Source organism: Bacteroides sp. AM54-2NS (assembly GCF_003602935.1).
GTDB lineage: Bacteria > Bacteroidota > Bacteroidia > Bacteroidales > Bacteroidaceae > Bacteroides > Bacteroides xylanisolvens.
In genome coordinates this window covers 115,344-230,686 of the sequence record NZ_QTMZ01000004.1, presented here as the reverse complement: position 1 = coordinate 230,686, position 115,343 = coordinate 115,344, and the positions used below count along the sequence as shown (strand labels likewise).

Sequence of the window (115,343 nt, the reverse complement as noted above, 5' to 3'; positions counted from 1 at the left end):
AGCGGCTTTTTGAAGAAAATCGATGAGGATAGTATGAGAAACACCTGTTTTAAAAACGTTTCTCATAATGTACTTCTTTGATTATATGTGCTTTATCTGAAATCTATGAGAACATGAGAAATAGAATTGAAAAATCTTTTCTAGTAGAAAGATGAAATAAGTATTCTCTGAAAAGTTGTTTGTGTGGAATATTTACAGTATATTTGTATCGTAATAATCGCCCTACAAAACACATGCAGGACAAATAAATAAAGTAATGAGAATAACACTGGTAAGAGACGATGGCAAGGTGAACACTATGCGTACGTTGAGAATTGAACAGCTCGTGGAGCAAATGAAAGTAGAAACTAAAACACAGCCTGTCTCAAAAATGAGAGAAGTCCTGCCTTTTATGCTTCCAGGTGATAAAAATGACTATGTACAGAAAGTGCCGAAGCTGATACCTGCAGCCGCCTTTTTTCGCAAAGGCGGCATAATGACGATGAGTGAATACAATGGAATTGTGATGATTCAGGTCAACAACTTGTCCGGACGTATGGAAGCGGATGAGGTGAAAGAACGGGTAAAGGAGCTTCCGCAGACTTACTTAGCTTTCACCGGTTCTTCCGGAAAGTCTGTGAAAGTATGGGTACGCTTTACTTATCCCAATGATCGTTTGCCGACAACTAGTGAAGAAGCGGAGCTTTTTCATGCGCATGCCTATCGGTTGGCAGTGAAATTTTATCAGCCACAACTTCCTTATGATATCGAGCTGAAAGTACCTTCGTTGGAGCAATATTGTCGTTTAACTTTTGACCCGCACTTGTATTTTAATCCCGAAGCAATGCCTATTTATATGAAGCAGCCTGCCGCTATGCCGGGTGAGGTGACTTATCGCGAACGGGTGCAAACGGAAACTTCACCGTTACAACGGCTTGCGCCGGGATATGAAAAGTGTAATGCGCTTTCTGTCCTTTTCGAAGCTGCTTTTGCACGTGCGTTGGATGAAGAGACTGATTATCAACCGGAAGGAGACAAACAATCGCTGTTGATTAATCTAGCAGGACATTGTTTCCGTGCCGGTATTCCAGAGGAAGATACAGTGCGATGGTCTCGCGCTCATTATCGCTTGCCGAAGGACGATACATTGGTTCGGGGAACCGTGCGAAATGTATACCGCACTTGTGAGGGATTTGCGAGTAAAAGTAGTCTGTTGCCGGAACAATTATTTGTCATGCAGATGGATGAGTTTATGAAACGGCGTTATGATTTTCGTTTCAACCAGTTGACATCACAAGTGGAATGTCGTGAACGGAACAGCTTTAATTTTTATTTTCATCCGGTGGATAAACGGTTGATGGCAAGTATTGCAATGAATGCACATTATGAAGGGCTTAAGCTGTGGGATAAAGACGTGGTACGTTACCTGAATTCGGATCATGTGCCGGTTTATCAGCCTATCGAGGAATTTCTTTATGACCTTCCTCATTGGGATGGTAAGGATCACATCGGCGATCTTGCCAAACGAGTTCCTTGCGATCATCCTCATTGGGCGCAATTGTTTCGTCGTTGGTTTCTTAGTATGATAGCGCATTGGCGTGGAATGGGAAAGAATCATGCAAATAGCACTTCCCCTATATTGATAGGTCCACAGGCTTATCGTAAGTCTACATTCTGCCGGTTGATTTTGCCTCCATGCTTGCAGGCTTATTATACGGATAGCATTGATTTCAGCCGGAAGCGGGATGCAGAGTTATACTTGAATCGCTTTTTATTGATTAATATGGATGAGTTCGATCAGATTGGCATCAATCAGCAGTCTTTCCTCAAGCATATTCTGCAAAAGCCCGTTGTCAACACACGACGTCCGAATGCTTCGGCTGTGGAGGAATTGCGTCGGTATGCCTCTTTTATAGGAACGAGTAATCATAAAGATTTGCTGACGGATACTTCCGGTAGTCGCCGTTTTATCGGTGTTGAGGTGACTGGAGTGATTGATGTGGTCCGTCCTATTGATTATGAGCAATTGTATGCACAGGCAATGGCACTGCTGCGCAGTAATGAACGCTACTGGTTTGATGAGAAGGAAGAGGCTATTATGACGGAGGCGAACCGGGAGTTTGAGCAGTCGCCGGCAATCGAGCAGTTGTTCCAGGTGTATTACCGGGTAGCGGAAGAGGAAGAAGAGGGAGAATGGTTACTTGCTGCAGATATACTTCAGCGGATACAAAAGGCAAGTAAAATGAAGATTTCTTCCGGACAGGTTAATTATTTCGGGCGTATTTTGCAGAGGCTGGGAGTAAAGTCATTCAGGAAAACACGCGGAGTTTATTATCATGTGGTGGCTGTTGGGTAAGGGTGATGATGAAATAATGCATGAGATGTGCATTTTATTATTTTATAATAATTATCTTTGCGTAATAACGTGAGATATATGAAGGCTATGATAAGAAATCCTTTTATAACAAGTGGATATGTGTCTGCTGATTATTTTTGTGACCGTCAGCAGGAAAGCGAACAGTTGGTACGCGAAGTGATGAATGGGAATAACCTGGCTCTTGTCTCTACCCGACGAATGGGAAAGACGGGGCTGATCCGTCATTGCTTTCAGTTTCCTGAAATTAAGCAGGACTATTACACTTTCTTTATTGATATATATGACAGCCGGTCATTGCGCGACTTGGTATTTGCACTTAGTAAAGAGATTTTGGAAGTACTGAAACCTATAGGGAAGAAAGCTTTGCATGGTTTTTGGGAATGTGTGAAATCTTTGCAGGCCAGTATCTCTTTTGATGTGAATGGTATGCCTTCTTTGAATTTGGGATTAGGAGATATACAAGCTCCGGCTACTACGCTCGATGAAATCTTCCGGTATTTAGAGCAAGCGGATAAGCCTTGTTTGATTGCCATTGATGAATTTCAGCAGATTACCGGATATGCAGAGAAAAATGTAGAGGCTACTCTCCGGACTTATGTGCAGCATTGTAATAATGCGCGTTTCATTTTTGCCGGGAGCCAGCGGCATGTGATGGGGAATATGTTTTTGACGCCTTCCAGACCTTTTTATCAAAGTGTGTCAATGATGCATTTGGAAAGTATTCCTTTAGAAGAATACATGCGTTTTGCATGTATGCATTTCAAACGTGCAGGCAAAGAAATGGAAGAAAGTGCTGTTACCACAGTTTATCAACAGTTTGAAGGAGTCACATGGTATATACAAAAAGTATTGAATACACTTTATGATATGACCCCGGAGCACGGAGTCTGTAAAGTGGAAATGGTGTCAGAGGCTATTCGGCAGATTATTGATTCATTCAGATATACTTATTCGGAAATCCTTTTTCGTTTGCCGGAAAAGCAAAAGGAGTTACTGATTGCTATCACTAAAGAGGGAAAAGCGAAAGCTATTACTTCCGGTGCTTTCATAAAGAAATACAGACTGGCTTCAGCCAGTTCTGTGCAGGCAGCATTGAAAGGGTTACTGGAAAAGGATTTTGTGACCCAGGAAAAGGGAGTGTATCAAATATATGATCGTTTTTTGGGTATTTGGTTGAAAGAGAATTATTGAGTCGTTTTTTGTTTGTTGAAACGTGCTTTTCGATAAATCGCGTTAATAATTAGCTGAAACTACTGCCTGTTAATCAGTTTTATTGTATCTTTGCGGTCTTAACTTTTTTAATGGTAAATAATGAAGGAATTTCTACAACTAATGCGACGTTTCGTGTCGCCTTATAAGAAGTATATCGGCTGGGCTATTTTGCTGAATATTTTGTCTGCTGTATTCAACGTATTTTCATTTACTTTCCTGATTCCTATTTTGAGTATTCTGTTTAAAACAGAAGGAGCGGATAAAGTATACCATTTTATGGAATGGGGTAGTGGTGATTTAGCAGATGTTGCCAAGAATAACTTCTATTATTACATATCTCAAATGATAATGGATAATGGTCCTACTATAGCCCTTATCTTTTTAGGATTGTTCCTGATGATAATGACATTGTTTAAAACCGGTTGTTACTTTGCTTCTTCAGCTGTAATGATTCCATTGCGTACGGGAGTGGTACGTGATATCCGTATTATGGTATATGCAAAAGTAATGCGCTTGCCAATGTCTTTTTTCTCTGAAGAAAGAAAGGGAGATATCATAGCTCGTATGAGTGGTGACGTGGGAGAGGTTGAAAACTCCATTACTAGTTCGTTGGATATGTTGATGAAGAGTCCGATTCTGATTCTTCTTTATTTTATCACTTTGGTTATAACGAGTTGGCAGTTGACCCTTTTTACCATCGTTGTATTGCCGGGAATGGGTTGGCTGATGGGAGCGGTCGGAAGAAAACTGAAACGCCAGTCATTGGAGGCACAGTCAAAATGGAGTGATACGATGTCGCAATTGGAAGAAACATTGGGTGGATTGCGTATTATCAAAGCTTTTATTGCAGAAGATAAGATGATTAATCGTTTTACCAAATGTAGTAATGAATTGCGTGATGCTTCGAATAAAGTTGCTATACGTCAGGCATTAGCACATCCGATGAGTGAGTTTTTGGGAACCATTCTGATTGTAGCCGTACTGTGGTTTGGTGGTACATTGATTTTGGGACAGAATGCAACCATCGATGCTCCTACATTCATCTTCTATATGGTTATCCTGTATAGTGTAATCAATCCGTTGAAAGACTTTGCTAAAGCAGGATACAACATTCCGAAAGGTTTGGCTTCTATGGAACGTGTTGATAAAATCCTGAAAGCAGAGAATAAGATAAAGGAGATTCCGAATCCGAAACCGTTGAAAGGTTTGAATGACAAGATTGAATTTAAAGATATCTCTTTCAGCTACGATGGTAAGAGAGAGGTATTGAAACATGTAAATTTGACAGTTCCCAAAGGAAAAACGATTGCACTGGTTGGGCAATCGGGTTCCGGTAAATCTACCTTAGTCGATTTGTTGCCACGTTACCATGATGTACAGGAAGGTGATATTACCATTGACGGAACGAGCATCCGCGACGTGCGTATTGCTGATTTGCGTAGTCTGATTGGTAATGTAAACCAGGAAGCTATTTTGTTCAATGATACATTCTTCAATAACATTGCTTTTGGTGTGGAGAATGCGACAATGGAACAAGTGGTAGAGGCAGCAAAGATTGCCAATGCACATGATTTCATCATGGAGAAACCGGAAGGATATAACATGAATATCGGTGACCGTGGTGGAAAATTGTCCGGTGGTCAGCGCCAGCGTATCAGTATCGCCCGTGCCATCCTGAAGAACCCTCCGATTCTGATTCTCGATGAAGCTACTTCTGCATTGGATACCGAATCAGAACGTCTCGTGCAGGAAGCGTTGGAACGTTTGATGAAAACACGTACAACGATTGCTATTGCCCACCGTCTTTCTACTATTAAGAATGCAGATGAAATCTGCGTGTTGTATGAAGGAGAGATTGTAGAACGTGGTAAGCATGAGGAACTTATAGAATTAAACGGCTATTACAAACGCCTGCATGATATGCAACAACTGTAATGCGGCAATTGTAATTTTTTGATAATGCAATGATATTATTAAGTTTTGATACAGAAGAATTTGATGTACCTCGTGAACATGGCGTAGACTTTCCGTTGGATGAAGCGATGAAAGTATCAGTCTATGGTACGAACCGGATACTGGACTGCCTGAAAAAAAACGGGGTGAAAGCTACCTTCTTCTGTACAAGCAATTTTGCAGAAAATGCGCCGGAGGTGATGCGGCGCATTATGGACGAAGGACATGAAGTGGCTGCGCATGGATGTGACCATTGGCAGCCGCAGGCTTCAGATGTCAGCCGTTCAAAAGAAATTCTGGAACGTCTTACCGGCAGAACGATAGAAGGCTATCGCCAACCGCGTATGTTTCCCGTATCAGATACGGAACTTGAACGAATGGGGTATGTGTACAACTCCTCATTGAATCCCGCATTTATCCCCGGAAGATATATGCATTTATCAGAGCCGCGTACCTGCTTTATGACAGGTAAACTACTTCAGATCCCGGCTTCTGTAACTCCATGGATTCGTTTCCCACTATTTTGGTTGTCTTGTCATAATCTGCCGATGTGGCTTTATCAAAGCCTGGTAAACCGGGTGTTGAAACATGACGGATATTTTGTGACCTATTTCCACCCGTGGGAGTTCTATCCGTTGGGTGAACACCCTGAATTTAAAATGCCTTTTATCATCCGCAACCATTCCGGCAAAGGAATGGAGGAACGTTTGGATATGCTTATCCGCAACCTGAAAGAAAAAGGCTATCCTTTTATGACTTACTCGGAGTTTGCGCAGATAAAACTGGCTGAACTAAATAAACTGGACGAAAAATGATTAAATTGGCTATTGTATCCCCCTGTTATAATGAGGAGGAAGTGTTGGAAGAGTCAACCACCCGTTTGACAGCTTTGTTTGATGACTTGGTGGCGAAAAAAAAGATCAGCGCCGACAGTTTTGTGCTCTTTGTGAATGATGGCAGTAAAGATCGTACATGGAGCATTATTAAACAACTGCACCGGACGAATCCATATATAAAAGGAATGAACCTGGCTCGCAACGTGGACATCAGTATGCTATCATGGCCGGTATGATGACCGCTAAAGATTGGAGCGATGCCGTTATTACCATTGATGCCGATTTGCAGGATGATCTGAATGCGATTGAGGAGATGATCGATGCTTATACACAAGGATATGATGTCGTATACGGGGTGAAAGTATCCCGCCAGGCAGATCCGATGCTGAAACGTCTTTCCGCAACCGCTTTTTATAAATTACAGCACCGGATGGGAGTAGAGACAATCTACAATCATGCGGATTTCCGTTTTTTGAGTAGGAGAGTACTGGAACAGCTGTCTCATTATCAAGAACGTAATGTCTATTTGCGTGGTATTATCCCATTGCTGGGTTTTCCTTCTACTACGGTAGATGACGTAATCCGGGAACGGACAGCCGGAACCTCCAAATATACAGTAAGAAAGATGTTCAGCCTGGCCTTGGACGGAATACCTCTTTCTCGGTGAAGCCTATTTACGGTATTGTTTATCTGGGAATTATATTTGTTTTTATCAGTATACTGATCGGAATTTATGTATTGTACTCTTTAATTTCGGGTACGGCAGAGCATGGCTGGGCGTCTTTGATGTTGTCTGTCTGGTTTGTCGGTGGAATTGTTCTAATGTCAATAGGAGCTGTCGGGTTGTATATTGGGAAAATCTATAAAGAAGTAAAACGTCGTCCGCTCTATAATGTGGAAGAAGTACTATACGATGACCAAGATAAGTAAAGCTATATTTGACAGGCATCCGGACTGGCGGGATAAGTTCTGGCAATTCGTTCGTTTCGGAGTTGTCGGCACTGTATCCTCGGCTATTCATTACGGAGTGTATTGTCTGGTTTTACTGGTTGCAAACGCCAATATCTCTTTTACGGCAGGTTATGCCGTCGGATTTATTTGCAATTATTTCCTCACTACCTTTTTTACTTTTCGTTCCAAGCCCTCGTCTCGCAATGCGGTTGGGTTTGGCTTTAGCCATCTGATTAATTATCTGCTTGAGATTGGTTTGTTGAATCTCTTTCTTTGGATAGGGGCAGGCGAACTTCTGGCGCCGATACTGGTGATGATAATTGTAGTACCTATCAATTTCCTAATTCTTCATTTCGTTTATATCTACAAAGGGAGAAAATAATTTTATTAAATCTCTTTCATTTAATTCATAAAAAGAAAAGGCTATTATGAAACGTTTTCTAAATCTTATTGTATATATACTTTCGATACATATTTCGGCTTTGCTGATCGCAGGACTGTTTCGCCTGGTACTTTTTATCTCATCCTATCATCAATTGACTTCTGAAGCCTTGTCGGATAAGAGCCTTTCAATGCTTGCTTTTGTACATGGTGTCTGGTTTGATAATGTGATTGGTTGCTACATACTTCTGTTGCCGCTGGCAGTTGCGGTGGTGTGTGGAGTCTGCAACTATTATGGGAAAGCATTGTTCCGTTTCTTCACGATCTTTTTCAGTGTGTTTTATGGGCTGGTCTATTTAATCAGTGCGTCGGACATACCCTACTTTGCCTATTTCTTTAAGCATATCAATTCTTCTATATTCGAATGGTTCGGTTATGCAGGAACTACCGCCGGAATGATATTGGGAGAAAGTGCCTATTACTTGTCCATCGGATTATTCCTGCTCTTCTTGGCCGGGTTCATAGTATGGCTTGTCTGTCTGTCGCGTTATTTCCATCGTCGTAGCCTTACTATTTCCGCTTCGTTCCCATTTTGGAAGAGAGGAGTTGTGGTTCTGGTCGGAGCTTGTCTGATCGGCCTCTGCATCTTTGGAATTCGGGGGCGTACAGGTTATAATCCGATCAAAGTGAGTGCGGCATATTTCTGTCAGGATGCTTTTCTGAATCAATTGGGAGTAAGTCCGACTTTTAATCTGTTGACGAGTGTGATGGATGATATGCGTCCTGAAAATAAATACTTGCATCTGATGGATGAGCAGGAAGCCATAACTAAGGCGCAAGCTCTGCTCAACCGTCAGGGAGATGCGAATGTTTCCCCGTTGGCTGTCTACAGGCATGCTGCAAAAGCGGATAGCGTGCAACAACGCCGTCCTAATGTCGTCTTGATTATGATGGAATCCATGTCCAGTAAACTGATGAAGCATTTCGGGCAATCAGAAACGCTGACTCCTTTCCTGGATAGTCTGTATACCCGTTCTATTAGCTTCCGTAATTTCTATTCGGCAGGAATCCATACGAATCATGGTTTGTATGCCACCTTGTATTCTTTTCCGGCTATGATGAAACGGAACCTGATGAAAGGCTCTGTCATTCCCCGCTATTCGGGACTGCCTACCGTACTGAAAGAAAACGGCTATTACAACTTTTTCTTTATGACGCATGAAGGCAGTATGATAATATGAACGCTTTCTTCCGGACGAACGGCTATGATGAAGTGTTTTCACAAGAAGACTATCCGGCTGATAAGGTTGTGAATAGCTTTGGAGTGCAGGATGATTTCTTGTATGACTATGCAATTCCGGTATTGAATCAGCGGGCTGCCACCGGACAACCGTTTTTTGCTACTTTACTGTCCATCAGTAATCATCCGCCGTATGTGATACCTCCTTTCTTCCATCCGAAAACAAGTGAACCGGAGATGCAGATCGTTGAGTATGCGGATTGGGCTTTGCGTCAGTTCTTTGAAGAGGCGCGTAAACAACCCTGGTTTGATAATACGATATTCGTATTGGAAGGAGATCATGGCAAACTGGTGGGAGACGCCGAATGTGAACTACCGGAATCTTATAATCATATTCCACTGATGATTTACTCCAGCCGTATTCATCCGGAAGAGAAAAACACTTTTGGAGGTCAGGTAGATATACAGCCTACGATATTGGGGCTGTTGAATATTGATTATCTACAGAATAATTTTGGAGTGGATTTGCTGAAAGAAGAACGTCCCTGTATGTTTTATACTGCCGACAATATGATTGTGGGACGCAATGATACGTTATTGTATCTTTATAATTACGAGACGCAGCAGGAATTTACTTATCATATAGACAATGGCAAATTGAAAGCCGTTCCGATGGATGATCGCTTTTTGCCTTTAAAAGAATATAGTTTTTCCATGCTCCAATCGGCAGAGTTCCTTGTGAAGCATGGAAAAACGGTAAATTCTGTCCCTTTTACTCAACAATAGGAGTAGTTTCGGTTTTTTCAGGCTGTTCGTTTTTAACGAACTTGTATACTTTGGCTATTTGCCGGAGCACTCGTTTAGGAGATTCGTAAACCTGTTCGAACTGATACCCCTCTTTCTCAAATTCAGGAAGATATTTCTCTGCGTCATTGGTGCCGATCAACAAGAAACCTTTGGCAGGACGTTTTTGGTAGAAGTTGTCGAGACGGTTATGCAGGTAGAAATTAATCTCGAAGTAATGTACAGGGTCACCTGCTGCATGCAGACTTTCTTCAATGAATTCGTACATAGTCCCTTCGCTTTCCGGCGCAATCTTTTCGATCTCTGCAGCGACGAATTTGACGGATTTCGAATTTAATGCTGCCGGCTGATAAGCACCGTCCAATGCAAGGTATAATCCCATGGTAAGCACGACGAGGGCATACAGGAAGCGGTTGCTCAATGCATGTTTCCGTTGATAGAACCACCAGTAGATACCGAGGACGGTAGGAACGGCAATCAGCAACAAGGCTCCTGCACCGCTGATATTCTGTATGGCGCGCATGAAATTAATGTTGTCCTGTGCGTGACGGCCGTGGAAGATTGTTTCAGGGATGAGCCCGCATTTTAATACAATGAAGCAAGTGAACAGCAACAGGCTGATTACCGCAAGAATACTTCCATATACTTTGATGACTTTGGATTGCTTCTTGACCAGATAAAATAGATATTTGGCAAGGAAATAAGCAATGAAAGGATAGATAGGCATCAGATAGACGCTGCGTTTGCTCTGCGGAATGCAGTAGAAAACGAAGATGACGACAATACTGGTGAAAGAGAATAAATCCACCGGATCCATATTCTTTATCCAAGCAGTGAAACGTTTCCACCAAGCGGCAGGCTGGATATTGAATTTATGGTAAGTCAGGCTGAACAGGGAAAGTACGACTAACAGTGTCCAGGGAACATATCCGGCAAACAAGGTCACGAAATTATAGTGCCAGGGGTTCACGCATGAATTATAGCTCATAGTATTGGTCATGCGGCCGAGGTTTTCCTCCATCACTAATGCGATGAATTCTTCTCCACCTTGTTGGTAAGCAGCTACGTACCAGCAGATAGGCAGGATGAGAGAAAGGATAGCCCAGGCGGAAAGTAGCAGGAATGCCTTGAAGAAGTTGACACCCCGGAGTAACAAGAATATGCCTACAACTAAGCATGGAATGATAGTACCTACCGGTCCTTTAGTCAGTGTTCCGCAACTCATCAGGAGAATGGCCAGCCAGGGAATACCTTTAAGCCCCTTCTCATACCATCTGTAGAGACAATATAGAGCGCCAACGGTGAGCGCTGTCAATACCATGTCCACCCGGCAGTTGGCTCCGGCCCGGTGTAATTCGAAATTAGTCAGGGTAATAAAGGCGGCCAATAACGCCAGTTGCACTCCTTTTCTTTTGGCAAAGAACAGAAAGCCGCAGAGAGTCATGGCAATCAAGGCGATGGCGGACGGCAGGCGGGAGGTCATTTCTGTGACTTGCCCTCCGTTCACTACTGCTGATACAGCAGCGATGCTCCAATGGAAGAAAGGCGGTTTGTAAGCCATTTCTCCTCCGTTGTTTCTGGGTAAGATCCAGTTTCCGCTATCCAGCATGGAATAGGAAACAATAGCTTCGCGAGGCTCACCTTTCGTGTGGTATTCCGACAAGCCGAGGAAAGGCAGGATAGTAACTACGCAAATGACTAATAACAGCCAGAAAGCTTTGTTTGAAGTCAATGTTTTCATCTTTTCTTATGATTGAAATTTATGTTCTTTTATTTTCTGCCGAAGTCGGCCGGAATTTCTCCCCATTCTTTCGTTTCCCATTTCAGGATACGAGTGGTATACGTATTTCCCTGCAACCATTTTTCTGCCCGTTCGATCAATAAAAACAGTTCTTCCGTTTCCGGAGTGCGGGGGAGCTTGGTTTTGCACTTCTTCTGTCGTACCCAGCTGATCGCATTGGCACTATCACTGTAAATAGGCATGTCGAAACCTTTGTTCTTCAACAACGCCAACCCGTGTACGATGGCTAGAAACTCGCCGATATTATTCGTGCCTTTCATCGGGCCGAAATGAAAAATTTCCTGCCGGCTGGCAATGTGTACTCCACGATACTCCATCGGTCCCGGATTGCCGCTACAGGCTGCATCGACTGCCAGGCTGTTGTCGATCACGCAAGAGGGTAAAGTATCTGATGAAGGTTTGGAACCTCCTGATTTAGACTTTGCGTTTTTGCCGATATAAGCGTATGGAGACATTGTCAGCGCGCGTTCCGCTTCTTCGCGCGTATCGAATGATTTGTATTTGGCAGCTTCGTATCCTTTGATTTGAAGCTGGCAGTCTGTCCAGGAAGTGTAAATCCCGGGTGTGACGCCTTCCCATACGACATAAAATTTTTGTTTTGCCATTTTTCTGACGATAAATTTAGATAGTCAATGAATTGACGCTGCGAAGGTACAAATATATTCTCTAACTGAACAAGTTAGGGGGGATACTTGTTATAAAAAAAAGAGAGTTTTAAGAATATAAAATAAGAAAGGAACTATGATGGAAAGATCTTTTAGTGAAGCTTTGAAACAACGTCGGACTTACTATTCAATTACTAATCAGTCACCTATATCCGATCAGGAGATCGAATGTATCGTTAATATGACCGTGCGTCACGTACCGTCAGCATTCAATTCGCAGACTACACGTGTGGTGCTCCTGTTGGGAGAATCTCATAAGAAACTGTGGCAGATCGTGAAAGATACATTGAAGAAGATTGTACCGGCTGAAGCTTTTGCAAAGACAGAAGAGAAGATAGATCATTCCTTTGCCTGTGGCTACGGAACTGTACTGTTCTTTGAGGATCAAAAGGTAGTGAAAGGACTTCAGGAAGCTTTCCCGTCTTATCAGGAGAACTTCCCGGGATGGTCATTGCAGACTTCTGCCATGCACCAGCTGGCTATCTGGGTGATGCTTGAGGATGTAGGTTTCGGAGCATCGCTGCAACACTATAACCCGTTGATTGATGAAGAAGTGCGCCGTGCATGGAACTTGCCGGAACATTGGCATCTGATTGCGGAAATGCCGTTCGGACTTCCTATTGGCAAACCGGGTGAAAAAGAATTTCAGCCGCTTGAAGAACGGGTGAGAATCTTTAAATAAATCGGGAATGAAGAATGAATAATGAAGAATTGGATGGCATAATGGCTAAAATTCTTCATTCTTCATTCTTCATTCTTCATTAAATGATTAATTTTGTGAGCAAAATTAGTCATTTATGGTTCGTATCTTCCTTACCGGCTATATGGGTGCCGGAAAAACGACGCTGGGTAAAGCATTTGCCCGGCAAATGAATATACCGTTCGTTGATCTGGACTGGTATATCGAAGAGCGTTTTCACAAAACCGTTGGAGAATTATTCACTGAACGAGGCGAAACAGGATTCAGGGAACTGGAGCGGAATATGCTTCATGAAGTAGCCGAGTTTGAGAATGTGGTAATTTCGACGGGAGGTGGAGCGCCTTGTTTTTTTGATAATATGGACTTTATGAACCGGACCGGAAAGACGGTTTTTCTCGATGTGCATCCGGATGTGCTGTTCAGACGCTTGCGTGTGGCTAAACAGCAACGCCCTATTCTTCAGGGGAAAGAGGATGACGAACTGAAAGCGTTCATCGTTCAGGCGCTTGAGAAACGCGCACCTTTTTATCACCAGGCACAATATATCTTTAATGCAGACGAATTGGAAGACCGTTGGCAGATTGAAACATCGGTGCAACGTTTGCAACAACTTCTTGGATTATAATCTGTGCCTAAATTGTATATCAGACTTTATTTTTTTGATACTCTTTATTGTTCATTCAGTCAATATTAGTACCTTGCACTCGTTATGAGATTTTTTTTATTGACTAATAACACAAAATTAAGGTAAAGTCTATATCATGAAAATTTTAAAAGAGAAATTTGGAGAGTTATCCGCTAGAATAAAAGCGTCCGGACAGCCTGCAAGGGCATGGTTTCCACAGTATACACCGGCCTCATTATTAAATGCGGAAAATTGGTGGGAAGCATTGGCTGTATGTGAATATGCTTTGGACACAAAAGAAGACGAGAAATTAACAGAAGATTTTTTTGAACTGATATTCAGTGCTTTTGACTGTAACGTAGAGGTCGATCTCAACGCAGAAGAATATGAATTCTGGTGGGAGAAGGTAATGCAGGTATGCGACCGTGTAGCTGTGTTTAGCGGTGCGGGATGGGCACAGAAGGGTGCGCAATATTCTGAAGCCCGTTATGGAAAGCGGGATATGAGTTATTTGTTTCCGTATTACGAAAAGGCTGCCGATATGGGTTGGGCTGAAGCGGAAGCAACTGTTGCCTATTGGCGATACATGGGATTCTATTGTGAACAAAATAAAGAGGAGGGCGAACGACGTTTTGCTACTCTCACTTCTCCCGAAGCTATTTTATGGGGAAAACATTATCGTGCTTTTGTCGAAGAATTTACAGGAGATAAAGCGAAGGCGTTGCAGATACGGAATGACTTGCTTGCCGAACTGCCTGAAGGAGAACGTTTGCGTGCTCATGTATATGCAGCACTGGGAGACGCGCTCGACAGGGCGGAAGGCAGTGTGGCAGAGGAAGCTGCTTACTACGAAAAGTCTCTGGAGATAGTTCCCAATCTTTATAGTCTTAAAAATCTGGCTACCCTTTATTTCCGTTATCCGGAACTGAATAAACCGAAAGAACTGGGCTTTGAACTTTGGAAAAAAGCCTGGCATGCAGGGGTGTGGTCTGCCGCTAACTTCCTGGGATATAATTATCAGGAAGAAGAATGGCTGGATATGCCGAAAGCTATTGAATGGCTGGAAAAGGGGATGCTTTATTGTGAATCTTACAGTGCGTATGAACTGGCGCTGATCTACCTGTATAATGATGAATATAAGAACGTGGAACGTGGACTAATGTGTCTGAACCGTTGCGTGGAAGATAACTATATACAAGGTATAGAAGGACTGGCTAATATCTATTTCAACGGTGAATTGGTGGAAGAGGACATGAATCGTGCGAAAGAATTGTTGGAGAAGGCTATTGAGCTGGGGTCGGGAAATGCAGCTTATCGTCTAGGCTGGATGTATGAGCGTGGCTTCTTGTCTGAACAACCGGATTATGTGAAGGCGTTAGAGTATTATGAAAAGGCAGCTTCGCTGAACAATGCCGACGGATATTGTCGGATGGCGCTTTACCTGGCTAATGGATACAGCGGTGTAAAAGATGCCGATAAGTCGAGAGAATGTTATGAAAAAGCAGCCGAACTGGGTTCTTGTTTTGCTCTTGTAGAACTGGCGTTCTTGTATGAGAATGGCGATGGAGTGGAGAAGAACTATGAAAAAGCATTTGAACTGATTAGTAGGGCTGCCGGACAGGGTTATCCTTATGCGATGTTCCGTTCTGGTCTTTATATGGAAAAGGGTGTTCTTGGTGAAGCAAAACCGGAAGAGGCGTTCGCTTGGTATACAAAGGCGGCAGAAGCGGATGATAATGATGCGATCTTTGCTCTGGGACGCTGTTATAAAGAAGGAATCGGAACGGCAGAAGACTGGGATAAGCACTCGAATGGTTCGGCAAAGGAGCGGAGAAGGAAGAGTCCCGTTGTCTGACAGAGCTGGGCCTGGCTTATGAAAATGGCAATGGCGTGGAAGAAAATCCGCAAAAGGCTGTGGAATATATGATGAAAGCTGCTGAACAGGACTATGGTTATGCCCAGTTTAAGATGGGAGACTATTATTTTTTTGGTTGCGGTCCCTGTCTGGAAGACAATAAAAAGGCTATGGAATGGTATGAGAAGGCTGTGGCCAACGAAATTCCAATGGCAATGTTGCGTATGGGTGAGTATTACCTGTATGATTATGACAGTCTGAACGAATCGGAAAAGGCTTTTGCCTATTTCAAGAAAGCTGCCGAATACGAGTGGTATAGCGAAGGATTGGGTATCTGTTATGAAATGGGTATCGGAGTGGAAGATAATGAAACGGAAGCTTTTAAATATTATACGCTGGCTGCGGATAATGGAAATACGATGAGTATGTATCGTACCGGACTTTGCTATTACAACGGAGTAGGTGTGAAACAGAACTATGCCGAAGCTTACCGCTGGTTTACGGATGCGGCAGGGAATGAAAATATTGCTGCGACTTATTATCTTGGTAAGATGATGATGTATGGCGAAGGTTGTACTCCTGATCCGGAAGCTGCGGTGCAATGGCTGCTGAAAGCTGCTGAAAAAAATAGCGACAAAGCGCAATTTGAACTTGGAAATGCCTATCTGACGGGCAAAGGCGTGGAAGAAAACGATGAAATTGCAATGGAGTGGTTCGAAAAGGCCGCAGAGAATGGCAATGAGAAAGCTCTTAAAATTACCGGAAGGAGGAGAAAGTAAAAGAGGAACATGGAAAAAGAAGGGAATAATCTGTTTCAGGTCAATCTTAAAGGTATGATTGCCCTGTTATCAGAGCACATTTATAGTAACCCGAATACTTTTGTTCGCGAACTGTTGCAGAATTGCGTAGATGCCATCACGGCACTACGCAATATCGACGAGAATTATAAAGGACGTATCGATGTCTTTCTGAATGAAGACAAAACGGTGGTGTTCAGGGATAATGGAGTCGGACTGAAAGAAGAGGAAGTTTATCGCTTTCTGACGGTTATCGGAGAGAGTTCAAAACGGGATACTCCCGATGCGGACGATTTTATCGGAAGGTTCGGTATCGGATTGTTATCTTGTTTTGTGGTGACTAATGAAATCACCGTGGAGAGTCGTTCGGCAATGGGCGGACAACCTGTTTGCTGGTGTGGCAAAGTAGATGGGACGTATCAGCTGACTTTATCGGACGAAGAACGGCCTATCGGGTCGCAGGTGGTGTTGCATCCGAAAGGAGACTGGATGCATCTTTTTGAATATGAAACGTTTAAGAAGATACTGGTCAGTTATGGGGAAGTGTTGCCATATCCTATCTATCTGCATTATCAGGGGGAAGAGGAGTTGGTAAATACGCCTTCGCCCGTATGGCTTGACCCGAAGGCGACTCGTAAGGAGTTGCTGGATTATGGAGCAAAAGTATTCCAGTCGTCTGCCCTTGATGCTTTCCGGATTTATACTGAAAGTGGTAAGGTAGAAGGGGTGCTTTATGTTTTGCCTTTCCGAACACAATTTTCAGTACGCAATTCTCATAAGGTCTACCTTAAACGTATGCTGTTGAGTGAGGACGATTGTAATCTGCTGCCGCCGTGGGCTTTCTTTATCCGTTGTCTGGTGAATGCGGACGGATTGCTGTCTACTGCTTCCCGCGAGTCTTTGGTGAGCAATGACCAGTTGAAGGATGCACGGAAAGAGATCGGGGTAGCTATCAAGGATTATCTGCGGGGATTGGTGCAGAATGACCGCGCCATGTTCAACCGGATCTTGGATGTTCATCACTTCCATATCAAGGCGATTGCTTCGGAAGATAATGAACTGCTCCGTTTGTTTATGGATTACCTTCCTTTTGAAACAAATAAGGGGTTGCGTGGTTTTGGAAGTATTCGTTCGGCAAGCAATGTGATATGCTATACCAAGAATCTGGAAGATTTCCGTCAGGTGCGCCGTATAGCCGGAGCGCAAGGATGGTTGGTGGTGAATGCTGCTTACACCTTTGATGAAACTTTGTTGAAAAAGTATGTCCGCCTGAATCCGGAACTTACGTTGGATGAAATATCTCCTTCACGGTTGCTGGAACAGTTTGGCGAAGTGGAGGCGAATAAAGAGTTTCAGGCTTTTGAAATGAAAGCAAACGAGCTGTTGAAGCGGTTTGGCTGTGTCTGCCGTCTGAAACATTTTACTCCGGTGGATATTCCGGTAATCTTTGTGGCGGAGGAAAAGGAGAATGTAGCTAAAAGTGCCAATAATCCGTTGGCGGCTGTATTGGGGGCTGTGAATACTGCCAAGCAGATTCCACCGACACTCACTTTCAATGCGGATAACGAAATGGTGCAGACTTTATTGCAAATACAGGGAGACAATAAACTGTTTCAGCATGTGGTGCATATATTGTATGTACAGTCGCTTTTGCAAGGTAAATATCCGGTGAACAGTGAAGAAATGGAGCTTTTCAACCGTTCGCTTAGCGACTGATGACTTCGAAAATGAATGATTTTATAAATTTCCTGAATTAAAAAAAGAGTATGAGATACACACTTGAAATACAAAAACTGCTGTTGCAGACACAGAATGACAGCCTGCATCCCCGTGAAAAAGCCAATCTATTGAAAGAAGCTATCCGCATCGCTGATGAGAACGAAGATGTGGAATGGGCTACGGAGTTGAGACTGGATCTTATCTATGAACTGAATCTTCTTTCGGCAGATGCGGAAGAGATTACCGTGTTCTCTAAAATCCTGGATGATTACGAGAATCACAAGGATGTAATCAAAGAAGATGACTTGTTGTGGAAATATAAATGGATCTGGCTTGTACGTTCGATCTGCCGGAAATTCCGATGGAACAGGTGAAAGCGATCGGTGAGGATTATAAAACCCGTATTCTCCGGAATGGATATTCTTTGCGGAGTTATTATCACCGCTGGTCTGTGGAATGTGTTTGGATGCGCCAGTATGACAAGGCAAAAGAATACATTGACAAGATGCTGAATGAAAAGATAGACGGTCAGTCGTGTGAGGCTTGCGAACTGAATTTTATGCTGGATTATTATTTGGAAACAGGGCAGTTTGATGAGGCTTACAGCCGGGCGCAGCCATTGATTAATAAGCAGGTCACCTGTTATGAAGCCAATTTGCGGGCCTACTTGAAGCTCTCTTATTATGCACAGAAAGCTGGCAAACCGGAGGTTGCCGCTGATATGTGTGCACGTGCCGAAGAAGCATTGCAGGGAAGAGAAAAGGATGAATATCTTTTGCTTTACTTGGGATTGTTTATTGCTTATAATATAATGACGAAGCCGGAAAGAGGCTGGGAGTATGCCGAGCGGTGCATCGGTTGGAGTTTGCGTACGAATACGTTGAAGAAATATCGCTTCTCTTGCGATATGGTAGAGGCCTTGAAGTATGAGACCCGTCCGGAAGTCTCCTTGTCGTTGCCGGAGGAATTCCCTCTTTACCGTCCGGATGGAATTTATCAGGTTAATGAACTTCGCAATTATTTCTATCAGCAGGCGGAAGAACTGGCACTGCGCTATGACGCCCGTAACGGAAATAGTGGTTATATGGACCGTTTGAAACAATTAATGTCTAATTAATTGCCAACATGTAGATTAATCCGTATTTTTGCCGTCCAATTATTTACTAAAAACACTGAATAACAGAAAATGAGAAAGTGGCGTATTGAAGATTCTGAGGAACTCTACAACATCACAGGTTGGGGTACCTCGTACTTTGGTATTAATGACAAAGGTCATGTCGTTGTTACACCTCGTAAAGATGGAGTATCCGTTGATTTGAAAGAACTGGTCGATGAGTTACAATTGCGTGATGTGGCATCTCCCATGCTGGTGCGTTTCCCGGATATTTTGGACAACCGTATTGAAAAGATGTCATCCTGCTTTAAACAGGCAGCCGAGGAGTATGGTTATAAAGCCCAGAACTTTATTATTTATCCGATTAAGGTCAACCAGATGCGCCCTGTGGTGGAAGAAATTATCAGCCACGGAAAGAAGTTCAATCTCGGACTGGAAGCCGGCTCTAAACCGGAACTCCATGCGGTGATTGCGGTCAATACGGACTCTGACTCATTGATTGTTTGCAACGGATATAAAGACGAAAGTTATATTGAACTGGCTCTGCTTGCCCAAAAGATGGGTAAACGTATCTATCTCGTTGTGGAGAAGATGAACGAACTGAAGCTGATAGCAAAAATGGCAAAGCAGCTGAATGTGCAGCCTAATATCGGTATACGTATCAAACTCGCTTCTTCCGGTAGCGGAAAGTGGGAAGAGTCGGGAGGAGATGCCAGCAAGTTTGGCTTGACTTCCAGTGAACTTCTCGAAGCGCTCGATTTTCTGGAGAGCAAAGGCTTAAAAGATTGTCTGAAACTGATTCATTTCCATATCGGCAGTCAGGTGACGAAGATCCGTCGTATCAAAACGGCTTTGCGCGAGGCTTCACAATTTTACGTGCAGCTCCATTCAATGGGCTTTAAGGTGGAGTTTGTTGATATTGGCGGTGGACTGGGAGTGGATTATGACGGAACTCGTTCATCCAATAGCGAAGGTAGCGTAAACTATTCCATTCAGGAGTATGTAAACGACTCTATCTCTACGCTGGTAGACGTGAGCGATAAAAATGGTATCCCGCATCCGAATATCATAACGGAAAGTGGACGTGCATTGACGGCACACCATTCTGTTCTTATCTTTGAAGTTCTTGAAACCGCTACCTTGCCCGAATGGGATGACGAGGAGGAAATTGCTCCGGATGCACACGAATTGGTGCAGGAGTTATATGGAATCTGGGATTCGCTGAATCAGAACAAGATGTTGGAAGCATGGCACGATGCGCAGCAGATCAGGGAGGAAGCATTGGACTTGTTCAGTCATGGAATCGTGGATCTGAAAACCCGCGCACAAATCGAGCGTCTGTATTGGTCTATTACACGTGAGATTAATCAGATTGCCGCCGGTTTGAAGCATGCGCCCGATGAATTCCGTGGATTGTCCAAACTGCTTGCCGATAAATATTTCTGTAACTTCTCGCTGTTTCAGTCACTTCCTGACTCTTGGGCAATTGACCAGATATTCCCGATCATGCCTATTCAGCGATTGGATGAAAAACCGGAGCGTTCGGCTACTTTACAAGATATTACCTGCGACTCGGACGGTAAAATTGCCAACTTTATCTCTACCCGTAACGTGCTCATTATCTGCCTGTACATGCACTGAAGAAAACAGAACCTTATTATGTGGCTGTGTTCCTGGTGGGAGCTTATCAGGAGATTTTGGGAGATATGCATAATTTGTTCGGTGATACGAACGCCGTGCATGTTTCGGTGAACGAGAAAGGATATAATATCGAACAGATTATCGACGGAGAAACGGTAGCGGAGGTATTGGACTATGTGCAGTACAATCCGAAGAAGCTGGTACGTACGCTCGAAACTTGGGTGACGAAATCAGTGAAAGAAGGAAAAATCTCCTTGGAAGAAGGAAAAGAATTCCTTTCCAACTATCGTTCGGGGCTTTACGGATATACTTATTTGGAATAACCGGCAGGGTGCCGGAGCCGGATTCTCCATTCGGTGAACTTATTAGAAATCAAGAAATGAGAGAAAAACTAACAGTAATTAAGGTGGGTGGCAAAATCGTAGAAGAGGAAGCCACCCTTCGTCAGTTGTTAAATGACTTTGCCGCTATTGACGGACATAAAGTGTTGGTTCATGGTGGCGGTCGTTCGGCAACAAAGATTGCCGCGCAACTGGGTATTGAAAGCAAAATGGTAAATGGTCGTCGGATTACCGATGCCGAAACGTTGAAAGTCGTAACGATGGTGTACGGCGGATTGGTGAATAAAAACATTGTGGCAGGTCTGCAAGCACGCGGAGTCAATGCACTCGGATTGACCGGAGCGGATATGAATGTAATCCGTTCGGTGAAACGTCCGGTGAAAGACGTAGACTACGGGTTCGTGGGAGATGTGGAACAGGTGGATGCTACTTTATTGTCGGATTTGATACATAAAGGCGTTGTTCCCGTGATGGCTCCATTGACACACGACGGTCACGGCAATATGTTGAATACGAATGCAGATACCATTGCCGGGGAGACAGCGAAAGCGTTGTCGGCTCTGTTTGATGTGACATTGGTGTATTGTTTCGAGAAGAAAGGTGTGTTGCGTGACGAGAATGATGACGACAGTGTGATTCCTCAAATCACCCGTGCCGAATTTGAACAATATGTAGCCGATGGCGTTATTCAAGGAGGTATGATTCCTAAGCTGGAAAATTCTTTTGAAGCAATAAATGCAGGAGTTTCTGAAGTGGTAATTACCTTAGCGTCAGCGATTAACGACTCTGGAGGAACGAGAATAAAAAAATAAATCAAAAAAAGTAGTGGGCGACTGTAACTTTTCATATCCTAGCCCGTCATTATTATAGAGATGCAAGAAATCAGCTTCCGAAACGATATTTTGCCGTTGAAGGATAAACTCTTTCGATTGGCTCTCAGAATCACCCTGGATAGGGCCGAAGCCGAGGATGTCGTTCAGGATACCATGATAAGAGTGTGGAACAAGCGTGATGAGTGGTCTCAATTTGAATCGGTCGAAGCCTATTGCCTGACAGTGGCAAAGAACTTGGCGATAGACCGGAGTCAAAAGAAAGAAGCTCAAAACGTGGAACTCACCCCCGAAATGGAGGAAGAACCTGATGCAAACAGTCCGTACGACCAGATGATTCATGATGAAAGAATGAACATCATTAATAGACTGGTAAACGAACTTCCCGAAAAACAGCGGCTTATCATGCAACTGAGGGACATTGAAGGTGAAAGCTATAAAAAAATTGCAACCTTGCTGAATCTGACAGAGGAACAAGTCAAAGTGAATCTCTTCAGAGCCAGACAAAAAGTAAAACAAAGGTATTTAGAAATTGACGAATATGGATTATAAGGATATAGAACAGCTCCTCGAGCGATACTGGCAATGCGAAACTTCCGTTGAGGAGGAAGCAACATTGCGCGACTTCTTCGCAAAGGAAGAAGTTCCGGCTCATTTGCTTCGCTATAAGAATCTGTTTGTTTATCAGCAGGTTCAGCAGGAAGTAGGACTGGGCGAAGACTTTGATGCACGTATTCTGGCAGAGGTGGAGCCTACGGTAGTAAAAGCGAAACGTTTGACACTGACCGGTCGTTTTATTCCTCTGTTCAAGGCCGCTGCCGTAATTGCAATCATCCTTCTTTGGGGAATGTGGCACAACATTCTTTCTCCGGAGATGATGGAAGTGTATTGGCTACGGATACCATTGGTAAACAAGTAACTGCACCGTCGGTCGCTATCTCAAATGATGTGAAAGCGGAACAGGTCCTGGCGGATAGCCTGGCGAAGATCAACCACAAGGTGCAAGTTATAAACGAATAGACATTTTCATTTGCTTTAAACATATAATATAGTTAGTGTGCTTAATTAAAACAACAACGAAGGCGAAACTGTGAAGTTTTCAATTCTCTCAAATTTTTATAATGAAACTAACTAAATAAATGGGCTACCGCGCGATGCAGTAGCCCTTTTATGTTTTTAAGCTGTCTTTATTTGATCTGCCGTATATTCTTTCTTGGAGCATCCACTTCTTGAGGATCTCCTTTATAGGCAATATCACCGCTTCCTTTGACGCGGGCAACCAGCTTCTGATTGGCATAGCAACTGATGTTGCCGGAGCCGCTAATGCTTGCATCTGTGTTTTCTGCTTGCAAATCGGCAGCTTGAATATTTCCTGATCCGGCAATAGAATAGCTCGCTTGAATGGCTTTGCCGTTCAGATTGATATTGCCCGAACCGGAAATACTTGCCTGACATTCCTGGCTCTCTATTTGTTGTAGTCTTACATCTCCCGAACCATTAATTGAAACGGCCATTTTTTGGCAATTGAATCCTTCTCCCTGAATGTTGCCCGAACCGTTGATGTGGAATTCAATATCTTTAGAGGTTTGTATCCCATTGATTAATCTTATATTTCCTGAACCGTTGACCGACAGCTTATTCAGCTCCGGAGCAAAAACTTTTATTTCCAGTTTTCCTTTCCAGATAGTGACATTCTTCTTGAATTTTATAATGAATGTACTACCCTCCACATACGTTTCTATAAGTGGTATGATGTTGTCGGAACCATGAATTTCGACATGGCTGCATGTGTCTTGCCAATAACTGATGTTGGCACTTCCCACTAGTTTGATTTCATTGAAGTGGTCGGCTTTCACTTCTTTGGAGATGTAATTCTTGCTGCCTACGATGTGTTTTCCCTGCAAGCAAGAGCCGGCAGTAAGTACTAGAAACATTCCCGTGACTAATACGAGCAATAAACTTGTTTTCATAATTACGCTTTTCTATGATTGATATAATGGTTAGACGGAAGAATTTGATCTAAAGTTGCATCTTCCATAAAGTTTTTCGTTAGCGTCTTCTTTTTTATTACTTTTGTGGCTGTTGATAGGAGGATTATAATGGATAAGATTATAGAAGATGATGAGTTAGGGCGCTTGGTGATACGCGTCAATTCACGTGCGAGAAGTCTTGTGTTTCGTACCAAGAGTGATGCTGTTTATGTTTCAGTTCCTCCCGGTACCACCCTGAAAGAAGTGAAACTGGCCATAGAGAACCTGCGTGGAAAGCTTCTGGCCTCCCGGCAAAAAATCGCTCGTCCGTTGATTGATTTGAATTATAAGATTGATGCGGAGCATTTTAAACTATCTTTGGTGTCGGGCGAGAAAGATCAGTTTCTGGCTAATTCCCGGTTGGGTGTCATGGAGATCGTTTGTCCGCCTTATGCCGATTTTGCAGATGAAAAACTGCAAAGCTGGTTGCATAAGGTTATTGAAGAATCATTGAGACGAAATGCCAAAAGTATTCTGCCTTCACGTTTGGACTTCTTGTCCAAGCAATACGGATTGCCTTATTCGAGTGTGAAAATAAACTCCAGTCAGGGCAGATGGGGGAGTTGTTCGGCTCGAAAAGCTATTAATTTATCCTATTACCTGGTTTTGCTGCCTTCTCATTTGATAGACTACGTGTTGTTGCACGAATTATGCCATACCCGCGAGATGAATCATAGCGAACGATTCTGGGCGTTACTTAATCAATATACAGAAGGGAAAGCATTGACCTTACGGGGAGAATTGAGAAAGTACCGTACGGAAATATAAAATGCTTTACAGCCAAGATAATATTCTCGCATTGTCACGAACTTAGTTTATTCTATCTTGGTAAAGCCTTGTAAGCTCCTATTTCTGGCTGTCTTCTAAATCTTATACATTCCTGATAATGGTTCGTTATGATACGTAATAGGGGGATATGTCTTTATTATTTGGCTAATTGTTTAATCCCGTCCGATTCTTTTTCAAACTGATAAGCCCCTCCTTTTTCGCTAAGATCAAACGTAGAGACCAGTTCTGTGTTATTGTCTACGATTAATAAAGCGCTTTGTTCTGCAAAACGTCCTACTTCTACCGTGTAAGGCTCTTCTGATATGGTTTTATTGGAGATAAGACTGTCGTTGACGAACAAAGAAATCGAATCTCCGGCAAAACCTTTTACCAGACTGATTGTGTAGCTTTCGATGAAATGACGTTCTTCCTGCTTTTCCCGTTGTAGCCGCATACTCATGTATACGAAAATAACCACGACAAAAATGACGGCAAAAGCAAGAATTCCGTTACCTACCATAAACTGTTTATTTGTGTTGAGACGATGTGCCATAGTCGTTATTTTTTGAATTGTGGCGTAAAGATACGAATATAGCACTGTTAATTCATACTTTTTTTCTTTAATCTTTTGTAGTCGAATAGATTATTTATATCTTTGCAACCGGAAACGGATGAAAGGTGGAGGGGCAATTAAGCTCCTTTTTTTGTTCTTATATAGTTAATAAATGATAGAAAAGAAAACTGTTTGTCAGATTGTAGATGAGTGGCTGGAAGGAAAAGACTACTTTTTAGTAGAAGTAACTGTGAGCCCGGATGACAAAATTGTGGTCGAAATTGACCATGCAGAAGGTGTTTGGATCGAAGATTGTGTGGAGCTTAGCCGCTACATAGAGTCAAAACTGAACCGTGAAGAGGAAGATTATGAACTGGAAGTAGGGTCGGCCGGTATCGGACAGCCCTTTAAAGTACTGCAACAGTATTATATCCACATCGGACAAGAAGTGGAGGTATTGACTAAAGACGGACGCAAACTGGCCGGCATACTGAAAGATGCCGATGAAGAGAAGTTTACGGTAGCGGTACAAAAGAAAGTAAAACTAGAAGGAGCAAAACGTCCGAAACTGCAAGAAGAGGACGAAACCTTTACTTATGAGCAAATAAAATATACTAAATACTTAATTAGCTTTAAATAGTTATGGCCAAAAAAGAAGAAACAATCAGCTTGATTGATACATTTTCGGAATTTAAGGAACTGAAGAATATCGATAGAACGACGATGGTTAGCGTACTCGAAGAGTCGTTCCGTAGCGTAATCGCGAAAATGTTTGGCACCGATGAGAATTACGACGTGATCGTGAACCCGGATAAGGGTGACTTCGAGATCTGGCGTAACCGTGAAGTTGTGGCCGATGAAGATTTGACTAACCCGAATATGCAGATTTCGTTGAGCGAAGCACAGAAGATCGATGCTTCCTACGAAGAAGGTGAAGAGGTGACTGACGAAGTGATCTTTGCCAAATTCGGACGTCGTGCTATCCTGAATCTCCGCCAGACATTGGCTTCCAAGATTCTGGAACTCGAGAAAGACAGTATTTATAATAAATATATAGATAAGGTAGGTACGATCATCAATGCAGAAGTATATCAGATCTGGAAGAAAGAAATGTTGCTCTTAGATGATGAAGGAAACGAGTTGCTGTTGCCTAAGACCGAACAAATCCCGAGCGATTTCTATCGCAAAGGTGAAACGGCCCGTGCAGTAGTTGCCCGCGTGGATAACAAGAATAATAATCCTAAGATAATCTTGTCACGTACTTCTCCCGTTTTCCTGCAACGTTTGTTCGAGATGGAAGTACCCGAAATTAATGATGGTTTGATTACCATCAAGAAGATTGCCCGTATCCCTGGCGAACGTGCCAAGATCGCGGTAGAATCTTACGATGACAGAATCGACCCTGTAGGAGCCTGTGTAGGTGTAAAGGGAAGTCGTATTCATGGCATTGTTCGTGAACTTCGCAATGAGAACATCGACGTAATTAATTACACATCGAACATCTCATTGTTTATACAGCGCGCTTTAAGCCCGGCTAAGATTTCTTCTATCCGTCTGAATGAGGAAGAGAAGAAAGCGGAGGTTTTCCTCAAACCGGAAGAAGTTTCGCTGGCTATCGGTAAAGGCGGTTTGAACATCAAACTGGCCAGTATGTTAACTGAGTACACTATTGACGTGTTCCGTGAGTTGGATGAGAGTGTAGCGGATGAAGATATCTATCTCGACGAGTTCAGAGACGAAATCGATGGATGGGTGATCGACGCCATCAAGGCTATCGGCATTGATACAGCGAAGGCTGTGTTGAATGCTCCTCGTGAGATGTTGATTGAAAAGACGGACTTGGAAGAAGAGACAGTGGACGAGGTAATACGCATTTTGAAATCGGAGTTTGAAGAAGGTGAAGAAATTGAGAATTGAGAGTTGGGAGTGAAAGAAATCCATACTCATTCCACTCTCAACTCTCAATTCTCCACTCTCAACTTCTTAAAGCTCCATTTATTCATTAATTTTAAAATATGACGATAAGGTTAAACAAAGTTACAAGAGATTTGAACGTAGGAATCGCGACGGTAGTTGAGTTCCTGCAAAAGAAAGGGCATACCGTAGAGGCTAATCCTAATACCAAAATTAGCGAGGAGCAATACGCTATACTCGTAAAAGAGTTTAGTACAGATAAGAACCTTAGACTTGAATCGGAGCGTTTCATACAGGAACGTCAGAATAAGGAACGTAATAAGGCGTCTGTTTCGATTGAAGGCTTCGAAAAGCAGCCGGAGAAACAGAAGTCGGAAGATGTGATTAAGACAGTCGTACCTGAGGATGCACGTCCGAAGTTTAAACCTGTCGGAAAAATTGATTTGGATAAACTGAATGGTCGTAAACCTGAAAAGGTGGAGAAAGAGCCGGAACAGAAACAAGAAGTACCTGTTGTAGAACGGCCCGTCGTTAAACCCGAAGTGAAAAAGGAGCCCGAGAAGAGAGAACCCGAGGTGAAGAAAGAAGAGGTGGTGATACCTCCTGTTTCTGTAGTAGAGCCTACTCCAATGGTAGTTGAGCCCGTAGTAGTGCCGGAACCTGTAGTGGAGACGAAGCCGGTAGAAGTTGAAAAAGTAGTAGAAGAAGTGAAAAAAGAAGAGCCGAGGTAGTAGAAACTGCACCTGTGAAGGCGGAAGAACATAAAGAAGAAAAAAAGGTGGAAACTGCACAGGCTGAAGTAACCCCGGTAGCAGAAAAAGCTCCGGAGGATGATGGTGTTTTCAAAATCCGTCAACCGGAATTAGGCGCGAAGATCAATGTGATCGGTCAGATCGACTTGGCTGCATTGAACCAGTCTACTCGTCCGAAGAAGAAATCGAAGGAAGAGAAGCGTCGCGAACGTGAAGAGAAAGAGAAAATCCGTCAGGATCAGAAGAAACTGATGAAGGAAGCCATCATCAAAGAAATCCGTAAGGATGATTCTAAAGTGGTGAAGAACGGTCCGAAAGAAAGCGCGGATGCTGCTAAGAAAAAACGTAACCGCATCAATAAAGAAAAGGTAGACGTTAATAACGTTGCGACTTCCAACTTTGCTGCACCGAGACCTAATATACAAGGTAAAGGCGGCAATGGTAATAACAACGGTCAGGGCGGACAAGGAAATAATAACAGAAGAAATAACAACAATAATAAGGATCGCTTCAAGAAGCCGGTTATCAAACAGGAAGTGAGCGAGGAAGACGTAGCAAAACAGGTAAAAGAAACTCTTGCACGTCTGACAACCAAAGGTAAGAACAAGACGTCCAAATACCGTAAAGAAAAACGTGAAATGGCTTCCAACCGTATGCAGGAACTGGAAGATCAGGAAATGGCAGACAGCAAGGTATTGAAGTTGACCGAGTTTGTTACGGCTAACGAACTGGCAACGATGATGGATGTATCTGTCAATCAGGTTATCGCTACTTGTATGAGTATTGGTATCATGGTTTCCATCAACCAGCGTCTGGATGCGGAAACAATCAATCTGGTGGCAGAAGAATTCGGATTCAAGACAGAATATGTAAGTGCGGAAGTGGCACAAGCTATCGTTGAAGAAGAAGATGCACCGGAAGATTTGCAACCGCGCGCTCCGATTGTTACAGTGATGGGACACGTTGACCACGGTAAGACTTCTTTGCTCGACTATATCCGTAAGGCGAACGTAATTGCCGGTGAAGCCGGAGGTATTACACAGCATATCGGTGCATATAACGTGCAACTGGAAGACGGTCGCCGTATTACGTTCCTCGATACTCCGGGGCACGAAGCGTTTACCGCTATGCGTGCACGTGGTGCGAAAGTAACGGATATTGCTATCATTATTGTGGCTGCCGATGATAACGTGATGCCGCAGACAAAGGAAGCAATCAATCACGCGATGGCTGCCGGTGTACCTATTGTATTTGCAATCAATAAGGTGGATAAACCGACTGCGAATCCGGATAAGATTAAAGAAGAACTGGCTGCAATGAATTACCTTGTTGAAGAATGGGGTGGTAAGTATCAGTCACAAGATATCTCTGCCAAGAAAGGTATGGGTGTGGAAGACTTGCTGGAAAAAGTATTGCTCGAAGCAGAAATGCTCGACCTGAAAGCAAATCCGGACCGTAATGCTACGGGTTCCATCATCGAATCTTCACTGGATAAGGGACGTGGATATGTAGCTACTGTATTGGTATCTAACGGTACTCTGAAAGTGGGAGACATCGTACTGGCAGGAACCAGCTACGGACGTGTGAAGGCTATGTTCAACGAACGTAACCAACGCATCAAAGAAGCAGGACCTTCCGAACCGGCTTTGGTATTGGGATTGAACGGTGCACCTGCTGCAGGTGATACATTCCATGTTGTTGAAAGCGATCAGGAAGCTCGTGAAATCACCAACAAACGTGAACAGTTGGCTCGTGAACAGGGCTTGCGTACGCAGAAGATCCTTACGTTGGATGAGTTGGGCCGTCGTATTGCTTTGGGTAACTTCCAGGAATTGAACATCATCGTTAAGGGTGACGTGGACGGTTCTGTTGAGGCATTGAGCGACTCGTTAATCAAGTTGTCTACGGAACAAATCCAGGTAAATGTCATCCATAAGGGTGTGGGAGCAATTTCCGAGTCGGATGTTTCTCTGGCTGCCGCTTCGGATGCGATTATCGTCGGATTCCAGGTACGTCCTCGGGTGCTGCCGCTAAGATGGCTGAACAGGAAGGTGTCGACATCCGTAAGTACTCTGTCATCTACGATGCAATCGAAGAGGTGAAGGCTGCTATGGAAGGTATGTTGGCTCCGGAACTGAAGGAACAAATCACGGCAACTATCGAAATCCGCGAAGTATTCAACATTACGAAGGTGGGTTTGGTAGCCGGTGCAATGGTGAAGACCGGAAAGGTGAAACGAAGCGACAAGGCTCGTTTGATCCGCGATGGTATCGTAATCTTTACCGGAAACATCAACGCGTTGAAGCGCTTCAAGGACGATGTGAAGGAAGTAGGTACAAACTTCGAGTGTGGTATCAGTCTGGTGAACTGCAACGACATGAAGGTAGGCGATATGATCGAGACATTCGAAGAAATAGAAGTGAAACAGACTTTATGATTTATGAGTTATGATTTATGAATTATAAGGGTATAAGGCCATTCGCGAAGTAATGGTTGCAACAATAGATGGGTGGTAATGTGGTACTATTTTATATGGGACACCACCTTACCACTTTATTGTTTTATCACCTGACAGAAATATAAATCACAGATCATAATCATAGAAACATAAATCATAAATCACAAATCATAAATCACAACGTGGCAACGATTGATATCATTATCCTTATTGTAATAGGCGCCGGAGCGGTGGTAGGCTTTGTAAAAGGCTTTATCCGCCAGTTGGCTTCTATTTTGGGGTTAATAGTCGGGCTGTTGGCGGCGAAAACTTTATATGCCTCTTTGGCGGAGAAACTTTGCCCGACAGTGACGGATTCGATGACAGTTGCGCAGGTGTTGGCTTTTATCATGATTTGGATTGCCGTGCCGTTGATTTTTGTACTGATAGCTTCGTTATTGACAAAAGCAATGCAGGCAATTTCGCTGAACTGGCTGAACCGCTGGTTAGGGAGTGGGCTGGGAGCACTTAAGTTTCTGTTGTTAACGAGTGTAGTGATCGGTGCGATAGAGTTTGTGGACAGCGATAATAAGTTAATTAGTGCAACAAAAAAGGAAGAATCTTTGTTATATTATCCGATGGAAACGTTTGCGGGGATCTTTTTCCCTGCTGCGAAGAATATGACGCAACAATATATATTAGAGAATAAAGATGCAACAAGAAGAACCCAATAAAATGAAACCCAATCAGAAAGACGAACTCGAAAAGAAGACTGATAATGAGTTTGTCCGGAAATTTGCGGAGGAGAAATATAAATACGGCTTCACCACAGAGGTGCATACAGACATCATTGAGCGTGGACTTAATGAAGATGTCATTCGTCTGATTTCATCGAAAAAAGACGAACCGGAGTGGTTGCTGGAGTTTCGCCTGAAAGCGTACCGCCACTGGCTGACGCTGGAGATGCCGACTTGGGCACATCTCCGTATCCCTGAAATTGACTATCAGTCGATTTCTTATTATGCCGATCCGACGAAGAAGAAAGAAGGACCGAAGAGCATGGAGGAAGTCGATCCTGAATTGATAAAGACGTTTAATAAACTGGGTATTCCTTTGGAGGAACAGATGGCTCTTAGCGGAATGGCGGTGGATGCCGTTATGGACTCTGTTTCCGTAAAGACTACCTTCAAGGAAACGCTGATGGAGAAAGGAATTATCTTCTGCTCGTTCAGTGAAGCCGTGCGGGAACATCCTGATTTGGTGAAGAAATATATGGGCTCGGTGGTAGGTTACCGGGATAATTTCTTTGCCGCGTTGAACTCCGCTGTCTTTTCTGACGGCTCTTTTGTGTATATTCCGAAAGGAGTACGTTGTCCGATGGAACTTTCCACCTATTTCCGTATCAATGCCCGTAACACGGGGCAGTTTGAACGTACGCTGATTGTGGCGGACGACGATTCATACGTTTCTTATCTGGAAGGATGTACAGCGCCGATGCGGGATGAAAATCAGTTGCATGCCGCTATCGTTGAGATAATCGTGCACGACCGCGCAGAGGTAAAATATAGTACTGTTCAGAACTGGTATCCGGGCGATGCGGAAGGTAAGGGCGGTGTATACAACTTTGTGACTAAACGTGGTAACTGCAAGGGAGTGGATAGTAAACTATCCTGGACACAAGTGGAAACCGGTTCGGCCATCACTTGGAAATACCCTTCCTGTATTCTGACAGGCGATAACTCGACCGCTGAATTCTATTCCGTAGCTGTAACGAACAACTATCAGCAGGCTGATACCGGAACGAAAATGATTCATCTGGGCAAGAACACCCGCAGTACGATTGTAAGTAAAGGTATCTCCGCCGGACATAGTGAGAACTCCTATCGTGGGTTGGTACGTGTGGCCGAGAAAGCGAATAATGCCCGCAATTATAGCCAGTGTGACTCTCTGTTGCTGGGAGATAAATGTGGTGCGCATACTTTCCCTTATATGGATATTCACAATGAAACGGCAGTGGTGGAACATGAAGCCACAACGAGCAAGATCAGTGAAGACCAAATATTCTATTGCAACCAGCGTGGTATTCCGACAGAAGACGCTATCGGGCTTATTGTGAACGGATATGCAAAAGAAGTATTGAATAAACTTCCGATGGAATTTGCGGTAGAAGCACAGAAGTTGCTTACTATCTCATTGGAAGGAAGCGTGGGGTGATTTACTAGTTGGCAATTTACGATTTACTATTTGGCTGCGCGCTTGTAGGAGGTAAATTGTCGGTAGTATAGGTTTTTAATAGTAAATAGTAAATGGAAAAATAGTACATATAATCATGTTAGAAATAAAAGACCTGCATGCCAGCATTAATGGCAAAGAGATATTGAAGGGTATTAACCTGACGGTGAATCCCGGTGAGGTGCACGCTATTATGGGGCCGAATGGCTCCGGTAAAAGTACGCTTTCTTCCGTATTGGTGGGAAATCCGGCTTTTGAGGTAACAAAAGGTTCGGTCACGTTTTATGGAAAGAACCTGTTGGAGTTGAGTCCTGAAGATCGTAGCCATGAAGGGATCTTTCTTAGTTTCCAGTATCCGGTAGAGATTCCGGGTGTGAGCATGGTCAACTTTATGCGTGCTGCTGTGAATGAGCAACGCAAATATAAAGGTCTGCCTGCGCTGACAGCCAGTGAGTTTCTGAAACTGATGCGTGAGAAACGTGCGGTGGTAGAGCTGGATAATAAGTTGGCTAACCGTTCGGTGAATGAAGGCTTTTCGGGTGGTGAAAAGAAACGGAATGAGATTTTCCAGATGGCCATGTTGGAACCGCGGTTGAGCATTCTTGATGAGACAGACTCCGGTTTGGATATTGATGCGCTCCGTATTGTTGCGGAAGGAGTGAACAAACTGAAAACTCCTGAAACAAGCACAATCGTTATTACTCACTACCAACGTTTGCTTGATTATATCAAACCTGATATTGTACATGTCCTTTATAAAGGTCGTATCGTAAAAACTGCCGGACCGGAACTTGCGCTGGAACTGGAAGAAAAAGGATATGATTGGATCAAGAAAGAAGTAGGAGAATAACAAATAATAAGTTATGATAGTTGAACAACAATATATAGACCTCTTCTCACAGACGGAAGCAATGATCTGCAAGCATAGCGCCGAAGTGCTGAATGCGCCTCGTGCAGCTGCATTTGCCGATTTTGAGCGGCTCGGATTTCCGACCCGTAAGATGGAGAAGTACAAATATACGGATGTGAGCAAGTATTTTGAACCGGATTATGGTTTAAACTTGAATCGTCTGGCTATTCCGGTCAATCCGTATGAAGTGTTTAAGTGCGATGTGCCGAATATGAGTACCGCTCTGTATTTTGTGGTAAATGACGCATTTTATAATAGAGCACTTCCTAAAGTCAATCTGCCGGAAGGTGTGATTTTCGGCAGCTTGAAAGAAGTGGCCGGACAGCATCCGGAATTGGTGAAGAAGTATTACGGTCAGTTGGCAGATACTTCCAAAGATGGGGTGACTGCTTTCAATACAGCTTTTGCGCAAGACGGCGTTGTATTTTATGTGCCGAAGAATGTAGTGGTAGAAAAACCGATCCAGCTGGTAAATATCCTGCGTGCAGATGTCAACTTCATGGTGAACCGCCGCGTACTAATCATCCTGGAGGATGGCGCGCAAGCCCGTCTGCTGATTTGTGACCATGCAATGGATAACGTGAACTTCCTGGCAACACAAGTGATTGAAGTATTTGCAGGTGAGAACACGGTATTCGATATGTATGAACTGGAAGAAACACATACAAGCACCGTTCGTATCAGTAACCTGTATGTAAAGCAGGAGGCAAACAGCAATGTATTGTTGAATGGAATGACTTTGCATAATGGTACTACCCGCAACACCACTGAAGTATTGTTGGCAGGAGAAGGAGCTGAGATAAACCTCTGTGGCATGGCAATTGCCGATAAGAACCAGCACGTAGACAATCATACAAGCATCGACCATGCCGTACCGAACTGCACCAGTAATGAGCTGTTTAAGTACGTACTCGACGATCAGTCGGTAGGTGCGTTTGCCGGACTGGTACTGGTGCGTCCCGATGCGCAACATACGAACTCCCAGCAAACTAACCGGAATCTTTGTGCTACGCGTGATGCGAGAATGTACACACAGCCTCAATTGGAAATTTACGCGGATGATGTGAAATGTTCGCATGGAGCAACGGTAGGCCAGTTGGATGAGGGTGCATTATTCTATATGCGTTCACGAGGTATTGCAGAGAAAGAAGCCCGTTTGTTATTGATGTTCGCATTTGTCAATGAAGTGATTGATACCATCCGTTTGGAGGCACTGAAAGATCGCCTGCATCTATTGGTAGAGAAACGTTTCCGTGGCGAGCTGAATAGATGTCAGGGCTGTGCCATTTGTAAGTAACCACTAATAATTAATAAACGTGGATATTCAAAAGATACGTGAGGATTTTCCGATATTGAGCCGTACGGTTTACGGTAAACCTTTGGTTTATTTCGACAACGGTGCGACGACGCAGAAACCCCGTCTGGTAGTTGATGCGTTGGTGGATGAATATTATTCCGTTAATGCCAATGTGCATCGCGGTGTGCATTATCTTTCGCAACAAGCTACGGAATTGCATGAGGCTTCCCGTGAAACGGTGCGTCAGTTTATTAACGCCCGTAGCACGAACGAAGTTGTCTTTACTCGCGGAACAACGGAAAGCATCAACCTGCTTGTTTCCAGCTTTGGTGACGAATTTATGGAAGAGGGGGATGAAGTGATTCTTTCCGTAATGGAACATCATAGTAACATCGTTCCCTGGCAACTGCTGGCTGCCCGAAAGGGAATTGCCATCAAAGTGATTCCAATGAATGACAAAGGCGAACTCTTGCTGGATGAATACGAAAAACTATTTTCCGAACGAACGAAAATAGTCAGCGTGGTTCATGTTTCGAATGTGCTGGGTACGGTGAATCCGGTGAAAGAAATGATTGCAACGGCTCATGCGCACGGCGTACCTTGCCTGATAGACGCTGCACAGTCTATCCCTCACATGAAAGTGGACGTACAGGAGTTGGATGCTGATTTTCTGGTGTTCTCTGCCCATAAAATATACGGTCCGACAGGTGTCGGAGTGCTTTATGGAAAAGAAGAGTGGTTAGACCGCCTTCCGCCTTATCAGGGAGGAGGAGAGATGATTCAGCATGTCTCTTTTGAGAAGACCACTTTCAACGAACTTCCTTTCAAGTTTGAAGCCGGTACGCCCGACTACATCGGAACTACCGGACTGGCAAAAGCCCTTGATTACGTGAATGGACATGGACTTGAGCAGATAGCAGCCCATGAGCATGAACTGACAACTTACGCTTTGCAACGGCTGAAAGAGATTCCCCAGATGCGTATATTCGGTGAAGCAGCCGAACGGGGAGCAGTCATCTCCTTCCTGGTAGGAGATATCCATCATTTCGACCTCGGAACGTTGCTGGATCGTTTGGGTATTGCCGTGAGGACGGGGCATCATTGTGCACAACCTCTCATGCAACGTCTTGGTATAGAAGGAACTGTACGGGCTTCGTTTGCCATGTACAATACGAAATCGGAAATAGATACATTGGTGGCGGGAATTGAACGCGTCAGCAAGATGTTCTAACAATATAAGCCGCTATTCCTGTGGGATGGCGGCTTTTTTTATTCTTTAACTAAAAAAAGATGCTTTCAAGTGCAGTGATTTGAACTTTTGTGCGTCTAATAGGTAAAGAAACAAAATGTTCATTGAATATTAGGAGGGTCGTGAGACCATGCTCATATTATATAAATTCTCTCTCTTTAACATTAATCGCAGCTATATCGTAAGAAATTACGGTGTAGCTGCAACTTTTTTAGGGGGAGTTGCGTCTAACTAAATACATATAACTTACAGATAACTAATAAAGAAAAAACTATGCTGATGACAACCACTCCCATCATTGAGGGAAAACGAATAGTGAAATATTATGGAATAGTTTCCGGAGAGACAATCATAGGTGCCAATGTATTCCGTGACTTGTTTGCAAGTATTCGGGATATTGTGGGTGGTCGTTCCGGTTCTTATGAAGAAGTGCTGCGTATGGCAAAAGATACAGCGTTGAAGGAAATGGAGGCACAAGCAGCTCAAATGGGAGCTAATGCCGTGATAGGTGTTGATTTGGATTATGAGACAGTTGGAGGTAGTGGCAGTATGCTGATGGTGACTGCTAACGGCACAGCCGTAAAGATTGAAGAGGATTAATTGATTATTGTTTTTTTTACTACAGAGAACACGGAAGACGCAGCGCATATACTTTGTTTAGTATCAATGGTATAAAACGCTGTGTCCTCCGTACTTCTGTGGTGAATATTATTCGGCAGTCAGTTCAATCACACGGCTGAAAGCCTGATTGGTAGTGAAAGCATTGATTCCTACTTTCATCAGATAATCTCCTGAATAAGTCTTCTCATTGGCAGCAAGATTCGATTTAGAATTCGGCATCAGGTTGATTTCTTTCACCTTATACATTTTCTTTGCATCCAGTCCCTGAAGTTTAACCGGGAGCAGCTTCTCACCGAAACGTGGGTGGATATCGTAGGTATAAAGCACTGCTTTGTTCTTGTCCGGTGCGGCGTACATGACAGACATGTGATTACCATCGTATGGAGAAACCAGTCTGTACTGGTCACCATCCAGAATCACTTTCTTCAGACGCGTCCAGTTGGCAACTGCGTTTTGGCAAAAAGTCTGTTCGTCCGCATTCAGCTCTTTCAGTCCGAGGTCGAAGCCCAGTTTACACATACTTGCTACATCGGTACGGAATTTCACGCTTGTCTTCTTGTTCCAGCTGGTTACGTGTGCGTCCATTGCTTTGGCAGGGAAGATTTGTGAGAATCCCCATTGGATAAACAGACGCTCTATCGGGTCTGTATTGTCACTGCACCAGAATTCTGTGAAGTATTTCAATGCTTCGTAGTCGCAACGGGCGCCACCGCCGGAGCAAAGCATCATCGGTACGTTCGGATATTTGTCTTTGATACGTTCCAATACATTATATATACCACGTACATGGTCGATATAAAGTTGTCCTTGTTTATTCTTCAAATAGGGAGAATAAATATTTGTGATGGGAGAGTTGCAGTCCCATTTAAAGAAAGCCACTTCCGGGTTCGCTGTCAGGATGTTATCCACTACGCCAAACACAAAATCCTGTACTTTCGGATTGCTAAGATCGAGCACCAGTTGGTTACGGTAATAGTATGTTTCGCGATTGGGCAGTGTGATAGCCCAGTCAGGATGCTTCTCGAACAATTCACTTTTGGGGTTTATCATCTCCGGTTCGATCCAGATACCGAATTTCACTCCGGCTTCTTTGGCAGACTTCACGAGTGCGGGAATACCGCCCGGCAGTTTGGATTTCATCACTTCCCAGTCGCCCAGTCCGGCATTGTCGCTGTTGCGCGGATGCTTGTTGCCGAACCAGCCATCATCCAACAAGAACATATCTACACCCAGATGTTTGGCTTCTTTCATCAGTTCGGCAAGCAGTTTCTCATCGAATTTGAAGTACGTATTTTCCCAGTTATTCAATAAAGTCATGCGGTCGCCTTGTCCGTCTTTCAGTTGGTGGTTGCGTGCCCATGCGTGGAGGTTGCGGCTGGCTTCGCCCGTACCGTTGTTGCTGAAAGTAAAGATGAATTCGGGAGTGGTAAATACTTCGTTCGGTTTTAGTTCATAATCAGATGCATACGGGTTGATGGCGGGGATGACGCGGAGGTTGCCTACGTTGTCCACTTCAAAGGTAAACTGGAAGTTGCCTGTCCATCCGATAGTCCCTAGCATGGCACGTCCTTGTGTTTCCTGTGCCGGTTGTTCAAAACCAAGTTCGAAGAACGGGTGGGTATGCATGGCGGCACGGCTTCCCAGTTTGGTGTCGATCACCTTTTTGCCGAACAATAGAGGTTGTGTGCTCATTTGTGCTTCTTTAGCCCAGTCGCTGCTGAATTCAGTCAGATAATACTCGTTTCCCGAGAAATAAAGCATGGTCGAAGCGTAACGCCAGATGGTGACAGGTTTCTTTTCAGCATGTTTGATTTCACTCCACGTCTTGATGACGTTTTCTTTCGGATAAGCGATGTAATGCAGCGTGACTTCCACCGGGTACTGATCGTCTTTCAGTTGGATGACTGTCTCCGTGCCGCCTGCCACTGCTTTTTGTTCGGAAGATACATAACGGAGAATCGTGCTTGGGTTTCCATCATTGTGCGTGATTGCTACAGCCGGTTCAAAATAATCCTCGGCGCCGGAGCCGGATATACTTCCCATCCACGGGTGGATACGCTGCCGTCACTGCCTCCTTTCACGTATGGAGAAAAGTTGTTGATGTCTTTCTCGTTCAGCAACTTATCGCCCAGATAAGCCTGATAAAGTCGTCCGTTGGGAGCTACTTGGAGAATTAGGTCTGTGTTGTCCGTTGCGATGCGGATAACGTTCTTTTCCTGGGCGTCCATTTGTGCCAGGGTAAACAATGCCGTAAGTAATACGAAAAGTTTCTTCATGGTTTTTTAATAATTAATTAGGTATTAGTTAGTTTGTGGGCATATAATGCCACAAAGATAGTTATAATTCGTTTGGTATGAACTAGAATTTGATGCTTGCGCTAAATTCTACGGTGAATGGGCGTAAATAGTTTCCACTCATATAATTTCCGGCGTATTGGACAGCTTCTTCTTTCGTAATCAGTTCCGAACCGTTGATGGTTCCGCTGGCTCCTTTCTGATTCAGGAAGTTGATGACTGTTGCCCCCAGAGACAGGTGCTTGTTTACGTTTCAGTTGATTCCTCCGAACGTTTCCCAGCGCCCGTTGAAGTAGAGCGCTTCCTGAAGATTGGCGTACGTCTTGCCGAAATAGCGGAAACTAAGCTAGAGGCGTAAGTCTTTCGTGATGTTGTAGCTTGGGTCGAGTTCGACAAGTATCTGCGGGATCTCTTTTACGATCATTCCGTTGGCATTGACCGACCTTTCCTCACTCGATTTTATCCGTATCATCCGGCTAAAACATGCTGCGGAATTGTTGCAGGAGGGAGAACTGCGCACCAATGAAATTTGTGACAGGGTAGAATTTCAGTCACCTTCTTACTTCGCCAAAGTATTTCAGAAACAGTTTAAAGTTACTTCTACGGAGTTTGCCCAGCAGAATAAGTAGAGAATGGCATATAGTTAGTTGTTATTGACTATTGTTCGTTATCTCTTTGTTTGAATTTGAACTGAAATTAGTTCATTTCTATACGGAAATAACTCCCAATACTATTGCTGGCAATAACTCGTCAGTATGCAGCTTTTATTTCTTTCTCTTGCTTATATTATTTTTTCAATTGCCTAAGGAGTTTTCGTTTGACTATAGTTGAACGAACGCTTGACATATGTTGAACTATCGCTTGACTATAGTCAAACGAAAATTTGTTAGGCAATGAAATAACTATTAATAGGTAAACGCTTGCTTAAAAATAACTAATAAAATCATTAGTGGCAATTGATCCCAAACTAGGCAATTTCTGGTTAAATGGGAATTTAATTCAGACAGAAGAACATAAGAACAAAAAAATAAAATAGCAGTTCAATAAGCAACAGAAATAATTTTCAAAGCGCAGCTTTATGTTCTTTTGTTCTTATGTCTAAAAAGAACTACCATCTGCTCATTTGTCCAAAGAGACGTATAAAAAATAGAATGATTCAACTCTGTAAATTCTTTCTTTTTTACTTGCTTATTTCGATTGATTTCCATACTTTTAGCCTCCGTAATCCTTTAAAAATTGACCCTATGGACAACATTCTTTTCTGGCTCGTTCCAGTCGCTTCCGTGTTAGCCCTCTGCTTTGCTTATTACTTTCATAAGCAAATGATGAAAGAGGGTGAAGGTACACCCCAAATGATAAAAATAGCTGCTGCTGTGCGCAAAGGAGCTATGTCTTATCTAAAGCAACAATACAAAATAGTAGGTTGGGTATTCTTGGGGCTGGTTATTTTGTTTTCAATTATGGCATACGGCTTTCATGTACAGAATGCCTGGGTTCCCATTGCTTTCCTTACAGGTGGATTCTTCTCCGGGCTTTCCGGATTTTTGGGGATGAAGACGGCAACATACGCGTCCGCTCGTACCGCTAATGCTGCCCGTACTTCTCTGAATGCAGGATTAAGAATTGCTTTCCGAAGTGGTGCCGTGATGGGACTGGTGGTCGTTGGCCTGGGACTGCTCGATATATCTTTTTGGTATCTGTTGCTGAATGCAGTGATTCCTGCTGATGCACTGACACCTACTCATAAACTCTGTGTAATCACTACCACCATGCTGACATTTGGTATGGGAGCTTCTACCCAGGCGCTCTTTGCTCGTGTAGGCGGTGGTATCTATACAAAGGCAGCCGATGTCGGAGCCGACTTGGTAGGCAAAGTAGAAGCCGGAATCCCGGAAGATGACCCTCGTAATCCTGCCACTATTGCCGATAATGTGGGCGATAATGTAGGCGACGTGGCCGGTATGGGAGCCGATTTATACGAATCTTACTGTGGCTCGATTCTGGCAACAGCCGCACTGGGTGCTGCTGCTTTTATCCATTCGGCAGATACAGTGATGCAATTCAAGGCAGTGATCGCCCCGATGCTGATCGCGGCTGTTGGTATTATCCTTTCTATTATAGGTATATTTGCTGTCCGTACCAAGGAGAATGCGACTATGAAGGACCTGCTCGGTTCGTTGGCTTTCGGCACGAATCTTAGTTCCGTATTAATTGTTGCTGCTACATTCCTTATTCTGTGGCTTCTGCAACTTGATAACTGGATTTGGATTTCTTGTGCCGTAGTAGTCGGACTGGTGGTAGGTATTATCATCGGACGTTCTACGGAATATTATACTTCCCAATCCTATCGCCCTACCCAGAAACTAAGTGAAAGCGGTAAGACCGGACCCGCCACCGTAATTATCTCCGGTATCGGTTTAGGTATGCTTTCTACGGCTATTCCGGTAATTGCAGTCGTGATTGGTATCATTGCTTCCTATCTGTTGGCTTCCGCCGGCGATTTTGCCAATGTCGGTATGGGACTGTATGGAATCGGTATTGCGGCTGTCGGCATGCTTTCTACTTTAGGTATCACTCTGGCAACGGATGCTTACGGCCCGATTGCGGATAATGCAGGAGGTAACGCAGAAATGTCCGGCTTGGGTGCCGAAGTCCGCAAACGTACCGATGCGCTCGATTCATTGGGGAATACGACTGCTGCCACCGGAAAAGGTTTTGCAATCGGTTCCGCTGCATTGACAGGGTTGGCTTTGCTGGCTTCTTATATTGAAGAAATCCGAATCGGCCTGACACGGCTTGGTAATGTAGATTTGACCTTTGCGGATGGTAGTTCCATCAGTGTGGCGAATGCTACTTTTATCGACTTCATGGATTATTATGAAGTACATCTGATGAATCCGAAAGTTCTTTCGGGTATGTTCCTCGGTTCCATGATGGCTTTCCTGTTCTGTGGATTGACAATGAATGCCGTAGGACGTGCAGCAGGGCACATGGTAGATGAAGTACGTCGCCAATTCCGTGAAATAAAGGGTATTTTGACAGGAGAAGCGGAGCCGGATTACGAACGTTGTGTTGCAATATCAACAAAAGGTGCGCAACGTGAAATGGTTGTGCCTTCCTTAATCGCTATTATTGCCCCTATCCTTACAGGTCTTATTTTCGGTGTTCCCGGTGTGCTCGGTTTGCTGATTGGTGGCTTGAGCAGTGGCTTCGTACTGGCAATCTTCATGGCTAATGCCGGTGGTGCATGGGATAATGCAAAGAAATATGTAGAAGAAGGAAACTTTGGAGGAAAAGGCGGTGAAGTTCATAAAGCAACCGTAGTAGGAGATACCGTGGGCGATCCGTTTAAAGATACATCCGGGCCGAGCTTGAATATCTTAATAAAGCTAATGAGCATGGTAGCCATTGTAATGGCAGGGCTTACTGTTGCTTGGAGTTTATTCTAAAAAAAGCAGGAAAGAAGTAAGAAAAAGGAGGCAAAACAAGTCTCCTTTTTTAATTTGAATTACCTTTGTGTCAAAATAGAAGCGATAAATATGTTATTACCTTATTTGAACGAGAATCTGATTGAAGCCGGATGTGATGAGGCCGGTCGTGGATGTTTGGCGGGAGCAGTATACGCTGCTGCGGTTATTCTTCCGAAAGATTTTAAGAATGAACTGTTGAATGATTCCAAGCAACTGTCGGAAAAGCAACGTTATGCACTACGTGAGGTAATAGAGAAGGAAGCGATAGCCTGGGCGGTTGGCGTCGTGTCACCGGAAGAAATTGATGAAATAAATATCCTGCGGGCTTCTTTCTTAGCTATGCATCGTGCAGTGGATCAACTGACTACCCGCCCACAGCATTTACTAATCGACGGAAACCGTTTCACTAAATATCCCGGCATCCCCCATACCACGGTAGTGAAAGGCGACGGGAAATATCTTTCAATAGCTGCGGCTTCTATTTTAGCCAAGACATACAGAGATGATTATATGAACCGTCTCCACGAAGAGTTTCCTTATTATGACTGGGATCACAATAAAGGCTACCCAACTAAAAAACATCGCGCCGCCATTGCCGAACATGGAACCACTCCTTACCATCGAATGACGTTCAATCTATTAGGAGATGGACAGCTAACTTTGAACTTCTAAAGTCACTTTGTTTCATTTTGCACATATTTTCTACATTTTTTTGCAAAATAAGCACGATTTTGTTACGGATAACCCTAAGATTGTTCTGTTTAGGCTAAAAAAGTGTTGTCTAGTGCTTTTATTTGTTATTGAAATGCTATATCTTTGCAAACAATAATAAGAATTAAAAAGTTTAAAATCATGGCAACGAACAAACTATTGTGGTCTTCTAAAATTATTGGGGTATTTTTTATGATGTTGGTTTGCACTCTTTCTGCAAATGCACAGTTTTTACGTACTTCTTATTTCATGGAAGGTACTCATTATCGTCAACAACTAAATCCGGCTTTAACACCGACGAAAGGTTATTTCAACCTTCCGGTAATTGGTGCAGTTAATGCAACTGTTGGTTCTACTTCATTAGGTTATCAAGATATCATTGATATCATTGATGATGGTGACGATTTCTATACTAAACCAGATTTTATGAATCGTCTGAAAGATAATAATAAGCTGAATGTGAATTTCAGTACGGAAATTCTTTCTGCAGGATGGTATAAAGGTAAAAACTTCTGGTCATTCAATATCGGTCTGCGTACAGATATCGGTGCTAACTTGACAAAATCTATGTTTACCTTCTTGAATGAGATGGATGGAATAGAAGATAATTGGAGAAATAGTAACTATGATATTAGCAATCAACAACTGAATATAAATGCTTACGCTGAAGTTGGCTTAGGACTTTCACGTCAAATCAATAGTCGTTTGACGGTGGGTGCTAGAGTGAAAGCTTTGCTGGGTATTGGTAATATGGATTTGAAACTTAATAATGTGGCAATGAACGCTAGTTTGCCTAGTGATGCTCGTATTAGTCAATTACAGGATCCTGCATATTTATCAGGTTTGGGTGTTGACGATATAACGAAGTTAAGAAGTGAAATTGAGAGCTACCATGCTAATCTGGCAGTAGATGCTCATTTGGAAAGTTCTTTCAAGGGGTTGAATTTGAAAAAGGAAGATGGACAAGACTATATTAGTGATTTCGAATTTGAGAGTAAAGATATGGGAATCGCAGGTTACGGTTTTGGTATTGACTTGGGAGCATCTTATAAGATTATGGATAATCTGACTGTATCTGCTTCTATTTTGGACTTGGGATTTATATCATGGTCGAAAAGTAGCACTCAAATAGCTAATGCTAAAGCATCAGGTATTGATATGAAGGGAAGTGACTATACATCAGGTATTGATCCTAGTGATATTCCTGGAAGTATTACTGCTATTGAAAATAACATAAAGAATTTGCAGACGGATGCCAATGGATATATGGAACGTGTTAGTGGCGGTGACGTACTTGACTATGAAATGTTGCAACTTAGAACGGAAGAAGCAAGCAAGTCTCGCAAGTCTCGTCTGGCTTCTACATTAGTAATAGGTGCAGAATACGGATTTTTCAATAACAAACTGGCTGTTGGCGCATTGTCTACAACTCGTTTTGTGCAACCCGATGCACTTACTGAATTAACATTCTCTGCAAACTACCGTCCGAAAAGTTGGTTCAATGTAGCACTTAGTTATTCAGTTATCCAGTCAGCCGGTAAATCTTTCGGTTTGGGTCTGAAGTTAGGTCCTCTGTTTGTCGGAACTGACTATATGTTCTTAGGAAAGAACTCTAACTCTGTTAATGGATTCGTTGGGGTATCTATTCCGTTAGGTGGAAGAAAAGCAAATAAAGAAGGATAAATATTTTAATTTCTCTCTAAACATTCTCTTTTAATTAATTCTCTATAGAATAAAAAACGTATAATTACAGCTTACCGTCATAAAGAATCCTTATAAAGGGTCATAGATGGTAAGCTGTTTTTTTATGTTCCTCCTTTTAGAACCACTTAATCTTCCGGAATATTACAAACGCAAGCGTTGACAATCCGATGGAAAAGAGCACAATCAAAGAGAAAGCAAAGGGCACTTCTTCCAGGTGAATATCCACATTCATGCCATAGAAACTGGCAATCAATGTCGGAAGCATCAGGACGATGGAGAGGCTTGTCATACGTTTCATGATCGTATTCACATTATTGGAGATAATAGAGGCAAAAGCATCCATTGTCCCTGTGAGGATATCACTGTAAATATTCACCGTATTGAGCGCCTGTTTCAGCTCGATAATTACATCTTCCACTAATTCAGTGTCCAGATAATCCGTATCCTGAAAAATAGTCCTTAACTTACCGATCATCACTTCATTTCCACGGATGGAAGTATTGAAGTAGACAAGTGTTTTTTGCAGTCTCATCAAGCGAAGCAAATCCTCGTTACGGATACTCCGTTCCAATTCCTTTTCTGCGGCACTGATGTCTATGTTTATCTGCTTTAGATATTTCAGGAACCACACGGCAGAAGAATAGATTAACCGGAAAATCAGATCCAGCTTGTTGCGTACAACGATCCCTTTTCGACGGGTATGCTCTATGAAATCCGGTAACAAATCCGTGTTGTGATAACAGACGGACACAATAATCTCGTTATTAGTGATAATTCCAATCGGTACGGTGTCGAAAGGCAGACTGCCATTCTGTTTGTTCACTACCGGGATACGAAGAATCGTCAACAACCAGTTGCCTTCCGTATCCGTACGCGGACGTTCGTCCGTGTCGGCTATATCGTTCAGAAATGATTCGGGTACGTTGAGAGTTTGAGTTAGAAATTCAAAGTCATCATTGTTTGGGCATACTACATTTACCCAGCTGTTGGGAAGCCATTGTGCTTTTTCCACAAAGCCAGCCTCACAATAAAGATACGTTCTCATCTTATTGCCTCCTTTCGTTTGTTTGACACGAGCAGAGGCATCAGTCTTCAATGGCTCTGTTCGCTTTAATTAATACTAGTTGTGCACGTTCGCGGGTTTGAATCGTCCATATTTCTATGATTTTAATTTAAAAGCGAGGCAAAGGTACGGAAAAATGAAGTAAGTTCCGCCTTTTGTATCCTGTTTTTCGATAAACATGTTGAAAGTTGTTTTACAAAGTAAGAAAAAGACCCATAGCCTGATACACTTCTGCCCTGTAACTTAACATAGATTAAACGTTTACGTAACCATCTTTTTTGTACCTTTGCGCCCGAAAATCAGTGTGATAATTTAAATATTAAAATATTATGAGTAAGAAAGCCCTTTTAATGATCCTCGATGGTTGGGGATTAGGTGACCAAAAGAAAGACGACGTAATCTTCAACACTCCCACTCCTTATTGGGATTATCTGATGAGTACTTATCCTCACTCTCAACTTCAGGCAAGCGGTGAAAACGTAGGTTTGCCCGACGGACAGATGGGTAACTCGGAAGTAGGTCACTTGAATATCGGTGCCGGACGCGTGGTTTATCAGGACTTGGTGAAAATCAATCGTGCATGTGCGGACAACAGCATCATGAAAAATCCTGAAATCGTTTCTGCCTTCTCTTATGCAAAAGAAAACGGAAAGAATATTCACTTTATGGGGCTGACTTCTAACGGTGGTGTACACAGCTCACTCGTTCATCTCTTCAAACTTTGCGATATCGCAAAAGAATACAACATCAACAATACATTTATCCACTGCTTCATGGATGGTCGTGATACTGACCCGAAGAGTGGTAAAGGCTTTATCGAAGAACTTTCTGCACACTGCGAGAAATCAGCAGGAAAGATTGCTTCTATCATCGGCCGTTATTATGCAATGGACCGTGACAAGCGTTGGGAACGTGTAAAAGAAGCATACGACCTGCTCGTAAACGGTGTAGGCAAGAAAGCTACTGATATGGTTCAGGCAATGCAGGAATCTTACGACGAAGGCGTGACAGACGAATTCATCAAACCGATTGTAAACGCTAACTGCGACGGAACAATCAAAGAGGGTGATGTAGTGATCTTCTTCAACTACCGTAACGACCGTGCCAAAGAGTTGACTGTCGTACTGACTCAACAAGATATGCCGGAAGTTGGCATGCATACTATCCCGGGGCTGCAATATTACTGTATGACTCCGTATGATGCATCTTTCAAGGGCGTTCATATCCTGTTCGACAAAGAAAACGTGTCCAACACATTGGGCGAATATCTTGCTTCCAAAGGCTTGAGCCAACTTCATATCGCTGAAACGGAAAAGTATGCTCACGTAACATTCTTCTTCAACGGTGGACGTGAAACTCCGTTCGATAAAGAAGAACGTATCCTTGTTCCTTCTCCAAAAGTTGCTACTTATGACTTGAAGCCGGAAATGAGCGCTTTTGAAGTAAAAGATAAACTGGTAGCTGCCATCAACGAGAACAAATATGATTTCATTGTAGTGAATTTTGCTAATGGTGACATGGTTGGTCATACCGGTATTTACGAAGCAATCGAGAAAGCAGTTGTTGCTGTAGACGCTTGTGTGAAAGATGTAATCGAAGCCGCTAAAGCACAAGATTATGAAGCAATTATCATTGCCGATCATGGTAATGCTGACCATGCTTTGAACGAAGACGGTACTCCGAACACTGCTCACTCTTTGAACCCTGTTCCTTGTGTTTACGTGACAGAGAACAAGGCTGCGAAAGTAGAAGATGGTCGTTTGGCAGATGTTGCTCCAACAATTCTGAAGATTATGGGGCTGGCTGCTCCGGCTGAAATGGACGGAAACGTTTTGATTAAGTAATTTAGATTTCTATAATTGGGAGGGCGGAGTTCTACTCCGCCCTTTTTGTCTCACATAAGGTTTAAAATGATACAAATAGGTGATGTAGTAGTGTCTCTTGATGTATTTCAGGAGAAGTTCCTTTGCGATTTGGGCGCCTGCAAGGGGGCTTGTTGTATTGAAGGTGATGCCGGTGCTCCGGTAGAGCTGGACGAGGTGATGGAGTTGGAAGAAGTTTTGCCGATTATTTGGGATGAACTGGCTCCGGAAGCACGTGCGGTGATTGAAAAGCAAGGAGTAGTATATACGGATGAGGAAGGTGATCTAGTGACTTCTATTGTTAATAATAAAGACTGTGTGTTTACCTGCTACGATGAGAAAGGCTGTTGCTACTGTGCTATTGAGAAGGCTTATCGGGAGGGGAAAACAGACTTCTATAAACCGGTGTCCTGTCATCTTTATCCTATCCGGATCGGCGATTACGGGCCCTATAAAGCGGTGAATTATAATCGTTGGGACGTATGCAAAGCAGCAGTTTTGCTGGGGAAAAAAGAGAATCTTCCCGTATATCAGTTTTTGAAAGAACCTTTAATCCGTAAGTTCGGTGAAGAATGGTACAAAGAGCTGGTTACTGTTGCTGAAGAGCTGAAAAAGCAACAATATATTTAAATTCTCTTCCGGTTCTTGCGTATGCAATATAGCTGATAGAGCAAAATGCACAATGCGATTATGATTCCGCATGCCGGCATAACCCATGCTTCCGGATGGATAATAATCAAGAAGATACAAGTCGCGATCACGCAGGAAGTCAGTACAATAAGAAACAACCTGATCTTTGCAAATAACGGATTGGGCGCAGTAGTTTTCATTTTCATAGTTATGTTTTCTTTGCTTTTTATGCAAGATAGTGATTTTGTATGGAAAACGTTTCTGCTGTTAGGTTTTATTAAGAGATGGGCGGTTGAACGATTCGAACATGAAAGCCCCTTCAGATAAAAGAAAAACGCCGATCGAAGGATGTTCCTTCGCCATCGGCGTTTCCTCGTTGTAAGATGTGAGGTTGGTTTATAAAAACGTATTATTTAAATTATGCATCGATATTTGCATACGTTGCATTCTCTTCAATAAACTCGCGGCGTGGCCCTACATCTTCACCCATCAACATAGAGAAGATATAATCAGCTTCTGCGGCGTTGTCAATATTTACTTGTTTCAGCATACGGTTTTCAGGGTCCATAGTTGTTTCCCACAACTGCTGGGCGTTCATCTCACCCAAACCTTTGTAGCGTTGTGTATGAATTGCATTTTCTGAACCACCGCCGTAAGTATCAATAAACTTCTGGCGTTGTGCGTCTGTCCAGCAATACTCTTCTACTTTACCCTTTTTGCAGAGGTAGAGCGGGGGAGTAGCGATGTACAGATAACCGTTCTGGATAACTTGCGGCATATAACGGAAGAAGAACGTCATGATAAGTGTGTCGATGTGAGAACCATCGACGTCGGCATCGGTCATGATGATAATCTTGTGATAGCGCAGCTCTGTATGTTTGCTTCCTTGCTGTCTTCGTCAGTTCCGATAGTCACACCGAGAGCTGTGTAGATATTGCGGATTTCATCACTTTCCAAAGCCTTGTGATACATGGCTTTTTCTACGTTCAGAATCTTACCGCGCAATGGGAGGATCGCCTGGAACATACGGTTACGTCCCTGCTTGGCAGTACCACCTGCCGAGTCTCCCTCGACGAGGAACAATTCACATTTAGAAGGATCCTTATCCGAACAGTCGGCCAATTTACCCGGCAGACCGCCACCCGACATCGGCGACTTGCGTTGTACCATTTCACGGGCTTTTCTTGCAGCGTGACGTGCAGTAGCAGCAAGAATCACTTTGTCGACAATTGTTTTGGCTTCCTTCGGATGTTCTTCCAGATAATATGCTAATACTTCGCCCACTGCCTGGTCAACAGCACCCATCACTTCGTTGTTACCCAACTTTGTTTTAGTCTGTCCTTCAAACTGTGGTTCAGCTACTTTTACAGAAATAACGGCAGTCAAACCTTCGCGGAAGTCATCTCCCGAAATTTCAACTTTTACCTTTTCCAGCATCTTGCTGTCTTCGGCGTATTTTTTCAACGTACGAGTCAGCGCACGGCGGAAACCTGCCAAGTGTGTACCACCTTCAATGGTGTTGATATTGTTGACGTATGAGTGAACGTTTTCGGAGAATCCGGTATTGTACATGATAGCCACTTCAATAGGAATTCCCTGTTTTTCGGAGTTCAGATAGATCACATCGTTAATCAAGTGCTCGCGTGAAGACTCGATAAAACGCACGAACTCTCTCAAACCTTCTTCTGAATAGAATTGCTCGCTCTTGAAACTTCCGTCTTCGTTCACTACCCGACGGTCAGTCAGAGAGATGCGAAGACCGGCGTCAGATAAGCCAATTCGCGCAGACGTGAAGCCAGAATCTTGTAGTCGTATACCGTTTCAGTAAAGATGGTACCATCCGGCCAGAATTGTTGGCGGGTTCCCGTAATGTCGGCTGTACCGACTTCCTTTACAGAATAAAGCGGTTTACCGATCTCGTATTCCTGCTGATAGATTTTGCCATTACGGAATACTTGTGTAGTCATGTGGGTAGACAGCGCGTTTACGCAGGACATACCTACACCGTGCAAACCTCCGGATACTTTGTAAGAACCCTTGTCGAATTTACCTCCGGCATGCAATACGGTCATGGCTACTTCCAGTGCCGACTTCTTTTCTTTCTCGTGATAGTCAACCGGAATACCGCGTCCGTTGTCCTGTACTGTGATTGAATTGTCTTCGTTGATTGTTACTTCGATATGGTCGCAATAGCCGGCCAATGCTTCGTCGATAGAGTTGTCAACGATTTCGTATACCAAGTGGTGAAGTCCCTTGACGCTGATGTCACCAATGTACATCGCAGGGCGTTTTCTTACTGCTTCAAGACCTTCCAATACTTGGATACTATCCGCAGAATAAGACCCGTTATTGGGAGTGATTTGTTCTTCGCTCATAATTGCCTTTCTAACTTTAATAACAGAGCAAATATAGTGAAAATTGTCGACTTGACGAAGAATAATCAGTGAAAAATAAAGAATGCGGGCGGTTTCTCTGTATTGTTAATAGGTTTGATATTCAGTGGGTTATAAACAAGAAAGGCCGAACTTAAAAGTTCAGCCTAGATGCTATATAGAATTGTTAAATTCTTGTTATTAAGCGAGCTTGTTGATGTAAAGAGCCAACTTAGATTTCAGATTGTTAGCTTTGTTTTTGTGAATGATGTTCACTTTAGCCAACTTATCCAACATCTTTGTAATGCCTGGGTACATTGCAACTGCTTCTGCTTTATCAGTAGTTGCACGAAGCTTTCTAACAGCATTTCTCATGGTCTTGCCATAATATCTGTTGTGAAGTCTTCTTGTCTCTTCTTGTCTGATTCTTTTCAGTGATGATTTATGATTTGCCATCTCGACTAATCTATTTTTTTAGTTCTTTATTCTTTTAACTTGTAGCCCGTGGGGGAATCGAACCCCCCTTTCAAGAATGAAAATCTTGCGTCCTAACCGATAGACGAACGGGCCATCCTGTTGTAGCATTTCTGCTTTTTGCTTTCTCGAATCTGTGTTTGTTTCTCGATTGCGGATGCAAAGGTAGGAACTTTTTTGAAAATGGCAAATGATTCATAGAAAAATTTTCAATGAATATGTGTTTTTTTTCACAGATGTCTTTCTTTTTGGCTGATATTCAGTGAAATATATGGTTGTGATTTTTATATAAAAAAATCTCTCCTGTGAAAAACAGTAGGAAGCATTTTTTCTTACCACCTTATTATATATAGCGAAATAAAAAAGCTGCTTATTGGTAACTTCTTTTGTAACTAAATGATTCTTTAGGCAACTAACGGAACAAATACCGGAGACGATGAATGATAACAAAGAATTTATAGGCATACTGCTACAAAATAAGCGTATCATTTATAAGGTTTGTTTCATGTACGCGCAAGATAAGGAAGTGGAAGCGATATTTAACGCCGTATGTCTCCGATTATTTTGTGTTTTTTTGTAGCTTTGCTTCGGATTGGAAACGAGATAAATATCGGTTATGCTGCAAAAAACGAAAGGAATAGTTCTTCATACATTGAAATACAATGATACATCTATCATTGTGGATATGTATACAGAGTTGTCCGGCAGGGCTTCTTTTCTTGTAACAGTGCCCCGTTCGCGGAAAGCGGCTGTGAAATCCGTACTTTTCCAGCCGTTGTCTTTTATTGAGTTCGAGGCCGACTATCGCCCAAATGCAACTCTCTATCGTGTGAAGGAAGCGAAATCCTTTTATCCTTTTTCTTCCATTCCATACGATCCGTATAAGTCTTCGATGGCACTTTTCCTGTCGGAGTTTCTTTACAGGGCTATCCGGGAGGAGGCGGAGAACCGTCCGTTATTTGCTTATCTGCAACATTCCATCATTTGGCTGGATGAGTGTGGAGACGGCTTTGCCAATTTCCATCTGGTGTTCCTGATGCGTCTTTCCCGTTTCCTGGGACTTTATCCGAATCTGGAGGATTATCATACCGGCGATTACTTTGATTTATTGAATGCCTGCTTCACTTCTATTCGTCCCCAGCTGCATTCTTCCTATATCAATCCCGAAGAGGCTGCCCGTCTCCGTCAACTGATGCGCATGAACTATGAGACAATGCATCTCTTTGGCATGAGCCGTGCGGAGCGTACCCGTTGCCTGACGATTATGAATGATTATTACCGCTTGCATCTGCCCGACTTCCCGGCATTGAAATCATTGGAGGTGTTGAAAGAACTGTTTGATTAATTAGTAATTTCTTGCAGGTTTGTATGCTGTTCCTGAAAATATATGTTACTTTTGTCGGTAGAGAACAAAAGAGAATGAACAAGCGAGAAACAATATGAAAAGATTCCTGTACCTGACGGTCTGTTTTTTTATCCTAGGGAAGTTTTATGGTTGTAACGGAGACGTGTTTGTCGACGACTTCCGTTCTTCCGATTCCGAACTGACGCTGGACGGGAACGGGGATGTTGCCACTATTCAATTTGCAGCTGCCAATTGGGATTGGATGTATGTAGCCTTCGATTTTCCCATTCAATATAACATATATGATGCGGACAATCGCCTGATAACAACCGACCAAGGTCCATCGCTGAACGGGTTGGGAAAGATTGTGTGCACCGGAGAGATGATTGATTTCACCATCGAACGCGTTCATCCCAAAGAAGTGAAGATAACGGTGGGCGAGAATGCCCTTTCCGCTCCTTTTCAATTCCAGCTCAGGGCGAGCAACGAGTATGAGTGGCAGGAGATACGCGTCGAGATTTCTCCGACAGACAGATATGTGATGGATAGTATCATTTATTCTTTGGATGCATACTCTTACGATCCGGAAAACAAGATAGAGAAAAAAGAAGGCGTCTCCTTTCATAACTTAACAGATGGTTCGTCTACATACACGCTTTTTCCTTTCGAGTCTTTTTACCATTTTATGAGATTTAAAAGCGATGTGCCCGAAGCCTTTCAACTACTGGGCGAAGCTGGTCTGACAGTGGAAATACCAAGCATGAAAGATGGATATTTAGGGATGAACGGTAAACGGGCGCCATTCATTTCTGCGCAACAAATGTTGCCTTGCTCCAATACGGAGCAGAAAAAAGACATAATCCCTCCCAGGACTTCTCGATACTACATCTTATCGATGGTATATGATTGGTTGGAAACGAGATATACCCTTTATGTTTCTCACCCCAAAACCAAGAAACAACGAATCGTAACCGGCACGTTGCATAGCGAAATGCCTGTAAAATACTACATAACACACAAGGATATCCCTTTCAACAACTAACCGATCAACAACTAATATATCAATGATTAGAAATAGGAACGCCATACGGTTACTGTGCCTCCTTTGCCTTCTGGTACATCCGGCAATCAACGCAAATCTGGAAGCCCAGACAATCATTGGGCAACGGAACGATAGCGTCAGCCATCCCCTGATCTGCCATCAGCTTGGCTTCGACATCCGTCCGGGATATATCGTCTCCACCCATAGTTTTCTGCAAGGAGACAATGCGCAGCAAAAGAAAATCGACCAATCGCTTTCCTTCCATTTCAAGTACGCTTTCAGATTCAGCAAAGAATCCAACCTCGGCAGGCTCTTTCCCCATACCTATCAGGGTATTGGCATTTCCTACCATACTTTCTTTAGTCCCGCTGAATTGGGAAATCCCGTGTCGGTATACGCTTTTCAAGGGTCACGTATCGCGCAACTGTCCCCCCGTCTGTCGTTCGATTACGAATGGAACTTCGGGGCTTCTTTTGGCTGGAAGAAATATGATGAACTATCCAATCCGCAAAACGTGCTGATTGGCTCCAAGATCAATGCGTACATCAATCTCGGCTTTTTGCTGAACTGGCAAGTTCACAAGTACTGGAAACTGGCGGCAGGTGTAGATCTCACCCATTTTTCCAATGGAAACACGCATTATCCCAATGGCGGTCTTAATGTTATTGGAGGAAGAATCGGCATCGTGCGTACTTTGGGCGTGGATGAGGGACCCGGTCCCATCACTCCCGGACGGCTCTTTATAAAACCTCACGTCAGCTATGATCTGGTGATCTACGGAGCCACCCGCAAAAGAGGACTGATTGGAGACGATGTGTCGAGTATGATTCCCGGTTCGTTTGGCGTGGCGGGCGTCAATTTCGCCCCGATGTATAATTTCAACAACTATTTTCGGGCAGGGTTTTCTGCCGATGCGCAATATGATGAGAGTGCCAATCTTAAAGAGTATAGAGTGGGCGAGTATTACTCGGGCGATTTGAAGTTTCATCGTCCTCCTTTCCGCGAGCAGTTTTCCGTAGGTTTATCTCTTCGGGCAGAGCTGGTGATGCCTGTTTTCTCTATCAATGTCGGCGTCGGTCGGAACCTGATATACAGCGGTGATGATACAAAAGGGTTCTATCAAGTTCTGGCTCTCAAGACTTATGTCACCCGTCATTTGTTTCTACACGTGGGGTATCAGTTGAGCAAATTTAAAGACCCCAACAATCTGATGTTGGGGCTTGGATATAGATTTCATGATAAGCGATGAAAGAGTAATCTTCGCTTGTTAATAACTTCCTTTTTTCAATTTAATTAAAATGTAAGCCCTCCTAATTGAATTATTCCATTATCCTTCCAAATATAATTAACTTTTACTTCTGTGATACCGGCATCAGGATACCGTTGCTGATATTCTACTGTTTTATCACTCTGTAGGATATATCCGTATGACATTCCTGTGGCAAATTTAAAACCGAATTTCTCTGTTTTATTATCATACATTAGGGTTAAAGAGGTAATGTTCCATTCGTATGTACCTTCTTTGAATATTCCCGAATCAGTTTCCATTGTGAACTTCTTGGTTTCCTGATTGAATGTATAAGTGGCACCAATGAATGGTTTCTCTTTTTCTCGTAATTCAACTTCTATTTCTGGGGGGATTTTTAGATCTACAGCTTTTATTATTACTCCCGGATAATCAGGGTTACCTTTAATGGAATTCCCCAATTGATGATTTCCGGACTGTTGAAGTATTTGACATATACGTAGATTTCACATGCTATTTTTTTATTATCAGTATCGATAAGTCGTATCATGGTGCTCCCACTTTTGTATGTAGCGATGCATACGCCCATTTCGTCAAGAGTTGCAGTTGCAATTTCTTGATTTTCTGATTCTAACTTATAGTTGTGCTCTGTTAAGTCTGTTTCTATGATGACATGCCTTGTGTCTCCTTCCCATATAGAAACTGATTCCTTTTCAACTTCGTATGGTTGTTCTTCAGAGCAACCATACGAAGATGCCAGTAATAATACGAATAGTAAAAATCTATCAATTCTCATACTTTTAAATGTTTGTTGCAAATATATGCTAATATGGGTGATAATCCCTTTGTTTTACTGGCTAATAAAGTCTTTATTGCTTATTCCACGTGGACTTCTACGATCGTAAAGACATTGTTTGAACGGATATAAAGGTCAAATGTTCCATAAGGTCCGTTGACAATGTCAGGTGCTTTAGTTAGGGTTATTCTTAATTTGTTATTGGCATATGTTACATTTAATCCTTTTATACCTGCGCTATGTTCTTTCAAGAAAAACTCAATATCTTGGGGTAATGCTAATTCAACCGTTTCACCTATGCGGTAAAGGCTTCCAATATTATACCTATATGCAGGCAGTCCATTATTGTTAGGGAAAACAGATATATATTTTACAATTGCACCGATATTCATGTCACTATTTACTATTTTAGATACAACATAGGCTTGATAATAACTTGTTTCTACTTGAATAGCGTAATTGCCTGACGGAAAATCTATCAGTGTATTTTTATTAAAAATCTGATAAATATGCCCGGGTGTAACCGCCACTTCGTGTGTGAGGTTGGTTAACGAGGGCAGAATATTTGCTCCAACTCCTGCGCCATTTCCTACGTCAGAAATGAAATTTTTAGATGTGATAAAATTATTGGCTTCATTGATGTAAACATTTGATTCACCTAAATAGGTTTTTCCATTATGCTCATTAAGCATATTGAGTGTGATGGTGTCTGCCGGATCATCTGGTGTGTCATCATCACTACAATTAACGAAACACATAGTACAAAGGGATAATAAGAAAATCCCAACTATTTTCTTTGTATTCATTTTTTTAATTTCTTAATTTATCAGGAACTTAGTTTGACTTGTTGCTTAGAAATATTTTATCGATATAATAGTCAATACTCTTTGAAGTATTGCGGAATAATAGTTGAAGCTTGTATTTCCCTTTAGGATATTCTTCTTGAGAAGGTAAAAAGAACCTTATTTTGGCGCTTTCATGAGAAGGTATTAAATATCCAAGATCATTTTTTACATAATTATCCGGATAAACTAAAGGAATCCATGAATTATTACTTTCTCTATAGTGCAAGAAAGTATTGCTAATATAGATAATTGTATCGTTTGTATTATTAGTAATTTCTGTTTTCAAGAATCCGTCTTTTGAGCAGGGGGCTTTTAATAAAAAGCGCACTTTTATATTCTCATTTTCTCTTGTAATAAATTCTTCCCCCTGCATTTGTTTTTCTTCTACAATCGTTTCTCCTGGCTCGATGGAATTAATGAAATGTGATATATCCATTTTATATGAATTAAGAGAGTCGATACTATTTTCATATTCAAGGTTTACAGTGCTTTTAGAATTGCCTGTTTTATTATGACAACTGATTAGCATGAATAAAACAATTCCATTGGTTAGCAAAATCGATATTAATTTGAGCATAAGTTAAGTATGAAATGGATTGGATAAGTTACTTATCCAATCCATTGGTAATTATTAGTTGAAATGAGCATTTAGTTTTGATGCTATATTATCAACCTTAACAAATATAGATGTGAAAGCTGTGCTTCCTTTATGTATACCTATTACTTTTTTACTATCTGTAAGATATACTGGTCCCCCGCTATCTCCGAACGCACTTAAATATGTAGCTTCACCCATATCTGTATAGTATATTCCATCGGCATTTACATTTGCATTGGTACTTGTAATATAACCTTCAGATTGAGCTATAGTCTCTCCTAACTTGGTTACATTATCTCCTGCCCAAATATTATATTCTTCTCCAGTAAGATTTCCATTATTGGGAACGATGGAGAAATTAGTTATACTAATGAATGCTGCATCAACGGAACCACCTTGGATTGAAAAGTCACAACTACCGATTAGTGTGTTATTATAATATGCCGGGTCACCCGTGTTATAAGCATGTCCTGCAGTAACAAAACCGTCAGTGTTAAATCTAGTAGCTCTATATCCCATTGACGCAGTGCCTTTAGGTGTGCCTATAGAACTTCCTGGCGATAATGAGTGGTTTTGAAATTCTCTTGTGCATTGTTTAAATACAATTCCTGAAAAGTTCACTACTTCTGATTTAAACTCTTTTATTTCCATTTCATTAGATTTGTCAAGTTCTACCACGACACAGTTCTCAAAATCATTCAGATAATAGTATCTTATATTCTTGGCAATTTGAGAATCTTTATTACTGCTAATAAATGAAGTTATTTTGGTTAGAACATTATTCAGCTCCGTATAAGAATAATTGCCTTGTGTATATATGACATCATTCTCACCTATTAACCTTATAAGAGTGGCTTTGGTACTTTCTATTTCTCCTTTAAGAAAAACAACAAGTTTACCATTCCCGTTAATATAACTTCCCCCATAATAGTCCGGATAGTCACTAGTACTTAATGAACGAGTTTTTGTCATTCCAAATGATTCTAATAATCTTATACCAGCCTCACGAGCTTTTTCATTGTTTCTTTTTACAATGTTTGGCTGTTCGTTGTTTTCTCTTTGAAGTACATCGTCTGAAGAACATGATGATACGACTAATCCGAAAAACAGCAGAATGGTCAAAGGTAACAATAATTTTTTCATAAGCGGATAATTTGAATTAATAAATGATACGTATTTTACCTCTTCCTTAAAAGGATTGTCTTTTTTATTGGTGAATATCTATTAATGCTCTTCATTACAAACCGAATATTCTATATCGTTGATATAAAGTCGTCATTGAAACAGATTTTACAGGTATGCTGTTTACCCAATCTAAGATTCCGTATGCATCAAGAATATAGTCATCGTCGTAGTATGCAAAACAATATAACGATGTCGGATTGTAGATATACCAAATATTGGTGTTTGTATTTTTAAACTTGTACATTCCAGCCTCATCTACATCGTTTATTGAAAATGATAATGTGGTTTGTAGGATAGGATTTATTACTTTATTCGGATTAGCTTTGATAGCTAGTTTATAATATTTGCTCTTTTCATCTTTTATAGCATTACTTTTTTCGGTAAAGGTTGTGGCAACACTGTTCGCTTTTAATTCTGCATCGGATTGACTTGCTGCACTTGAATTTGAGAAAATGAGCTTATCTCCTTGTCTTGTATTTAGCACAGGTACAATATCATATAATTTCTCTCCCGAGCTACTTTTGCGGACGTATACTTTCATTATTTCTATATACGGTTCTTCAAGTTGTTCTTGGTGCTGAAAATCCATGTGGGTGTCGTTATATCTTTGCTTAAAGTTTTCTTCCAAAATAAAATCCGATATTGGATAGAGCCCACCATCTTGAATGTCAATCATTGTATGTGTTCTTGAATCATTTAATGATTGAAGCCAACTCGTTAAATTAATGGATGTACTTTTAACGTCATAAGGAGGTGTTGCAACATTATAACCATAAGCGCCGCCCAATGTTTTGATAGATACATGTAATTCGGAAAAAGATTTAGTCTCTGTAGAAGAATTGCCATCTTTTGTTCCAACAGAAAAATCTCCTGAAACAGAGTCCTTGTTCCATGAATAAGTTGCGTTTATTGATTTATCCATGTCGCGCTCTTTACTATTGAAATCTGTACTTTGTGTGTCAAGACCATAGTATAAAGCCGATGCCCGCCCACCTGTATAATAGCTTGTTAAGACAAATTCTCCGTAACTTTGAATTAATTCTACCATGGATGAATTATAAAGGGCATCTACAAATAATTCGTCCAAATAATCTGCCGAAATTCTTCTCAATGCACTAGGTGCTGTTTGTAAGGATATCATTCCATTAATAACTTCAACACTAAGTTCTCCGTGTACTGCTTGTTCGGAATTACTTGTGTTATGCTTGAAAATATCGGTTACAGTTTTCTTTCTTCCCAGTTTGAACGGACCAATATTTAGTGAGAATCCGGATTTGACAGTTTTAGTAAACGATGAAGTTGTTTCTAAGCGTTCGAAGCTGGCGTATGACATGGCTTCTGTTGACGTTGTCCTTAACTCTTTGGCAATTATATATGAAGGATATCTTTCAAGTAGCTTTTCCATATTAACAATTGGAAATCTCGCATTTGAAAAGTCCCCGATAATTGATGTTCCGTTTTCTATGGCATAAGAATTTCCAAGAAAATCAGTAGCATCGGTAAATGATGTCCTAGTACTGGGTCTGGGTGCTATCTTTTTAGACCAAACTTTTGGTAGATTCGGGTCACGTTCTTGCAAGATGATTTCTGATGTTGAATCATCCTGATTGTTTAGCGAAGCAGAATCACTTATTTCGTCTTCATTGTTACATGATGCTATAACAAACAATATGATACATGAAAATATAGTAAATTTTCTCATATAGGTCTATTTTTTTAATATGATTGGTGATGATTGACTTGCATTTCTGGTGTTCACTCTTCTTTTTACACTTTGTTGAGTATCCAAGTTTGTCTCTTCTAAATCAACATCGGATATTTCATCTACATGAATCCTTCCGCTCCAACGTCCAGGCAATTTGGCTATTCTAGCATCTTTATCTTTTTCTTTATATTCAATTGTGGCAACATAGTCTACTGATACATCATACTCTTTAAAATAATAGGTCACCGTGAGTTTTGTACGTGGAGAAACTTTGACAGGTTCTATATGCTTTAATGTATTTTCCATTACTCTGCGTACATTGGGCTGGTATTTTGTATCAATTGGTATACTTGCATTAGGAACAAGATCTATTTCTCCTAATGTAACTGTAGGGCGTGCAAATAGCATATCTGAAGCTGGAACCTTAAATGCTATTCCCTTTTCTTCTTTAAAATAGGAGTCCTCTTGTATAGCCTTTTCAAATACGAGGTTCTCTCGTATAAATTGGGATGAAGAGTTTGTTATGGCTCGTTTGATAGAGACATTCTCCCTTTGGGTCACAGTTGCGGAATATGGATTGATAAATTCTAGGCTTTTCAGTGTGAATACAGCATCAGGGGTGATAGTAAATTCCTGTTGGGCTCTTTGTGTATATTGGCTGAAACCAACATTATTAGCTTGTATATCTACCACATAATTGAATACATCCCACCATGAACCACTACTTCCTTGGCCAAGATATAGCTCATTTTGAAGGACATAAGTTCCTGGATTATTAGTAGCAGGTATAATGTCCCAGGAATCCATGGCTCCTGTAGTGGAATTACTGCTCATTGCAAGTAATATTTTTGATTCCGGATTACTAGTGTAATGTCCTACAGCTAGACGAGTTTTCGAGTAGTTTGAATAAATTAAATAGGGTATGCCGGTAATTGATGAGGGAATTTGGACATAGAATTTACCATAAGAGCCAGGATTATATCCCTCATAGGTCACTCTCTGTCCCCAACCAGTACATGATAAATATCCACCTCCAGTGCTAAGTGTGAAGGGTAACTCTCTAATAGCCCACATATTTTCTGAAAAATATTGGCTATAGTTACTTGAAGCTACTGATCGTGTCTTCGCTTTCTTTAGTTCATCTATCCTTTCTTTTAATGCTTTTAGCTCATCTGTCATTTCAGACAATTCATAACTTTCTAATTGAAGGCTATCCGATTCCAATCCTGATAAGTTCAGTTTTTCTGTAGATGACTGGATCTCATTTTCAATCTCACTTTCGCAAGAGTACAATAACAAGGTGATGCAAGGCAGCACCAATAAGAATCTAAAAATGTTTCCCATAATTATTAGTTTTATAGGGTTTATAAAGTTTGATATTTTTATTATTTATCGTTGATTATTCGATTTCAAACTCTCCAATGAAAGTTATGTCTTTTTCTATGTAGAGAAGTTCATAATGACCGACTCTGTAGCCTTTCAAATCAATCTTATAAGTTTTTTGCTCATTAGGAGTTAATATCACATCTTGGAAGATAATATTTCCCAGTTGATCTTTTACTTGGAAAGTAACTTGATCGTCGATGTCTTCAAGAAAACGAACTTCAATAGAGTTTTCGTCTTGGGTAGCTTCTATTGGGATAGAATTTGGTGTTTTTTGGCATTTATGCCATCTTATAATTTTAGTTCTTTGTGTTGATAGATTATTGGCTTCTATTATCATGAATGGAATGCCAATTAATAATAGTAAAATGCTTAGTTTTCTCATATCTTTGATTGTTTTTTGCAAATTTATGGAGATATGAGGGGGAATGCAAATAAAAGAAGTTTTTCAGCGTGGACAAACAGTGCTTGATAATCAGTCGCTTATGATGTTTTGCGTGGACATCCTTTTATGTTGCTGATTATTTCTTCCTGAGAAGAGGTATTAGTGCATGTTTTCAATTAAATACTCATACAATGTAGCATTATTATCTGGTAATATTATATTCAGTTTTTGTCTAAGTCTGAGTCTTTTTTTTCTTACTGAGTCGACTGTAATGTTTAGTAACTTTGCTTCTGTGTTAGTGTCAAACCCTGATATATATAAACAGCAATACCAAAAGTCTTGCTCTGGTAAATCTGGGCATCGACTATATATGTATTTACGTAAATTCGGATAAATATATGTTATTTCATCTGCAATGAGTTTCCATTGCTTGTCTGTTATTAATGGCTTGTTATTTCTGGGCTTATTTTGGTTGGCTAGGTGTATTAGTTCTTTATGTAAAGGTGAATTCTCTAGAATTTTATTTTGCAATTGTTTATAGTTGGTGGTTAGGAGACTTATTTCTTCCTGCATTTCCTCATAGCTCTCATTTTTCTCCTTAAATGTATCTAACAATCTTTTTTTCTTTTCCAGTTCTAAAGAAACATAAAGCAAATCTGTCTTTATTCGGTTCAACTCTTCTTGTTGTCTTTGGATTTTCTCTTTTGCTTTCTTTCGATATAGTAGATATCCTATTATTATTAACAATAGTATTCCAATGCATATAACTAAAACTATAATGTAGCTTTGCTGTTTAATTTTTAATCTATCTACTTCTTTGCTGATCTTTAAATGATTATATTTAGACTCTATGTTCAATATCTTAGATTGGTTATCAGCATATATGATTGAATCAGTTATTTCGACGTATTCTTTCAGATTAGTAAGAGCTTCTTTATAATTCTTTTCTTCATTATAGATTTGGTAGTATAAATATTTAATGCTGTATGTATACTTTGGATTATCTTGTAGTATTTTGGATAGTAGCTCTTGTGCTTTGTTAATAGCCCCCGATGCAATATATAAGTCTATCAGTGCCATATAATCGGGCATTGTTTCTCTTCCTACCAATGCTTTGAGAAAGTATTCTTCAGCTTTATCATATTTATTTTGCATTGCATAAATATTCCCTAAGGCATTGTCTATTGATGCAGTGACTTCGATATTTTTAGTATTACGTGCTACAGAATCAGCTATAGTTAGAATTTTTAAAGCGCGTGATAACGAGTCTATGCATGCATATTCGCGTCCTACATCTCTTAATGCGCAAGCATAGCTATCTGTATTATTTTCTTTTTTGAAGCATTCGGCAGCAGCCTTATATCTTTTGATAGCTTCTGTCCGCATGAATTTCTCTCCATATAAATCGCCTATATAGCTATATGTATATCCGGTGAGGTTATTAAGCTTATTCTTTTCTGCAATGTCCAGTGCATTGGTATAAATAGACATTGCTTTATCATAATCTCCATCAGCAAAATAGGATCGACCTAAATAAATCAAGATTTGCACTTGTTCGTCAGGGCTACCATGTGAGGAATACCAGTCATAGGCTCTTTCTAATTGGTAAGTTGGTAGGATGCTATTAAAAATTTCGTCTGTAATCTTTCCTGATAACATACACCAGCGTGCAAAGGTTTTGTTGTCTAGTTTTTCAGGAGATGATATACCTTTTAGTAGGTTGGATGCACTGTCAGGATTTATGGCAATGGCTTTTTCTACTTCATTTAGCAGTCTGTCAGATACGGATTGTTGTTTGTTGCATCCTGATAGCACTAATATAGATGTTATAATTATAGCAATACTCTTTCTCATTTGTCTGTCGTGGTTTAGTTTCGTTGTAAAAGTAATCTTTATTTTCTATATTATGCTCTTTTATAGGGAGATTATTTTAGTTCGGGGGAAATAATAATTAGTACTGTCTATATCATACATTAAATTAATTTCAAATCTGCTTTTACTTTATTAAGTTCATGTGATCTAATTTGATTATTTCCCAGCTATTAATAGACTCTTTCTTATTTATAGTGAGAAAAGTTCCTTTCTATTAATACCTAAATTACTTTACTATAATTCTAAACTTGTTTTTCATTAATCGCAATCTATAATTGCAAGTTGCAATTATATAAATGAAGCTTTTGATTTTATAAATGAAAGCTTTGTTTATAAAAACAAAAGCTTCATTTAGAGATTGCCTTTAATGTTAGTAATCTTTTCTATTAGTGAAAAGGAAGTTTGGCATCAATAGAGAATAAGTTTATATCTAATAGATTGGAATCAGTCTATTAATCAAAATTCGGCAGAAAGGTATAGTGAATCGGGTGAAACCTATGTGAAAGGCAGACCTTCACCCGAAATCCCTTTATTCATCGATGTTTCAGAGTGGTGAAGGAGGTGAATGTCATGTTTAAAGAAAAGTTGCAGATGTGTGTAAGATAAAACATCTTGCACGCATCTGCAACGGTATCTTGCACAGGTTTATACTGCTATTAATCAAATAGATAAACTCTGGTTAGTGTAAGGTGCAAGATAAAATCGAACACTAAAAGGTTCTGTGGAAGTTCCGGAAGTTATCCCAAAAGCTCTTTTACTTTTGCGGAAATGGCACGTCCTTCTGCAAGTCCTGCCAGCTTCTTGGAGGCAACTCCCATGACCTTACCCATGTCTTTACCGCTCGTAGCACCTGTCTCTGCGATAATTTCCTTCAAAGCAGCTTCCAGTTCTTCGGCAGTCATTTGTTTCGGCAGGTATTTTTCCATAACGGCTACCTGACCCAATTCTACGTCAGCCAAGTCCTGACGACCCTGTCCGATATAGATTTCAGCAGAATCTTTTCCTTGTTTTACAAGTTTCTGGATAATCTTCAGAGCTGCGTCATCTGTCAATATATCGTTAGCTCCCGGAGCTGTCTTAGCTTCGAGGAAGAACTTCTTTATATTTCTCAAGGTTTCGAGGGCTACTTTATCTTTCGCCTTCATTGCGTTTTTAATGTCTTCGCTGACTTGATCGAATAAATCCATACTATTATAATTATAAATTGAAGATTAAAAATTAGATCTGAAGCCTGATGCTGTGGGACTATAATTTTCGTTCTTAAACTCTTTGTTTAGAATGTAATTACGCCGTTATCATCCGTAGCTTCTTCTGTTGCCACTTCTTCTTCCAATGCAGCTTTTGTCCGGATTTTAGTAAGAGTCGTCTTATCACGCATGTACGTGGGAGAATCTTCTACCATGGCGATGATATCGTCGTTGTCCAAATCTTCCGTGTTGAAAAGATAGATGTGACGGCGTTTGCGGAGGCTCTTGCTTCCGATATTGCTGGCACTTTCGCCGTATGCCTTGCGGATACGTTCTTTGTTCTTCTCTTTTTCCTCTTCCAGTTGCAGTTGGCGTTCTTCCTCTTCCTGGCTGCGTGCAGCATGCAGGCTGTCCATTCCGGGGACGTCTTCTACACCGAATCCGGTTGCCAATACGGTGATCTTTACTTTTGTATCCAGTGAGTTGTCGATGGCAACACCCCAGATCACTTCCACTCCTTCGCGGAATTTGCTCATGAACTCGTGTATCTCGTTCATTTCCTCCATCATCAGTTCCGATGACGGGCAGAAAGAAACGTTCAACATAACCTTCTTGGCATTGAAAATATCGTTGTTGTTGAGCAACGGAGAATGCAGGGCATCATCGATTGCTTTCGTCACACGATTTTCTCCTTCGCCGAATCCGGTACTCATGATCGCTACTCCGCCATCTTTCAGGATGGTTTTCACATCGGCAAAGTCGAGGTTGACCGTACCACGCATGGTGATAATCTCGGCAATACTCTTGGCAGCGATGGAAAGAGTGTCATCGGCTTTGCCGAAGGCATTCATAAAGGTAAGGTCGGCGTATATTTCGCGCAGGCGTTCGTTGTTAATAACCAATAGGGCATCAACGTGCTGGGCGATACGTTCGACGCCGTCCAGTGCCTGGATGATTTTCTTTTCTCCCTCAAAGATAAAGGGGATGGTGACGATACCGACAGTCAGAATATCCATTTCCTTCGCAATGCGGGCGATGACCGGGGCAGCTCCTGTTCCGGTTCCTCCTCCCATTCCGGCGGTGATGAATACCATCTTGGTGCCGTCGTTCAGTTGTGCCTTGATATCTTCTATACTTTCTTCAGCGGCGTCGCGTGCCCGTTCGGGACGGTTGCCGGCTCCAAGCCCTTGCGTGATGCTACGGCCCAGTTGCAGTTTCACCGGGACAGGTGATTCGGCCAATGCCTGGTTGTCCGTGTTGCAAAGAACGAACGTTACATCATGGATGCCTTCCCGGTACATGTGGTTTACAGCGTTACCACCACCACCACCTACACCAATCACTTTGATGATCTTCGGTGAATCTGTCGGGAAATCGAATTGTACTATCTCGTCCATAATAATATGATTTCTGATTTATGATTTCTGGTTTCTGAACTCTGATTTTTGAATCTTGATTTATAAGTTATGATTTATGATATAGCGCGCAGCCAACTCATAAATCATAATTCATAAATCATAACTCACTTCATATCGTCGTCGGAGAAGATTTCTTTCGTCAACGAGTCGATCTTGCGCTGAATCCAGCTCGGACCGGCTTCTCTTTTCCGTCTTTCTTTCTCTTCCTTTTCCTTTTGCTTGCGAAGTTTTTCCGCTTCTTTAGCAGCTAACTTGGCTTCACGCTCTTCTTCCTCTTTCTTGAGGCGGGCGAGGCGGGCCTGTTCCTTCAGCTCCTGGTCGTCTTCAAATATGTCTGCGGTCCTATGCACTTCCGGCTCCGGTTTGGAGACTGGCGGTACAGGAGCAGCAGCTTGCGGGGCGGTTTCAGTCAGGCAACAGTTTTGGTTCCCTTCAAACAGGAGACCGAACAATGTGTTCTGTGAACCGTCTTTTTTTAGTATATTGTTGGGGGCATGGACCGTATTGCGTGGAAGTTTCGCCATCCGTATTTTTTCTATCTTGCTGCGTTTGCGCAAGGTTTCGTCCAAGTTCTTCAGGTTGGCGGCTCCTCCTGTTAGGATAAGTCCTGCCAGCAGTTTGTCTTCGTAGCCGGATAGCTGAATCTGGTTCCATACGTTGGCAACGATTTCTTCGGCACGGGCTTCGATGATATTATTAAGGTCTGCCACTTTGATGATACGGTTGTCATCCTCCAGTTTGCAGGTAGCTTCTTCCTCTTGTTCGGGGTCTTCTTCGTAGAGGGCGTCACCATAGGCTTTTTTCAGGCGTTCGGCTTCTTCCTCCTCCATTTGCAGGGTGGTGATGTCACGCGTGATGCTGTTGCCTCCCAAAGGTAATACGGTGAGGAAGCGGAGAATGTTATTCTTATATACAGAGATGGTAGTCGTATCTGCTCCGAAGTCGATCAGTGCACAACCCGAACGGCGTTCGCTTTCTGTCAGTACGGCGTTGGCTGTTACTAGCGGGGCGATCAGTTGGTCGGCAATGTCGATTTTTGCCTGCTGGAAGCAATGCTCCAGATTCTTGCGTACGGAAGCACGGGCAACGATGTTGAGGAAACGTCCTTCGATGTGGCTTCCTACCAGACCTACCGGGTTGGCTTGCAGATTATTGCCCACCTTGTATTCTTGCGGAGCTACGTCCAGTATATCCATATCAACCACCGGGATGGCAATGTTTTCATCACCGATAGCGCTTACAAGTTCTTCGGATATGATGGCTTCTTCTTCCAGGTCGCGGCTTACTACATTGCGGACTGTGCGGAGTGATTGTCCGCCGATGCCTACATATACCTTGGCAATTGAGTTTTTCAACTCACCTTCCAGTCTGTTGATGATCGAGGTCAGGCTTTGCGCTGTCTTGTCCAGATTGAAAATAACTCCTTTACGAATAAACGTAGAAGAGTCTTCCTGGGCATACGCTAATACCTGCATACTTCCGTCACTGTTCTTTCTTCCGGCCACACCGGTTATCTTCGATGAACCAAGTTCAATAGCGGCGATAAATTCTGTTGTTGCCATATATATTTATTTACGATTTTACGATTTACAATTTACGATTGAAAAAAGATTGTTCACTCCTCGTCTGTCAACTATCAATTATCAACTATCATTTATTATCTATTCTCGTTTGGTGCAGATAATCTGGTTGTTGAATTCGAGGTTGATACGTGAGTATTTGTTCCAGCCTACCCGGTTGAGCCCTTTCTTGTAGAACTCCTTCAAACGTGCCAGTTTATCTTCAAAGTTTTCCAGTTTTCCGAGATAGACAAGATGGTCTCCCACACGCGGCACCAATTCGATGTTCTGGTCGGGCAACACATGGATCTGTTCTATCTGGCGTCCCAGAATTTATTATTATGCAAAAATACACCAAACTTATATAAATTCTTCATTGCAAACGACTTTTCTACGTTTCCGGTGACAATTACCCGGTGAGCGACGCATTTTGCATCCGGTGGCATGACGGTTCCTTTGTTGTCAAGGTAGTAATTCTGACCGTTGGAGCTCATCACCCGAAGAATAGGGATACGTTGTGTCACTTCCACGCATACTTTGCCGCTGGGTGTTTTGTAACACTCGGCTTCGTCAATCAACGGATGTTTGCTTAGTTCCCGTTCCAGTGACTTGGTAGAGATGCGCTCCATCTTCTTTCCGATGGGGTAGATCCCTTTGTGCTGAAGGATACCTTTCAGCTCTTCTTTGGTGATGAAGCCGGCGTATGCGGTATCCTTGATAACCAATTCCATGTCACGGCAGGTCTGGTCGGCAGGCTTGCGGTTGAATGCGGTGATAGCTACGGCGAGGTAGGCTATAAGCACCAGCATGACGATGGATAGAAGGATTCTCTTTACCATAGTTTTTTTATTAATGAAGAATTAAGAATGAAGAATGAAGAATTGCTGCGCATCAATACGCTGGATAGAGATTCTTCATTCTTCATTATTCATTCTTAATTTTTTTGTTTCTAATAGTTCCTTTATTTCAGGGACATAGTTGTCAATGTCTCCAGCCCCCAAAGTGATTAATACTTCAATGTTTTTATCTTTCAGAATGTTCAGTATATCTTCCTTTTTGCACATACTTTTTTCAATGCCCGGACGGAGATTATCATAAATCAGCTTGCTGGTGACGCCCGGAATCGGTGCTTCACGTGCCGGATAGATGTCTACCAGAATCACTTCGTCGAGTAGCGACAGGCTATCGGCAAAATCTTGATAGAAGTCGCGGGTGCGGGTATAGAGATGCGGCTGGAAGATGGCTGTGATCTTCTTGTCCTTGTAAAGTTCGCGCATAGACAACACGCTCTGTTTGATTTCAGAGGGGTGGTGGGCGTAGTCACTCAAAAAGACGATACGATCGTTCTTGATCTTGAAGTCGAACCGGCGGTCTACTCCGCGGAAACTTGCCATGCCTCTTTTTATTTCTTCATCGGTCACCCCGTTAAGGTGTGCCAATGCCATGGCGGCTACGCCGTTTTCTATGTTGATGCTAACCGGAATTCCCAGTTGAATATCGTTGATACGGGTGTCCGGGGCAACAAAGTCGATGAATATTTCTCCGTTTCCGATGCGGATGTTTTCTGCATGGAAGTCGCCTTCGTCACGTGAGTAAGTATAGACACGAACACCTGGCTGCACTTTGGGTTGCAGGGAGATGCCTTTGCGGATAATCAGTGCGCCACCCGGTTGGATAAGCGTGGTATAATGCTCGAAACTTTCCAGGTAGGCTTGTTCTGTGCCGTAGATGTCCAAATGATCGGGGTCGGTAGATGTAATTACGGTCATATAGGGCGACAGCCAGTGGAAAGAACGGTCGAACTCATCTGCTTCAATCACCGTGTAAGGGCTTGTTTGAGAGAGTAGTAGGTTGGTGCCGTAGTTCTTCGAGATTCCTCCGAGAAAAGCGGTACATTCCACGTGCGATTGATGGAGCAAATGGGCTGTCATTGTCGATGTGGTTGTTTTTCCGTGAGTACCTGCGACGCACAGACCTTTGCTCGAATGGGTAATTGTTCCCAATACTTGGGCGCGTTTCTGTATTTCGAATCCGTTGTTGCGGAAATAAACGATTTCTTCATGTTCCTGCGGAACGGCGGGCGTGTATATGACTAACGTGCTTTCCTTGTCTTTGCAGGCTTCGGGAATCAGGTCGACGTTTTCTTCATAATGTATTTGTGCGCCTTCGGTAATCAGGGTTTCAGTCAATGGAGTAGGGGTACGATCGTAACCGGCCACTACCTTGCCTTTGAAGAGGAAGTAGCGTACAAGTGCACTCATACCGATGCCGCCGGCACCTACGAAATAGACTGATTTTATCGTTTCTATATTCATTTCTTCTGTTTTTTATTTTAGTACGGATTACGTCGTTTGATCCCGGAGTTATACCGCTACTTCAACCTGTATGCAATCCGATAATCTATTTATCTGTTTTTTCTTCTGTTTATCAGCTCTTTGCTTCCGCCAGTTTGATAACCTCCTGTGCGATGATTCTCGCAGAATCGGGCAAAGCCAGCTTGGCGATATTCTCTGTCAGTCCTTTCAGTTTCTGTTCGTCATTGACGGTGGATAATGCTACATCCATCAAGGTTGTTTCCGCTTCACTGTCTTTGACGTAGATCGCTGCCTGTTTATTCACCAATGCTAAGGCATTCTTAGTCTGATGGTCTTCCGCTACATTGGGCGAAGGCACTAAGATAACAGGTTTATGTAACAGGCAGAACTCTGAAATAGAACCTGCCCCTGCACGGGAAATCACAAGATCGGCTGCTGCGTATGCGGCTGCCATGTCTTTGATGAAATCCGTTACATATAAGTTCGGAAGTGTACCTGCAGCTTTTACGGCTTCTTTCACTTGCGGGTAATAGTATTTGCCCGTTTGCCAGATGAATTGCACGTCCGTGTTTTCTTTGATGGTTGCCAGTCCGGCTGTCAGCGTATTGTTGATGGTACGTGCACCCAGACTGCCGCCTACAATCAGAATCGTTTTTTTGCCGGGCTGTAAGTTGAAGGAGCGCAATGCTTCTTCTTTAGACGGCATATCCTTTGTCAGGTTTTGGCGGACAGGATTCCCCGTCATAATAATTTTGTCGGCAGGGAAAAACTTTTCCATTCCGTCATAAGCTACACAAATCACTTTTGCTTTCTGTGCCAGGAGCTTATTGGTCACTCCGGCATAAGAGTTTTGTTCCTGGATTAATGTCGGTACTCCCATCATTCCGGCAGTCTTTAGTGTCGGGCCGCTTGCATATCCGCCTACACCTACCGCCACTTGTGGGCGGAAGTCCTTGATAACTTTGCGTGCTTTCCACTGGCTGCGCATCAGTTTAATCAATACAGATACATTTTTCCATAAACGTTTGCGGTCGAATCCGGCAATCGGAAGCCCGATAATACGGTAGCCTGCATCGGGAACCCGTTGCATTTCCATACGTCCTTCAGCGCCTACAAAGAGAATTTCTGCGTCGGGGCGTAGCTCTATTATAGCGTTTGCGATAGAGACGGCAGGAAAGATATGTCCTCCTGTTCCTCCACCACTGATAATAATTCTAAGTTCTTTTTCCATCCTAATTCTTTTTTCTATCCGTTGTTCAACGTTTTTCGTTCACCACTCACCGTTCATCACTTACCGTTTATCAATATCATGCTCATCTTCAAACTTGGCATCGCTGTTCAGAATCTGTGCTGTCGGTTCGGCGGCAGTCTGTGCCTCGGAATTTGCAGCTGCATCTGCTTCTAATTGCAGTTGGATCTGTGCATCGTGCGCTTTTTGTTCTTCCAGATGGGCGGTATATCGGCTTACACTTAATATCATACCGATATAAGCGCAGTTGATTAACGTACTTGTACCTCCTTTGCTGACCAAAGGCAGGGGTTGGCCGGTGACGGGGAATAATCCGACGGCAACCATCATATTCAATATTGCTTGCGATACCAGTAACAACGCAATGCCCATAACGAGAAAGGCGGGAAAGGTTCGCTCGCATTTCTGGGCGATTCGTCCGGCTCGCATCAGCAGCCATAGATAGAGGAACACCACAAATATTCCTCCGATTAATCCCATTTCTTCAATCACAATCGCAAAGATAAAATCGGAGAATGCCTGACTAAGGAAGTCACGTTGTATCGAGTTTCCCGGACCTTTGCCGACTACATGGCTGGTAGCAATGGCGATGCGTGCATGCGCCACCTGTGCATCTTTGTCAATATCAAATTTGGCAGCCGGCACTTCCTCCTTCTCAAAGAAGCCGGAAACACGATTCTGCCACGTTTCGAAACGGTGAAGTCCCGGAGTATTATGCAGCGTTTTGGCGGGAATAGCCATCAGTATACCTACGGCAACACCGCCCACAAGTGCCAATATTCCCAACATTCCGAATAGCTTTTTTGCTGACACCCGGCCGATAAACATCATCATGCATACTACTCCGAAAAGCAGCATTGCTGTTGAAAGGTTTTCCGGTGCGATAAGCAGGAATACCAGTCCGGTGAGGATCATGATATATTTGAAGGCGTTCGGGTTGGCTCCATATTCGTCCTGTCTTTTGGACAGGATGAATGAGACGGCAATGATAACCGCCATCTTTGCCAATTCCGAAGGCTGGAATTGTAATCCCATAAAGGTCATCCAACGGGCTGCCCCGTTGACACGGTCCCCTGTGATGATACCCATCAGCGTGACAAATGCCAATAGAACCAGGGAAATCGGATACAGAAAGACCGGAAATACCTGGAACCATTTGTAGGGAACATTATGCAGAAACACTACTACCACAGCACCTACCATCAGGATGATGGAGTGTTGTGTAATCGGTCCCCAATGGTCGCCACTTTTGTAAGTCAGTGTCGACGCTGCCGAGAACACCTCGATAATAGAGATGAGGCAGAGACAGAGGAAGATAATCCAGATTACCTTGTCACCTTTGAATATGTTCTTTAATAAATCCAATCTTATAGCAATTAAAAATTAATAATTAGAAATTATAGGGCGCGGACACATTCCTTAAACTGGTCGCCACGGTCTTCATAGCTCTTGAAGAGGTCGAAAGAGGCGCAGCAAGGGCTCAATAATACCGTTTCACCTTTCTTTGCCAGTTTGTAGGCTGCTTCTACGGCGTCCTTCATTCCGGTTTGTACGTCTGCTACGGGCAGGCCGAAACGGTCGAAGAATTCGTGAAGTTTTTCGTTATGAAGTCCCAGGTATACCAGTGCCGAACACTTTTCGCGTACCAGGTCTTCAATTTCAGTATAGTCGTTGCCTTTATCTTTACCACCGAGGATCAATACCGTTTTGGTAGTCATGCTTTGCAGGGCATACCAGCAGGAGTTGACATTCGTTGCTTTAGAGTCGTTGATGAAATCAATTCCGCGGACACGTGCCACCTTTTCCAACCGATGCTCTACTCCCTTGAAGTCGGAGAGGGCTTTACGGATGTTTTCTTTGGCAATGCCGGCAAGGTTTGCCGAGATACCGGCGGCTAAAGAGTTATATAGGTTATGTTGCCCTGTCAGAGCCAGTTCCTCCTGCTCCATGTTGAAGGCAATCGGTTCGGTGATTTTCACTTCGTGATCTTCTACGTATGCGATCGCTCCGTCTTCTTTTACAGCGGCAAAAGGATACAGGTGAGCTTTCAGACCGTGTTTCGCCAGTTCTTGTCTGATGATCGGGTCGTCATTCCAGAAGATGAAAGCATCGTCCGGGGTTTGGTTTTGGGTAATGCGGAATTTAGCGTCGATGTAATTCTGCATACAGTGGTCGTAGCGATCAAGATGGTCCGGAGTGATGTTCATCAATACGGCGATGTTCGCACGGAAGTTATACATATTATCCAGCTGGAAAGAGCTAAGTTCGATAATATAATAGTCATGGTAATCTTCGGCTACCTGCAAAGCAAGACTTTTGCCGATGTTGCCTGCCAAACCTACGTTCAGACCTGCGCTTTTGAAAATGTGGTAGATCAGGGAAGTTGTTGTAGTCTTTCCGTTAGAACCTGTAATACAGATCATTTTGGCATCAGTATAGCGTCCGGCAAACTCAATCTCGGAGATCACCGGTGTGCCTTGAGCTTTCAGTTTCAGGATGATTGGGGCATCATTCGGGATACCGGGGCTTTTGATAACCTCGTCGGCATTCAGAATGAGCTCTTCGGTATGGTGTCCTTCTTCCCAGGCAATCTGATGGCTGTCGAGAAGTTCCTTATATTTGTCCTTGATGGCGGACATGTCCGAAACAAACGTCTCAAATCCTTTTACTTTTGCGAGTACGGCTGCACCTGCGCCGCTTTCGCCAGCTCCTAAAATTACAATTCTTTTCATCTACAATAATGTGCCCTTGTTTTCTAATCGATTGATTTATCTATTAGCTGCGCACATCTTTTAAAAGTTAATAATCGGGTTAATGCTCTCTATATTTTTAATGAAGGCACGGATGACGCGGATTTCACGGTTTTAAGGGATTATGCAGTTAACACTGCGTTAATCCGTGTAATCCGTGCCTTCATTCTATCTTATTTTTAATGTTATAATTGTTATTGCCGCCAATACAATCGTTACAATCCAGAAACGGACGGTAATCTTTGATTCGTGGAACAGCTGGTCGGGCTTGGTGAATTTCACCGTACATCCCGGCTCGATCAGACTCATTGAAGTACGGAAATGATCGTGAATCGGTGTGCGCTTGAACAAACGCTGCTTTACACCTTTCCGCTTTCCTGCCTTATAATAAGCCCGTTGCAGGATTACCGACAGATTCTCTACCAGGAATACACCGCAAAGAATCGGTATCAGCAACTCTTTGTGGATAATGATGGCGAACACTGCGATGATACCGCCAATGGTGAGGCTGCCTGTGTCTCCCATAAATACTTGTGCCGGATAAGCGTTGTACCATAAGAAACCGATAAGCGCACCGATGAAAGCACAGATATAGATTACCAGTTCTTCCGACCCCGGAATATACATAATGTTCAGATAGCCTGCGAACTCGATATGTGACGATACATACGCCAATATCCCCAGCGTTGCGCCGATAATGGCCGAGTTTCCGGCCGCCATTCCGTCCATACCGTCATTCAGGTTGGCACCGTTTGATACGGCAGTAACCACGATGATTGTAACGATGACAAACAAAATCCATCCGGCTGTTTGCGCATGCTCGCCCATGAAAGAAACCAAATCGGCATAATCAAGGTTATTGCTCTTGAAAAAAGGAATCGTTGTCTGGGTCGATTTCAAATCATTGGTTCCGTGTATCACTTCCATCTCCTGTCCCGGATTATGAACTTCGATATTCTCACGGATCACTACGTCCGGACTTAGATACAAAGTTATTCCGACAATTAAACCCAAACCGACCTGACCGATAATCTTGAATTTGCCATGCAAACCTTCTTTGTCTTTTTTAAAGATCTTGATATAGTCGTCTGCAAAGCCGAGCGATCCCAACCATACGGTGGTTATCAGCATCAATATCATATATATATTATGCAGTTTACCCAACAACAGACAAGGAATCAGGATGGCTACAATGATGATGACACCTCCCATGCTCGGCACGCCTACTTTGTTGACGCCGAACGGGTCCGTTTTAGCATCACGCTGCGTTTCTGTGATTTGTTTCCTTTTGAGTAGGTTGATGAACTTATCTCCCCAGATACTTGAAATAAGTAACGCGAGGATCACCGCCATCAAAGCACGGAATGAAGTATATCCGAACATTCCCGCTCCTGGAAAATTGAGCTTTTGCAGCCATTCAAATAGATAATATAACATAAATAATTTGCCAATTTATTGATGTGTTGCTATGTCGCTTCTGCCGGATGAATACCGGAACCAGTCGGCATATTAGCACAATCTATTCATTATTTAAAAATTTCTTTGAGTACTTCTTTATCGTCAAAATGATGTTTTACTCCTTTTATCTCCTGGTAATTCTCGTGTCCTTTTCCGGCAACGAGAATCACATCTCCTTTTTCTGCCAGCATGCAAGCCGTGCGAATCGCTTCTTTACGGTCGGCAATGCTTAGTGTTTTCTTCATATCCTCCGCATCCAGTCCGGCAAGCATATCGTTGATGATGTCTTGCGGCTCTTCGAAGCGCGGATTGTCTGAAGTGATGATGACGCGGTCACTGGCTTTAGCAGCTTCCTTTGCCATGATGGGACGTTTGCCTTATCACGGTTGCCACCGGCACCCACCACTGTAATCACTTTTCCTTTTCCTTCAAGTACTCCATGTATGGCATTCAATACATTAATAAGAGCATCCGGAGTATGCGCATAATCTACAATCGCTGTAACTCCCTGTGGAGAACGGACCGCATCGAAACGTCCGGCTACCGGATGAAGCGTGCTAAGGGCCACAAGCACCTCTTCTTCTTTCTTACCCAACAGAACGGCTGCCCCGAATACTGCCAGCAAATTGGAAGCATTGAACTTGCCGATAAACTGAACTGCCAACTCGTGGTTGTTGAAGTCGAGCAACATTCCTTCAAAATGAGACTCCAATACCCGTCCTTTAAAGTCACAAAGGCTTCTCAATGAATAAGTATAGACCTTAGAACGTGTGTTCTGTGTCATCACCAGTCCGTTTTTATCGTCCAGATTAGTCAGGCTGAATGCGCTTTTCGGCAGATCGTCAAAGAACTTCTTCTTTGCTTTCAGATAATTCTCTACTGTTTTATGATAGTCGAGATGGTCGCGGGTCAGATTGGTAAAGATCCCTCCTGCATACTTTAATCCACTGATACGTTTCTGTGCAATGGAGTGTGAACTGACTTCCATGAAAACATATTTGCATCCTTCATCCGCCATTCGTCCCAATAGACGGTTCAACGTGATGGGGTCGGGTGTGGTATGCTCTGTTGGGATCGGCTCATCGTCGATATAATTGCAAACGGTAGAAATCAACCCTACCTTATATCCGAAATAACGGAATGTATTATATAATAAGGTGGCGATTGTTGTTTTTCCGTTCGTTCCGGTAACGCCAACCAGTTCCATCTTGGAAGTGGGGTCGCCGTAGAAAGTAGTAGCAATCTTTCCTACCGCATCTTCACTGTCTTTGACTTGTATATAGGTGATCCCCGCAACAGGTTCTTCCGGCATATCCTCGCAGAGGATAGCAGTCGCTCCTTTCGCTATGGCAGCAGGTATGTAGGCGTGGCCGTCGGCTTGTGTGCCGCGCATTGCCATGAACAGTTGGCCGGCTTCCACTAGACGGGAGTCAATATTGACTCCGGTGATTTCTATGTCTGAATCTCCGGCTACCTCTACCGGTTGGATCGCTTTCAGTAACTCCTTTAATAACATCACTCTATTTAATTTTTAATCTTTAATTTTTACTTTAGCGTCAGCGTCACCGTTTGTCCCTTCTTTACGATGGTTCCATTGGCTATCGACTGGCTTTTCACTTTGCCTACCCCGACCAGATTGACTTTCAATCCTTTGCTTTCCAACAAGTATACGGCGTCTTTCGCTCCCATACCTATCACGCTCGGCACAAAGTTCTGCATATTGCTCCGGCTTTCAAGAACCACCGCTTGCGGGGCAGCGTGCGTATTTCCCCACACTTCTTTTCCCGAATCGGCAACTTTACCTTGTACATTAATCTCCAGCTCCTCCAATACCCGTTGCGCTTCGCGCATCTCTCCGGCTTTTACATTCGGAATGACTACGGAATTGGTGTCAATCGCATTGGTAAGCGGCAACCGCAGGTCTTTGGCATACACTCTTTCTGCAATCTTGCTGAATACACTACCTGCCATCAAACCTCCCGAAGCCGGCAAGCCCGGTTTCTGAATAGAGACAATCATACTATATTTAGGTGCCTCTGACGGAAAATATCCGCAGAAACTAACCAGATAATTCGTTCTTCCCGTTTTGTATCCGGCTGCCCCCTGTGAAATTTGCGCCGTTCCCGTTTTACCTGAAACGTGGAACTGCTTACTCCCTGCAGGCTTGGCAAGTCCTTCACCGACCACTTTCCGCAGTATTTCACGAATCTGTGCCAAAGTCTTATCCGAACAAATCTTAGGATTGATAACCTCTGTCGGATATTCTTTCACGACTTCCCCGTCTTTCACGGCAGCTTTGACAAATTTCGGACGTACACTGACTCCATTATTGGCTATTCCGTTGTAGAACGTCAGAATATTGATTGGAGGAACCTGTGTCTCGTATCCGATACTCATCCACGGCAAAGTGGTCTTTGCAAAATAACGTTCTTTCGGGCCACGGATATTCGGCTTCCCTTCTCCTGAAATCTGTAGGTGAAGCGGTTGGTCGATACTCATCCGTTTTAACCCGTCTACGAATTTCTGTGGATTGCTACCATAGAAATGATCTATAATATAAGAGGTACCGACGTTGGACGATACTCCCAGAATTTCTGTAACAGTCAACTTCCCATATCCTCCACGGTGCCAGTTGTGGTCTTTCATGACACGTCCGTACATCGGCATCTGTCCGTTGCCGGTGTCTACCACATAGTCCGGAGTAATCTTGCCGTCTTCGAGAGCTACCATAATGGAGGCCGTCTTGAAAGTAGAACCCGGCTCAAGCATATCACTGATGGCATTGTTACGCATTTCGTAATACTCGCCGTCCTTGCCTTGCATCATGTTGACGATGGCTTTCACTTCTCCGGTAGCTACTTCCATCAATACCACCACACCTACGCTGGCATTCAGCTCTTTCAGCTTGTCTACCAATGCTTTCTCGCAAATATCCTGCATGCCTACATCGATGGTACTAATCAAATCGCAACCGTCAACCGGCGGCACATCGACAATGTTCAGGTATTTGTTCATCACTTTTTGGCGGTGCGTCAGTCCGTCCCGTCCTTTCAGGATAGTGTCGAAAGCAAGTTCGATACCATTTCTGGCTCCTTTGGCTGTATCTGCATACACATCTCCCAGCGTACGGGCAGCCAGTGAACCGAAAGGTTTCTTGCGCTGATTATAAGCCTGTTCTTTGAATCCGCCTTTATACCGGTTCAAACAGAAGACGGGCAGTCTCTTTACCTCTTTATATTGTATATAGGAAATACGTTTCGGATAAATCAGATAATTACGGCTTTTTGCCTGGCGTCCTTTCTTGAGGTGTGCTTTGAATTGGGCTGCACTCCTGTCCGGGAATATCTTGTGAAGTCCGATACAGATGGAATCCATATTGGCATTGAGGATGGAGTCCCGGCGTGCCTGATCTTTCCGTCTGCGTTTTTCGTCCTTCTCACCGGACATAAAGTCCATATAGATTCTGTACTCGGGTAGCGAACTGGCCATCAGTTTACCGTCAGAAGAAATAATGTTTCCACGATTAGGTTTCACCGTCACATTCTCTTTTACGAAACGATCAGCCACATCCTGCCAGTATTGTCGTTCGGCAAACATGGTGATGCCTGCTTTTACAACAATAGCTATTCCTATCAACGCCATCAACAGGATGACGAAGAAGTAACGGGTCATTATGTTCTTTTTATTAACTGCCACAGTATTTGTCTTTTAAAAACTCTCAATTCTCAACTCTCCACTCTCCACTTATTTAATAAGGTAAGGAGGCTGGGTTGATGTTTGCAAATCGCTTTCCTTATTCGATATATAATCTTCAATGCGTGACTGGCGGCTCTTCTCCATCAGTTCCGAGCTGCGCGTCAGTGCGTCATATTTAATGTCTATCAATTCCTTTTTCAGCCGGTCTATCTCGATCTGTTGCTGTTGACTGGCATAACGATTGTGAATGTAGAAGATGATGAATACCATGATAAGTACCAGCAACTTCGTTTGACGGCGGAAAAAATCGGTAGCCAGAATGTCTCCACCCAGAATACTCTTCAGCGAGGTGCGGTTTTTCTTTTTGCCCTCTTCTGTTTTCTTATTTACTACTTCTTCTTCCATATCTTTTTATTTCTTTTCTGCAATTCGTAATTTGGCACTTCTCGACCGTGGGTTCCGTTCTATTTCTGCCTCGTCGGGGACGATTACCTTATTATTGACAAGGCGGAAAGGCGTTTGCAGATTTCCGAAGAAGTCGGATTCTGCTTTTCCTTCTACGTTGCCCGTCTTCATGATGTTTTTCACCATGCGGTCTTCCAATGAATGATAAGTGATTACTACCAGTCTGCCGCCCGGCTTTAATGCTTCCGTAGCTGCCTGCAACATCTCTTTCAGCGCTTCCATCTCTTGATTTACTTCGATCCGCAGTGCCTGGAACACTTTTGCCAGCTCTTTCTTTTCGCGTTCACGACCGAAAAGCGGTTTGATGATTTCCAGAAACTCACCGATAGTCCGGATATTCTGTCCGCTTCTGGCTTTAACGATGACAGAAGCCAGTTTGCGGCTATTCTTCAGCTCTCCGTACAGATAGAAGAGGTTTGCAAGACGTTCTTCCTCGTAAGTATTCACGATGTCTGCTGCCGTAATTCCGGCACGCTTGTTCATACGCATATCCAGCGCTCCGTCGAAACGGAAAGAAAAGCCGCGTTCGCTATCATCGAAATGATGGGACGATACGCCGAGGTCGGCCAGGATTGCATCCACCTGCTCGATGTCGTGATAGCGAAGGAAATTTTGCAGGTAACGGAAGTTGCTGCGCACGAAGATGAAGTGAGGATCGTTGACAATGTTCCGTTCAGCGTCCTCGTCCTGGTCGAATCCCAATAAACGTCCGCCTTCTCCGAGTCGTGAAAGTATCTCGCGCGAATGTCCCGCTCCTCCGAATGTAACGTCTACATACGTTCCGCCCGGTTGGATATTCATCCCGTCAACGCTTTCTTTCAGCAATACAGGTACATGGTATGTCAATTCATCTTTCTCCATCTTGTCTATTATCATCGTTCATAATTTCTTCTAATGCTGCACCGAACTCTTCAGGCGACATGAAAGGCTGTTCTGCCCGCTCTTTCGCCCAGATCTCTATCTTATTGTCGATGCCGATAAAACGTATATCTCCATGAATGCTGCAAATCTGCAAATATCGTTTGGGGATTAATATACGTCCGTTGCTGTCAGGTGTCACCACTTCAACGTCGCTCACAAACTGTCTGAAAATGAGTTGGTGTTTGCTGTTCCATTTGTTCAGCCTGCTGCGAAGCTCGTTCAACTCCTCGTTCCACACGCTCTCGGGGTACAGGGTCAAACAGTCCTGAAATACGTCTTTACGCATAATAAGCCTCTCCTCGGAAGCTGCTTGTAGTTGCTTCCTGAAGGTAGCGGGTATGAACACCCTTCCTTTGGCGTCCGCCCTGGCTTCAATATTTCCTAAAAAACGTATCATTACCTTATTATAATAAGCGACCGTAAAAGTATGAAATTCCCCACAATTCCCCACAACTTTCCATAAAAAACTTTCAGAGAAGTTTTCAACAGAATGTTAAATGTCTATTTGCTTGAAAATGATGCGGCTTTGGGAGTAGTCTGCTGGTGGGGGAGTTATGGCAGTAAAACGGAAAAAAATGTCTGTATAGGTGAATTTTAAATAATAGGGTAGTGAAGACTTCTTTTGATGCAATAGGAATTTGTACGACACCCGGGTCTCATCATACCTGACACCCGGGTGTCAGACACATTGAGACCCGGGTGTTGTAGGTGTTGAGACCCGGGTGTCGTGCAACTAATCTTAGTAATAAAAGAAAAGGCAGAATATACCGGAGTATTTCTGCCTTTTAATCATTATCAAAACTAAAATCTGTATTAAAGAAGTATGTGATCCGAGATCACCAATTTGTATAGTTAAGGTCTAGCGGAAGTCTTTCAATTCTTCCTGTAATTTCTGGCGCGTGAAGAAAATACGGCTCTTTACTGTGCCTAGCGGGAGGTTCAGTTTTTCCGCAATCTCACGGTATTTGAATCCTGAAACGTGCATGGCGAACGGAACTCTGTATTCTTTGGGGAGTTTGTTGACTACACGGTGCATCTCTTTCAGGTCGTATGCTCTTTCTGTACTTTCTGAACTTCCGTCCTGTGGTAAATTCAGATGATAAAGATTATCCGTCTGATCGACGAATGTCTGGTCGCGGACTACCTTGCGGTAGTTGTTTATAAATATGTTGCGCATGATGGTATACATCCATCCTTTGAAATTTGTATCAGGGGTATATTTATCTTCATTATCTAATGCTTTTAATGATGTCTCCTGCAACAAATCGTTTGCTTCTTCACGGTCAGTTGTCAGTTTATAAGCGAAGCGTAGTAATTCATCTTGTACTCCTACTAAATCTTTTCTGAAGCTTAAACTTTTCATATGTGTTGCTTTTTAAAGGTGAATATTCGTTTGTTATTTTCGATGTTGCAAGTTTACGTGAATTTCTGAAACCCGATAGGGGGAAATCCGACGTTTTTATGCCCGAAAACTATCCGCGGATAGTTTTTAGGTTGTTTTTGATAGTTTTTGGGTGGTATTTTTTTATCTTCTGAACTTAAATCCTGCATTTTCTACCAAATTATTGCGATTAATAAAAAAGAACCGTTAATTTTGTGCCATCATTTTTATTTGAAAAGAATGACTGATGACTCTTTATTTTTGATTGATGTCGATAAGATACTTCGGACAAAGGCTCCGAAGCATTATAAGTACATCCCTAAATTCGTGGTTTCTTATCTGAAGAAAATTGTTCATCAGGATGAAATTAATGTATTCCTGAATGAGTCGAAGGATAGATTGGGTGTGGACTTTCTGGAGGCATGTATGGGCTTTTTGGATGCGAAAGTGGACGTAAAAGGCATTGAGAATTTGCCTAAGGATGGATTGTATACTTTTGTGTCCAATCATCCGTTAGGCGGACAGGACGGTGTTGCGCTTGGTTATGTGTTGGGAAAGCACTATGACGGGAAAGTGAAATACCTGGTGAATGATTTGTTGATGAATCTACGCGGATTGGCTCCCCTTTGCATACCTATTAATAAAACCGGCAAACAGGCAAAAGACTTCCCGAAAATGGTGGAAGCCGGATTTCAGTCGGATGACCAGCTGATAATGTTCCCTGCCGGACTGTGTTCGCGTCGTCAGAATGGAGTCATTCGTGATCTGGAATGGAAAAAGACATTTGTAGTAAAGAGCATACAAGCAAAACGTGATGTAATACCCGTGCATTTTGGAGGCAGGAATTCTGATTTCTTCTACAACTTGGCAAATATTTGCAAGGCATTGGGTATCAAGTTTAACATCGCTATGTTGTATCTTGCGGATGAAATGTTTAAGAATCGCCACAAAACTTTTACTGTCACTTTTGGCAAACCCATACCCTGGCAGACTTTTGATAAATCGAAAACCCCTGCGCAGTGGGCTGAATACGTAAAGGATATTGTTTATAAACTGTAACTGATAGAACAACTATAACAAGGAATATGGAAGAGATTATTAAACCGGTAAGCAAAGAACTGCTGAAGGCAGAATTGACGGAAGACAAACGCTTACGAATGACGAATAAGAGTAATAATCAGATTTATATTATTACTCATCAGAATGCTCCTAATGTAATGAGAGAGATTGGTCGTTTGCGTGAAATAGCTTTCCGTGCTGCTGGTGGAGGTACAGGCCTGTCAATGGATATTGATGAATACGACACGATGGAACACCCCTACAAGCAGTTGATCGTATGGAATCCGGAAGCGGAAGAAATTCTGGGTGGTTACCGGTATCTGCTTGGTACGGACGTGCGTTTTGATGAAAAAGGCGCGCCAATTCTGGCTACTTCCCACATGTTTCATTTTTCTGATGCTTTTATTAAAGAATACCTGCCGCAGACAATTGAGCTGGGGCGTTCGTTTGTTACGCTTGAATATCAGTCTACCCGTGCCGGAAGCAAAGGATTGTTCGCTTTGGATAATCTGTGGGACGGGTTGGGAGCGTTGACCGTGGTTATGCCGAATGTGAAGTATTTCTTTGGCAAGGTGACCATGTATCCTAGCTACCATCGTCGTGGCCGTGATATGATTCTTCATTTCCTCAAGAAACATTTTTATGATAAAGAGAAACTTGTTACTCCGATTGAGCCTCTGCAACTTGAGACTTCCGAAGAAGAGTTGAACGCATTGTTCTGCAAGAGTACTTTTAAAGAGGACTATAAGATATTGAATTGTGAAATCCGTAAATTGGGCTATAATATTCCTCCGTTGGTAAATGCGTATATGAGCTTAAGCCCTACGATGCGTATGTTCGGAACAGCTGTCAATTACGAGTTCGGTGATGTGGAAGAAACCGGTATCCTGATTGCTGTAGACGAAATTCTTGAAGATAAACGAATTCGACACATCCAGACGTTTATTGAAAGCCATCCGGATGCGTTGAGATTGTCTTCTTGTGAAGGGAAAGAGGTTTTTACTCCTAAAGTGGTTACACCGCAGGCAGACTGTTCCCGTTAATTTTACGATAAAGATCAAGAGCAAAGACATCGGTCATTCCCGATATATAGTCAAGTACCGCCTGTATTCTTTCATAGAGTACAGGCGAATTTATATTGTATTGGCTGGATACCCGGTCGATCAGGAGTTTGGAATAAGCCTTTTCGGGTGAGGTCACGGCGTCTATCATCAATTCGAGTAAGGTACTGATGATGCGGAATCCCGCTAGCTCGATATCCAGTACGTCCCGTGAACGGTAGATTTTATTGATAGATACTTCGACGCTGTGTTTGTAGGCTGCTGCCGGACGTTCGGCTATGCGCTTGATTAGTGGTCCTTCGAACGTGCCGGACAGTATTTCTTGTTCATGATCTAAAAAGACACGGGTACACTCCCGGATCAATAAACCGATGACGGAAGAACGCAGGTAGGCGATTTGCTCGTTGACATCATTGACAATCAGGAATGTTTTCCGGAGATGTTCCTGCCGCTCTTCGCTGAAATAGGTCATTAATAGTTCTTTGGTTTCTTCAGTGGTGAGAATCTTCAGTTTATATGCATCCTCAATATCCATCATCTGGTAGCAAATATCGTCTGCCGCTTCCACTAAATAGACTAGTGGGTGGCGTGCATACTTCAAAGGATGCTCGTTGAGCAAGGTCAGTCCTAATTCAGTTGCTATTTTTTGGAAACTTTCTTCTTCGCTGACGAAGAATCCAAACTTCGATTTGGTTCCTGCAAGGCTCGATGAAAAGGGATATTTTACGATAGAAGCCAGAGTGGTATATGTCAGGACAAATCCGCCTTTGCGACGTCCTTCAAACTGATGTGTCAGTATTCGGAACGCATTTGCATTTCCTTCAAAATGTGTCAAATCTTCCCATTCCATCGGAGAAAGTTGCTCGCCGTTCGGCTGCTTTTCTTTCAGGCGAACTCCTTTCCCTTCAGAGAAAAAAGTAGAAATAGCCTTTTCACCTGAATGACCGAAGGGTGGATTTCCCAAATCGTGTGCCAGGCAAGCGGCCGAGACGATAGAACCGATCTCCGGCAGGAAAGAATCTTGAAGTTCCGGATGACGTTCCAGAAGTGCTTTGGCAACATCGTCCCCGAGTGAACGGCCAACGCTGGCTACTTCGAGACTGTGCGTAAGTCGGTTGTGTACAAAAACGCTGCCCGGAAGAGGGAATACTTGCGTCTTGTTCTGTAATCTGCGGAAAGGAGCCGAAAAAATGAGACGGTCATAATCCCGTTGGAATTCGGATCGGTTTTCCTGTCGTTCTTCATGGAATTCTTCCATCCCGAAACGTTTCGCTGATATTAGTTGTTTCCAATTCATCATTTTATTTACGATTTGACTATTTACTATTTACAATTTAGGGAACGGTACATTATTTAACTGCAAACTTAACTATTTTTCAGTTCAAAATGTGTATTTTCGCCCGTTAAATAGTAAACATGCATTTATGAATATTCAAGTTATCAATAAATCGAAGCATCCGCTTCCGGCTTATGCCACCGAATTGTCCGCAGGAATGGATATCCGTGCTAATCTTTCTGAACCTATCACATTGGAACCGTTACAACGTTGTCTGGTGCCGACAGGATTGTATATCGCTCTGCCGAAGGGATTTGAGGCGCAAGTTCGTCCACGTAGCGGACTGGCGATAAAGAAAGGTATCACAGTACTTAATTCTCCGGGTACGATTGATGCGGATTATCGTGGAGAAGTTTGTGTCATTTTAGTCAATCTCTCGTCCGAGGCTTTTGTTATTGAAGATGGCGAACGTATCGCGCAGATGGTGATAGCAAAGCACGAACAGCCTGTATGGCAGGAAGTGGAGGTGCTGGATGAAACGGAACGCGGAGCCGGTGGCTTCGGACATACCGGAGTATGATGAATGCTTAATCGAAAAAATAGAATGAAGATAAAAATAGGATGGCTGTTCGTGACGGTGTTAGTGCTCACTTCGTGTGGGGGAACCCGCTCTATGCGTACAGCAAAAACAGCAGTGAAGGCAGATGCATCCTTTTCGGTAAAAGAATCATTGCTTCCTGCTGAACAACAGCGTAAATATGACTACTTCTTTTTGGAAGCCATGCGGATGAAAGAAAAGAATGAGTATGATGCGGCATTTGGCTTGTTACAGCATTGCCTGGATATCAATCCGAACGCTTCTTCGGCGCTTTATGAAATATCGCAGTATTATATGTTCCTCCGCCAGGTGCCGCAAGGTCAGGCGGCTTTGGAGCAGGCGGTGGCTTTTGCTCCTGATAATTTCTGGTATAGCCAGGGGCTGGTCAGCCTGTATCAGCAACAGAACGAGTTGGATAAGGCTGTAACGTTGCTTGAGAAAATGGTAACCCGTTTCCCGTCAAAGCAGGAGCCTTTGTTCAGTCTTCTTGATATTTACAGTCGTCAGGAGAAATATAACGATGTCATTTCTACATTGAACCGTTTAGAGAAACGCTTGGGTAAGAATGAGCAGCTTTCTATGGAGAAATTCCGTATTTATCTTCAGATGAAAGATGATAAGAAGGCATTTCAGGAAATAGAAAGTCTGGTACAGGAATATCCGATGGATATGCGTTATCAGGTGATATTGGGAGATGTGTATCTTCAGAATGGAAAAAAGCAGGAAGCATACGATGCATATCAGAAGGTCCTGGCGGTAGAGCCTGACAATCCGATGGCTCTTTTTTCAATGGCTTCTTATTATGAACAGACCGGTCAGAAAGAGTTGTATCAACAGCAGTTGGATACTTTATTGCTGAATAAGAAGGTGACTTCGGATACCAAAATCAGTGTTATGAGACAGGTGATTGTGGAAAACGAACAGTCGTCTGCTAAAGATAGTACTCAAGTGATTGCCTTGTTCGACCGGATGATGAAGCAGGATATAGATGATCCGCAGATTCCGATGCTTTATTCTCAATACCTGTTGTCGAAGAATATGGAACAAGAGGCTGTGCCGGTATTGGAGCAGGTGGTTGATCTGGACCCTACCAATAAGGCTGCCCGTTTGATGCTGGTTAATGCGGCGGTGAAAAAGGAAGACTACAAGCAAATTATCAAAGTCTGTGAACCCGGTATTGAAGCTACTCCGGATGCGTTGGCGCTTTATTATTATCTGGCTATTGCTTATCATCAGGCAGAACAGACGGATAGTGTATTGAGTGTTTGCGGCAGGGCATTGGAACACGTAACTGCTGATACCCAAAAAGAAGTCATTTCGGATTTCTATTCAATTATGGGGGATGTTTATCATACCAAGAAACAGATGGCGGAGGCATACGCTGCTTACGATTCGTCTTTGGTGTACAATCCTTCCAATATTGGCGCATTGAACAATTATGCTTATTATCTGTCTGTGGAACGTCGTGACTTGGACAAGGCGGAGGAGATGAGTTATAAAACGGTGAAAGCCGAACCTAATAATTCGACCTATCTCGATACTTATGCATGGATTCTTTTTGAAAAGGGAAACTATGCCGAAGCCCGTATCTATATTGACAATGCAATGAAGAACGACGGCGAGAAGAGCGATGTGATTGTGGAGCATTGCGGAGATATTTATTTTATGACCGGCGATGTGGAAGGTGCGTTGAAATATTGGAAGAAGGCACTGGAAATGGGTAGCGAGTCGAAAACGTTGAAACAGAAAATAGAGAAGAAGAAATATATTGCGGAATGAAAAGAATCATTTATCTACTGTTGTTGGTGGTAGTGGTGTTGGCCGGCTGTAAGAGCTCGAAACACTTGGCAACTTCGGAAACTAAGACTTCGACAAAGGCTCCGACATCCAGTTACCTGGCTTCCAGGCTTCAGTTGACCATTCCCGGCAAGAAGGGAAGCATGTCTGTAGGGGGAACCATGAAGATGAAAACTCATGAGCGGGTACAAATCTCCTTATTGATGCCTATTCTGCGTACGGAAGTGGCGCGTATAGAAGTTACTCCCGACGAAGTTTTATTGGTAGACAGGATGAATAAACGCTTTGTTCGTGCCACTAAAGCTGAATTGAAAAATGTATTGTCGAAGAATGTGGAGTTTTCCCGTTTGGAAAAGATATTGATGGATGCCTCTCTTCCTGGTGGAAAGACAGAACTGACAGGAAAAGATATAGGAATTCCTTCATTAGAAAAGGCTAAAGTCCAACTTTATGAGTTCTCCACACAAGAGTTTTCGATGACTCCGACGGAACTGACGTCTAAATACAACCAGATTCCTTTGGAAGAATTAGTAAAAATGCTGGTAGCTTTATTATGATGAAACGTTTCTTTGTTATTCTAATCAGTTGCCTGTGGTTGGCAGTTCCTCTTTTCGCTCAATCGAACAAGTTGATTCGTGAGCTGGAAAGTAAACGTGGTGCGCTGCAAAAGCAGATTGCCGAATCGGAATCTATATTGAAGGATACAAAGAAAGATGTGGGAAGCCAGTTGAATAGTCTGGCTGTGTTGACCGGACAGATTGAAGAGCGGAAACGCTATATCATGGCTATCAACAATGATGTGGAGGCTATCCAGCGTGAACTGGCTTCATTGGAGCGTCAGTTGCACGGACTGGAGAAGGATTTGAAAGATAAAAAGAAGAAATATGAAGCTTCTGTTCAGTACTTGTATAAGAATAAGTCGATAGAGGAGAAGCTCATGTTTATTTTTTCGGCAAAGAATCTGGGGCAGACTTATCGGCGTATGCGATATGTCCGTGAATATGCCACTTATCAACGTCTGCAAGGGGAAGAAATCCTAAAGAAACAGGAGCAGATACGCAAGAAGAAAGCGGAACGTCAGCAAGTGAAAGCCGCCAAAGAGAACCTGCTGCAAGAACGTGAGAGCGAAAAGGTGAAGTTGGAAGAGCAGGAAAAAGAGAAGCGTACGTTGGTGACTAATCTGCAAAAGAAGCAGAAAGGATTGCAGAATGAGATAAATAAAAAACGCAGGGAAGCCAATCAGCTGAATGCCCGCATCGATAAATTAATTGCAGAAGAAATAGAGCGTGCCCGTAAGCGTGCGCAGGAAGAGGCTCGTCGTGAAGCGGCTGCCCGTAAGAAAGAAGAAAGCAAGGAGGGAAAATCTGTTGCAACGGAAACGGCTGCTAAATCGAAACCTCTTGAGGCTTATACCATGAGTAAGGCGGATCGGGAATTGTCGGGTAACTTTGCCGCGAATCGCGGGAAATTGCCAATGCCTATATCCGGCGCTTATATTATCACCAGCCGTTACGGACAATATGCCGTAGAGGGTTTGCGCAATGTGAAACTGGATAACAAGGGTATTGATATTCAGGGAAAACCGGGTGCACAGGCGCGTGCCATTTTTGATGGGAAGGTGGCGGCTGTATTCCAATTGAACGGATTATTTAATATCCTCATTCGTCATGGCAATTATATTTCTGTTTATTGCAATCTTTCTTCTGCATCCGTCAAAGCCGGTGATACGGTGAAGACGAAGCAATCCATCGGTCAGGTCTTTTCTGACGGCACGGATAATGGACGGACGGTATTGCACTTCCAGTTGCGTAGGGAGAAAGAGAAGTTGAATCCTGAACCTTGGCTGAACCGATAATTGAATAAAAAACACGTAGAATGAAGTTAACTAAAATACTAATATGCTTGCTGATCTTCTGGACCGGAACACTATCCGCGTCTCCTTATTTTTCGTTCAAGAAATATCAGGTAGAAGATGGATTGTCTCATAATACCGTGTGGTGCGCCCTTCAAGATAGTTATGGCTTTATCTGGTTGGGTACCAGTGACGGACTGAACCGTTATGACGGGCGGGGCAATAAAGTGTATCGGAATGTTCTCAACGAAAAGTTCTCATTAGAAAACAATTTTGTAGAAGCCTTGATAGAGGTGGACAAGAATCTCTGGGTTGGAACAAACTCCGGACTTTATATTTATGACCGAGATACCGATCGTTTCTCTTACTTTGATAAAACGACGCAGTATAATGTGTATATCAGCAGTGAGATTAAAAAGATTATCAAGACGGAAAATGGTCTTATCTGGATTGCGACTTTGGGCCAGGGATTTTTTATTTATGATCCGAAAACAGAGGTGTTGACTCAAAATAGTGTTCAGACGTCTTTTGTATGGGACCTCTGTCAGAGTGCTGATCGGAAGAGGGTCTATATATCTTCCTTACAGGAAGGACTTTTGTGCTTTGACGAAAACGGCAAGTTTCTCCGGACGTATGAAATCTCATTAGATATAAATGCTTCTGATAGTTATAAAGTGAACTGTATTCAGAATATCGATGGAGATATTTGGATTGGTGCGGGAAGTAATCTGTTGAGCCGTTTGGATGAACGAACTGAAGCTATAGACAATTACAGTGGTTCGGCGTTTAATTTCGGAGCTGTTCATTGTTTGTTGAAGTATACGGATAAAGAGCTGTTGGTAGGAACGGATAACGGGCTTTATCTATTCGATCAAAATACAAACACATTTCAGCGGGCGGATAATCCGGCCGATCCGAGAAGTTTGAGTGACCAGACTATCAATGGAATGATGTGGGATGCCGAAGGGGCTCTTTGGGTGTTGACCAATTTGGGTGGGATTAACTATATGTCCAAGCAGACTAAACGTTTTGATTATTATTCGCCTGCCTATCTGTCCGGAGTGCCGGGAGCGGGGGAGGTCGTTGCTCCTTTCTGTGAGAATAAAGATGGGAATATCTGGATTGGAACTCAAAGCGGTTTGTATTTTTTCAATGTTGCCACCCGGGAACTTTCTCCTTATGCAATAGGAGGAGCTAAAAATCAAAAGTATGACATCCGTTCTTTAATGCTGGATGGCGACTATTTATGGATCGGTACTTATGCCGGAGGAATACGGGTTATCAATTTACGCACAGGGGCAGTGAAAGCCTATACTCATTCTCGTGGAATCCCCAATACGATTTGTAGCAACGATGTGTTGTGTATTTATAAAGGACGAAAAGGAGAAATTTATGTAGGAACGAGTTGGGGATTGTGTTGTTATGACCCGGTTCGAGATAACTTTATGACCATCACAAGCATCGGTTCAATGGTTTCTGTTGTCGATATCTATGAGGATATGTACAATCATCTCTGGATTGCGACTTCCAATAGTGGTGTGTTTTCTTACAATACAATGAATGCTCATTGGAAACATTATCAGCATGAACGGGAAGATTCGACTACGATCACCAGTAATTCGGTCATTACTTTATTTGAAGATGCGAAAGGAACCATGTGGTTTGGAACGAATGGGGGAGGACTGTGTTCTTTTGATGCTAAAGAGAAAAGATTCATTGAGTTTGATCCGCATAATACTTTATTACCTAACAAGGTTATTTATGCGATTGAGCAAGATCAGGGAGGTGATTTCTGGGTATCCAGTAATGCCGGAATCTTTAAGATTAATCCTGTTACCAAAGATCATTTCCGCCAGTTCACGATTAATGACGGCTTGCAAGGGAATCAGTTTATAGCTCGATCTTCATTGAAATCATCCGAAGGAAAATTGTATTTTGGTGGGATCAACGGCTTTAATGTATTTCAGCCGGAACAGTTTGTAGATAACAAATATATTCCTCCGGTTTATGTGACCGATATCCGGTTGCCTTATCAAACCGATGAGCAGGAGGTGAAGAAACTGCTTCAGTTGGATAAACCGCTTTATATGGCTGATAAGGTGACTTTATCTTATGAAAACAATAGTTTCTCCATCCGTTTTGTCGCTCTTAGTTTTGAAGATCCGGGGAAGAACCGGTATTCTTACATACTTCGGGGAGTGGACAAGGAGTGGATTCTGAATACTGATAATAATATGGCTTCTTACACCAATTTACCTCCCGGTGAGTATCTGTTCGAAGTCAGAGGCTCTAATAATGATCGCCAGTGGAATGAGAATACTATCACTTTAAAGGTGGTGATTACTCCTCCCTGGTGGCGTAGTACCTTTGCTTACTTCGTTTATGTCCTCATGCTGTTGGGATGGATCGGTTGGATGGCTTGGCGATGGAATCTCCGTGTTAAACGCAAATATAAGCGGCGGATGGAAAAATATCAGATTACCAAGGAACAGGAAGTTTACAAGTCGAAGATTAGCTTTTTCATCAATCTGGTGCATGAAATACGTACTCCGCTTAGTTTGATACGGCTTCCTTTGGAAAAATTATTGGAGAAAGAACGTGAAGGAAAAGATCTCAAGTATTTGTCTGTGATAGATAAGAATGTAAATTATCTGTTGGGGATTACTAATGAATTGCTTGATTTTCAGAAAATGGAGAGTGGTACGCTACATCTGAATCTGAAAAAGAGTGATATTAAAGAACTTGTCAGTGACGTTTATAATCAGTTTACAAGCCCTGCTGAATTAAAAGGAATTGATTTGCAACTGATCATGCCCGAACAAGAGCTGGTGTCTACGGTGGATAGGGACAAATTAAGTAAGATTCTTGTCAATTTGATGGGAAATGCCATCAAATATGCGCATGCGCGTATTGACTTGAAGCTGCTTGTCACTGATGGGGGATATGAGATACAAGTGAACGATGATGGTCCCGGAATACCAAATGAACAGAAACAAAAGATATTTGAGGCTTTCTATCAACTGCCTGACGATAAGGTGGCCACAGCAGTAGGCACTGGCATCGGATTGGCTTTTGCAAAGTCTTTGGCAGAGGCTCATCAGGGAGATTTGCGTCTGGAAGATAATGTTGGAGGTGGTTCTTCGTTTATACTGTCTCTTCCGTTCAAAGAGTGGGAGACGGAAAAAACGAGTGATATTGTAGAAATATCCCCGGAGCATGCGGATGCTTCTGAAACGATTTCTTCGGAGTATGCTGGAAAGAAGTTCACAGTTCTGTTGGTTGAGGATAATGTTGATTTGCTGAATCTGACTCGTGAGTCATTGGCAGAGTGGTTCCGTGTGTTGAGGGCTTCCAACGGTCGTGAAGCACTTGAAGTGCTTGCGAAGGAAAATGTGGATGTGATAGTGAGTGACGTAATGATGCCGGAGATGGATGGGCTGGAACTTTGCAGCAAGGTGAAGTCTGAAATCTCTTATTCACATATTCCGGTTATTTTGTTGACGGCGAAAACCACTTTGGAGTCTAAAGTCGAAGGACTTGAATGTGGAGCGGATGTATATGTTGAGAAACCATTCTCTGTTAAACAGCTCCGTATGCAGATCGAGAATCTGTTGAAGTTGAGGCAGTCTTTCCATAAATTGATGGTGAGCTTGGCAGGAGATACGGTTGCTGTTTCGACAACGGATTTTGCGATGTCTCAAAAAGACTGTGAATTTATAGCGAAGATACAGGGAGTAATAGCCGAACAGTTGGCGGATGAGAACTTCTCGATAGATACCCTGTCTGAACAGATGAATATGAGCCGTTCTAATTTTTATCGGAAGATAAAGCTTTGTCCGGAATGTCGCCTAATGATTATTTGAAGACACTTCGTATGAATAGAGCTGCTGAACTGATAATGGGCGGTACCCGTATTTCAGAAGTGGCAGTGCAGGTAGGATTTACTTCTTCTTCTTATTTTGCGAAATGTTTTAAAGCGCAATATGGTGTACTGCCTAAGGAATATACAGGTCAGCCTCCGATTTCAGGTGAGGCTTGATAAAGAAGGGATAAAAGCATATAAAAAAACTCCTGTCGTGCAATATCATTGGATATTTTCCGACAGGAGTCAAATATAAAATAATTAATTGAGTAGGCTTTATTTCTTTTTCTGTCCCGGGTAAGGTTCTACCATGCAACGTTTAGCCCATGCTTCGTAAGCCTTTGTCATTTCAGCTACTTTTTCAGGGTATTGTGCTGCCAGATTATGCATTTCGCTTCGGTCTTCATTCAGGTTGTATAATTCCCATTTAGCTTTTTCTCCCGGACGAACCAGTTTCCAACCGTCATTAGAGAGGAATGCACGTTCATTGTAATGTTCGAATCCAAGATAGTCATGTCCTTCACGATGTCCGGTCTTGAAGATAGGAACCAAGCTCTTACCTTCCAATGGGATGATGTCGTTTCCTTTATATTTGGTAGGATAAGTGGCGCCTGCCATATCGATACAAGTAGCCATGATGTCCATCACATGTCCGATTTCGGGAGTCGTTTTGCCGACATTCTTCTTGATACCTTTCGGCCAGTGGGCAATCATCGGAGTACAGATACCTCCTTCATAAGATTTGGCTTTCCAGAAACGGAACGGTGTATTGGCTACGTTTGCCCAGCGTGCTCCCAGTGAAGCGTATGTGGTTTCCGGGCCAGGCAGCACTTCTTTGTTATGAGGATAAACCATTTTCTCCCCTTTACGTGTCATATCAGGACGGTCATTTTCTCCGGGAGAGTAGTTCTGACAATCTTCATTGCTGCATCCATTGTCGGAAAGGAATAAAATCAGTGTATTTTCAAGTTGTCCTGTCTTTTCCAAAGCATCGATTACTTGTCCTATTCCCTGGTCCATACGGTCGATCATGGCAGCATGAACAGCCATGGCACGAGCATCCCATTCAGCATGTGGGTTATCTTCCCATTTATCTTTGAACTGTCTATCAGACAGGAAATTATCCATGTTAGGGAATATACCAAGCTGTTTCTGACGTTCGTAACGGGCGTTACGGATAGCTTCCCAGCCAACTTTATAGGTATCCTTATATTTTTCAATATCTTCCGGCAGTGCATGCAATGGCCAGTGTGGTGCTGTGTAAGCCAGGTACATAAAGAATGGTTTATCGTCTTTGGCATACTCTTTCACTTCTTTCACTGCACGGTCTGAAAGCGCCTGTGTGATGTAATATCCGTCGGGTACTTCTTTCACGGGTACTTCACCTTCTACCAGACTGAATGGGTCAAAATAGTCTACTACTCCGTAGATAGTACCATAGTGGGTATCAAATCCGCGATTTACCGGATAATGACAAAGATCAGAATAGGTTTCGTGATATACGTGATGTGCGAGCCATTCGCGTTGATCTTTGCGTAGTGGAGTTTCTGCGATGTGCCATTTACCTACCATGCTGGTAGCATATCCTGATTCTTTCAATACCTCTGCGATGGTAACGGCATTGCGTGAGAGTGTTCCCCGGTAACCCGGCAGGTGGTCATCGAAGGTCATACGTCCGATTCCTGCCTGATGTTGATAAAGTCCTGTCAACAGGGAAGCACGCGTCGGACAACTCCGGCTGGTGTTATAGAAATGATTGAAACGTACTCCTTGTTTTGCCAGTTTGTCCAGATTAGGTGTGTGGATTTCACTACCGTAGCATCCCAGGTCAGAATAGCCTAGGTCATCTGCAAGAATTACCAGGATATTGGGTCTTTGATCGGACTTTTTTCCTTTGGCCTCTGCTGCAGAATGTCCAGCAACCATCAAGGCGGTTGGTAATAGTAAAAATTTAGAATTCATAAGTTTAATGTTGGTTTATAATTTGTTTTTCACTGTATTACTCTTTTCCTTTGTCTTTGTTTTCCTCAAACCATTTACATACTTTCTTGCTCAACTTGGCAACCAAATCAGGATGCTCATTTGCGATATTATTCTTTTCGAACTTATCCTTTTCCATATCATATAATTGCGCATCGCTTCCGTCACCGTTTACTAATAATTTCCATTTTCCACTGCGTATAGCTAAATGGGGGCTTCTGTCATAAGGGTTTCCTGGAAAGCCAAAATGTTTGTTTCGTCCGAAGTCCCACATTAAATCAGTCTTGCGTTTAGCTTCCGATTTACCGAGAAGAACTTTTGCATAGTTCTGCCCATCACCTTTATAGCCTTTTTCTGTTTTGATTCCGGCTACTGAACAGAGAGTCGGATATAAATCTACAGCACATAACACAGACTCGTTATTTACCTGTCCGGCTTTAATTTTCTTGGGGTATCTGATGATGAAAGGCATACGAATACCACCTTCATAAAGACTATTTTTAGTTCCTCTCAAATAAGCGGAACGTACAGACTTAAAGCTGGGTGCAGGGCCATTGTCGCTAGTGAAAATAATGATTGTGTTTTCCGCCAGCCCCATATCATCCAGTGCTTTGATAAAACGTCCAAGCTGTTTGTCCATTTCAGCAAGGACGGGAGCAAATGCTTCTTGTGTTTCCCAGCTTTTTCTTTCCTTTTGTTTGAATTCCGGTACCCAAGGGGTATGCATATCATCCGGCCATAGATTCAGGAAAAAAGGTTCGCCTTTATGCTTTTTTACAAACTCAATGCTCTTATCTACAAAGTATTCCGTTCGTCTCCAGCGTTTCACGCTGTCTTTATCCGACCAGATCCATTTGGTAGCAGTGATTGCTGGTTCCGGGTCCGGGCTTTCGTAGGTTGATATGTATTCGTCAAAACCGTAATTCTTAATAGAAGGAGCGTTATGTACGTCGCGTCCGCCTCCCATGTGCCATTTTCCGATGTGTCCTGTTGAGTAACCTGCATTTTGGAAAGCACGTGCCATGGAGGGTAACTTATCATCAAGGAAATTACGTTGTTCGCATCTCTTATTAGCAGCTTTGTCGTTCAGGAAAGTGTTGATTCCCACTTCAAGAGGAAAGAGACCTGTGGTCAATCCACAGCGAGACGGAGAACTAACCGGCGCAGAAGAATAATACTGGTTGAATAATAACCCGTCTTGTGCTAGCCTGTCAATATTAGGTGTAGGAGCGAATTTGCCTCCATAACAACCTATGTCACCGATACCCATATCATCGATATAGATAATTACTACATTAGGTTTTGTTTCTGCTTGTGTGTTAGCAATGGGGAGTAGGGCTCCCAGCCAGGGTAAATGTTTTTTCAGATTCATAATTATTGTGATTTAATTAACTTCAGTTTTTCATGATGACTTTTCGCAAAAGTAGGGAAGATATCAGAGAAGGAAGGAAAAATACTAATCAATAAAGGAAAAAAAATGGTAGAATGATAGATTTCTTCTTTCTTCTATTGAGAAAACAGGAATAGAGAAGCTCGTAGAAACCGAGAACTTCTCTATTCTTCTAATTATTCTATGATACGATCATTGGAGAAGGTATCTTGAATGGGAGCTTTACTTCGCCACGGTTTTAGTCAGTAATTGTACCCATGAGTATTTAGTGTTTTCTACCCAATTATCCGGTGAGACTTCGATAGTACCAGTTTTTGCTGTTATTTTTTGTATGCAAATCAATCCTTTCTTTCCATTGGCAGTTTTGAACAGGTAAACTTTATCTGCCTGAATAGCTAAGACTTCGGAGGTTGGATCTGCCAGATTTTCTATCGGAGTTGCATCTACTTGGGAGATTGCATTAAATTCTGATTGTGATAAAGAGGTTTCAGCAAATAATGTGTGTTGTAAACCATTAATTGTCATCAAGCCATAATCACTTCTTTTAGCAGGTGAAACAAGAGCTGGTACAGCTTCGCTTCCTGAAGGCAAGATAATATCTCCGAGTGAGAAATCGACTTCGTTTGTATATTTCATGGCATCAGCAGCCATATAGGTGCGTCCAAGAAGCCATGTTGCATAATAACAACCATAATAAGCTGAAGCTGTCTCTACTATTTCTCCATCTTTTCCGTAATCCGGATCGGAGAATAAAACAGAAGGAGTAATCTCTACCAATAAGTTACGTTGGTACGTATGGCCGTCGGTACCTAGAACGACTACTGTAATACAGGCATTCTCTTTTAAAGAAGTAAACTTGTAAGTTGTTTCGTAATTAGTCGTTCCGTCTGCAAATGACTGGGCAGTTTCTTCTATCAGACTTCCCTGCATTCCGGTTTTGGAGTCTGCCTGATAAATTTCAAAACTCATGATTTCTCCCTGTACTTTGACGGTTGCCGTGTATTCAGCAATCCCTTTCGTTAATGATATTCTATTATTCTGATCGACACCCGCAAATTCGATTTTGACAGGTGCTTCATAATCAACTTCATATTTATCTGCACAACCGAATAATCCAAATAAACTGATTGACAGAATTAATGCAATTATACTATTTGTTTTCATGACTTTATTTTTTTTAAGTAAACATTCTATTTAGATTAGTATCCTGGATTCTGGTAGATATTCGGGCAGTTATTAACTTCATCCTGTGGTATTGGAGCCAAGTTCATGCGCTCGTTATAGTTTCGTGTATCTAAAGTTACCCGTTGATATTCACCGTTAATTTTCTTTATTCCGACAGCCGGTAATCTCATTACATCTTTTGCTATCAGCCATCTTCTTATATCAAAGAATCGATGATCTTCAAAACAAAGTTCTACACGGCGTTCTTTGCGTATGCGTTCCCGAAGGGTTGCCTGATTATAATCTGCGGCCAGTAAGTCTGTCGTGATACCGGCACGACGACGTATCCTGTTAAGCTGGGCTATTGCTTTTTCTCTGGCTGTATTCGTATCTTCAGCCTCATTCTCGGCTTCTGCATAATCGAGCAGGATTTCTGCATATCTCATCATTGGAAAGTCCATGTAAGTGGTACCACCTTTTCGATGATCGATACGGTCATCCAGGAACTTTGTCAGGAAGTATCCGCTTCCCCATCTATATGATTTTGACAGGTCTATTGTAGCTGGCTTACCGTTGACCAAAGGCCAGGTAGCACCATCACATAGAATGCTCTGTGCCAAACGGGGATCCCTGTTAGCATAAGGAGAATTTTCATTGTAACCGGAGTTCGGGTTAATAATAGCTTTCGTATTTGATTCGTAACCGAGAATGGCCTGTGAACCGTCGAGCATATCATAACAGTCTACCAGCCATTGGTTCGGACAAGTCAGTAGCTCTTTATTTACATTCCAGGGATCAAAGGCAGGCATCATTCCGTAAAGGTCATTTGCCGGTGCACGGAGAAATCCCATGATTACCTCACCATTGGCACGGGTATTGAATAATCGTGTGTAGCTCTTTTCGGGAGTGGTCGGATCTTCATATAAACGATAGAAATCTCCATTGTCAGCATATTCAATCATATCGTAGGCAGCATCAGCCGCTTCTCTCCAAGTTACTCCGGACGCATTGTGTAAGGGACTTGCTGCATAAAGTAATGTGCGTGCCAGATAGCCTAGGGCTGCTCCCCGGGTAGCTCTTCCGTAATCTGCTGCATCGTATTTGTCGGGCAATACTCCCGGCTCTGCAAGTTCTTTGAATTCATTAGCAATCCAACGGACTGTGGTTTCTAACGATTCACGTTTGATTTCGTCATAAAGTAACGGATCGAGTTCTTTGTCTCCGATTACTAATGCTCCGTAGAAACGAAACAGTTCGTGGTGATACAATGCACGCAGAAAGCGTACTTGGTTTTTCAGGGAAATCTTCTCTGCATCCTCCAATGGTGAACGGTCTACGTTGTTCAGGAATGTGTTTGCAGAACGGATGGCTTTATAGTAAAATGTCCATGGATGGTCACCGCCAATCAAACCTTTGGAAGCATCAATTCCCCCTTTGATAAATTTCTCGAGTTCGGGAATAACTGCCCCTCCGGCACGGGTTGTATTTCCGGCTCCATCGTCTGTTGCGTTGTCAAGCATACAAGGTGAACCACCAATGTTTGCCAAAAAACCAAAACTGCCAAGGCGGTCTCTCCCCATGCGCATACGTGCATACAAGTCGTATGCAACTTTGCGGGTCAATGTAATGTCCGAATAAACTTTCTCTGTATCCGTAAGATCCAGTTCGGTTTCTTTCATCAGGCTATCTGCACTACAACTGGCAAGCAGGACAGCCGTTACAAAGGATATAAATAGTTTTCTCATAAATTATTCATTTCAAACATTAGAAATTCAGGTTGATACCAAAATTTATTACTTTTTGTTGTGGATAGAATTGTCCATTACTATTGTTCGATGATTCAGGATCTACCTTCTTTACGTTATCCCATGTAAAGAGATTGTAGGCATTCGCATATACTCTAAGTGAACGTACTCCGAATTTTTTCAATAGTTTGCGAGGTATAGTGTAACCTAACTGAATGTTTTTCAGACGCAAGTATTTGGAGTCTTTCAACCAATAGTCAGATTTATAATAATTAGGATGCGCGGCAGTAGCTGCTTTAGTGAAACGTGGGTACGTTGCTGTTGCGGCTGTTTCCGGTGTCCATCTTCCGATATGCTCTTCGTAATAATTACCCCAGAAATTATCCCATGCAATATCCTGTTGCAGATAGATGGATGAACGGGCAGCTCCCTGAAGCAATATACTAAAATCAATTCCTTTCCAGTTCAAACCGGCAGCAAGAGAGAAAGTCATTTCGGGTACCGGATTATAGCCGATAGGAGCTTGGTCGTTAGAATCGATCACTCCATCATGATTCAAGTCTTTATATTTAATATCTCCAGGTCGGCTTACTTGTCCGAATTGAACGGGAGAACTTGCTACATCTTCATAAGAGCTAAAGAAACCGTCGGAAATATAGCCGATAAACTGCCCGATGGGATTTCCCGTTTGTGACATATAGGCATAGGGCTTTACAGATTCACTTTTCTCTACAATTTCATTGTGTGCATATCCATAAATCCCTTTTATAGAATATCCAAAATCTCCTTTTTGATCTTGATAGCCTATCTCCAAATCATATCCTTGATTTGTTACGACACCATAGTTTATGGGAGCCAATCCGTTTGAACCGGCTGCTTGAGAATATCTTTCCGGTTCACATAGGATATTACTACGACGTTCTTTAAAAAAGTCGATACTGGCAGATATTTTATCTTTCAACCATTTGGTCTCAAGTCCTAAGTTATATTTCCGTGCAACTTCCCATGTGATATTTTCATTGGCGCTTTTTCCTTGAATCAGACCTTTAATCGCAGGGTTATGTGTCTCTCCAAAAGTGTAGCCTAGTCCTTCATCGTATCCTGAACGATAATAGTAAGAGAAACCTCCCAGCTTGTCATTACCAACTTCACCATAAGAGAAGCGTAGTTTAGTAAAACTTAAGATAGGGTTTTCTTTAAAGAAAGGTTCGTTAGTCAGTACCCATCCCACTGATGCTGCAGGAAAGAGCTGATAACGGTGTCCTTCCGCGAAACGGTTTGAGCCGTTATAGCCTGCGTTAACTTCGAATAGATAGCGATTCTCATAATCATAGTTAACACGTCCTACTAAAGCCTGATAGATATGAGGTACATAAGAATAGCGTCCACCGGGAGTGGAAGTGTAACTCATATTATAAAGTACCAGTCCAGATATATTATGTCCGGAGAAGGATTGCTTATAACGAACTGCCGCTTCAGCATACTTCCGATGTGTAGCTGCCGTTTTATTGGTGGCTTTTGTTGGCAACACCATTTCAAGTCCTTGTTTATAAGTCCCGTTTACAGGATTATATTGATAGATATTGGGACGCTGCTGTATGCTTCGGTTATTGCTCCAGCCTGCATCGTAAGAGAATTTTCCGTCTATACTTAATCCTTTTAACAGTTTCCTTAGGTTATATTTAAAAGCAAAATCTGTCTCAAGTTTGTTATTGAAATTAAGAAAAAATCCTGAATAGCATAATGTCACGAGTGGATTCTGTCTCCATATACCATCGGCGGCGGCATAAGTTCCATTCGCATTTAAGATTGGGAATGCTTGAGGAGAATTGCGGTAGAACATGCCGAACAGACGCAGTGCTTCCTGTCCGTCAGCATCATAGCCATAGGGGCGGTTCTGACTTCCGAAACGATAAGCAAGATTCACGGATACCTTGAAATCTTCAGTTAGGTTGATATCGATATTCGAACGAGTGGTGAGCCTACTGTACTTATATTCCGAATTATAACCTTCTTTGTATAAGCCTTTTGCTACATCGGGCGAGGCTTCTAAAAGAGTTTGTATTGTCTCATGCTCTTTAATTTTGTCTACGTCTGTCTCAAACATACCGGTTTGAGTGAAGTATCCCACAGAGACGAAGTAACGTACTGTTTTATTTCCGCCCGATAGGTTTACATTGTATTTCTGTTGGAGACCATTTTTCGTAAACATATCTACAAAGTCATTGTCCGGGTGTGTAAACGGACTTTTCTGGGTACGATATAGATAGTTGTCATATTCTGACAGGAAAAGGCCGCGAGTATTACCGGTATCGGAAGGGTCAAAGCCATCATTGATAGCACCCTCACGCATGAATCTTGAAACGGATTCTGAATTTAGGGTTTGGGATATGCGATTGAAGGAAGTAATACCAAATTCAGATGAGAAAGAAATTTGAGTTTCTCCTTCACGACCTCTCCGGGTAGTTACCAATATCACACCATTGGCTCCTCGTACACCGTATACGGCTGTTGCAGAAGCATCCTTTAACACGGAGATAGTTTCAATATCATCAGGGTCGATTTGCGCCATAGGTCGTTCTACTCCGTCAATCAGTACTAAGGGGCTAGAGTCGTTCAATGAAGCACGACCACGAACAAACATCGTAGCCTGATCACCGCCGGGACGTCCGCTCTCTTGTCGGGTTACTAGTCCCGGGATGCGGCCACCTAAAGCGTTTGTGACACTTGATACAGGCATGCTTTTCAAGTCTTCAGTTCCGACATTAGAAATTGAACCGGTCAGAGATACTTTTTTCTGTGTTCCATATCCCACCACAACAACTTCATCTAATTGTGCAATGTCTTCTTCCAAAGTGACATTGATAAAAGGATGATTCTTTTTTATGGCAATAGATTGTTCTATAAAGCCGATCATTGAGATAAGAAGTGTTTGCTCTGCTTCGTTGGACAATGTAAGAGTAAATTTGCCATCCAAACCAGTCACTATTCCATTATTAGTCCCTTTCTGAAGGACAGTAGCGCCAATCATCTCCATTCCTTGGGCATCTTTAACAATTCCGCTAACTTTGGTTTGTGCACAGACATGCCAGATGGAGCTGGTTAAGCATATGAATAATATTATTATCTTTTTCATGTTTTCTATCTATTAAATAGTTTTGATGCCCGTTACCAACCTGGATTCTGTTGGATGGAAGGGCTTTCCTTGATTACTTTCAGAGGAATAGGATGATAATACATGTAATCTTTAAAATTGCGTGCTTCATCTACTGTAATGCGTGTATAATGAAGCCCGGAAGCATTTTCTTCTACTTTCATTCCGATAATAGGTTCTCTAAGTTGATTGCCATCCATCCAACGTCGCAAATCGAAGTAACGATGTTCTTCAAAACAGAGTTCGATACGGCGTTCTTGCTTCACTTTTTCCATAAAGTTGTTATCTGTCACCCCATTAAGAAATTTATCATTTGTTCCGAATCCTGCTCTGGTACGTATTTTTTGTACGGCTTCTATTGCTGTCAAACCATAGCCTTCTGGATCCGCATTCATGCCGTAAGCGTGATGCATGGCTTCTGCGTAGGAAAGTAGGATATCAGATAAGCGAATCATAGGGAATAAGTGGAAAACGGTACCCACATTGGCCTGTCCGAAGTTCAGTGTTTTGTCCAGGAATTTAGCTAAATAATATCCCGTATTGGTCGAACGGTTCTTCACTTGGTTGAGTCCGTCTATGGTTGTGTTATCACTAATTCGCGTATAAATGGTATTCTTTCCATAAACCGAACCGTCATATCCGATAATTGCTGTCAAACGCGGGTCTCTGTTAGTATACATGCTTGCACCGTCAGAAGAATGGGTATAATCGCTTCCATCTTTCATGGTAAATGCATCGATCAATTGCTGTGAAGGTACTGTACCTCCTCCCTGATCTTTTGATATTGTAGGGGGATAATGTCTGTTTTCCAGAGCATTGTCCTTAGCAGCCGTATAGAATAGGATATATTCCGGATTAGGATTGGCATTGATAAAGATCTTGTCGTACGTTTTAGCAGCAGTAAGAGCTATCAGACTATATTTTTTACTTCCATTCGGAGATATTGTTCCGTCTGCATTTAGATTGATTACATCTGCACAAGCTTTGGCTGCAAGTTTCCAACGTTCCGTCACATCCGAGCCGTCAGTATAGCCTAGTAGTGGATCGTTATTATCCGTTCTGTTGTAGAGTGGGCTTGCGGCATAGAGTAATGTCTTGGCTTTAATAGCAAGTGCCATTCCTTTAGTCATACGGCCATAAGAACCATTCCCACCTTCCGGATCAACTTTCAATACAGCGGCAGCACTCTCACATAACTGTACGATGTGATTGACGCAGTCTTTAAAAGAGTCTCTTGCCTTTGTCTGCAGTTCAGGATCGTCGACTTCGTAAATACGATCGACAATAGGAAAGCCTCCGTAGTGTCTTAACAGGTTAAACTCAAATAAGGCTTGTAAACATTCAGTTTCCGCACAATAGGTATCTTTAAATGCCTGGATGTCTTCTTGTGTCTTATTTTGTAACACCAAGTCAGCCTCACGCAAATACTTGCGGGCAAAAATGGCTTGTTGAATTCCCTTGTATGACTTATTCCAACATTCTTCAATCGGATTTGAAGAAGTGATATACCCACGAGACAATTTATGAATATCCGAATCTATGATTGTGCTTATTCCATCATTGGTGGCTGCATCTAAAAAGGCATTTCCTACGTGGTTGAAGCCTCGGGAATATATGCATACACCTGATTAATCGGTTTTAGATAGTTCTGTTCATTCGTAAAAATATCATCAGGCTGGGCCCAGTCATAGGGCATGTCATCCAGATAATCACAACCGGAAAATGTTAGTGTTGCGCTTATTGCCAAATAAATTATCGATTTTTTCATGCTATCAGAATTTTAAGGAACAACCTATACTCATGTTTCTCGTCAAAGGAGCTGCCAGTGAAGGAGCTTCAGGATCAACCCATTTATATTTTGTCCAGGTAATCAGATTCGTTCCGCTAAGGAAAAGTCTCAATCCCTTAAGATGGATTTTCTGTATCATTTTTGTAGGAAAGTCATAGGCAACTTCCAGTGTTTTTAATCTTAAGAAATCAGCATCCTTTACATTTAATGTACTTATCTGCCTGTTATTAAGACTGGCATTGTCCAGTGTTGTTAAACGTGGGAATGTTGCATGCTGGTGTTCGGGTGTCCAGTAATCAAGTTGATGCTCAAATATGGTTCCGTTATCTGTGAAAGGATTCATCACAATGTCCGAATATTGATGAGAGACTTTTGCGGCTCCCTGAAATAATGCGGTGATCGAAAATCCTTTGTAGCCGACTCCTAAGTTAATACCATACATGATTCTGGGAATGTCTCCGTAACCGATAGGTACCATATCGTTTACATCAATCTGTCCGTCTTTGTTTATATCTTCATAACGTACATCACCTGGTTGGACATCAGAGAATGTTTGTACAGGAGAGGCTGCTATTTCTTCCCAAGAATTGAAAAAGCCTTTTGCAATGTATCCTCGATTTTCTCCTAAAGGCCGTCCCTGATTCTTCAACCATTCGTATGGCTGATCTACTTCGCCATTTGCAATCAGTTCATTCGTAGAATAAGAAAATGTACCACCTATGAAATAGCTCCAGTCTGCAATATTTGAATTCCACATGGCAGATAAGTCTACTCCATGGCTATTGATTTTGCCTATATTCTGCTTAAATTCCTTTACATTGCCGACAAGAGAACTGATTTTGTTATTTACTACATACATATCATGACGGTTGTCTTTAAAAAATTCTGCTGTAACAGATAACCGGTCTGAAAATAGTCGGGTATCTATTCCGATATTCAGAATTCTGGCTTTCTCCCAAGTCAATCCGGGATTTGGAAGTATATCCTGAATGTATCCTCCAAGCTTTGTTCCCATGTTTACCCCTGTAATATAGACTTCGTTTTGCGGCCACATACGTCCCCTGTAATAAAAGGCGTCTACGCCGGATGAGTTGCCGACTTGTCCATAAGATGCTTTTAGCTTCAGGTAGGGCACCATTTTTTTTGCATCTTTCCAGAAAGATTCGTTAGAAACAGTCCATCCGGCAGATATTGTAGGGAAGAAACCGAATTTGTGTCCTGGACCAAATTTGTGAGATCCCTGATAAGCTCCGATAACATCGATGCCATATCTTTTATCATAATTATAGCCGAACCAACCATTTGCGCTTTGGAATCGGGTTGGCAATACCATTTCATCATTGCTTTCATATTGTTCATAGAAAGCTAAAGCCGAAACTCCATGTTTTCCAAAGGTACGGTTATAATCTAATTGAGCCACGATACCGGTTCGGCGGAAAGAACTGGTATTATCTACCTTGTTTATCATCGAGTCATCTTCGCGGGTCCGGCGGAGAACATTCTCATTCGTCGCATCCTTTTCGTAATATGCGAAAGTTATTGTACGTCTGATAGAAGAAATTGTGCGTGAATCCATGGATAGAGCAACAGAAGCTTTTAATCCCTCTGTTATGAAGGAAAGATCCTGTGAGAGTTTTGTGCGGAAAGAACCATACAATTGTTTGTCCTGGAAGTAGCCGGAGCGATTTAGCATTGCCCATGGATTTTCACGGAATGCATTTCCTGCTACAATTTTCCCATCTTCTGCATTGATAACATTGCCGTATTGATCTGTATATCCTTGGTCATTGTACCATTTTGGGAAGATTCCTTGCGGTAATGTGACTAGATTTTTATAGATATTTTCAGCTCCGCTGCCAGGGCCATTCTGACTTTGATACCAGCCATACAGATTTACATCCAGTTGGGTAGTGCGAGTTACGGCAAAATCGATATTGGAACGGATATTAAACCGTTCGGCAGAATGATTGGTACTATAATCATGTGAATCATCTGTATTGAAGTAGCCATTGTTACGAGTATACATTGCATTCACGAAATATGTACTTTTTTCTGTTCCTCCTTGGATATTAAGATTATAGCGCTGGCTCCATCGGATATCCTTCAAATATTTATCAGCCCAATCTACATTGGGATATAAAATGGAATTAGGATCATTCTTAGCGTAATTCATTATATCATAGTTCGAATACAGGGGATCCATATTGTCATTATAGCGGGCTATGTTGTGCTGTCTCGCATAATCGGCTGCGTTTAATGACTTTAACTCTTTAAGTGGTTGTTGAGCTATAATTTGAGCTGTCAATTCAACCTGCGGTTTTCCCTTTGCTCCCTTACGAGTTGTAACCAGAATAGCTCCACTGCCTGCACGCATTCCATATAAGGCTGTTGCTGCAGCATCTTTCAATACAGTAATTGATTCTACTTCGTGTGATGACAAAACAGCAAAATCCCGTTCCTGTCCATCAACCAGTACTAATACATCAGGCGAATTACTTCTTTGTCCTCTTATCCAAAATGAATTCTGTTCATTCACTAATCCACCACCTTGCACTTGTCGAGCAAAATAACCAGGTACCAGTCCGGCCAATACTGCCGAAAGATTTGTAACAGGTAGATTGCGTAACTGTTTACCCGAGATGGTGTAGGCTGAACCGTTATAATCTCCCATAGGGAGTACACGATATCCTAAATCCAAGGGTACATCTTCTTTGTTTTGGACATTTTGTGCCTGGCTTATAAGAAAACCAGGGAGTAGTCCAACCAACAAAATTTTTCTTAAAAACTTCATACGTATAAATTTTGAGTTAACACCATAGTAGATTGCTTGATGATGAGGCCGTCCCATTTATCACCTTCAGTGTGGTGACGATCACTGATGGGTGTATGAGAAGCCATTTATTGTTATCATTTTGAGACATGAGAAACCAATATAGTTCCCCATGTCTCAAGTTTTTAGATTACTTCCATGATTCTACTCGTAAATCATTCACAGGATCGCGACGTAACACTAATTGTTCTTTCACTTTATAGCGTTTGCCTGCCAATTCATAGGTGTAATTCAGGTTGATTTCCGGACAAGGTTTGTCTCCATTGTTGAAGGTGTAAGTCGGACTTTGGGCAATGTAGCTGCCATTTCCTTCAATGATTGTAACTCCTCCTTCTATACCTTCTATTTGAACATTGTAGTCTGAACCTGATTCGCCGTTGTTGTCGATTGTCAACTGGAAACGATTGATGTTGCTTTTTGCCAAGTTTGCTACTCCGGGTCTTAACAATTTATTTTTCGCGAGAGTACTTAGTTCCAATGTATTATTATTTATCAAGTCTTTTTCTTTATACACCACAGTGGTACCTTCTATTGTATTTCCATTATCGTCTACTTCACTTACTTCACCTTGAAGGTAGTAAACTCCGGAAAAGGAACTGACATACTTGATTGCTACAATAGAATAATCCGCTCCCTCGCGAATAGTGTTCATGGAACTTTCTGTAACTTTGAAAGGGAGGGCATAATGGGTAGTCAGACTTAATGGATCTGTATAAAAAGCATCTGTAAACTTGATTTCAACATCTGCTACAGGTAAATTAGATTTCCGCACTTTAAATATCTCCGGATCTTCCAATATGTAATACTCTTTGGGGAGAAGTGTAAGAGGAGTACCCTCTAATAAAGAAGCATCCAAGGTAAATTTAGCCCAATCATTCATGTCAACTTCTCGTTTACCTCCTAATGATACTCCTACATATATAGGCATGTCACGGTCTGATATTACTGTGCGCAATGGGTTCTGTAAAGCAAAACCAACATTTGTTGTTTCATAATCATGCGTATAATCTTCATAGCAAGACGTTAAACAAGTCGTCAAAGCGAGCAATATTATTTTTGCAATTTTCATAATCGTATCTAATATTAGTTATTATTCCACCCCATATTATTTTTGAGGTTTGGGTTCTTTAATAATTCGTCGTTAGGTAACGGCAAATAGTAATAGCGAAGTGCATCCAACGGACGTTGTTCTATTTCTTTTATTTCATAAGAAAGACCGTTATCTGTTCTTGTCACTTGTATTCCTTCAATAGTGGTATCTAGGGGAAGTAAACAGCGGCGTAAATCCCAAAAACGGTGATCTTCGAAAGCAAATTCTATACGACGTTCATTTTGGATTAATTTCCGGAATGCGTCTTTACCTTCAGAAGCTACTTCTGACAAATAGGTAGCATCTGTGATACCACCTGATTTTTCACGTATGATTTTTAAGACATCATAAGCACTATATTTGCAGTCGTCACCTTTACCTTCAGGTCCCCATGCTTCATTGGCGGCTTCTGCATAATTCAGCCAAACTTCTGTTTTACGTAATAATGGGTTAAAGTGCCGAGAATTCAATGTTTGAATCGGATCCAGCATATTTTTTTGTGTAGTAGACAAGAACTTAGATAAATAATATCCCGAACGACTGGCATAAATGTGAAAACTCTCTGAATCTTTTCCACCTTCAGATACATCAATGTTTGAGTTATAAGCTCCAAATTTTTTTCCTTGATAATATAGATTCATATTGAATCGGTTATCTCTAGCTATCAAATACGGATCTTGCTCGTCATATAATGAACGTGAATCTGTTATTGGATAACCATTTTTGGCAGGAAAGGCGGCAGCTAAATTATGGGAAGGAATTGTTTGTGCATTTCCCAAATAAAAAGGAGGATAGTGTCGGCTTTCCATACCATGTACAAGTCCCATGTAGGTGCGGAAAATAAAATCGGCCGGGGTATCACTGCCAGCGTCAGCCAAATCTTTAGCAGCCATCGCTGTAAAGGTATAGTTTATCCCTGCGTCTTTGAGCACTTCATTGGCAAAAAGGGCAGCACGCTCCCAACCAGCTTGATAAGTAGCTTCATTTAATACAGTAAAATTACCCATGCCATTTATTTGAATTACATCCTTGTCTTGATAAGCCGGACTTGCTGCATAGAGCAAAGTTCTTGCTTTAAGAGCATTTGCCGCTAATCCGCAAGCTCTACCAATTTTAGATTTTCCGACAACTACATCATCTCCTGTGTAAGTTACAGGCAAACGTCTGGCAGCTTCTTCACAGTCGGAAACAATCTGGCTGACGCAATCTTTATACGAGTCACGTTTAAACAGGCTCGGCTTCGCAGATTCCTTATCACCAATGAAATGGTTGGTGATCGTATATCCCAATGCTTCTCCTTCGTCTGTTCGTCCTCCATAAGTTTGTAACAATTTGAAGCTGCACCATGCTCTTAAAAAATAGGCTTCACCAAGTAAACGAGTCTTTATTGCCTGATCAGTTTCTTTACTTACACGATTGTATATTACATCATCTGTAACTCCTTTTTCCATGAATAGATTGATGCTTTGTATCTTATCATACATATTGTCCCAATTTCCAAGTGGATTTGTTGATCGGCTGAATGCTCCCATGCTAGCTCGGTATACACTCGAACCATAATTTCGGGTTAGTGCATTGTCTGTTGCAGCATCTAAGAAATTATCATCATAATGATCCGGAACAACCATTAAATCTGCATATACTTGCGTCAAAACGGCTTGTGCCATATCGGGATTAGTCCATACGGTCTCACTGGACCATTCATTTGTCAATTTAGGGTCAAGCAGATCTTCACAAGAAACAATACTTCCCCAAATACAGGTTAACAGTATTAATTTGCTTATTTTCATATTTGCATATTTTTTAAGTTTAGAAAGAGACGGATAAACCGCCGGTTACAGTCATATAGGCCGGATAATTTGTGATTCCGGCATTTAATCTTTCCGGGTCCAGATCCTTTATTTTAGAGAAGGTAAGCAAATTTGTACCACGTACGAATAGTTTACATTTGTTTGCAAAGAATCTACCTGCCTTATTTTCAAATGTATAACTAAGTTCTACATTTTTCAAACGGAAAAATGAGCCATTCTCTGTCCAGAAACTGGAATCACGAAAGTTGTTGCTTTTTGTCGTTGTTGTTAATCGGGGCATTGTACCTGAAGGATTATTAACCTCATGGTAGCGATTTAATGCTAATTCAGAGTATCCATTCAGACCATTATTCCAATAATAAGCGTTTGTACATAATTGAGTAATACCTGTATGAAGAGTTCCTAACATATAAAGTCCAAACCCTTTGTATTTGAGGTCTACATTGATTCCCCAAGTGGTTATAGGAAAACTTTGCCCTAGGCTCATACGGTCATTATCATCTACAATCCCATTGTTGTTTAAGTCAGCGTATGCAATATCGCCGTTTTGATATATACCGTATGATTGTAATGAGTGATCTTCTAATGGAATGTCTTTTCCAAATAATCCTAGTGCTTGTAAGCCAAAAATAGTACTAGTAGGCCGTCCAATGGCTTTACGATAGCTTTCCACTCCTTCTATTTCATTCCATTTATCTAATTTATTTTTTGAATAAGTCATATTGGCTCCGACTGTGTATAAAAAGTCCCGTCCGATATTCCCTTTCCAGTTGATTGCAATATCTATACCTTGATTAGTCACCTGACCGATATTTTCATACATTGTATAATTCCCTGCTGTAGCGGCATATTGGGCGTTATTCACTCCGATGATGTCTTTTCTACATTCATGGAAATAATTGAGTTCTGTGCTTAGGCGATTATTAAGGAATAATCCTTCGATACCGATATTAAACTCTTGAGAGTATTCCCATGTTAAATCTGGATTTCCCCAGCGAGCTAAACTAACTTTATGATCTGTTTGATCCTGGAAGAAATTATAGTTGCCATTATTATTCCAACCAGTTTGATACAAGAAGAATCCAGTATTACCTGTATAGCCTAATACACCGAAACTTGCTTTTAGCTTCAGGAAGTTAACAGCTTTTGCTTCTTTCATGAAACTTTCGTTAGAATTATCCATGAAGCTCCTACAGCCGGAGAAAAGAAAAAACGATCGTTTTTATCAAATTTGTTGGATCCCATGCCAGCCAGAGTCAGCTCGGCTAGATAGCGTTTGTCATAACTATAGTTTAAACGCAGAGAGATGTTGGCATCTTTAAAATCTTGTGTCATTCCTGTCATCTCATTCTTTGTATACCGGAATGCGCCAATTGCTGAAAAGTCATGCACTCCTAATGTGCGTTCATATCCTATATCTGCACGCATACCAAAATAGCGGTAGGTATTATTGGAGGCTATCTTTTGCGTTTTGGGCAAATCCAGCTTTTTCATCTGTGTATATCGGGTGATAGTTTCACCGTCTAAATCACTATAAGTGTCAATGGCATAAGTTGGATAGGTATTCCTTAATTCTTGACGTAAGTAACTATAATTGTCAAAAGTTACATAAGCATTAAATGTCAATCCCTTAACGTATTTATTGAAGTCAAAATTTGCTCCAAGGTTTGTCTGGCTATTTACATACCTTTCGGAAGTGTCACCTCCATAAACCATATCTGCATATAAATTGTCTACTATCCGTGTGCTGGCTCCGAAGAATGGCGTGCCATCTTCATTGGGGGTAAACTGTCCCGATAATGTTTCATTAGGAATAATGAAAGGGTACTCATTGGGACGATTAGAAGATAATGTACTGAATATGCCTGCACCATCTTTTGCTCCCCAGTTTTTCAGTTCCACACGAGCTGCAACATCTGCTGTTACTGTAAGAAAATCGGTGATTTTAATATCCAGATTACCACGTGCATTCATACGGTGTAAAGCCGAACGTTCTCCAACTTTTTCTAATCCGGAACCACCGGTATATCCGCCAACTAATGCGTATTTCACACCTTCATTACCTCCATTAAACTCAATTGTACCTTTTCGGTAGATATTTTGGTTCAATAAGAACTCATTGTAATAATCAACATTTGGATACAATACATCATTGACTCCACTACTATTTCTGTATCCTTCTAATTGCGTGTCAGTATAATAAGGATTCATCCCATCGTTTATACGAGCTTCATTAAACAATTTTGAATAGTTGTAGGAATCCAGATACTTAGGTACACGTGTAGAGGGCTGTACACCGTATTCTACCCCGACACGAACAATTCGTTTATGAGCTTCTCCTCTTTTAGTACGTACCAAGACCACTCCGTTTGTGGCAGCTGCTCCATACAGGATTTTGGCTGTAGCATCTTTTAAAACTTCGATGGATTCTATTTCTTCCGGTAAAATATCATCTATCGGACGTTCTATTCCGTCAATAATAACCAAGGCCGTATTTGTTCCATTATTGTGTTGTCCACGTACATATAATGTTGATGTGTTATAGCCCAAGCCGCCATCACCGGAAATAGCAATTAGTCCGGCAGCCTGTCCTTGTAAGGCATTGGATAATTGTAAATCAGGGTATTTTAATACATTTTCCATAGATAACTTGGATACTGTACCTACCAGGTCCCGCTGATACGTTTTTCCACCGTCTGCACGTTCGTGTATGTCCCTTTCTGAAGCATATAGATCTTCATTTTGTAATTTGATGACAGTGGGCTGTTCTTTTGCGAGGTTTATTACAACATCTTTATAACCGAACGCTTCAATTAATAAGGTTCCATTAGCTTTTGTTTTGAGTGCAAATTTTCCATTTGCATCTGTATAGTTTATAATAGAACCTTCACCGCTCAATACTGTTACTCCGCTTAGCGGTTTACCTGTGTTGTCTGTCACCAGCCTTTCACTTCAATAAGGGCTGTTTTTTTCTTTTTAGGTTTATCCTGTGCTTCTAGCGAAGTGGCTATGCCGGATAATATAGCAGTGACAAACAGAATAAATATGAATTTATTATATCTTTTCATTTGATTAAGCCATTTTAATTACCAATATGGGTTTTGTTGCAAATTATTCAATGCGTCTACGTCATGTTGAGGCAAAGGATACCAGTAATTCTTCTTTGTAAAAGAACGCACTTCCGGAGTTATATCGATTTGTTCATAATCATAAGTCAATGTAGACTTATCCGTGATACTTCCATGATTAGATTCTCGTGGTGTGAATAATGCTCCCTTAATAGGATAAGTATCCTTGAATGTTTCTTCCAAGATCATCCAGCGGCGGATATCCCACCAACGATGATTTTCAAACATTAATTCTACGGCACGCTCACGGCGATAAGCTGCACGGAATTTATCAGGATCGGCTACAATATCTGATGGCAGATCTGTTAAGCCAATTCGTCTGCGAAGAATATTAATAGCTTCTGCAGCTGATATAGGACATCCCTCAATAGTTGCCGTAGCACTTCCGCAACCCTCAAATAGCGCTTCTGCATAGTCTAAATAAATTTGCGAAGCACGGATATATATGGTGAGGAAGCGATAGTCCCACCAACAGTTCGGATTGTTCTTTTCAAGATACTGATTGCATTCCGGCCACATGAACTTTTTACACATAAATCCTGTGAACATTCGTTTGTTGCAGTCTTTTTGAGTTAACATGTGTTGATAGGCTGCTCCTCCTTTGTAGGTTGTAATGTAATAGGTACGTCCATCAGCGTAATGTCCCCAAGTTGTTCCAGGTAAAAGGATGTTGTTATAGAAACGGGGATCACGATCCTCAAATGGCTTATGGTCATAGTCAAGTGCATAGCCGCTTCGTGGGTCATCAATCGGGTAATAAATACCGTCTGCTCCCTTCTTGTCAAACATGTTGAGATATTCAAACTTGGGCAGCACATGGAATTTCCATCTGGTCCCGAACCGAATGCAAGATCCTCATATTGCCAGAATGTGCGGATAGTGCGTTTTTGGTTTTGATTAGCAGCGTTAGGAAATTGTCGCTTGACCCAAATGTACTCCGGTTGATGTACAGGTGGATATTTAAAATAGAAACATTCGTATATTCTTCTTTACTAGCCAAACCATAGGGATAAGGGGCAGACTTGCTTCCATCCATATAACGTATTACTTCATAAGCGGATTTTGCTGCGGATTTTGCGCGTTCCGTGTCATAGCCTTTGTTTTCTGTAGAATTTAAATTATTCTGCATCAATGGACTTGCATCAAACAACTGTGCCCATTCTTTAAGTGCCATTGCTGCAATTTTTGTGGGTCTTCCATAGTTTGGATCATCCCAACTGTCAGGTAACATGTAAATTGCTTTTTGTATATCTTCCATCATCCAGTCGTGTGATTCATGGTAGGTCATACGGGGAATATCATCATCTCCACCTTCAAAGACCTTGTCAATAATAGGCATTCCCCCATATCTTTTAATTATCTGAAAGTAGAACCAGGAACGATAGAAATAAGCTTGTCCCAGAATCTCATTTTTTTGTTCAGGTGTCAAAGGAGCCTTATCGATATCATTAATAATGCGGTTATTGATACGCAATGCCTTATATGATCGAGATATAGCTGTACTTCCGGCATTACCGATTTCGAAAGTCTTATTTGACTTGGCATTACTTAACCAGTTTCCGGAATGTAAAGTAAAAACGGCAGATGAATTATCTGTGGTTGCCATCTCGTCTGCAAAGAGACCGACAAATGCGCGTCCATTTTCCCAATTATCCATTACCATAACATTTTCCAATTGGTTGAAAGATTGATCTAAGAAACCTCGTAAGGAATAGTAATCCCTAAAGATATCATCTTCTGTCAATCCTACATCTTCCCTTTTATCTAAGAAGTCTTCACAGCTTGTCATCCC

At 42.3% G+C, this 115,343-nt stretch carries 80 protein-coding genes, 1 tRNA gene and 13 pseudogenes (1 of these 94 only partly in view); 44 read left to right on the top strand and 50 right to left on the bottom strand.

The genetic code is table 11. The annotated features are described in order from the left end of the window. Positions 1-256 precede the first annotated feature (256 nt). The 7 genes and pseudogenes from DXA05_RS04225 to DXA05_RS04195 all read left to right on the top strand — a co-directional run bounded on the left by DXA05_RS04225 (position 257) and on the right by DXA05_RS04195 (position 9,715). A complete protein-coding gene (locus DXA05_RS04225) occupies positions 257-2,335 on the top strand; it encodes a BT4734/BF3469 family protein (protein ID WP_055236085.1) in 2,079 nt (692 codons plus the stop codon). A 78-nt stretch (positions 2,336-2,413) separates the two neighbouring features. Further along, positions 2,414-3,547: an ATP-binding protein gene (locus DXA05_RS04220; protein WP_008642709.1), complete on the top strand. Its 1,134-nt coding sequence runs from the start codon at positions 2,414-2,416 to the stop codon at positions 3,545-3,547. A gap of 120 nt (positions 3,548-3,667) precedes the next feature. Next, entirely contained in the window at positions 3,668-5,503 is a 1,836-nt protein-coding gene (locus DXA05_RS04215; protein ID WP_008024069.1) for an ABC transporter ATP-binding protein, read from the top strand. Positions 5,504-5,532: 29 nt separating this feature from the next. Further along, complete coding sequence (locus tag DXA05_RS04210) at positions 5,533-6,336, top strand: polysaccharide deacetylase family protein (protein WP_128858816.1); 804 nt, start codon at positions 5,533-5,535, stop codon at positions 6,334-6,336. After that, positions 6,333-7,287 (top strand): annotated as a pseudogene (locus DXA05_RS04205) (glycosyltransferase family 2 protein). Before DXA05_RS04210 ends, DXA05_RS04205 begins: the two are co-directional and overlap by 4 nt. Then, complete coding sequence (locus DXA05_RS04200; RefSeq protein WP_004314482.1) at positions 7,271-7,690, top strand: GtrA family protein; 420 nt, start codon at positions 7,271-7,273, stop codon at positions 7,688-7,690. Before DXA05_RS04205 ends, DXA05_RS04200 begins: the two are co-directional and overlap by 17 nt. Before the next feature lie 46 nt (positions 7,691-7,736). Then, positions 7,737-9,715, top strand: a pseudogene (locus tag DXA05_RS04195) (sulfatase-like hydrolase/transferase). Here the strand turns inward: DXA05_RS04195 and DXA05_RS04190 are convergent. Then, a complete protein-coding gene (locus tag DXA05_RS04190; protein ID WP_009039144.1) occupies positions 9,702-11,474 on the bottom strand; it encodes a glycosyltransferase family 39 protein in 1,773 nt (590 codons plus the stop codon). The pseudogene DXA05_RS04195 and the gene DXA05_RS04190 overlap by 14 nt on opposite strands. A 29-nt stretch (positions 11,475-11,503) precedes the next feature. Next, a complete protein-coding gene (locus DXA05_RS04185) occupies positions 11,504-12,139 on the bottom strand; it encodes a ribonuclease H family protein (RefSeq protein ID WP_004314488.1) in 636 nt (211 codons plus the stop codon). 139 nt (positions 12,140-12,278) lie between these two features. Between DXA05_RS04185 and DXA05_RS04180 the strand changes: the two genes are divergently transcribed. The 9 genes and pseudogenes from DXA05_RS04180 (at position 12,279) to DXA05_RS04140 (ending at position 22,841) form a co-directional block, all read left to right on the top strand. Next, complete coding sequence (locus DXA05_RS04180; protein WP_055236088.1) at positions 12,279-12,881, top strand: nitroreductase family protein; 603 nt, start codon at positions 12,279-12,281, stop codon at positions 12,879-12,881. A 115-nt stretch (positions 12,882-12,996) separates the two neighbouring features. Next, positions 12,997-13,524 carry a shikimate kinase gene (locus DXA05_RS04175; protein WP_055236084.1) on the top strand — a complete coding sequence of 176 codons (528 nt, stop codon included), beginning with the start codon at positions 12,997-12,999 and terminating at the stop codon, positions 13,522-13,524. A gap of 136 nt (positions 13,525-13,660) precedes the next feature. Beyond that, a pseudogene (locus DXA05_RS04170) lies at positions 13,661-16,158 on the top strand (hypothetical protein). A gap of 9 nt (positions 16,159-16,167) precedes the next feature. Further along, positions 16,168-17,933 (top strand): annotated as a pseudogene (locus tag DXA05_RS04165) (HSP90 family protein). Positions 17,934-17,942: 9 nt separating this feature from the next. Beyond that, a pseudogene (locus DXA05_RS04160) lies at positions 17,943-19,012 on the top strand (hypothetical protein). 69 nt (positions 19,013-19,081) lie between these two features. After that, positions 19,082-20,973 (top strand): annotated as a pseudogene (gene speA, locus DXA05_RS04155) (biosynthetic arginine decarboxylase). A gap of 56 nt (positions 20,974-21,029) precedes the next feature. Continuing rightward, a complete protein-coding gene (gene argB, locus DXA05_RS04150; RefSeq protein WP_008642730.1) occupies positions 21,030-21,803 on the top strand; it encodes an acetylglutamate kinase in 774 nt (257 codons plus the stop codon). 60 nt (positions 21,804-21,863) lie between these two features. Further along, positions 21,864-22,373 carry a sigma-70 family RNA polymerase sigma factor gene (locus DXA05_RS04145; RefSeq protein ID WP_004315420.1) on the top strand — a complete coding sequence of 170 codons (510 nt, stop codon included), beginning with the start codon at positions 21,864-21,866 and terminating at the stop codon, positions 22,371-22,373. Then, positions 22,363-22,841: pseudogene (locus DXA05_RS04140) on the top strand (hypothetical protein). The gene DXA05_RS04145 and the pseudogene DXA05_RS04140 overlap by 11 nt, the downstream one beginning before the upstream one ends. Before the next feature lie 167 nt (positions 22,842-23,008). Here DXA05_RS04140 and DXA05_RS04135 read toward each other — a convergent pair. Beyond that, entirely contained in the window at positions 23,009-23,791 is a 783-nt protein-coding gene (locus DXA05_RS04135) for a head GIN domain-containing protein (RefSeq protein ID WP_128858815.1), read from the bottom strand. 129 nt (positions 23,792-23,920) lie between these two features. Here DXA05_RS04135 and DXA05_RS04130 point away from each other — a divergent pair, with 129 nt between their 5' ends. After that, positions 23,921-24,619, top strand: a complete 699-nt coding sequence (locus DXA05_RS04130) for a SprT family zinc-dependent metalloprotease (RefSeq protein WP_128858814.1) — start codon at positions 23,921-23,923, stop codon at positions 24,617-24,619. 157 nt (positions 24,620-24,776) lie between these two features. Here DXA05_RS04130 and DXA05_RS04125 read toward each other — a convergent pair whose 3' ends face one another. After that, on the bottom strand, positions 24,777-25,172 hold the full coding sequence (locus tag DXA05_RS04125) for a hypothetical protein (RefSeq protein WP_008024082.1): 396 nt from the start codon (positions 25,170-25,172) through the stop codon (positions 24,777-24,779). A 172-nt stretch (positions 25,173-25,344) separates the two neighbouring features. On the opposite strand from DXA05_RS04125, the gene rimP reads away from it, so the two are divergent. The 11 genes from rimP (at position 25,345) to DXA05_RS04080 (ending at position 36,563) form a co-directional block, all read left to right on the top strand. Continuing rightward, a complete protein-coding gene (gene rimP / locus DXA05_RS04120) occupies positions 25,345-25,812 on the top strand; it encodes a ribosome assembly cofactor RimP (protein WP_008642741.1) in 468 nt (155 codons plus the stop codon). Positions 25,813-25,814: 2 nt separating this feature from the next. Beyond that, positions 25,815-27,089, top strand: a complete 1,275-nt coding sequence (nusA, locus tag DXA05_RS04115) for a transcription termination factor NusA (protein ID WP_004309455.1) — start codon at positions 25,815-25,817, stop codon at positions 27,087-27,089. A 98-nt stretch (positions 27,090-27,187) separates the two neighbouring features. Further along, a complete protein-coding gene (locus tag DXA05_RS28300) occupies positions 27,188-27,817 on the top strand; it encodes a hypothetical protein (protein WP_347812585.1) in 630 nt (209 codons plus the stop codon). Between the two features lie 14 nt (positions 27,818-27,831). Beyond that, positions 27,832-29,940 (top strand): translation initiation factor IF-2, encoded by a 2,109-nt coding sequence (gene infB / locus DXA05_RS04110; RefSeq protein WP_347812584.1) that lies wholly within the window; start codon positions 27,832-27,834, stop codon positions 29,938-29,940. Then, a complete protein-coding gene (locus DXA05_RS28295; protein WP_347812583.1) occupies positions 29,874-30,275 on the top strand; it encodes a hypothetical protein in 402 nt (133 codons plus the stop codon). Before infB ends, DXA05_RS28295 begins: the two co-directional genes overlap by 67 nt. A gap of 203 nt (positions 30,276-30,478) precedes the next feature. Then, on the top strand, positions 30,479-31,009 hold the full coding sequence (locus tag DXA05_RS04105) for a CvpA family protein (protein ID WP_004315413.1): 531 nt from the start codon (positions 30,479-30,481) through the stop codon (positions 31,007-31,009). Between the two features lies 1 nt (position 31,010). Continuing rightward, positions 31,011-32,489 (top strand): Fe-S cluster assembly protein SufB, encoded by a 1,479-nt coding sequence (gene sufB / locus DXA05_RS04100; RefSeq protein ID WP_128858813.1) that lies wholly within the window; start codon positions 31,011-31,013, stop codon positions 32,487-32,489. A gap of 115 nt (positions 32,490-32,604) precedes the next feature. Then, entirely contained in the window at positions 32,605-33,357 is a 753-nt protein-coding gene (sufC, locus tag DXA05_RS04095) for a Fe-S cluster assembly ATPase SufC (RefSeq protein ID WP_004307398.1), read from the top strand. A 13-nt stretch (positions 33,358-33,370) separates the two neighbouring features. After that, entirely contained in the window at positions 33,371-34,714 is a 1,344-nt protein-coding gene (gene sufD, locus DXA05_RS04090) for a Fe-S cluster assembly protein SufD (RefSeq protein ID WP_004309459.1), read from the top strand. Between the two features lie 19 nt (positions 34,715-34,733). After that, positions 34,734-35,945, top strand: coding sequence for a cysteine desulfurase (locus DXA05_RS04085; protein ID WP_004309460.1), 1,212 nt, complete (start codon positions 34,734-34,736; stop codon positions 35,943-35,945). A gap of 291 nt (positions 35,946-36,236) precedes the next feature. Further along, positions 36,237-36,563, top strand: coding sequence for a heavy metal-binding domain-containing protein (locus DXA05_RS04080; RefSeq protein ID WP_004315412.1), 327 nt, complete (start codon positions 36,237-36,239; stop codon positions 36,561-36,563). A 108-nt stretch (positions 36,564-36,671) separates the two neighbouring features. On the opposite strand, the pseudogene DXA05_RS04075 reads toward DXA05_RS04080, so the two are convergent. Further along, positions 36,672-38,860, bottom strand: a pseudogene (locus DXA05_RS04075) (alpha-galactosidase). An 82-nt stretch (positions 38,861-38,942) separates the two neighbouring features. Further along, positions 38,943-39,317 (bottom strand): annotated as a pseudogene (locus tag DXA05_RS04070) (TonB-dependent receptor); the annotation flags it as partial. Between DXA05_RS04070 and DXA05_RS04065 the strand changes: the two are divergent. The 4 genes from DXA05_RS04065 (at position 39,307) to DXA05_RS04050 (ending at position 44,742) form a co-directional block, all read left to right on the top strand. Then, complete coding sequence (locus tag DXA05_RS04065) at positions 39,307-39,507, top strand: helix-turn-helix domain-containing protein (protein ID WP_004309462.1); 201 nt, start codon at positions 39,307-39,309, stop codon at positions 39,505-39,507. The pseudogene DXA05_RS04070 and the gene DXA05_RS04065 sit on opposite strands and share 11 nt — an antisense overlap. A 615-nt stretch (positions 39,508-40,122) precedes the next feature. Continuing rightward, positions 40,123-42,327 (top strand): sodium-translocating pyrophosphatase, encoded by a 2,205-nt coding sequence (locus DXA05_RS04060; RefSeq protein ID WP_128858812.1) that lies wholly within the window; start codon positions 40,123-40,125, stop codon positions 42,325-42,327. A gap of 90 nt (positions 42,328-42,417) precedes the next feature. After that, positions 42,418-43,020: a ribonuclease HII gene (locus DXA05_RS04055; protein ID WP_128858811.1), complete on the top strand. Its 603-nt coding sequence runs from the start codon at positions 42,418-42,420 to the stop codon at positions 43,018-43,020. A 180-nt stretch (positions 43,021-43,200) separates the two neighbouring features. Next, positions 43,201-44,742, top strand: coding sequence for a DUF5723 family protein (locus DXA05_RS04050; protein WP_004309465.1), 1,542 nt, complete (start codon positions 43,201-43,203; stop codon positions 44,740-44,742). A gap of 136 nt (positions 44,743-44,878) precedes the next feature. Here DXA05_RS04050 and DXA05_RS04045 read toward each other — a convergent pair whose 3' ends face one another. Next, entirely contained in the window at positions 44,879-45,808 is a 930-nt protein-coding gene (locus tag DXA05_RS04045; protein ID WP_008770430.1) for a magnesium transporter CorA family protein, read from the bottom strand. A 347-nt stretch (positions 45,809-46,155) separates the two neighbouring features. On the opposite strand from DXA05_RS04045, the gene gpmI reads away from it, so the two are divergent. Further along, on the top strand, positions 46,156-47,670 hold the full coding sequence (gene gpmI / locus DXA05_RS04040) for a 2,3-bisphosphoglycerate-independent phosphoglycerate mutase (RefSeq protein ID WP_074706950.1): 1,515 nt from the start codon (positions 46,156-46,158) through the stop codon (positions 47,668-47,670). Between the two features lie 66 nt (positions 47,671-47,736). Then, the gene (locus DXA05_RS04035; RefSeq protein ID WP_074706947.1) at positions 47,737-48,318 is read left to right on the top strand and encodes a DUF3109 family protein; all 582 of its coding nucleotides are present in this window, start codon (positions 47,737-47,739) and stop codon (positions 48,316-48,318) included. Between the two features lie 418 nt (positions 48,319-48,736). Here DXA05_RS04035 and gyrB read toward each other — a convergent pair. From gyrB to DXA05_RS04015, 3 genes and pseudogenes are all read right to left on the bottom strand, one after another. Next, positions 48,737-50,693 (bottom strand): annotated as a pseudogene (gyrB, locus tag DXA05_RS04025) (DNA topoisomerase (ATP-hydrolyzing) subunit B). A 198-nt stretch (positions 50,694-50,891) separates the two neighbouring features. After that, entirely contained in the window at positions 50,892-51,146 is a 255-nt protein-coding gene (rpsT, locus tag DXA05_RS04020) for a 30S ribosomal protein S20 (RefSeq protein ID WP_004309474.1), read from the bottom strand. Between the two features lie 42 nt (positions 51,147-51,188). Further along, positions 51,189-51,260, bottom strand: a tRNA-Glu gene (locus DXA05_RS04015). A 520-nt stretch (positions 51,261-51,780) separates the two neighbouring features. Between DXA05_RS04015 and recO the strand changes: the two genes are divergently transcribed. The 3 genes from recO (at position 51,781) to DXA05_RS04000 (ending at position 54,800) form a co-directional block, all read left to right on the top strand. Further along, positions 51,781-52,509 carry a DNA repair protein RecO gene (recO, locus tag DXA05_RS04010; RefSeq protein WP_004309477.1) on the top strand — a complete coding sequence of 243 codons (729 nt, stop codon included), beginning with the start codon at positions 51,781-51,783 and terminating at the stop codon, positions 52,507-52,509. Positions 52,510-52,603: 94 nt separating this feature from the next. Further along, positions 52,604-53,551: a hypothetical protein gene (locus DXA05_RS04005; protein WP_008642755.1), complete on the top strand. Its 948-nt coding sequence runs from the start codon at positions 52,604-52,606 to the stop codon at positions 53,549-53,551. 22 nt (positions 53,552-53,573) lie between these two features. Then, a complete protein-coding gene (locus tag DXA05_RS04000) occupies positions 53,574-54,800 on the top strand; it encodes an acyloxyacyl hydrolase (RefSeq protein ID WP_008642757.1) in 1,227 nt (408 codons plus the stop codon). A gap of 44 nt (positions 54,801-54,844) precedes the next feature. Here the strand turns inward: DXA05_RS04000 and DXA05_RS27030 are convergent, their stop codons facing one another. The 24 genes and pseudogenes from DXA05_RS27030 to DXA05_RS03885 form a co-directional block, all read right to left on the bottom strand. After that, positions 54,845-55,258 (bottom strand): hypothetical protein, encoded by a 414-nt coding sequence (locus tag DXA05_RS27030; protein WP_284515407.1) that lies wholly within the window; start codon positions 55,256-55,258, stop codon positions 54,845-54,847. After that, positions 55,216-55,593, bottom strand: a complete 378-nt coding sequence (locus tag DXA05_RS27025; protein WP_284515406.1) for a hypothetical protein — start codon at positions 55,591-55,593, stop codon at positions 55,216-55,218. The genes DXA05_RS27030 and DXA05_RS27025 overlap by 43 nt, the downstream gene beginning before the upstream one ends. An 80-nt stretch (positions 55,594-55,673) precedes the next feature. Next, entirely contained in the window at positions 55,674-56,399 is a 726-nt protein-coding gene (locus tag DXA05_RS03990; RefSeq protein ID WP_008024106.1) for a DUF5036 family protein, read from the bottom strand. Positions 56,400-56,427: 28 nt separating this feature from the next. Then, on the bottom strand, positions 56,428-57,015 hold the full coding sequence (locus DXA05_RS03985; protein WP_008642761.1) for a hypothetical protein: 588 nt from the start codon (positions 57,013-57,015) through the stop codon (positions 56,428-56,430). A 54-nt stretch (positions 57,016-57,069) separates the two neighbouring features. Further along, positions 57,070-58,179, bottom strand: a complete 1,110-nt coding sequence (locus DXA05_RS03980; RefSeq protein ID WP_004309496.1) for a hypothetical protein — start codon at positions 58,177-58,179, stop codon at positions 57,070-57,072. A 94-nt stretch (positions 58,180-58,273) separates the two neighbouring features. After that, a complete protein-coding gene (locus DXA05_RS03975; RefSeq protein WP_004309498.1) occupies positions 58,274-59,923 on the bottom strand; it encodes an MAC/perforin domain-containing protein in 1,650 nt (549 codons plus the stop codon). A gap of 6 nt (positions 59,924-59,929) precedes the next feature. Then, positions 59,930-61,270: a hypothetical protein gene (locus DXA05_RS03970; protein ID WP_004309501.1), complete on the bottom strand. Its 1,341-nt coding sequence runs from the start codon at positions 61,268-61,270 to the stop codon at positions 59,930-59,932. 55 nt (positions 61,271-61,325) lie between these two features. Next, positions 61,326-61,694, bottom strand: coding sequence for a DUF3244 domain-containing protein (locus DXA05_RS03965; protein WP_004309503.1), 369 nt, complete (start codon positions 61,692-61,694; stop codon positions 61,326-61,328). Between the two features lie 159 nt (positions 61,695-61,853). Continuing rightward, positions 61,854-63,548, bottom strand: coding sequence for a tetratricopeptide repeat protein (locus DXA05_RS03960; protein WP_004309504.1), 1,695 nt, complete (start codon positions 63,546-63,548; stop codon positions 61,854-61,856). A 755-nt stretch (positions 63,549-64,303) separates the two neighbouring features. Then, a complete protein-coding gene (locus DXA05_RS03955) occupies positions 64,304-64,753 on the bottom strand; it encodes a GatB/YqeY domain-containing protein (RefSeq protein WP_004309505.1) in 450 nt (149 codons plus the stop codon). An 86-nt stretch (positions 64,754-64,839) separates the two neighbouring features. Beyond that, complete coding sequence (ftsZ, locus tag DXA05_RS03950) at positions 64,840-66,150, bottom strand: cell division protein FtsZ (protein ID WP_004309506.1); 1,311 nt, start codon at positions 66,148-66,150, stop codon at positions 64,840-64,842. 125 nt (positions 66,151-66,275) lie between these two features. After that, on the bottom strand, positions 66,276-67,733 hold the full coding sequence (gene ftsA / locus DXA05_RS03945) for a cell division protein FtsA (RefSeq protein ID WP_004315397.1): 1,458 nt from the start codon (positions 67,731-67,733) through the stop codon (positions 66,276-66,278). Positions 67,734-67,832: 99 nt separating this feature from the next. After that, a pseudogene (locus DXA05_RS03940) lies at positions 67,833-68,569 on the bottom strand (cell division protein FtsQ/DivIB). Between the two features lie 75 nt (positions 68,570-68,644). Then, positions 68,645-70,045 (bottom strand): UDP-N-acetylmuramate--L-alanine ligase, encoded by a 1,401-nt coding sequence (gene murC, locus DXA05_RS03935; protein WP_008642776.1) that lies wholly within the window; start codon positions 70,043-70,045, stop codon positions 68,645-68,647. A gap of 112 nt (positions 70,046-70,157) precedes the next feature. After that, the gene (gene murG / locus DXA05_RS03930) at positions 70,158-71,276 is read right to left on the bottom strand and encodes an undecaprenyldiphospho-muramoylpentapeptide beta-N-acetylglucosaminyltransferase (RefSeq protein WP_004315393.1); all 1,119 of its coding nucleotides are present in this window, start codon (positions 71,274-71,276) and stop codon (positions 70,158-70,160) included. Positions 71,277-71,336: 60 nt separating this feature from the next. Then, on the bottom strand, positions 71,337-72,659 hold the full coding sequence (locus DXA05_RS03925; RefSeq protein WP_004315392.1) for an FtsW/RodA/SpoVE family cell cycle protein: 1,323 nt from the start codon (positions 72,657-72,659) through the stop codon (positions 71,337-71,339). Between the two features lie 32 nt (positions 72,660-72,691). Further along, on the bottom strand, positions 72,692-74,026 hold the full coding sequence (gene murD / locus DXA05_RS03920; RefSeq protein WP_004298208.1) for a UDP-N-acetylmuramoyl-L-alanine--D-glutamate ligase: 1,335 nt from the start codon (positions 74,024-74,026) through the stop codon (positions 72,692-72,694). Positions 74,027-74,212: 186 nt separating this feature from the next. Continuing rightward, positions 74,213-75,481 (bottom strand): phospho-N-acetylmuramoyl-pentapeptide-transferase, encoded by a 1,269-nt coding sequence (locus tag DXA05_RS03915; protein WP_128858810.1) that lies wholly within the window; start codon positions 75,479-75,481, stop codon positions 74,213-74,215. 89 nt (positions 75,482-75,570) lie between these two features. Next, a pseudogene (locus DXA05_RS03910) lies at positions 75,571-77,018 on the bottom strand (UDP-N-acetylmuramoyl-L-alanyl-D-glutamate--2,6-diaminopimelate ligase). Between the two features lie 29 nt (positions 77,019-77,047). Further along, a complete protein-coding gene (locus DXA05_RS03905) occupies positions 77,048-79,174 on the bottom strand; it encodes a penicillin-binding protein (protein WP_128858819.1) in 2,127 nt (708 codons plus the stop codon). Between the two features lie 72 nt (positions 79,175-79,246). Further along, entirely contained in the window at positions 79,247-79,603 is a 357-nt protein-coding gene (locus DXA05_RS03900) for an FtsL-like putative cell division protein (RefSeq protein WP_128858809.1), read from the bottom strand. A 6-nt stretch (positions 79,604-79,609) separates the two neighbouring features. Further along, entirely contained in the window at positions 79,610-80,524 is a 915-nt protein-coding gene (rsmH, locus tag DXA05_RS03895) for a 16S rRNA (cytosine(1402)-N(4))-methyltransferase RsmH (RefSeq protein ID WP_009039163.1), read from the bottom strand. After that, the gene (gene mraZ, locus DXA05_RS03890; RefSeq protein ID WP_004315379.1) at positions 80,511-80,981 is read right to left on the bottom strand and encodes a division/cell wall cluster transcriptional repressor MraZ; all 471 of its coding nucleotides are present in this window, start codon (positions 80,979-80,981) and stop codon (positions 80,511-80,513) included. Before mraZ ends, rsmH begins: the two co-directional genes overlap by 14 nt. Before the next feature lie 462 nt (positions 80,982-81,443). After that, on the bottom strand, positions 81,444-81,947 hold the full coding sequence (locus tag DXA05_RS03885; protein WP_004315377.1) for an RNA polymerase sigma factor: 504 nt from the start codon (positions 81,945-81,947) through the stop codon (positions 81,444-81,446). A gap of 258 nt (positions 81,948-82,205) precedes the next feature. Here DXA05_RS03885 and DXA05_RS03880 point away from each other — a divergent pair, with 258 nt between their 5' ends. Continuing rightward, positions 82,206-83,024, top strand: coding sequence for a 1-acyl-sn-glycerol-3-phosphate acyltransferase (locus DXA05_RS03880; RefSeq protein WP_008642784.1), 819 nt, complete (start codon positions 82,206-82,208; stop codon positions 83,022-83,024). Positions 83,025-83,050: 26 nt separating this feature from the next. Next, positions 83,051-84,067 carry a GNAT family N-acetyltransferase gene (locus DXA05_RS03875; protein WP_008024133.1) on the top strand — a complete coding sequence of 339 codons (1,017 nt, stop codon included), beginning with the start codon at positions 83,051-83,053 and terminating at the stop codon, positions 84,065-84,067. Here the strand turns inward: DXA05_RS03875 and DXA05_RS03870 are convergent. Then, complete coding sequence (locus DXA05_RS03870) at positions 84,039-85,385, bottom strand: deoxyguanosinetriphosphate triphosphohydrolase (RefSeq protein WP_032811965.1); 1,347 nt, start codon at positions 85,383-85,385, stop codon at positions 84,039-84,041. The two genes, DXA05_RS03875 and DXA05_RS03870, sit on opposite strands and share 29 nt — an antisense overlap. Before the next feature lie 124 nt (positions 85,386-85,509). On the opposite strand from DXA05_RS03870, the gene dut reads away from it, so the two are divergent. The 5 genes and pseudogenes from dut (at position 85,510) to DXA05_RS03845 (ending at position 93,647) form a co-directional block, all read left to right on the top strand. Further along, positions 85,510-85,941 carry a dUTP diphosphatase gene (gene dut, locus DXA05_RS03865; RefSeq protein ID WP_004309527.1) on the top strand — a complete coding sequence of 144 codons (432 nt, stop codon included), beginning with the start codon at positions 85,510-85,512 and terminating at the stop codon, positions 85,939-85,941. A gap of 24 nt (positions 85,942-85,965) precedes the next feature. Further along, the gene (locus tag DXA05_RS03860) at positions 85,966-87,738 is read left to right on the top strand and encodes a tetratricopeptide repeat protein (protein ID WP_118219522.1); all 1,773 of its coding nucleotides are present in this window, start codon (positions 85,966-85,968) and stop codon (positions 87,736-87,738) included. After that, positions 87,735-88,313 (top strand): DUF4292 domain-containing protein, encoded by a 579-nt coding sequence (locus tag DXA05_RS03855; RefSeq protein WP_004322450.1) that lies wholly within the window; start codon positions 87,735-87,737, stop codon positions 88,311-88,313. Before DXA05_RS03860 ends, DXA05_RS03855 begins: the two co-directional genes overlap by 4 nt. Continuing rightward, positions 88,310-89,611, top strand: a complete 1,302-nt coding sequence (locus DXA05_RS03850) for a peptidoglycan DD-metalloendopeptidase family protein (protein ID WP_008024137.1) — start codon at positions 88,310-88,312, stop codon at positions 89,609-89,611. Before DXA05_RS03855 ends, DXA05_RS03850 begins: the two co-directional genes overlap by 4 nt. Before the next feature lie 20 nt (positions 89,612-89,631). Next, positions 89,632-93,647, top strand: a pseudogene (locus DXA05_RS03845) (two-component regulator propeller domain-containing protein). 99 nt (positions 93,648-93,746) lie between these two features. Here the strand turns inward: DXA05_RS03845 and DXA05_RS03840 are convergent. The 15 genes from DXA05_RS03840 to DXA05_RS26995 all read right to left on the bottom strand — a co-directional run. After that, positions 93,747-95,432 (bottom strand): arylsulfatase, encoded by a 1,686-nt coding sequence (locus DXA05_RS03840; protein WP_008024141.1) that lies wholly within the window; start codon positions 95,430-95,432, stop codon positions 93,747-93,749. Positions 95,433-95,469: 37 nt separating this feature from the next. Beyond that, positions 95,470-96,822, bottom strand: coding sequence for a sulfatase-like hydrolase/transferase (locus DXA05_RS03835; RefSeq protein WP_049701655.1), 1,353 nt, complete (start codon positions 96,820-96,822; stop codon positions 95,470-95,472). Positions 96,823-97,062: 240 nt separating this feature from the next. After that, positions 97,063-98,004, bottom strand: coding sequence for a hypothetical protein (locus DXA05_RS03830; RefSeq protein ID WP_074638146.1), 942 nt, complete (start codon positions 98,002-98,004; stop codon positions 97,063-97,065). A 35-nt stretch (positions 98,005-98,039) separates the two neighbouring features. Further along, complete coding sequence (locus DXA05_RS03825) at positions 98,040-99,749, bottom strand: RagB/SusD family nutrient uptake outer membrane protein (RefSeq protein WP_128858808.1); 1,710 nt, start codon at positions 99,747-99,749, stop codon at positions 98,040-98,042. 19 nt (positions 99,750-99,768) lie between these two features. Further along, the gene (locus DXA05_RS03820; protein ID WP_128858807.1) at positions 99,769-102,885 is read right to left on the bottom strand and encodes a TonB-dependent receptor; all 3,117 of its coding nucleotides are present in this window, start codon (positions 102,883-102,885) and stop codon (positions 99,769-99,771) included. A gap of 32 nt (positions 102,886-102,917) precedes the next feature. After that, complete coding sequence (locus DXA05_RS03815) at positions 102,918-104,423, bottom strand: RagB/SusD family nutrient uptake outer membrane protein (protein ID WP_284515405.1); 1,506 nt, start codon at positions 104,421-104,423, stop codon at positions 102,918-102,920. Between the two features lie 68 nt (positions 104,424-104,491). Continuing rightward, positions 104,492-104,671 (bottom strand): hypothetical protein, encoded by a 180-nt coding sequence (locus DXA05_RS27020; protein ID WP_284515404.1) that lies wholly within the window; start codon positions 104,669-104,671, stop codon positions 104,492-104,494. A gap of 4 nt (positions 104,672-104,675) precedes the next feature. Further along, positions 104,676-107,483: a TonB-dependent receptor gene (locus DXA05_RS03810; protein WP_118407901.1), complete on the bottom strand. Its 2,808-nt coding sequence runs from the start codon at positions 107,481-107,483 to the stop codon at positions 104,676-104,678. Positions 107,484-107,652: 169 nt separating this feature from the next. Then, positions 107,653-108,591 carry a DUF1735 domain-containing protein gene (locus DXA05_RS03805; RefSeq protein ID WP_004298180.1) on the bottom strand — a complete coding sequence of 313 codons (939 nt, stop codon included), beginning with the start codon at positions 108,589-108,591 and terminating at the stop codon, positions 107,653-107,655. A gap of 14 nt (positions 108,592-108,605) precedes the next feature. Then, positions 108,606-110,402, bottom strand: coding sequence for a RagB/SusD family nutrient uptake outer membrane protein (locus DXA05_RS03800; RefSeq protein WP_008024155.1), 1,797 nt, complete (start codon positions 110,400-110,402; stop codon positions 108,606-108,608). Positions 110,403-110,421: 19 nt separating this feature from the next. Continuing rightward, positions 110,422-111,582: a TonB-dependent receptor gene (locus DXA05_RS27015; RefSeq protein WP_284515403.1), complete on the bottom strand. Its 1,161-nt coding sequence runs from the start codon at positions 111,580-111,582 to the stop codon at positions 110,422-110,424. Continuing rightward, positions 111,579-113,363 carry a TonB-dependent receptor plug domain-containing protein gene (locus DXA05_RS27010; RefSeq protein ID WP_284515402.1) on the bottom strand — a complete coding sequence of 595 codons (1,785 nt, stop codon included), beginning with the start codon at positions 113,361-113,363 and terminating at the stop codon, positions 111,579-111,581. Before DXA05_RS27010 ends, DXA05_RS27015 begins: the two co-directional genes overlap by 4 nt. Further along, the gene (locus tag DXA05_RS27005; protein ID WP_284515401.1) at positions 113,360-113,491 is read right to left on the bottom strand and encodes a hypothetical protein; all 132 of its coding nucleotides are present in this window, start codon (positions 113,489-113,491) and stop codon (positions 113,360-113,362) included. Before DXA05_RS27005 ends, DXA05_RS27010 begins: the two co-directional genes overlap by 4 nt. An 18-nt stretch (positions 113,492-113,509) precedes the next feature. After that, positions 113,510-114,340 carry a RagB/SusD family nutrient uptake outer membrane protein gene (locus tag DXA05_RS27000; RefSeq protein WP_284515400.1) on the bottom strand — a complete coding sequence of 277 codons (831 nt, stop codon included), beginning with the start codon at positions 114,338-114,340 and terminating at the stop codon, positions 113,510-113,512. Positions 114,341-114,350: 10 nt separating this feature from the next. Beyond that, positions 114,351-115,343, bottom strand: partial view of a RagB/SusD family nutrient uptake outer membrane protein gene (locus tag DXA05_RS26995; RefSeq protein ID WP_284515399.1) — the 3' portion only. 45 nt of this gene lie beyond the right edge of the window; 993 of the gene's 1,038 nt are visible here — the last part of the coding sequence; its start codon lies beyond the right edge, outside the window; the stop codon is at positions 114,351-114,353.

Coding starts and splice junctions, on each gene's coding strand:
- DXA05_RS03840 (WP_008024141.1), bottom strand. CDS start 95,432: ATGAATTCTAAATTTTTACTATTACCAACCGCCTTGATGGTTGCTGGA.
- DXA05_RS03915 (WP_128858810.1), bottom strand. CDS start 75,481: ATGTTATATTATCTATTTGAATGGCTGCAAAAGCTCAATTTTCCAGGA.
- DXA05_RS04080 (WP_004315412.1), top strand. CDS start 36,237: ATGCTGATGACAACCACTCCCATCATTGAGGGAAAACGAATAGTGAAA.
- DXA05_RS04220 (WP_008642709.1), top strand. CDS start 2,414: ATGAAGGCTATGATAAGAAATCCTTTTATAACAAGTGGATATGTGTCT.
- dut (WP_004309527.1), top strand. CDS start 85,510: ATGAATATTCAAGTTATCAATAAATCGAAGCATCCGCTTCCGGCTTAT.
- murG (WP_004315393.1), bottom strand. CDS start 71,276: ATGGAAAAAGAACTTAGAATTATTATCAGTGGTGGAGGAACAGGAGGA.
- DXA05_RS27015 (WP_284515403.1), bottom strand. CDS start 111,582: ATGAAAGAAGCAAAAGCTGTTAACTTCCTGAAGCTAAAAGCAAGTTTC.
- DXA05_RS03870 (WP_032811965.1), bottom strand. CDS start 85,385: ATGATGAATTGGAAACAACTAATATCAGCGAAACGTTTCGGGATGGAA.
- DXA05_RS03830 (WP_074638146.1), bottom strand. CDS start 98,004: ATGAAAACAAATAGTATAATTGCATTAATTCTGTCAATCAGTTTATTT.
- DXA05_RS03975 (WP_004309498.1), bottom strand. CDS start 59,923: ATGAGAAAATTTACTATATTTTCATGTATCATATTGTTTGTTATAGCA.
- ftsZ (WP_004309506.1), bottom strand. CDS start 66,150: ATGGACGAGATAGTACAATTCGATTTCCCGACAGATTCACCGAAGATC.
- DXA05_RS03900 (WP_128858809.1), bottom strand. CDS start 79,603: ATGGAAGAAGAAGTAGTAAATAAGAAAACAGAAGAGGGCAAAAAGAAA.
- rpsT (WP_004309474.1), bottom strand. CDS start 51,146: ATGGCAAATCATAAATCATCACTGAAAAGAATCAGACAAGAAGAGACA.
- murD (WP_004298208.1), bottom strand. CDS start 74,026: ATGAAAAGAATTGTAATTTTAGGAGCTGGCGAAAGCGGCGCAGGTGCA.
- murC (WP_008642776.1), bottom strand. CDS start 70,045: ATGAATATAGAAACGATAAAATCAGTCTATTTCGTAGGTGCCGGCGGC.
- nusA (WP_004309455.1), top strand. CDS start 25,815: ATGGCCAAAAAAGAAGAAACAATCAGCTTGATTGATACATTTTCGGAA.
- DXA05_RS03810 (WP_118407901.1), bottom strand. CDS start 107,483: ATGAAGTTTTTAAGAAAAATTTTGTTGGTTGGACTACTCCCTGGTTTT.
- DXA05_RS03985 (WP_008642761.1), bottom strand. CDS start 57,015: ATGCTCAAATTAATATCGATTTTGCTAACCAATGGAATTGTTTTATTC.
- DXA05_RS03955 (WP_004309505.1), bottom strand. CDS start 64,753: ATGGATTTATTCGATCAAGTCAGCGAAGACATTAAAAACGCAATGAAG.
- DXA05_RS04145 (WP_004315420.1), top strand. CDS start 21,864: ATGCAAGAAATCAGCTTCCGAAACGATATTTTGCCGTTGAAGGATAAA.
- DXA05_RS04180 (WP_055236088.1), top strand. CDS start 12,279: ATGGAAAGATCTTTTAGTGAAGCTTTGAAACAACGTCGGACTTACTAT.
- sufC (WP_004307398.1), top strand. CDS start 32,605: ATGTTAGAAATAAAAGACCTGCATGCCAGCATTAATGGCAAAGAGATA.
- DXA05_RS04035 (WP_074706947.1), top strand. CDS start 47,737: ATGATACAAATAGGTGATGTAGTAGTGTCTCTTGATGTATTTCAGGAG.
- DXA05_RS04055 (WP_128858811.1), top strand. CDS start 42,418: ATGTTATTACCTTATTTGAACGAGAATCTGATTGAAGCCGGATGTGAT.
- DXA05_RS03980 (WP_004309496.1), bottom strand. CDS start 58,179: ATGAAAAAATTATTGTTACCTTTGACCATTCTGCTGTTTTTCGGATTA.
- DXA05_RS04130 (WP_128858814.1), top strand. CDS start 23,921: ATGGATAAGATTATAGAAGATGATGAGTTAGGGCGCTTGGTGATACGC.
- recO (WP_004309477.1), top strand. CDS start 51,781: ATGCTGCAAAAAACGAAAGGAATAGTTCTTCATACATTGAAATACAAT.
- DXA05_RS04210 (WP_128858816.1), top strand. CDS start 5,533: ATGATATTATTAAGTTTTGATACAGAAGAATTTGATGTACCTCGTGAA.
- sufD (WP_004309459.1), top strand. CDS start 33,371: ATGATAGTTGAACAACAATATATAGACCTCTTCTCACAGACGGAAGCA.
- DXA05_RS03875 (WP_008024133.1), top strand. CDS start 83,051: ATGGAAGAGATTATTAAACCGGTAAGCAAAGAACTGCTGAAGGCAGAA.
- rimP (WP_008642741.1), top strand. CDS start 25,345: ATGATAGAAAAGAAAACTGTTTGTCAGATTGTAGATGAGTGGCTGGAA.
- DXA05_RS04060 (WP_128858812.1), top strand. CDS start 40,123: ATGGACAACATTCTTTTCTGGCTCGTTCCAGTCGCTTCCGTGTTAGCC.
- ftsA (WP_004315397.1), bottom strand. CDS start 67,733: ATGGCAACAACAGAATTTATCGCCGCTATTGAACTTGGTTCATCGAAG.
- DXA05_RS27025 (WP_284515406.1), bottom strand. CDS start 55,593: ATGAGAATTGATAGATTTTTACTATTCGTATTATTACTGGCATCTTCG.
- DXA05_RS04050 (WP_004309465.1), top strand. CDS start 43,201: ATGGCAACGAACAAACTATTGTGGTCTTCTAAAATTATTGGGGTATTT.
- DXA05_RS03855 (WP_004322450.1), top strand. CDS start 87,735: ATGAAAAGAATCATTTATCTACTGTTGTTGGTGGTAGTGGTGTTGGCC.
- DXA05_RS04175 (WP_055236084.1), top strand. CDS start 12,997: ATGGTTCGTATCTTCCTTACCGGCTATATGGGTGCCGGAAAAACGACG.
- DXA05_RS04125 (WP_008024082.1), bottom strand. CDS start 25,172: ATGGCACATCGTCTCAACACAAATAAACAGTTTATGGTAGGTAACGGA.
- argB (WP_008642730.1), top strand. CDS start 21,030: ATGAGAGAAAAACTAACAGTAATTAAGGTGGGTGGCAAAATCGTAGAA.
- mraZ (WP_004315379.1), bottom strand. CDS start 80,981: ATGATACGTTTTTTAGGAAATATTGAAGCCAGGGCGGACGCCAAAGGA.
- DXA05_RS27000 (WP_284515400.1), bottom strand. CDS start 114,340: ATGTTTGACAAGAAGGGAGCAGACGGTATTTATTACCCGATTGATGAC.
- DXA05_RS04005 (WP_008642755.1), top strand. CDS start 52,604: ATGAAAAGATTCCTGTACCTGACGGTCTGTTTTTTTATCCTAGGGAAG.
- DXA05_RS04135 (WP_128858815.1), bottom strand. CDS start 23,791: ATGAAAACAAGTTTATTGCTCGTATTAGTCACGGGAATGTTTCTAGTA.
- DXA05_RS03820 (WP_128858807.1), bottom strand. CDS start 102,885: ATGAAAAAGATAATAATATTATTCATATGCTTAACCAGCTCCATCTGG.
- DXA05_RS03825 (WP_128858808.1), bottom strand. CDS start 99,749: ATGAGAAAACTATTTATATCCTTTGTAACGGCTGTCCTGCTTGCCAGT.
- DXA05_RS03905 (WP_128858819.1), bottom strand. CDS start 79,174: ATGACCCGTTACTTCTTCGTCATCCTGTTGATGGCGTTGATAGGAATA.
- DXA05_RS04215 (WP_008024069.1), top strand. CDS start 3,668: ATGAAGGAATTTCTACAACTAATGCGACGTTTCGTGTCGCCTTATAAG.
- DXA05_RS04190 (WP_009039144.1), bottom strand. CDS start 11,474: ATGAAAACATTGACTTCAAACAAAGCTTTCTGGCTGTTATTAGTCATT.
- DXA05_RS03970 (WP_004309501.1), bottom strand. CDS start 61,270: ATGGGAAACATTTTTAGATTCTTATTGGTGCTGCCTTGCATCACCTTG.
- DXA05_RS03850 (WP_008024137.1), top strand. CDS start 88,310: ATGATGAAACGTTTCTTTGTTATTCTAATCAGTTGCCTGTGGTTGGCA.
- DXA05_RS04185 (WP_004314488.1), bottom strand. CDS start 12,139: ATGGCAAAACAAAAATTTTATGTCGTATGGGAAGGCGTCACACCCGGG.
- DXA05_RS04200 (WP_004314482.1), top strand. CDS start 7,271: ATGACCAAGATAAGTAAAGCTATATTTGACAGGCATCCGGACTGGCGG.
- DXA05_RS03880 (WP_008642784.1), top strand. CDS start 82,206: ATGACTGATGACTCTTTATTTTTGATTGATGTCGATAAGATACTTCGG.
- DXA05_RS04045 (WP_008770430.1), bottom strand. CDS start 45,808: ATGAGAACGTATCTTTATTGTGAGGCTGGCTTTGTGGAAAAAGCACAA.
- DXA05_RS03805 (WP_004298180.1), bottom strand. CDS start 108,591: ATGAAAATTGCAAAAATAATATTGCTCGCTTTGACGACTTGTTTAACG.
- DXA05_RS04225 (WP_055236085.1), top strand. CDS start 257: ATGAGAATAACACTGGTAAGAGACGATGGCAAGGTGAACACTATGCGT.
- DXA05_RS03990 (WP_008024106.1), bottom strand. CDS start 56,399: ATGAATACAAAGAAAATAGTTGGGATTTTCTTATTATCCCTTTGTACT.
- DXA05_RS28295 (WP_347812583.1), top strand. CDS start 29,874: ATGGCTGAACAGGAAGGTGTCGACATCCGTAAGTACTCTGTCATCTAC.
- DXA05_RS03860 (WP_118219522.1), top strand. CDS start 85,966: ATGAAGATAAAAATAGGATGGCTGTTCGTGACGGTGTTAGTGCTCACT.
- DXA05_RS03960 (WP_004309504.1), bottom strand. CDS start 63,548: ATGAGAAAGAGTATTGCTATAATTATAACATCTATATTAGTGCTATCA.
- DXA05_RS03835 (WP_049701655.1), bottom strand. CDS start 96,822: ATGAATCTGAAAAAACATTTACCCTGGCTGGGAGCCCTACTCCCCATT.
- DXA05_RS03965 (WP_004309503.1), bottom strand. CDS start 61,694: ATGAGAAAACTAAGCATTTTACTATTATTAATTGGCATTCCATTCATG.
- rsmH (WP_009039163.1), bottom strand. CDS start 80,524: ATGGAGAAAGATGAATTGACATACCATGTACCTGTATTGCTGAAAGAA.
- DXA05_RS03800 (WP_008024155.1), bottom strand. CDS start 110,402: ATGAAAATAAGCAAATTAATACTGTTAACCTGTATTTGGGGAAGTATT.
- sufB (WP_128858813.1), top strand. CDS start 31,011: ATGAAACCCAATCAGAAAGACGAACTCGAAAAGAAGACTGATAATGAG.
- DXA05_RS04000 (WP_008642757.1), top strand. CDS start 53,574: ATGATTAGAAATAGGAACGCCATACGGTTACTGTGCCTCCTTTGCCTT.
- DXA05_RS27020 (WP_284515404.1), bottom strand. CDS start 104,671: ATGAAAAAATCGATAATTTATTTGGCAATAAGCGCAACACTAACATTT.
- gpmI (WP_074706950.1), top strand. CDS start 46,156: ATGAGTAAGAAAGCCCTTTTAATGATCCTCGATGGTTGGGGATTAGGT.
- DXA05_RS28300 (WP_347812585.1), top strand. CDS start 27,188: ATGACGATAAGGTTAAACAAAGTTACAAGAGATTTGAACGTAGGAATC.
- DXA05_RS03885 (WP_004315377.1), bottom strand. CDS start 81,947: ATGAAAAGTTTAAGCTTCAGAAAAGATTTAGTAGGAGTACAAGATGAA.
- DXA05_RS27005 (WP_284515401.1), bottom strand. CDS start 113,491: ATGAAAAGATATAATAAATTCATATTTATTCTGTTTGTCACTGCTATA.